This window comes from Enterobacter cloacae complex sp. 385G4, from assembly GCF_057320665.1.
Map to the genome: position 1 here is coordinate 1 of NZ_JBXWDD010000008.1, position 115,343 is coordinate 115,343.

Annotated in this window: 98 protein-coding genes, 6 tRNA genes, 1 other RNA gene and 1 pseudogene (1 of these 106 running past the window's edge); 47 read left to right on the forward strand and 59 right to left on the reverse strand. The window is 57.0% G+C overall.

The window, feature by feature from the left end; translation table 11 throughout:
- The 8 genes from vgrG to tssB all read right to left on the reverse strand — a co-directional run.
- A partial coding sequence (gene vgrG / locus AC2FAJ_RS18175; protein ID WP_485454386.1) for a type VI secretion system tip protein VgrG occupies nucleotides 1–1,480 on the reverse strand: 1,480 nt, incomplete at its 3' end.
- Entirely contained in the window at nucleotides 1,477–4,131 is a 2,655-nt protein-coding gene (gene tssH / locus AC2FAJ_RS18180; RefSeq protein ID WP_485454387.1) for a type VI secretion system ATPase TssH, read from the reverse strand. The genes vgrG and tssH, both read right to left, overlap by 4 nt.
- Before the next feature lie 159 nt (nucleotides 4,132–4,290).
- A complete protein-coding gene (gene hcp / locus AC2FAJ_RS18185; RefSeq protein ID WP_028019678.1) occupies nucleotides 4,291–4,782 on the reverse strand; it encodes a type VI secretion system effector Hcp in 492 nt (163 codons plus the stop codon).
- A gap of 5 nt (nucleotides 4,783–4,787) precedes the next feature.
- Entirely contained in the window at nucleotides 4,788–6,494 is a 1,707-nt protein-coding gene (locus tag AC2FAJ_RS18190) for an OmpA family protein (RefSeq protein WP_485454388.1), read from the reverse strand.
- Nucleotides 6,491–7,180: a type VI secretion system protein TssL, short form gene (gene tssL / locus AC2FAJ_RS18195; protein ID WP_041908837.1), complete on the reverse strand. Its 690-nt coding sequence runs from the start codon at nucleotides 7,178–7,180 to the stop codon at nucleotides 6,491–6,493. Before tssL ends, AC2FAJ_RS18190 begins: the two co-directional genes overlap by 4 nt.
- A complete protein-coding gene (tssK, locus tag AC2FAJ_RS18200; protein ID WP_060573457.1) occupies nucleotides 7,177–8,517 on the reverse strand; it encodes a type VI secretion system baseplate subunit TssK in 1,341 nt (446 codons plus the stop codon). The genes tssL and tssK overlap by 4 nt, the downstream gene beginning before the upstream one ends.
- A gap of 17 nt (nucleotides 8,518–8,534) precedes the next feature.
- Nucleotides 8,535–10,079, reverse strand: a complete 1,545-nt coding sequence (gene tssC, locus AC2FAJ_RS18205) for a type VI secretion system contractile sheath large subunit (RefSeq protein ID WP_041908836.1) — start codon at nucleotides 10,077–10,079, stop codon at nucleotides 8,535–8,537.
- Nucleotides 10,080–10,111: 32 nt separating this feature from the next.
- Complete coding sequence (gene tssB, locus AC2FAJ_RS18210) at nucleotides 10,112–10,609, reverse strand: type VI secretion system contractile sheath small subunit (RefSeq protein WP_041908834.1); 498 nt, start codon at nucleotides 10,607–10,609, stop codon at nucleotides 10,112–10,114.
- Nucleotides 10,610–11,401: 792 nt separating this feature from the next.
- Between tssB and lpxP the strand changes: the two genes are divergently transcribed.
- Both lpxP and ypdK read left to right on the forward strand, forming a co-directional pair.
- On the forward strand, nucleotides 11,402–12,322 hold the full coding sequence (gene lpxP / locus AC2FAJ_RS18215) for a kdo(2)-lipid IV(A) palmitoleoyltransferase (RefSeq protein ID WP_028013977.1): 921 nt from the start codon (nucleotides 11,402–11,404) through the stop codon (nucleotides 12,320–12,322).
- 358 nt (nucleotides 12,323–12,680) lie between these two features.
- A complete protein-coding gene (gene ypdK, locus AC2FAJ_RS18220; protein WP_099458937.1) occupies nucleotides 12,681–12,752 on the forward strand; it encodes a membrane protein YpdK in 72 nt (23 codons plus the stop codon).
- A 49-nt stretch (nucleotides 12,753–12,801) separates the two neighbouring features.
- On the opposite strand, the gene alaC is transcribed toward ypdK, so the two are convergent.
- Nucleotides 12,802–14,040: an alanine transaminase gene (gene alaC / locus AC2FAJ_RS18225; RefSeq protein WP_028013978.1), complete on the reverse strand. Its 1,239-nt coding sequence runs from the start codon at nucleotides 14,038–14,040 to the stop codon at nucleotides 12,802–12,804.
- Nucleotides 14,041–14,426: 386 nt separating this feature from the next.
- On the opposite strand from alaC, the gene AC2FAJ_RS18230 reads away from it, so the two are divergent.
- Both AC2FAJ_RS18230 and AC2FAJ_RS18235 read left to right on the forward strand, forming a co-directional pair.
- Nucleotides 14,427–16,133 carry a LytS/YhcK type 5TM receptor domain-containing protein gene (locus AC2FAJ_RS18230; protein ID WP_485454389.1) on the forward strand — a complete coding sequence of 569 codons (1,707 nt, stop codon included), beginning with the start codon at nucleotides 14,427–14,429 and terminating at the stop codon, nucleotides 16,131–16,133.
- A 1-nt stretch (nucleotide 16,134) separates the two neighbouring features.
- Nucleotides 16,135–16,866 (forward strand): LytR/AlgR family response regulator transcription factor, encoded by a 732-nt coding sequence (locus tag AC2FAJ_RS18235; RefSeq protein WP_028013980.1) that lies wholly within the window; start codon nucleotides 16,135–16,137, stop codon nucleotides 16,864–16,866.
- Nucleotides 16,867–16,904: 38 nt separating this feature from the next.
- Here the strand turns inward: AC2FAJ_RS18235 and glk are convergent, their stop codons facing one another.
- Nucleotides 16,905–17,870, reverse strand: a complete 966-nt coding sequence (glk, locus tag AC2FAJ_RS18240; protein ID WP_041908828.1) for a glucokinase — start codon at nucleotides 17,868–17,870, stop codon at nucleotides 16,905–16,907.
- Between the two features lie 205 nt (nucleotides 17,871–18,075).
- On the opposite strand from glk, the gene AC2FAJ_RS18245 reads away from it, so the two are divergent.
- Nucleotides 18,076–19,311 carry an ion channel protein gene (locus tag AC2FAJ_RS18245; RefSeq protein ID WP_041908826.1) on the forward strand — a complete coding sequence of 412 codons (1,236 nt, stop codon included), beginning with the start codon at nucleotides 18,076–18,078 and terminating at the stop codon, nucleotides 19,309–19,311.
- On the opposite strand, the gene ipdC is transcribed toward AC2FAJ_RS18245, so the two are convergent.
- Nucleotides 19,312–20,970, reverse strand: a complete 1,659-nt coding sequence (gene ipdC / locus AC2FAJ_RS18250; RefSeq protein WP_045631034.1) for an indolepyruvate decarboxylase — start codon at nucleotides 20,968–20,970, stop codon at nucleotides 19,312–19,314. It lies immediately after the preceding gene.
- Nucleotides 20,971–21,155: 185 nt separating this feature from the next.
- Here ipdC and mgrA point away from each other — a divergent pair, with 185 nt between their 5' ends.
- Together mgrA and AC2FAJ_RS18260 are read left to right on the forward strand one after the other, a co-directional pair.
- The gene (gene mgrA / locus AC2FAJ_RS18255) at nucleotides 21,156–22,154 is read left to right on the forward strand and encodes an L-glyceraldehyde 3-phosphate reductase (protein ID WP_045631033.1); all 999 of its coding nucleotides are present in this window, start codon (nucleotides 21,156–21,158) and stop codon (nucleotides 22,152–22,154) included.
- A 127-nt stretch (nucleotides 22,155–22,281) separates the two neighbouring features.
- On the forward strand, nucleotides 22,282–22,620 hold the full coding sequence (locus tag AC2FAJ_RS18260) for a DUF2502 domain-containing protein (RefSeq protein ID WP_041908820.1): 339 nt from the start codon (nucleotides 22,282–22,284) through the stop codon (nucleotides 22,618–22,620).
- 31 nt (nucleotides 22,621–22,651) lie between these two features.
- On the opposite strand, the gene AC2FAJ_RS18265 is transcribed toward AC2FAJ_RS18260, so the two are convergent.
- Complete coding sequence (locus AC2FAJ_RS18265) at nucleotides 22,652–23,890, reverse strand: Nramp family divalent metal transporter (RefSeq protein ID WP_045631032.1); 1,239 nt, start codon at nucleotides 23,888–23,890, stop codon at nucleotides 22,652–22,654.
- Nucleotides 23,891–24,236: 346 nt separating this feature from the next.
- Between AC2FAJ_RS18265 and AC2FAJ_RS18270 the strand changes: the two genes are divergently transcribed.
- The gene (locus tag AC2FAJ_RS18270; RefSeq protein ID WP_008501591.1) at nucleotides 24,237–25,424 is read left to right on the forward strand and encodes a NupC/NupG family nucleoside CNT transporter; all 1,188 of its coding nucleotides are present in this window, start codon (nucleotides 24,237–24,239) and stop codon (nucleotides 25,422–25,424) included.
- A 43-nt stretch (nucleotides 25,425–25,467) separates the two neighbouring features.
- Here the strand turns inward: AC2FAJ_RS18270 and AC2FAJ_RS18275 are convergent, their stop codons facing one another.
- The 3 genes from AC2FAJ_RS18275 to AC2FAJ_RS18285 form a co-directional block, all read right to left on the reverse strand.
- Nucleotides 25,468–27,657, reverse strand: coding sequence for a sensor domain-containing phosphodiesterase (locus AC2FAJ_RS18275; protein WP_045631031.1), 2,190 nt, complete (start codon nucleotides 27,655–27,657; stop codon nucleotides 25,468–25,470).
- A gap of 215 nt (nucleotides 27,658–27,872) precedes the next feature.
- Nucleotides 27,873–27,948: transfer RNA gene (locus tag AC2FAJ_RS18280), tRNA-Ala, on the reverse strand.
- A gap of 41 nt (nucleotides 27,949–27,989) precedes the next feature.
- Nucleotides 27,990–28,065: transfer RNA gene (locus tag AC2FAJ_RS18285), tRNA-Ala, on the reverse strand.
- A gap of 217 nt (nucleotides 28,066–28,282) precedes the next feature.
- On the opposite strand from AC2FAJ_RS18285, the gene AC2FAJ_RS18290 reads away from it, so the two are divergent.
- Complete coding sequence (locus AC2FAJ_RS18290; protein WP_047364140.1) at nucleotides 28,283–28,645, forward strand: YfeC-like transcriptional regulator; 363 nt, start codon at nucleotides 28,283–28,285, stop codon at nucleotides 28,643–28,645.
- Nucleotide 28,646: 1 nt separating this feature from the next.
- Complete coding sequence (locus AC2FAJ_RS18295; protein WP_032644902.1) at nucleotides 28,647–29,030, forward strand: YfeC-like transcriptional regulator; 384 nt, start codon at nucleotides 28,647–28,649, stop codon at nucleotides 29,028–29,030.
- 52 nt (nucleotides 29,031–29,082) lie between these two features.
- On the opposite strand, the gene gltX is transcribed toward AC2FAJ_RS18295, so the two are convergent.
- Nucleotides 29,083–30,498, reverse strand: coding sequence for a glutamate--tRNA ligase (gene gltX, locus AC2FAJ_RS18300; protein ID WP_045631029.1), 1,416 nt, complete (start codon nucleotides 30,496–30,498; stop codon nucleotides 29,083–29,085).
- A 258-nt stretch (nucleotides 30,499–30,756) separates the two neighbouring features.
- Here gltX and AC2FAJ_RS18305 point away from each other — a divergent pair.
- The 6 genes from AC2FAJ_RS18305 to AC2FAJ_RS18330 all read left to right on the forward strand — a co-directional run bounded on the left by AC2FAJ_RS18305 (nucleotide 30,757) and on the right by AC2FAJ_RS18330 (nucleotide 31,753).
- A tRNA-Val gene (locus AC2FAJ_RS18305) sits at nucleotides 30,757–30,832 on the forward strand.
- A 41-nt stretch (nucleotides 30,833–30,873) separates the two neighbouring features.
- Nucleotides 30,874–30,949, forward strand: a tRNA-Val gene (locus AC2FAJ_RS18310).
- 29 nt (nucleotides 30,950–30,978) lie between these two features.
- Nucleotides 30,979–31,054, forward strand: a tRNA-Val gene (locus AC2FAJ_RS18315).
- A 4-nt stretch (nucleotides 31,055–31,058) separates the two neighbouring features.
- A tRNA-Lys gene (locus tag AC2FAJ_RS18320) sits at nucleotides 31,059–31,134 on the forward strand.
- Nucleotides 31,135–31,160: 26 nt separating this feature from the next.
- Nucleotides 31,161–31,289, forward strand: a non-coding RNA gene (locus tag AC2FAJ_RS18325) — RtT sRNA.
- A gap of 125 nt (nucleotides 31,290–31,414) precedes the next feature.
- Nucleotides 31,415–31,753, forward strand: coding sequence for a FlxA-like family protein (locus AC2FAJ_RS18330; protein WP_041908812.1), 339 nt, complete (start codon nucleotides 31,415–31,417; stop codon nucleotides 31,751–31,753).
- On the opposite strand, the gene AC2FAJ_RS18335 is transcribed toward AC2FAJ_RS18330, so the two are convergent.
- Nucleotides 31,750–32,685, reverse strand: coding sequence for a LysR family transcriptional regulator (locus tag AC2FAJ_RS18335; protein WP_041908810.1), 936 nt, complete (start codon nucleotides 32,683–32,685; stop codon nucleotides 31,750–31,752). The genes AC2FAJ_RS18330 and AC2FAJ_RS18335 overlap by 4 nt on opposite strands.
- Before the next feature lie 89 nt (nucleotides 32,686–32,774).
- Between AC2FAJ_RS18335 and AC2FAJ_RS18340 the strand changes: the two genes are divergently transcribed.
- A complete protein-coding gene (locus tag AC2FAJ_RS18340) occupies nucleotides 32,775–33,770 on the forward strand; it encodes a bile acid:sodium symporter family protein (RefSeq protein ID WP_485454390.1) in 996 nt (331 codons plus the stop codon).
- Here the strand turns inward: AC2FAJ_RS18340 and AC2FAJ_RS18345 are convergent.
- From AC2FAJ_RS18345 to zipA, 3 genes are all read right to left on the reverse strand, one after another.
- Entirely contained in the window at nucleotides 33,767–33,982 is a 216-nt protein-coding gene (locus AC2FAJ_RS18345) for a DUF3820 family protein (RefSeq protein WP_003861328.1), read from the reverse strand. The two genes, AC2FAJ_RS18340 and AC2FAJ_RS18345, sit on opposite strands and share 4 nt — an antisense overlap.
- Before the next feature lies 1 nt (nucleotide 33,983).
- Nucleotides 33,984–35,999, reverse strand: coding sequence for an NAD-dependent DNA ligase LigA (gene ligA / locus AC2FAJ_RS18350; RefSeq protein WP_150144499.1), 2,016 nt, complete (start codon nucleotides 35,997–35,999; stop codon nucleotides 33,984–33,986).
- A gap of 69 nt (nucleotides 36,000–36,068) precedes the next feature.
- On the reverse strand, nucleotides 36,069–37,043 hold the full coding sequence (gene zipA / locus AC2FAJ_RS18355; RefSeq protein WP_447087551.1) for a cell division protein ZipA: 975 nt from the start codon (nucleotides 37,041–37,043) through the stop codon (nucleotides 36,069–36,071).
- Between the two features lie 230 nt (nucleotides 37,044–37,273).
- Between zipA and cysZ the strand changes: the two genes are divergently transcribed.
- From cysZ to crr, 5 genes are all read left to right on the forward strand, one after another.
- Complete coding sequence (gene cysZ / locus AC2FAJ_RS18360) at nucleotides 37,274–38,035, forward strand: sulfate transporter CysZ (protein ID WP_028013995.1); 762 nt, start codon at nucleotides 37,274–37,276, stop codon at nucleotides 38,033–38,035.
- A 163-nt stretch (nucleotides 38,036–38,198) separates the two neighbouring features.
- Complete coding sequence (cysK, locus tag AC2FAJ_RS18365; protein ID WP_028013996.1) at nucleotides 38,199–39,170, forward strand: cysteine synthase A; 972 nt, start codon at nucleotides 38,199–38,201, stop codon at nucleotides 39,168–39,170.
- Between the two features lie 317 nt (nucleotides 39,171–39,487).
- Nucleotides 39,488–39,745 carry a phosphocarrier protein Hpr gene (ptsH, locus tag AC2FAJ_RS18370; RefSeq protein ID WP_000487600.1) on the forward strand — a complete coding sequence of 86 codons (258 nt, stop codon included), beginning with the start codon at nucleotides 39,488–39,490 and terminating at the stop codon, nucleotides 39,743–39,745.
- A gap of 44 nt (nucleotides 39,746–39,789) precedes the next feature.
- A complete protein-coding gene (ptsI, locus tag AC2FAJ_RS18375) occupies nucleotides 39,790–41,517 on the forward strand; it encodes a phosphoenolpyruvate-protein phosphotransferase PtsI (protein ID WP_008501604.1) in 1,728 nt (575 codons plus the stop codon).
- Between the two features lie 40 nt (nucleotides 41,518–41,557).
- Nucleotides 41,558–42,067, forward strand: coding sequence for a PTS glucose transporter subunit IIA (gene crr, locus AC2FAJ_RS18380; protein WP_003861316.1), 510 nt, complete (start codon nucleotides 41,558–41,560; stop codon nucleotides 42,065–42,067).
- Between the two features lie 44 nt (nucleotides 42,068–42,111).
- On the opposite strand, the gene pdxK is transcribed toward crr, so the two are convergent.
- From pdxK to AC2FAJ_RS18430, 10 genes are all read right to left on the reverse strand, one after another.
- Nucleotides 42,112–42,948 (reverse strand): pyridoxine/pyridoxal/pyridoxamine kinase, encoded by an 837-nt coding sequence (gene pdxK, locus AC2FAJ_RS18385; protein ID WP_193357961.1) that lies wholly within the window; start codon nucleotides 42,946–42,948, stop codon nucleotides 42,112–42,114.
- A gap of 5 nt (nucleotides 42,949–42,953) precedes the next feature.
- Complete coding sequence (gene cysM / locus AC2FAJ_RS18390; RefSeq protein WP_447087552.1) at nucleotides 42,954–43,865, reverse strand: cysteine synthase CysM; 912 nt, start codon at nucleotides 43,863–43,865, stop codon at nucleotides 42,954–42,956.
- A gap of 67 nt (nucleotides 43,866–43,932) precedes the next feature.
- Nucleotides 43,933–45,027 (reverse strand): sulfate/thiosulfate ABC transporter ATP-binding protein CysA, encoded by a 1,095-nt coding sequence (gene cysA / locus AC2FAJ_RS18395; protein ID WP_008501607.1) that lies wholly within the window; start codon nucleotides 45,025–45,027, stop codon nucleotides 43,933–43,935.
- Complete coding sequence (gene cysW / locus AC2FAJ_RS18400) at nucleotides 45,017–45,892, reverse strand: sulfate/thiosulfate ABC transporter permease CysW (protein ID WP_447087553.1); 876 nt, start codon at nucleotides 45,890–45,892, stop codon at nucleotides 45,017–45,019. The genes cysA and cysW overlap by 11 nt, the downstream gene beginning before the upstream one ends.
- Complete coding sequence (cysT, locus tag AC2FAJ_RS18405; protein ID WP_028014001.1) at nucleotides 45,892–46,725, reverse strand: sulfate/thiosulfate ABC transporter permease CysT; 834 nt, start codon at nucleotides 46,723–46,725, stop codon at nucleotides 45,892–45,894. Before cysT ends, cysW begins: the two co-directional genes overlap by 1 nt.
- Nucleotides 46,725–47,738, reverse strand: coding sequence for a sulfate ABC transporter substrate-binding protein (locus AC2FAJ_RS18410; protein WP_447087554.1), 1,014 nt, complete (start codon nucleotides 47,736–47,738; stop codon nucleotides 46,725–46,727). Before AC2FAJ_RS18410 ends, cysT begins: the two co-directional genes overlap by 1 nt.
- Nucleotides 47,739–47,913: 175 nt before the next feature.
- A complete protein-coding gene (locus AC2FAJ_RS18415) occupies nucleotides 47,914–48,813 on the reverse strand; it encodes a Dyp-type peroxidase (protein ID WP_047368060.1) in 900 nt (299 codons plus the stop codon).
- Between the two features lie 92 nt (nucleotides 48,814–48,905).
- Nucleotides 48,906–49,481 carry an RpoE-regulated lipoprotein gene (locus AC2FAJ_RS18420; RefSeq protein WP_447087555.1) on the reverse strand — a complete coding sequence of 192 codons (576 nt, stop codon included), beginning with the start codon at nucleotides 49,479–49,481 and terminating at the stop codon, nucleotides 48,906–48,908.
- A 69-nt stretch (nucleotides 49,482–49,550) separates the two neighbouring features.
- Nucleotides 49,551–49,994 carry a DUF2919 domain-containing protein gene (locus AC2FAJ_RS18425; RefSeq protein ID WP_193358948.1) on the reverse strand — a complete coding sequence of 148 codons (444 nt, stop codon included), beginning with the start codon at nucleotides 49,992–49,994 and terminating at the stop codon, nucleotides 49,551–49,553.
- Entirely contained in the window at nucleotides 49,981–50,406 is a 426-nt protein-coding gene (locus tag AC2FAJ_RS18430; RefSeq protein WP_003861292.1) for a GNAT family acetyltransferase, read from the reverse strand. Before AC2FAJ_RS18430 ends, AC2FAJ_RS18425 begins: the two co-directional genes overlap by 14 nt.
- A gap of 212 nt (nucleotides 50,407–50,618) precedes the next feature.
- Between AC2FAJ_RS18430 and amiA the strand changes: the two genes are divergently transcribed.
- Nucleotides 50,619–51,494: an N-acetylmuramoyl-L-alanine amidase AmiA gene (amiA, locus tag AC2FAJ_RS18435; RefSeq protein WP_045261156.1), complete on the forward strand. Its 876-nt coding sequence runs from the start codon at nucleotides 50,619–50,621 to the stop codon at nucleotides 51,492–51,494.
- Complete coding sequence (hemF, locus tag AC2FAJ_RS18440) at nucleotides 51,494–52,393, forward strand: oxygen-dependent coproporphyrinogen oxidase (RefSeq protein WP_063155455.1); 900 nt, start codon at nucleotides 51,494–51,496, stop codon at nucleotides 52,391–52,393. The genes amiA and hemF overlap by 1 nt, the downstream gene beginning before the upstream one ends.
- A gap of 64 nt (nucleotides 52,394–52,457) precedes the next feature.
- Here the strand turns inward: hemF and maeB are convergent, their stop codons facing one another.
- Nucleotides 52,458–54,737 carry an NADP-dependent oxaloacetate-decarboxylating malate dehydrogenase gene (gene maeB, locus AC2FAJ_RS18445; protein ID WP_028014008.1) on the reverse strand — a complete coding sequence of 760 codons (2,280 nt, stop codon included), beginning with the start codon at nucleotides 54,735–54,737 and terminating at the stop codon, nucleotides 52,458–52,460.
- Nucleotides 54,738–54,983: 246 nt separating this feature from the next.
- On the opposite strand from maeB, the gene tal reads away from it, so the two are divergent.
- Together tal and tkt are read left to right on the forward strand one after the other, a co-directional pair.
- On the forward strand, nucleotides 54,984–55,934 hold the full coding sequence (tal, locus tag AC2FAJ_RS18450; protein ID WP_028014009.1) for a transaldolase: 951 nt from the start codon (nucleotides 54,984–54,986) through the stop codon (nucleotides 55,932–55,934).
- 19 nt (nucleotides 55,935–55,953) lie between these two features.
- Complete coding sequence (gene tkt, locus AC2FAJ_RS18455; RefSeq protein ID WP_028014010.1) at nucleotides 55,954–57,942, forward strand: transketolase; 1,989 nt, start codon at nucleotides 55,954–55,956, stop codon at nucleotides 57,940–57,942.
- Between the two features lie 23 nt (nucleotides 57,943–57,965).
- Here the strand turns inward: tkt and AC2FAJ_RS18460 are convergent, their stop codons facing one another.
- Entirely contained in the window at nucleotides 57,966–59,009 is a 1,044-nt protein-coding gene (locus AC2FAJ_RS18460) for a DUF1176 domain-containing protein (protein ID WP_485454391.1), read from the reverse strand.
- A gap of 109 nt (nucleotides 59,010–59,118) precedes the next feature.
- The gene (nudK, locus tag AC2FAJ_RS18465; RefSeq protein WP_485454392.1) at nucleotides 59,119–59,709 is read right to left on the reverse strand and encodes a GDP-mannose pyrophosphatase NudK; all 591 of its coding nucleotides are present in this window, start codon (nucleotides 59,707–59,709) and stop codon (nucleotides 59,119–59,121) included.
- A gap of 236 nt (nucleotides 59,710–59,945) precedes the next feature.
- Here nudK and narQ point away from each other — a divergent pair, with 236 nt between their 5' ends.
- A complete protein-coding gene (gene narQ, locus AC2FAJ_RS18470; RefSeq protein WP_485454393.1) occupies nucleotides 59,946–61,640 on the forward strand; it encodes a nitrate/nitrite two-component system sensor histidine kinase NarQ in 1,695 nt (564 codons plus the stop codon).
- A gap of 142 nt (nucleotides 61,641–61,782) precedes the next feature.
- The gene (gene acrD, locus AC2FAJ_RS18475; RefSeq protein WP_045631020.1) at nucleotides 61,783–64,896 is read left to right on the forward strand and encodes a multidrug efflux RND transporter permease AcrD; all 3,114 of its coding nucleotides are present in this window, start codon (nucleotides 61,783–61,785) and stop codon (nucleotides 64,894–64,896) included.
- Between the two features lie 108 nt (nucleotides 64,897–65,004).
- Here acrD and ypfM read toward each other — a convergent pair whose 3' ends face one another.
- Nucleotides 65,005–65,064 (reverse strand): protein YpfM, encoded by a 60-nt coding sequence (gene ypfM / locus AC2FAJ_RS18480; protein WP_015572204.1) that lies wholly within the window; start codon nucleotides 65,062–65,064, stop codon nucleotides 65,005–65,007.
- A gap of 388 nt (nucleotides 65,065–65,452) precedes the next feature.
- Between ypfM and AC2FAJ_RS18485 the strand changes: the two genes are divergently transcribed.
- From AC2FAJ_RS18485 to AC2FAJ_RS18495, 3 genes are read left to right on the forward strand one after another with little or no spacing between them, the layout of a single operon-like run.
- Entirely contained in the window at nucleotides 65,453–65,809 is a 357-nt protein-coding gene (locus AC2FAJ_RS18485) for an ArsC family reductase (protein WP_028014015.1), read from the forward strand.
- A gap of 3 nt (nucleotides 65,810–65,812) precedes the next feature.
- A complete protein-coding gene (gene dapE / locus AC2FAJ_RS18490) occupies nucleotides 65,813–66,940 on the forward strand; it encodes a succinyl-diaminopimelate desuccinylase (RefSeq protein WP_028014016.1) in 1,128 nt (375 codons plus the stop codon).
- Nucleotides 66,941–66,964: 24 nt separating this feature from the next.
- Entirely contained in the window at nucleotides 66,965–67,162 is a 198-nt protein-coding gene (locus tag AC2FAJ_RS18495) for a YpfN family protein (RefSeq protein ID WP_013098222.1), read from the forward strand.
- Nucleotides 67,163–67,200: 38 nt separating this feature from the next.
- On the opposite strand, the gene ypfH is transcribed toward AC2FAJ_RS18495, so the two are convergent.
- From ypfH to dapA, 6 genes are all read right to left on the reverse strand, one after another.
- Nucleotides 67,201–67,896, reverse strand: a complete 696-nt coding sequence (gene ypfH, locus AC2FAJ_RS18500; protein ID WP_028014017.1) for an esterase — start codon at nucleotides 67,894–67,896, stop codon at nucleotides 67,201–67,203.
- Between the two features lie 73 nt (nucleotides 67,897–67,969).
- A complete protein-coding gene (locus tag AC2FAJ_RS18505) occupies nucleotides 67,970–69,916 on the reverse strand; it encodes a tRNA(Met) cytidine acetyltransferase TmcA (RefSeq protein WP_485454415.1) in 1,947 nt (648 codons plus the stop codon).
- Entirely contained in the window at nucleotides 69,916–70,785 is an 870-nt protein-coding gene (gene ypfJ / locus AC2FAJ_RS18510; RefSeq protein ID WP_045631016.1) for a KPN_02809 family neutral zinc metallopeptidase, read from the reverse strand. The genes AC2FAJ_RS18505 and ypfJ overlap by 1 nt, the downstream gene beginning before the upstream one ends.
- A gap of 120 nt (nucleotides 70,786–70,905) precedes the next feature.
- The gene (gene purC, locus AC2FAJ_RS18515) at nucleotides 70,906–71,619 is read right to left on the reverse strand and encodes a phosphoribosylaminoimidazolesuccinocarboxamide synthase (RefSeq protein ID WP_023332985.1); all 714 of its coding nucleotides are present in this window, start codon (nucleotides 71,617–71,619) and stop codon (nucleotides 70,906–70,908) included.
- A gap of 109 nt (nucleotides 71,620–71,728) precedes the next feature.
- Nucleotides 71,729–72,763, reverse strand: a complete 1,035-nt coding sequence (gene bamC / locus AC2FAJ_RS18520; RefSeq protein WP_028014020.1) for an outer membrane protein assembly factor BamC — start codon at nucleotides 72,761–72,763, stop codon at nucleotides 71,729–71,731.
- A gap of 16 nt (nucleotides 72,764–72,779) precedes the next feature.
- Nucleotides 72,780–73,658 (reverse strand): 4-hydroxy-tetrahydrodipicolinate synthase, encoded by an 879-nt coding sequence (gene dapA / locus AC2FAJ_RS18525; RefSeq protein WP_028014021.1) that lies wholly within the window; start codon nucleotides 73,656–73,658, stop codon nucleotides 72,780–72,782.
- Between the two features lie 145 nt (nucleotides 73,659–73,803).
- On the opposite strand from dapA, the gene AC2FAJ_RS18530 reads away from it, so the two are divergent.
- From AC2FAJ_RS18530 to AC2FAJ_RS18540, 3 genes and pseudogenes are all read left to right on the forward strand, one after another.
- Nucleotides 73,804–74,373, forward strand: coding sequence for a glycine cleavage system transcriptional repressor (locus AC2FAJ_RS18530; protein WP_008501634.1), 570 nt, complete (start codon nucleotides 73,804–73,806; stop codon nucleotides 74,371–74,373).
- On the forward strand, nucleotides 74,373–74,843 hold the full coding sequence (bcp, locus tag AC2FAJ_RS18535) for a thioredoxin-dependent thiol peroxidase (RefSeq protein WP_032659360.1): 471 nt from the start codon (nucleotides 74,373–74,375) through the stop codon (nucleotides 74,841–74,843). The genes AC2FAJ_RS18530 and bcp overlap by 1 nt, the downstream gene beginning before the upstream one ends.
- A 566-nt stretch (nucleotides 74,844–75,409) precedes the next feature.
- Nucleotides 75,410–76,551, forward strand: a pseudogene (locus AC2FAJ_RS18540) (IS481 family transposase).
- 153 nt (nucleotides 76,552–76,704) lie between these two features.
- On the opposite strand, the gene AC2FAJ_RS18545 reads toward AC2FAJ_RS18540, so the two are convergent.
- Nucleotides 76,705–77,769, reverse strand: a complete 1,065-nt coding sequence (locus AC2FAJ_RS18545; protein ID WP_028014023.1) for an AI-2E family transporter — start codon at nucleotides 77,767–77,769, stop codon at nucleotides 76,705–76,707.
- 221 nt (nucleotides 77,770–77,990) lie between these two features.
- On the opposite strand from AC2FAJ_RS18545, the gene bepA reads away from it, so the two are divergent.
- Both bepA and arsC read left to right on the forward strand, forming a co-directional pair.
- A complete protein-coding gene (gene bepA / locus AC2FAJ_RS18550) occupies nucleotides 77,991–79,454 on the forward strand; it encodes a beta-barrel assembly-enhancing protease (protein WP_041908772.1) in 1,464 nt (487 codons plus the stop codon).
- Between the two features lie 13 nt (nucleotides 79,455–79,467).
- Nucleotides 79,468–79,824, forward strand: a complete 357-nt coding sequence (arsC, locus tag AC2FAJ_RS18555) for an arsenate reductase (glutaredoxin) (RefSeq protein ID WP_047368071.1) — start codon at nucleotides 79,468–79,470, stop codon at nucleotides 79,822–79,824.
- Here arsC and AC2FAJ_RS18560 read toward each other — a convergent pair.
- Nucleotides 79,821–80,645 (reverse strand): XRE family transcriptional regulator, encoded by an 825-nt coding sequence (locus AC2FAJ_RS18560; protein WP_163333166.1) that lies wholly within the window; start codon nucleotides 80,643–80,645, stop codon nucleotides 79,821–79,823. The genes arsC and AC2FAJ_RS18560 overlap by 4 nt on opposite strands.
- A 147-nt stretch (nucleotides 80,646–80,792) precedes the next feature.
- Here AC2FAJ_RS18560 and celB point away from each other — a divergent pair, with 147 nt between their 5' ends.
- From celB to AC2FAJ_RS18575, 3 genes are read left to right on the forward strand one after another with little or no spacing between them, the layout of a single operon-like run.
- Entirely contained in the window at nucleotides 80,793–82,112 is a 1,320-nt protein-coding gene (gene celB, locus AC2FAJ_RS18565) for a PTS cellobiose transporter subunit IIC (RefSeq protein ID WP_045261167.1), read from the forward strand.
- A 3-nt stretch (nucleotides 82,113–82,115) separates the two neighbouring features.
- Entirely contained in the window at nucleotides 82,116–83,072 is a 957-nt protein-coding gene (locus AC2FAJ_RS18570) for a glycosylasparaginase (RefSeq protein WP_485454394.1), read from the forward strand.
- Nucleotides 83,072–84,490 carry a leucyl aminopeptidase family protein gene (locus AC2FAJ_RS18575; protein ID WP_485454416.1) on the forward strand — a complete coding sequence of 473 codons (1,419 nt, stop codon included), beginning with the start codon at nucleotides 83,072–83,074 and terminating at the stop codon, nucleotides 84,488–84,490. The genes AC2FAJ_RS18570 and AC2FAJ_RS18575 overlap by 1 nt, the downstream gene beginning before the upstream one ends.
- A gap of 86 nt (nucleotides 84,491–84,576) precedes the next feature.
- Here AC2FAJ_RS18575 and AC2FAJ_RS18580 read toward each other — a convergent pair whose 3' ends face one another.
- The 4 genes from AC2FAJ_RS18580 to AC2FAJ_RS18595 all read right to left on the reverse strand — a co-directional run bounded on the left by AC2FAJ_RS18580 (nucleotide 84,577) and on the right by AC2FAJ_RS18595 (nucleotide 89,025).
- Nucleotides 84,577–85,278 carry a DnaA inactivator Hda gene (locus AC2FAJ_RS18580; RefSeq protein WP_211438414.1) on the reverse strand — a complete coding sequence of 234 codons (702 nt, stop codon included), beginning with the start codon at nucleotides 85,276–85,278 and terminating at the stop codon, nucleotides 84,577–84,579.
- Nucleotides 85,279–85,374: 96 nt separating this feature from the next.
- Nucleotides 85,375–86,664 (reverse strand): uracil permease, encoded by a 1,290-nt coding sequence (gene uraA / locus AC2FAJ_RS18585; RefSeq protein ID WP_017692944.1) that lies wholly within the window; start codon nucleotides 86,662–86,664, stop codon nucleotides 85,375–85,377.
- An 86-nt stretch (nucleotides 86,665–86,750) separates the two neighbouring features.
- Complete coding sequence (upp, locus tag AC2FAJ_RS18590) at nucleotides 86,751–87,377, reverse strand: uracil phosphoribosyltransferase (RefSeq protein WP_003860560.1); 627 nt, start codon at nucleotides 87,375–87,377, stop codon at nucleotides 86,751–86,753.
- Between the two features lie 217 nt (nucleotides 87,378–87,594).
- Nucleotides 87,595–89,025, reverse strand: coding sequence for a 6-phospho-beta-glucosidase (locus tag AC2FAJ_RS18595; RefSeq protein ID WP_163333170.1), 1,431 nt, complete (start codon nucleotides 89,023–89,025; stop codon nucleotides 87,595–87,597).
- A gap of 266 nt (nucleotides 89,026–89,291) precedes the next feature.
- Between AC2FAJ_RS18595 and purM the strand changes: the two genes are divergently transcribed.
- The 4 genes from purM to ppx all read left to right on the forward strand — a co-directional run bounded on the left by purM (nucleotide 89,292) and on the right by ppx (nucleotide 94,753).
- The gene (gene purM / locus AC2FAJ_RS18600; RefSeq protein WP_008501643.1) at nucleotides 89,292–90,329 is read left to right on the forward strand and encodes a phosphoribosylformylglycinamidine cyclo-ligase; all 1,038 of its coding nucleotides are present in this window, start codon (nucleotides 89,292–89,294) and stop codon (nucleotides 90,327–90,329) included.
- Complete coding sequence (purN, locus tag AC2FAJ_RS18605; protein ID WP_028014032.1) at nucleotides 90,326–90,967, forward strand: phosphoribosylglycinamide formyltransferase; 642 nt, start codon at nucleotides 90,326–90,328, stop codon at nucleotides 90,965–90,967. Before purM ends, purN begins: the two co-directional genes overlap by 4 nt.
- 183 nt (nucleotides 90,968–91,150) lie before the next feature.
- The gene (ppk1, locus tag AC2FAJ_RS18610) at nucleotides 91,151–93,211 is read left to right on the forward strand and encodes a polyphosphate kinase 1 (RefSeq protein WP_041908755.1); all 2,061 of its coding nucleotides are present in this window, start codon (nucleotides 91,151–91,153) and stop codon (nucleotides 93,209–93,211) included.
- Between the two features lie 3 nt (nucleotides 93,212–93,214).
- Nucleotides 93,215–94,753: an exopolyphosphatase gene (gene ppx / locus AC2FAJ_RS18615; RefSeq protein ID WP_028014034.1), complete on the forward strand. Its 1,539-nt coding sequence runs from the start codon at nucleotides 93,215–93,217 to the stop codon at nucleotides 94,751–94,753.
- A gap of 4 nt (nucleotides 94,754–94,757) precedes the next feature.
- On the opposite strand, the gene AC2FAJ_RS18620 is transcribed toward ppx, so the two are convergent.
- Nucleotides 94,758–96,998, reverse strand: a complete 2,241-nt coding sequence (locus AC2FAJ_RS18620) for an EAL domain-containing protein (protein ID WP_485454395.1) — start codon at nucleotides 96,996–96,998, stop codon at nucleotides 94,758–94,760.
- Nucleotides 96,999–97,369: 371 nt separating this feature from the next.
- Here AC2FAJ_RS18620 and AC2FAJ_RS18625 point away from each other — a divergent pair, with 371 nt between their 5' ends.
- Nucleotides 97,370–97,540, forward strand: coding sequence for a YfgG family protein (locus AC2FAJ_RS18625; protein WP_041911983.1), 171 nt, complete (start codon nucleotides 97,370–97,372; stop codon nucleotides 97,538–97,540).
- 31 nt (nucleotides 97,541–97,571) lie between these two features.
- On the opposite strand, the gene AC2FAJ_RS18630 is transcribed toward AC2FAJ_RS18625, so the two are convergent.
- On the reverse strand, nucleotides 97,572–98,297 hold the full coding sequence (locus AC2FAJ_RS18630; protein WP_075206238.1) for a 3-oxoacyl-ACP reductase family protein: 726 nt from the start codon (nucleotides 98,295–98,297) through the stop codon (nucleotides 97,572–97,574).
- 212 nt (nucleotides 98,298–98,509) lie between these two features.
- Here AC2FAJ_RS18630 and AC2FAJ_RS18635 point away from each other — a divergent pair, with 212 nt between their 5' ends.
- Both AC2FAJ_RS18635 and AC2FAJ_RS18640 read left to right on the forward strand, forming a co-directional pair.
- Nucleotides 98,510–98,971, forward strand: coding sequence for a DUF6130 family protein (locus AC2FAJ_RS18635; protein WP_041908752.1), 462 nt, complete (start codon nucleotides 98,510–98,512; stop codon nucleotides 98,969–98,971).
- 11 nt (nucleotides 98,972–98,982) lie between these two features.
- Complete coding sequence (locus tag AC2FAJ_RS18640) at nucleotides 98,983–99,726, forward strand: alpha/beta fold hydrolase (RefSeq protein ID WP_188246009.1); 744 nt, start codon at nucleotides 98,983–98,985, stop codon at nucleotides 99,724–99,726.
- Between the two features lie 49 nt (nucleotides 99,727–99,775).
- Here the strand turns inward: AC2FAJ_RS18640 and iolB are convergent, their stop codons facing one another.
- From iolB to AC2FAJ_RS18690, 10 genes are all read right to left on the reverse strand, one after another.
- A complete protein-coding gene (gene iolB / locus AC2FAJ_RS18645) occupies nucleotides 99,776–100,600 on the reverse strand; it encodes a 5-deoxy-glucuronate isomerase (RefSeq protein ID WP_485454396.1) in 825 nt (274 codons plus the stop codon).
- A 9-nt stretch (nucleotides 100,601–100,609) separates the two neighbouring features.
- On the reverse strand, nucleotides 100,610–101,500 hold the full coding sequence (gene iolE / locus AC2FAJ_RS18650) for a myo-inosose-2 dehydratase (protein ID WP_045631003.1): 891 nt from the start codon (nucleotides 101,498–101,500) through the stop codon (nucleotides 100,610–100,612).
- 11 nt (nucleotides 101,501–101,511) lie between these two features.
- Nucleotides 101,512–103,416, reverse strand: coding sequence for a bifunctional 5-dehydro-2-deoxygluconokinase/5-dehydro-2-deoxyphosphogluconate aldolase (locus tag AC2FAJ_RS18655; RefSeq protein WP_045631002.1), 1,905 nt, complete (start codon nucleotides 103,414–103,416; stop codon nucleotides 101,512–101,514).
- A 12-nt stretch (nucleotides 103,417–103,428) separates the two neighbouring features.
- Entirely contained in the window at nucleotides 103,429–104,562 is a 1,134-nt protein-coding gene (locus AC2FAJ_RS18660; protein ID WP_151414099.1) for a Gfo/Idh/MocA family protein, read from the reverse strand.
- An 8-nt stretch (nucleotides 104,563–104,570) separates the two neighbouring features.
- Nucleotides 104,571–105,599 carry an ABC transporter permease gene (locus AC2FAJ_RS18665; protein ID WP_013098254.1) on the reverse strand — a complete coding sequence of 343 codons (1,029 nt, stop codon included), beginning with the start codon at nucleotides 105,597–105,599 and terminating at the stop codon, nucleotides 104,571–104,573.
- 11 nt (nucleotides 105,600–105,610) lie between these two features.
- Entirely contained in the window at nucleotides 105,611–107,158 is a 1,548-nt protein-coding gene (locus tag AC2FAJ_RS18670; RefSeq protein ID WP_028014046.1) for a sugar ABC transporter ATP-binding protein, read from the reverse strand.
- Between the two features lie 48 nt (nucleotides 107,159–107,206).
- On the reverse strand, nucleotides 107,207–108,136 hold the full coding sequence (locus AC2FAJ_RS18675; RefSeq protein WP_041908742.1) for a sugar ABC transporter substrate-binding protein: 930 nt from the start codon (nucleotides 108,134–108,136) through the stop codon (nucleotides 107,207–107,209).
- Nucleotides 108,137–108,167: 31 nt separating this feature from the next.
- The gene (gene iolG, locus AC2FAJ_RS18680; protein WP_041908740.1) at nucleotides 108,168–109,154 is read right to left on the reverse strand and encodes an inositol 2-dehydrogenase; all 987 of its coding nucleotides are present in this window, start codon (nucleotides 109,152–109,154) and stop codon (nucleotides 108,168–108,170) included.
- 280 nt (nucleotides 109,155–109,434) lie between these two features.
- The gene (gene iolD / locus AC2FAJ_RS18685; protein WP_485454397.1) at nucleotides 109,435–111,360 is read right to left on the reverse strand and encodes a 3D-(3,5/4)-trihydroxycyclohexane-1,2-dione acylhydrolase (decyclizing); all 1,926 of its coding nucleotides are present in this window, start codon (nucleotides 111,358–111,360) and stop codon (nucleotides 109,435–109,437) included.
- An 11-nt stretch (nucleotides 111,361–111,371) separates the two neighbouring features.
- Nucleotides 111,372–112,877: a CoA-acylating methylmalonate-semialdehyde dehydrogenase gene (locus AC2FAJ_RS18690; protein WP_485454398.1), complete on the reverse strand. Its 1,506-nt coding sequence runs from the start codon at nucleotides 112,875–112,877 to the stop codon at nucleotides 111,372–111,374.
- Between the two features lie 292 nt (nucleotides 112,878–113,169).
- On the opposite strand from AC2FAJ_RS18690, the gene AC2FAJ_RS18695 reads away from it, so the two are divergent.
- Nucleotides 113,170–114,000 (forward strand): MurR/RpiR family transcriptional regulator, encoded by an 831-nt coding sequence (locus tag AC2FAJ_RS18695; RefSeq protein ID WP_008502123.1) that lies wholly within the window; start codon nucleotides 113,170–113,172, stop codon nucleotides 113,998–114,000.
- A 56-nt stretch (nucleotides 114,001–114,056) separates the two neighbouring features.
- Here the strand turns inward: AC2FAJ_RS18695 and guaA are convergent, their stop codons facing one another.
- Nucleotides 114,057–115,343: the 3' portion of a glutamine-hydrolyzing GMP synthase gene (gene guaA, locus AC2FAJ_RS18700; RefSeq protein ID WP_003860599.1), read on the reverse strand. It continues 291 nt past the right edge of the window; the window shows 1,287 of its 1,578 coding nt (coding positions 292–1,578); its start codon lies beyond the right edge, outside the window; its stop codon occupies nucleotides 114,057–114,059.

Below are 115,343 nucleotides of genomic sequence, written 5' to 3' on the forward strand. Positions count from 1 at the left end.
TGCGCAGGACGTTGCGTTTGTAATTCTGGATAGTGACGTGGTCGCCGTGCGCCGAGTCATGCAGCACGCCGGCAATGTACGGCCGGTCCGGGTTACCGTCCTCAAAGCCAATTGCCACCTCGGTGCCCGCCAGCAGCGGCAGGTGCAGGCCGTAAGTGTCCCCGGCATACGGGCGTGACTGGCGCACCCACAGGCTTTCGAATCCCGTCTCCCAGCTGTCACGATCAAACAGCATGTTGACGCGGTAGCGCCCGTCCTTATCGATATGGCCGTATGTGTCATTTTCAGTGGTACTGGTGACGCGGGCCGGCAGCGTACCGGCCATCACCGGACGTTCTCCCGGCTCGGGGCGGAAGCTGAAATCCGGGCTGTCCGGAATACCGTCAAAACGAAGGCTGAAGTCTTCATCCCGCCGCGCGTGGGTCTGCATCGCCGTGATGACCACGCCCTGCGCAAACACCTCCGCCACTTCATACCCGCCGGTGACTTTGAGCAGCATCCCCGGAGAGAGCGCCGGACTGCTGGTGATGGCCCGGGTCCGCGTCTGGCCGTTCAGGTAGCGCTCGTGCCGGATGCGGGCATAAAACGCCCCGGACTCGGGTGCCGGATTACGCTCATACGCGCTACCCGGCGTCAGATAATTGTCGGCATAGTGATACGCTTCTCCGTACGTGGTCGCGTCCCCCCGGGTGACGTCAACCAGCGTATTCATATCCTCTGTGGCCTGACGGTAGTTGTAGTCCCGGGTGCTGACCTGCTTCTGCACCACGTTGTGATGGCTCTCCATCCCCCACACCGAATCCACGCCATGCGAGTGCTGGCCTGACGGCGGCACCGACGGCAGGGTCAGGCCTTTCTCGTACCCCTGCTGGCTGTCGTAAAACTCCACCACGTCGATGTTCAGGCGCGTGTCGGTGGTGAAGCGGAACCAGATACCGACCTCACCCAGCAGGCGGGTGATGAAGTGCAGGTCATTCTCGCCGTACTGCATCACCTGCTCACGGCGCGGATACTCTTTAGTGAGCGAGAACAGAAAATCCTGGCCGCGCATACCGTGACGTTCGCGCAAGATTTTTTCCACGATTTGCGGGACCGACATGTCCTGGTAAATGGCGTTCTGGTGCGAGCGGTCAAGCAGCGCCAGTCGCGGCCGGAGCGTCAGGGCATAACGGGTTTCGTCTTTTGATGTGCCGAGGCGTTCAAAGCCGGTCACCACCCCCTGAAGGGTGCGCACGGCCTGCTGCACTCTGATGCCGTAACCCTGGTCTACCGGGGCCTGCAGCGTCAGGGAAGCCCCTTTCATCAGCATCATCTCTTTACTGATGGCGTGGTTACCGCTGGTGAATTCAATACGGTAGCGGAACGGTGTGCTCAGGGCTTCATCGCCTTCAAACGCCAGCACGTCGAGCGCGGACTCACAGCCTTTCACCGCCAGCAGGTGGTGGTTATGGCTGAACCTTAACGGAGGATTATTACTCATGCGTCCACTCCTTCCTGAACGTCAAATTCCAGGCCAATGCCCTCTTCTTCGCTCCAGCTCAGGTGTAACGACCGTGGTTTTTGTCTGTCGGCCATACGGGTCAGCAACTGCTGGCTCAGCACCGGCAGAATTTGTTGATTCAGCAGGCTGTCGATATTGCGCGCCCCGGTATCCGGCAGCAGGCAGGCGGCGGTCAGGGCGTCATACAGGCTCTCATTAATCTGCGTGGTCAGGCCGTAGTGGCGATGCAAGCGCTTGCTAACCTGTAACAGCTTCATTTCCACGATGGTACGCATGGCCGCTTCCGCCAGCGGACGGTAAATCACGGTCTGGAAGCGGGCCAGCAACGCGGGCTGGAAGTGGTCACGCAGGATCGGACGCAGCAGTTCGTGCAGATCGCCTTCGGTGGATTCAGGTTGTTCGTCCAGCAGCTGCATCAGGTGGTCGCTGCCGAGGTTGGAGGTCATCAGAATAACGGTGTTGCGGAAGTCGATTTCACGACCTTCACCGTCGCGCATAAAGCCACGGTCGAACACCTGGTAGAACAGGTTCATCACGTCGCGGTGCGCTTTTTCGACTTCATCGAGCAGCACCACGCTGTACGGTCGCTTACGCACGGCTTCGGTGAGAATACCGCCCTGACCGTAGCCAACGTAGCCCGGAGGGGAGCCCTTCAGCTGGGAAACAGTATGAGGCTCCTGGTACTCGGACAAGTTGATGGTAATCAGTGATTTTTCACCGCCGTACATCACGTCCGCCAGAGCCAGGGCGGTTTCGGTTTTCCCCACCCCACTCGGGCCCACCAGCAGAAATACGCCCTGCGGGCCATTCTCGGAGGTGAGACCCGTTTTTGCCGCACGCAGACGCTGGGCGATGGCCGCGAGCGCCACATCCTGCCCGACCACACGTTTGCCAATTTCATCTTCCAGGGTAAGCAGTTCGGTCTGCTCATCTTTCATCAGCGATGACAGCGGAACGCCTGTCCAGTCAGCAATCACATTGGCAACGGTGCGCACATCCACATCTAGCGAGAGCAGCGGGTTGCTGTGCTGCATGCCGTGCAGTTCCTGCTGCAGCGCGTGCGTCTCGCTCTGACGGGAGATGTCCTGGCGGCTTTCCAGCAGTTGTTCGGTGAGTTTCAGTTCCTGCCCGTATTGAGTTTCAAGCTCGTCGAGAGCAACGATAAGATCGTTCTCTTCCTGCTCAATGACGGTCAGGCGTTCACCATGGCTCTGATTGCCGACAGCAATATCCTCCAGCAGTGCCTGCTTCTCCATTTCAAGAGAGGTGATCTGCGAGCGAATGCAGGTCAGCTGCTCCGGCACGGTGTCGAGGCTCATGCGGACGCGCGCTGCGGCGGTGTCGAGCAGGTCAACCGCCTTGTCCGGCAGCTGGCGGCCCGTCAGATAGCGGCGAGAAAGCGTAACTGCCGCACGCACCGCATCATCGGTAATATGCACATTATGGTGCTCAGCGTAGCGGGATTTCAGGCCGCGCAGCATCAGGCAGGCAGTGTCGTCATCCGGCTCGTCCACTTTGACCATCTGGAAGCGGCGCTCCAGTGCGGCATCGCGTTCAAAGTACTGCTTGTACTCACTCCAGGTGGTGGCCGCAATGGTACGCAGTTCACCACGCGCCAGCGCTGGTTTTAGCAGGTTCGCTGCATCGGCGCCGCCCGCATGGTTGCCCGCGCCGATGATGGTATGCGCTTCATCAATAAACAGCAGGACCGGGGACGGTGATTGCTGCACCGCATCGATGATGTTTTTCAGCCGCTGTTCGAACTCCCCTTTCACGCCAGCACCGGCCTGCAGCAGGCCCAGGTCGAGGGTACGCAGAGTGACCGTTTTCAGGGATTCAGGCACATTACCCTCGGCAATACGCAATGCCAGACCTTCAACCAGTGCGGTTTTCCCCACGCCCGGCTCGCCGACCAGAATCGGGTTGTTTTTGCGGCGACGAGAAAGGATGTCCACCATCTGCCGGATTTCTGTGTCACGGCCAAACACAGGATCGATCTTCCCTTCCTTCGCTTTGGCGGTGACATCGAGGGTGAATTTGTCCAGCGCGTTCTGCAGTGCAGGACTCAGTTCCCCCTCTTCCATTTCCTCACCAGCCGGACGCCCGACAAACTCCACTTCACCGCCGTGGTTCTGTGCCAGCTCAGCTTCGCGCTGCATTTCCGGACGCTCATCCGATTGCGCATCCAGCAACGGTCTCAGGCGCTCCAGCTGGCTCTGGCCAAGCGTTAACAACGGCCAGAGGCCGTCACAACGAGCCAGTTTTGGTTTTTCCACCAGCGCCATCAGCAGATGGACGCTGCGAATGTGCTCTTCACCATTGAGTGAGGCCAGTAGCCAGGCTTGCTGCATCAGAGTCTGGATGTCTTCTGAGAGCTGGGGCCGATGGCGCACGGAGCGAGGTTGTTTATCCAGCCAGCCGAGCAGATCCTGCCAGATGCCATCCATATCCCACTCGTAGCGGCGTGCCAGCACAGTGAGATCCCCCTCGCCTTGCTCCAGCAGCTTCAGCAGCCAGTGCTCCGGCAGAATTTCGGCATGGGCACGGGTCTGGCAGAGCGATGCCGCCCCTTCCATCGCGCGGGCGCAGTAAGGGTTCAGACGACGTAACAGGATGGCTGGATTTTCCATGAGATTCTCTCTTTGTCGGTTCCTGGACACGCTACCGCCCCTCGCTGTTCACCAAAGCGCATAAGGTCAGGCAGGCAGGTTGTGTTTTCTTTGCTGAGCGCCCGCGTCTCAGGCGCTCAGCAAAAAACTGCGGGCAGGAAAAACCTGCCCGCATCAGGATTACGCGGTGGCGCGTTCGTTCCAGGAATCGGAATGAATGATGTTGCCGTCTTTGTAGGTCCAGGTGATTTTTTCGTAACGCAGCTCGATCTGCTCAAGGTGGTTATGCTTCTCGAAAGAAGGATCCTTGATGTCGTGCATTACCGGGTTCACTTTCACCACCTTGACGTTTTCAAGTTTGGTGTTGAAGTACTCCACTTCCTGGCCCGCATCGTTGATTTTGTACCACTTGAACTCAGCGGATTTCAGGGTCTGACCCGTGGTCACCGCCTTGTACAGGTACGGGCTGGAGGAGTCGATTTCCTTCGTGAACAGGAACGGCGTGTGGATACGGGTCCCGGTCAGCTTGCCGGTGTTGTTATCGGTCGGGATGTACAGGTTGTGCTGCTGTGCCACCACTTCGATGCTGCCTTCACGATCCTGAACGTCCACAGACCCTTTAATGTCCGCGCCGCCGTCGTCCTTCAGCCAAAGATAAACAGGAATTGCCATGTTAATTACTCCGTTTTATTTTCTGAGACGCCATCATCCTGCGATGACGCCGGGTGTTTGCCGGGTATCTGACAGGCATTGGCCTGCGGTACCAGACTGATTTCGACACGACGGTTGAGCGCCCGCCCTTCCGGAGTGTCGTTGGTTGCGGCAGGACGGCTTTCGCCATAGCCCTGTACCGCAAAACAGCTTTCCGGCACGTCGCCGGTGTCACGCATCCAGTTGCGTACCGCTTCGGCACGTTTCAGGGACAGCGTCTGGTTCAATTGTGGATTGCCGGTGTTATCGGTATGCCCTGACACAACAATCAGCCAGCCCGGTTTTGCTTTGATACCGACCAGGGAATTGACCAGCAGCTTCGTCGAACCGGGTTTAAGGTCGTATCTGCCGGTATCGAACAGCGACATGCTGTCGAGGCGCACAATTTTCGGTACTGGTTTGGGCTGCGGCTGAGGTTTGGGGGGCGGAGGAACATACGAACGGATAGCCTCCAGCACCGGCATCCTGAGTCGCTCCCCCTGATAAAGCCCCAGGCCTAATCGGGCCGGTACGCCGTTACGCGCCTGGTCATCCAGCAATGCCGCATCCTTGTGCAGGACGGCAACGGCGTCGGCTTTCGGACCGTAGTCATCCATAGAAATGCGATCGTAACGGACAATATCGAAGCTCACGCGATGCACTAGCTGGCGATTATTCCAGCCACTACACAGCAGCGCGGTAATAGCAGCCAGGGTGAAAATGCCAAGGACGCAGCGCCAGGTCCGGGCACGGGGAGTGAGTTCTCCCCCTTCCGGTAGCTGTGGCAGGATGAAATCCGGAAGTGGGGAGATCACCGTACTGTCCGTTCCCACCGGGTGCCAGCCAGACACCTGCTGCATGGCGGTATGACGCGACAACCACGCCGTCCAGGCCGATGACGCAAGGCTTCCGGCAAGAATCGGCCCCATTCCCCACATCATTGCTGCAGGTGCAATGGCCGGAACATCAGGATTATCATCGATGAATACCGCCTGGACATGCTGATAGAACCAACTCATCAGGCTATTCATCAGCACCTGCTGCTGCATCACAGGCGCACCGCCGGTGGTGACCCATGCGGCAATTGAACAAGGCGCATTCGACTCACGCCAGACAGTCCACCCTTCACCCGGAATAGCGGCCTGCCAGAGCATGTCATCCGTCATCGCACTGCCTATCTGACCATTCAGAATCAATGGCACAGAATGTCCCGTTTCTTTACGCAACTGACTAATTTGCCAGCGCAAAGCCAACAGACGACTTGTCAGGGCTTCGCTGTCGACGTGTTTCTGCGGACAGACACTGACCATCACCGACAGCTGACGCCCCCAGTCCGGGCGCTGCAACAGTACCTGACGGGCAACCTGCTCCAGATCCTGATGATCCTCAACGCGGATCCAGCATCCCTGCGTGACGGTCAGTACCGGTGACTGTTGCGGCCAGGTCAGAGGCATATCACCACAAACCAGCACCACAGGTTGACGGTAAGTGGTTTCAGGAAGGTCATCCAGACGCAGGCTGGCGTCATGCTCCGCACGAGGTCTGGCGATATACCAGAACGCGACGATAACCCCGATCATCGCCAGCAGAACGAGCACTGAAGCCAGCCGGGATAACGGCAAAAAAGCCAGGCATACCACAGCACTCAGCAGGGCGGCCCACAGCGCAAGCCCGCGCTGTTGTACAGGACTCATTTTATGACTCCCGGCAACAGGGTCAGCAGCATCTGATCGAGCCATTGATCCAGTCCCCACCAGAGCGCGGCAAGAACAATCACGCTCAGGCCGATACGAGCGGGCCATGACGCCAGCCAGCCTCCCGTCCCCCGTCCGGTGCGACTCTCTGCCAGAACAGGGTGAGTCTGCGGATAGCTGAACGGCGTAACACGTTCATTGAGGGCGCTGACCAGCTTCTGACGCTCAGGATCGCTTAGCGAGCGGTAACTACCCAGAAAACCGAGCATCATTACCCGCTGAAAGCAGGTCAGTACGGCATTGTCTGGTGCAGGTTCACGCAGCACATCGCGCATCCTGTCACACAAGGTGTCACCGGCATCCATCGTGCCGAGGAAGTGTCCCTGCAAAGGAATGTCATACCACTGCACACAGGCATCATCCTCTACACCGCGGCCTTTTACCGCTTCATCAAGCAATGCACATTGTGCAGTGAGGATATGCCTACAGCTGGCTTCATCGAGCTCACTCGCTTTTAGTTCACGCTGAACGCGCTCTACATCAGCGATACAGCGTTCCCATAAGACCCGACCTTCACCTTCCTGAAACAGCGGGCCATGGCGAAGGCTGATGACCTGAAGCCAGGTATCCTGCAGCAGTGCGTCAATATCAACAGGCACGGCAATGCCGCGTTTACGCTCACTCATGTTCTCAGTACCGCAAAGAGTTCAAGTTCAGGCTCACCAAGCATGCCCGGGACGTAAAACATGCATGTCCCGCTCTGGAGCATTTCGGCCGCCAAAGGATGCGAGAGGTCGAGACTGAAATACTGATTTTCCAGGCGCAGCGGAATGGCGGCTGGCACATGACGCAGCGGCATCAGCGGTACACCCACGCGGGATGAGTTGACGATCCCACGCACATGGTCAGGACTGCCCACCTTACACTGGCGCGGGAACTGTTCCTGCAACTGCGCCACCGGTATCGGCGACCGTACAGAAAGATAGTAATCCGCTCCTTCGCGCAGACGCGGGTCATGCAGGCGAGCCTGCCAGAAGTGCAGTCGTGGGTCATAGTCGAGCGTCAGAGCCACCACGCGGGACGGCAAACTGGCTTCAAGCAGATCGCTAAGTAAATCAAACAACGGCGGAAATACCGCGTTAAGTTGCTCATGATGCCAGACCGGAATGGCGTTCACCTGGTGCTCCAGAGAAAATGTCAGCAAGCTCCCCGCCAGGCGAGAAAGCTCCGGATACAGACGTTCCGGCGGGCTTTGCAGATTACGCTGGAACTGACCCAGTACGGGCTCAGCGCTATTCAGCGCGTTGAGCAGCCAGAACAGAGAGACATCAGCCACGGCAAAGTCAGCCATACGCTCATTGCTTTCGCGCCGCATTGCCATCAGACGACAGAGTCGAGCCCGTAGCTGGGTCATGAGCTGTTCCAGTTGGGTTACCAACCAGGGGCTGCCCTGAATGGTCAACAGAGGGGGGAGAAACGTCTCATCTAATTGCCATAACCCCTGCGAATCTTGCTGCAGGCGGGCGACCGGACAAGTCAGATAATCACTGTTGTTCTGATGGTCAAAACGCAGCGTCAGTTCCGGTTGCATCACCGCAATCTGACGGGTGTCTTCCCCAAATGCATTGCGCACATCCCGCCAGCGCTGGCGATAACGCACCGGGCGCTCGGCCACTTCATCGGGTTTAAGGCAGTTACCGCCATTCGCCCGCAGTAGCGGAAGCGCCAGCATCACCGTCACCTCCTGCGATTCACTTTCAAGCGACAACACAGGCGGCAGAGAATCTGCATTGTCTGTATCAATCAGCGTTCCGTCCTGAAAACGGACATGCAGATGACGGGCCTGGAGACATCCAAGCTTGAGAGATTCCGGTTCGAAAGTGGCGTCAATGACCCCCCAGGGTGAGATGAGTCCCAGCCGGGCAATACATTCGGCAGACCAGGCCGCATACGCGACCTGTTGCTGAAAATGCTGGGGAGAGACCATAATGCCCCTACCCCATAACGGTTGTTCCGTTTTCATCGGCTTCCTGCCTGTTTTTACGCTTTCGCTTTCGGCATCTGTGAAACAAGCGACAAATTGACGTCCATCCCTTCCACCTGGAAGTGCGGGATAGCGTACAATTTCACGCGGAAGAAGCCCGGGTTGTCCTCAATATCTTCCACCACTACTTTCGCGTCACGCAGTGGGTGAGACGCCTGAAGTTCATCGCCCGGATCGGTCATTTCGGTCACCAGACTGCGGACCCAGGTGTTCAGCTCCAGCTCCAGAAGTCGGCGATCCTTAGTGGTGCCAATGTTTTCGCGCTGAATCAGCTTCAGGTAGTGGGCGATACGCGACAGCAGGAAGATGTACGGAAGACGCGCATTGATGCGGCTGTTCGCCGTTGCATCTGCGGTGTCATAGAGCGCCGGTTTCTGCGTGGAGTTAGCCGAGAAGAAGCAGGCGTAGTCGCGGTTTTTGTAATAGGACAAAGGAATGAAGCCCAGATTCGCAAATTCGAATTCACGTGTTTCAGGAATCATCACTTCGCTCGGGATTTTTACCTGATTGCCGGTACCGAGATCGTACAGATGGATAGGCAGGTCCTGAACCGCACCACCAGCCTGTGGCCCACGGATCTGTACACACCAGCCATTATTGATAAAGCTGCGCACCATGTTGGACGCAAAAGCAAACGATGCGTTGGTCCACAGGTATTTGTCGTGATCCGGACCTTTGACTTCTTCGACATAATTGAAGCTACGAACCGGAACGGTATCCGGGCCATACGGCAAACGTCCCAGTACGCGGGGCATCACCAGACCGATGTAGCGCGCGTCGTCCGTATCGCGGAACGATTTCCACTTGATGTACTCGGCGCGGTCAAAATAGTTACCAATATCTTTAATCGCAGCAACGTCTTCCATTGAATCCTTGAGGAAGAATTTCGGGCCTGCCGAGCCGATAAATGGCATATGTGCCGCAGCAGAGACTTTAGAGATATTGCGCAGCAGAGCGACATCCTGCGCTGAAGCGTCGAACTCGTAAGCGGAAATCAGCGCCGCAATCGGCTCGCCGCCCGGGGTATCATATTCGTCGATGTAGGTGTGTTTATAAAGACCACTCTGGATCACCTCCGGACAGTCTTCAAAGTCCTGGCGCAGGTCTTCTTTAGACATACTCAGAAGCTCAATTTTCACGTTCTGGCGAAAATCGGTTTTATCCACCAGCGACTTCACCCCACGCCACAGGCTCTCAACCGCCTGAAATTCATCATGGTGCATTACAGCGTCCAGCTGGCGGCTGATCTGAAAATCGAGCTCAGCGATGTGGTGATCAATCAGGCTTTTATCCAGTTTTTCGACTTTCGAGCCTGCTTTGGTCAGACACTCCAGAAAGACCTGCATACCTGCAGTCAGACGTTCATCGGCGGTGGCATCCGACATCGCCTGCGCATCTTGCCAGATATCCAGCGCGCTCAGCTCAGAGACCGGGCTCAGATTGATTTTCTCAAACAGGGAAGCGTAAACCCCACCCGCTGCTGGGCGCTCCAGCACCACGCTTTCACCGCCAGTAATATTATTTTGTACAGACATGAGCATTCCTTGATTAATCCGTTAAAACAGCCTGATGGTTAGGATTTTTTTGACGCCAGTGCGGATAATTCATTTCGCAACTCAGCGCTAAGCGACTGGTCAAGAACGATTTTTTCCAGCTCTTTTCGGAAAGTCTGGTTGTCCAAAAGGTTGGCTTTCAAATCACGGAGCAAGTTGCGCATCGCCAGCATCGCCTTCAGTTGCGGTATCTGAGCAGCCACCTGCTCTGGCGTGAAATCTTTCATGCTCTGAAAAGTCAGCTGAATGTTGTCCTCACCGCCATCATCAGCCAGCGTATTTTTAACGGTCAGATTAACTTTTGGGGAATATTCGGAAAGAACGCTATCAAAATTGTTCTTCGTGATATTAACCTTTTCGCGCTCAAATATTGGCGCTGTGTCCTGCCCATTACTAAAATCACCCGCAACAAGCAATTTCAATGGTAATTCCATTTTCTTGCTTGCTCCGCCAGTATGCAGGTCAAGCTTTAGGTTAATACGTGCCTTAGGCACTTCATTCTGAAAACTGTCAGCCATCTCATCATCCCTCTTTGGTTTTGCTATGCCAACTTCACGGTATCGCGTTGATGCGCAATCATAGAATAATGATCGACACAAAATCAAATACGCAGATCATTAACCCGCAATGAGAAATTTCTTAAGAATTTTCTGCTAAACTATTATTGTGTAATGCCCTGCCAAGGCAGAAAAAGAAACTACTCTTTTCGCGCAAACCAAATATTTATATCGTTAAAAGGATCGCAACCAGTGAGATACTAATAAAAACAACTTATTTTGATTTGCATCACGACACTTTGTCAAAAAAGCATGAATTAACTGAAAGAAGCTATTGAGGAACGCAAAAAAAGAAGAAACGAAAAATTATGAAAAGTGAATATTTTATTGATAGCATGAATAATATATAAGATTTTTCCTTGTGAAAATTCTTATTTATTATATGTAGTAAAAAATTCATTTTCGGATACTTAACGAGTCGTCAATCATTAATACCGTGCTTGTTCGTGAATTGACTTTATCCTTGCACAGAGGCTTCTGCTCGCCGCCCAAGAAGGAGGGATGCTCTCAATGCGGCTGTTTATAAAATCTGTAAAATCAAACACCTCCTGGATCGTCGCTTTTTTAATCAAAAACGAGTAATAGCACATATCGTATAACGGTGTTACATTATACCGCCCACCCAACGTCAGCTATGGCCAGGTAACGCCGTAAAGATCGGTAAAGCCTGCAACCATGACCTTGTACTACGGTCTAATAGGCACGTGGTATCGCACTAAGCGTTACTTTCACCGGCTCTACATAGGTTTCTCTATTTTGTCTCAATCCAAATTTCAACGCGCGTTTTTACACCCGCGTTACTGGTTTACATGGTTTGGTCTTGGCGTTCTCTGGCTGCTGGTACAACTCCCCTACCCTGTGCTGCGTATGCTGGGGTCGAAACTGGGCAGCGCATCCCGCTATTTCCTGAAGCGTCGCGAATCTATCGCGCGTAAAAACATCGAGCTTTGCTTTCCTCAGTACAATGCTGAAGAGCGCGAAAAACTGATCTCTGAAAACTTTAAATCCATCGGCATGGCGCTGCTTGAAACCGGCATGGCCTGGTTCTGGCCGGATGAACGCGTCCGTAAATGGTTTGATGTAGAAGGACTGGACAACCTTAAACGCGCTCAGCTGCAAAAACGCGGCGTGATGGTTGTTGGCGTGCACTTTATGTCGCTGGAGCTTGGCGGGCGCGTGATGGGCCTTTGTCAGCCAATGATGGCAACCTACAGACCGCACAACAGTGCACTGATGGAGTGGGTTCAGACGCGAGGCCGCATGCGCTCCAATAAAGCGATGATCAGCCGTAACAACCTGCGCGGTATGGTTGGCGCCCTGAAGAAAGGTGAGGCCGTCTGGTTCGCTCCTGACCAGGATTACGGACGCAAAGGCAGCAGCTTTGCCCCCTTCTTTGCCGTGAAGGATGTAGCGACGACCAACGGGACTTTCGTCATTTCGCGTTTGTCAGGTGCCTCCATGCTGACCGTGACGATGGTGAGAAAAGCGGATAAGTCAGGCTACCGTCTGCACATCTCTCCGGAAATGGCTAACTATCCGGAAAACGAGTGTGAAGCGGCTGCGTTTATCAATAAGGTCATCGAAACTGAAATCATGCGCGCACCGGAGCAATATCTCTGGATGCATCGTCGTTTCAAAACGCGTCCTCTTGGCGAAGCCTCCCTCTATATTTAAGCCCTGCATGAAGGTTAGTTTCGCTAAGAAACTAGCCTTTTCAATCACCTGTCATCTCACTGCAAAACCGTCTTTGATGGCGTCGCCCAAAGTGAATTTATTGCGCTGTGAAATCAAACTGTCGCCGTTCCACGACACTCGTAAGTGGCGGAAATTATTTAAAAAAATCCCTCTTGTCACCCCTCATTTTTAAGCGTACATTAGCGCCGTCTGGCACCAGGAAAGCACAGAATTCTGAGCGGGAGTCATCGGCGTAACGGGAAAATTCTCATTTCTGTTTAGCCGGGATTTCAGTTCTCTATAATCAGTTGGACTCTGTTTTTAAATGCGTACCACAAGATACGCGGAGCGATGAAACGTGAAATATTTCTTTATGGGCATTTCGGTGATCGTTTTAGTCTGGGCCGGAACCTTTGCCCTGATGATCTAGTGAGAACATGCAGTCAAAAAACAGGAGCCATTTGGCTCCTGTTTTTTTGTCATGAGGACACGGGGTTTTCAGCAACGCTCTTTGCTGAGAGCAGGCCATCGGCCCGGAACATACTCTTGATGCCCCTCACCGCCTGACGAATACGGTCGCTGTTTTCGATTAAAGCAAAGCGCACGTGGGTGTCGCCATAATCACCAAAGCCGATGCCCGGGGACACACACACCTTCGCGTCCTGCAGCAGCTTTTTAGCAAACTCCAGCGATCCCATCGCTGCGTACGGTTCCGGAATTTTCGCCCAGACATACATGGACGCTTTCGGCATCTCCACCATCCAGCCAGCCTCATGTAACCCTTTAACGAGTACGTCGCGGCGACGTTTATACTGAGCAGCAATGTCGTGAACGCACTGCTGATCGCCCTCCAGAGCGGCAATAGCGGCAACCTGCAGCGGCGTGAAGGTACCGTAATCGTGGTAACTCTTGATACGCGCCAGTGCACTTACCAGCGTTTTGTTACCCACCATAAAGCCAATACGCCAGCCCGCCATGTTGTAGCTTTTCGACAGGGTAAAGAACTCCACCGCCACGTCACGCGCGCCCGGAACCTGCATTATCGACGGGGCTTTCCAGCCGTCATAGACGATATCGGCGTAGGCTAAATCATGAACCACCAGCACGTCATAACGCTTGGCCAGAGCGACAACTTTCTCGAAGAAATCCAGCTCCACGCACTGGGCCGTTGGGTTCGACGGGAAACCGAGGATCATCATCTTGGGTTTCGGGTAGCTTTCGCGAATGGCACGTTCCAGTTCGTTAAAGAAATCGACACCTTCCACCAGCGGAACAGAGCGAACCTGCGCCCCGGCAATCACCGCGCCGTAGATATGGATTGGGTAACTTGGATTGGGTACCAGCACCGTATCACCGTGATCCAGCGTGGCCAGCATCAGATGTGCCAGCCCTTCTTTCGAGCCGATGGTGACAATCGCCTCACTTTCAGGATCGATATCAACCTGATAACGATCCTGATACCAGCGCGAGATCGCGCGACGTAACCTGGGAATACCGCGCGAGGTTGAGTAGCCGTGCGTATCCGGGCGCTGGGCAACCGTGCAGAGCTTTTCAACGATATGCGGTGGCGTTGGGCCGTCAGGGTTACCCATGCTGAAATCGATAATATCTTCGCCGCGCCGACGCGCAGCCATCTTCAGTTCAGCAGTGATATTGAAAACATAAGGGGGGAGACGATCGATACGCGTAAAACGGCGTTCAGGACTGAATTCAGCCATAGATTCCTCAGATTAACGTTAGCGCCCGGACCGTCCGAGCGACGCTGCCACCGATGTGGCGTGCTTAGAAAATAACCTGAAAAAAATCACCCTGTCGAGAGGGAAATGAAAAAAAAGCGCCCCCGTGAAAACCGGAACACAGCAATGCCTGAAAATGGAAACAGGGTTCTGATATTGGCTTTCCGTTAGCCGTTATTTAACACAATGATATCAAAACAGTTACCTGGTGATTTGGGGCTGAGAAAAAATCGGGTAGCATCAATCCTCACCTGACAATCCCCTTTGTAAACTATGGTTTTTCCTCATTTGATAAACCCGACGGATAGCTGGTCAATACGCCCCAGGTTTTTTATCATGGTTCTTTCCCGTTTGCCCAGGTCTGCTCCGTGCACGAGATATTCACTATGCTGCTGGCGGTTTTTGACCGTGCGGCATTAATGCTGATTTGCCTGTTCTTCCTGATTCGCATTCGCCTGTTTCGCGAGCTTTTGCATAAATCCGCACACTCGCCGAAAGAGCTGCTGGCGGTTACCGCCATCTTTTCCCTGTTCGCACTGTTCAGCACCTGGTCCGGGGTGCCGGTAGAGGGTTCGCTGGTTAACGTGCGCATTATCGCCGTCATGTCCGGCGGAATTTTGTTTGGCCCGTGGGTGGGTGTCATCACCGGCGTGATTGCCGGGACCCATCGCTACTTGATTGATATCGGTGGCGTAACGGCAGTGCCATGCTTTATCACCAGCATTATCGCCGGGGTGCTTTCCGGCTGGATCGGCCGCAAGATCCCCAAAAAACAGCGCTGGCGCGCCGGGATTGCTGCGGGCATGGTGTGCGAAACGCTGACCATGATCCTTGTCGTCGTCTGGGCCCCCACCACCGCGCTGGGGCTGGATATCGTCTCGAAAATCGGTATTCCTATGATCCTGGGCAGCGTCTGCATCGGTTTTATCGTGCTGCTGGTACAGAGCGTTGAAGGGGAAAAAGAGGCCAGCGCCGCCCGTCAGGCCAAGCTGGCGCTGGATATTGCCAACAAAACGCTGCCGCTCTTTCGCCACGTTAACGCGGAGTCGCTGCGCCAGGTCTGCGAGATTATCCGCCACGACATTCACGCTGACGCCGTCGCCATCACCAATATCGACCACGTGCTGGCCTACGTAGGCGTTGGAGAACACAACTATCGCGACAGTGATGACACCATTAGTCCGACCACCAGACAGGCGATTAACTACGGAAAAATCATCATTAAAAACAATGATGAAGCTCACCGAACGCCGGAAATTCACTCGATGCTGGTGATCCCGCTATGGGAAAAAGGCGTTGTGACGGGCACGCTGAAAATTTATTACTGCCACGCGCATCAGATCACCTCCACGCTGCAGGAGATGGCCATTGGCCTGTCGCAGATTATCTCTACTCAGCTTGAGGTCTCCCGGGCAGAACAGCTGCGTGAGATGGCAAATAAGGCAGAGCTGCGCGCGCTGCAGAGCAAAATTAATCCCCATTTCCTGTTTAACGCGCTCAACGCTATCTCCTCTTCCATTCGTTTGAATCCGGACACCGCGCGCCAGCTGATTTTTAACCTGTCGCGCTATCTGCGCTACAACATCGAACTGAAAGATGACGAGCAGATAGACATTAAAAAAGAGCTTTATCAGATCAAAGACTATATCGCGATTGAACAGGCGCGCTTTGGCGACAAGCTCACGGTGATTTACGATATTGATGAAGAGGTCAACTGCATGATCCCGAGCCTGCTGATCCAGCCGCTGGTTGAAAACGCGATTGTTCACGGTATTCAGCCCTGTAAAGGCAAAGGGGTGGTCACCATCAGCATCACCGAAAGCGGCAATCGGGTGCGAATTGCGGTACGCGATACCGGCTACGGGATTGACCCAAAAGTCATTGAGCGCGTGGAGTCTAACGAGATGCCCGGGAATAAAATCGGGCTGCTGAACGTGCACCACAGAGTCAAGCTTCTCTACGGCGACGGGCTGCATATTCATCGTCTTGAACCAGGCACTGAAATCGCTTTTTACGTCCCGAATGAGCGCTCCCCTGTTCATGCGGCGACATCTTTATTACCTCAGGGTGAGTAATATGAAAGTCATCATCGTTGAAGATGAATTCCTGGCTCAACAGGAACTAACCTGGCTTATCAAAACCCACAGCCAGATGGAGATTGTGGGTACGTTTGATGATGGTCTGGACGTGCTGAAGTTTCTGCAGCATAACCGGGTTGACGCGATTTTTCTGGATATCAATATTCCCTCGCTGGACGGCGTGCTGCTGGCGCAAAATATCAATCAGTTTGCCCATAAGCCGTTTATTGTGTTCGTTACCGCATGGAAAGAGCATGCCGTAGAAGCCTTCGAGCTGGAGGCATTTGACTATATTCTGAAGCCTTACCAGGAGTCGCGAATTGTCAGCATGCTGCAAAAGCTGGAGGCCGCATGGCAGCAACAGAGCGCTCCGGCTACCGCCAGCCCGACGATACGGGAAAACGACACCATTAATCTGGTCAAAGATGAGCGCATCATCGTGACCCCGGTCAACGATATCTACTATGCCGAAGCGCACGAAAAGATGACGTTTGTCTATACGCGGCGGGAATCGTATGTCATGGCGATGAACATTACTGAATTCTGCAGCAAACTTCCGGCAGCCCACTTTTTCCGCTGCCACCGTTCGTTTTGCGTCAATTTAAATAAGATCCGCGAGATCGAACCGTGGTTTAACAACACCTATATTTTGCGCCTGAAGGATTTGGATTTTCAGGTGCCGGTGAGCCGCAGCAAAGTGAAAGAGTTCCGCCAGCTGATGCACCTGTAATGAAAGAGCCCTCTCCCGCGGGAGAGGGTAATGATACATCAGAGGATTTGACCGAGAACCTGACGCAGATGGGCACCCGAACCCAGCAGGCCTGGGTTATCATGCACGATGAGATAAACGGGAATGTCCTGTACGTAGCTTCTGAAACGCCCTTTATCTTCAAACCCACCGCGGAAACCGGAGGCTTTAAAGAAGTCGAGGAAGCGCGGCACGATCCCGCCCGCAATATAGACCCCGCCAAAGGTGCCCAGCGTCAGCGCCAGGTTGCCGCCGAACCGTCCCATAATGACGCAGAACAGCGAAAGAGCGCGACGGCAGTCGATGCAGCTGTCCGCCAGCGCGCGTTCAGTGACGTCTTTCGGCTGCAGGTTTTCCGGCAGACGACCGTCCGATTTCACAATCGCACGATACAGGTTCACCAGCCCCGGTCCTGACAGGACGCGCTCGGCGGAAACGTGGCCGATCTCCGCGCGCAACTCTTCGAGGATAATGCCCTCTTCTTCGCTGTTTGGCGCAAAGTCCACATGGCCGCCTTCACCTGGCAGGCTCACCCAGCGCTGAGCAACATGCACCAGGTGCGACACGCCCAGGCCGGTACCGGCCCCGTAAACCGCAATCGGCTTGCCCTCGACCGGTTCAGCGCCGCCAAACTGAATCAGGTGTTCCGGCTTCAGCATCGGGATCGCCATGGACACCGCGGTGAAGTCATTGATGATTTCCAGATGCGCAAAACCGAGATTCTTTTTCATCTCTGCGATGGAGAATGCCCAGGTATGGTTGGTCATTGCGACCCAGTCGCCGGTTATCGGACAGGCAATGGCGATGCAGCCATCGTCGACGCTTACCTGATGCTCGTCCAGATAGACGCGAACAACGGCCTCAAGACTTGGATAATCCAGCCCGGAATAGGTTTTCGCCCGGGAAATTTCACCGCTACTTACATCGCATAATGCGAGGCGCGCGTTCGTGCCGCCCACATCACCTACCAAAGCATACTTTGTCATTCTTCTACTGCTCCGCTAAAGTCAGAATAAATCTTTGGGACACTGTAAATTCAAGGCGTGATAACAACAACGACCGGAAGGTGAATGCCCATGGATTATCGATCTTCGTCACAGAATAACTTTACCGTTTTAGCACCTTTTGCACTATTGCCATAAGGCTTAATGTGCAAAGTAACGTCATTGCATTTTGTACAAGGAAATCATCATGCTCCACCCGCGAGCCAGAACCATGCTGTTGCTGGCAATTCCGGCGCTGATCATTGGCGTGGCCTCAAGCCTGGTCCTTATCGTCGTGATGAAAATCGCGTCGGTGCTGCAAACTCTCTTATGGACAGCGCTTCCGGCAAAACTGGGGGTCACCGCGGATTCTTCGGCGTGGATCATCCTGATGCTGACGTTAACCGGTATTGCGGTGGGTCTGGCGATCCGTTTCAGTCCCGGCCACGCCGGACCGGACCCGGCGCTGGAACCTCTGATTGGCGCTCCGGTTCCCCCCTCTGCACTGCCGGGGCTGATCGTCGCATTGATCGTGGGCCTGGCGGGCGGCGTCAGCCTGGGTCCCGAGCATCCGATTATGGCGGTGAATATTGGCCTGGCGGTGTTCCTCGGCGCACGCATTCTGCCTCGCGTCGGCGCGCTGGACTGGACCATCCTCGCCTCCGCAGGCACCATCGGGGCGCTTTTTGGCACGCCTGTCGCTGCTGCCCTGATCTTTTCTCAGACGTTGGCCAGTGATAACGACGTCCCGCTCTGGGATAAGCTGTTCGCTCCACTGATGGCCGCGGCTGCCGGCGCGCTGACGACAAGCCTGTTTTTCCATCCCCATTTTTCCCTCTCTCTGCCGCACTACGGAGAGATGCGGATTGCAGATATATTCAGCGGCGCCATCGTCGTCGCGATCGCCATCGCGCTGGGCATGGTGGCGGTATGGTGTCTTCCGCGCCTGCACCGGCTGGTGCATAAACTCAAACATCCGGTATTGATTCTGGGAACAGGGGGGCTAATCCTCGGTGTTTTAGGGGCAATTGGCGGAACGGTGACCCTGTTCAAAGGTCTGGACGAGATGCAGCAGCTGGCCTTCAGCCAGGTGTTTAGCGTGTCCGATTACCTGTTGTTTGCCGTCATCAAGCTGGCGGCGCTTGTCGTTGCTGCAGCGTGCGGTTTCCGCGGCGGGCGTATCTTCCCGGCGGTGTTTGTCGGCGTGGCGCTGGGGCTGATGCTGCACGAGCATGTCGACGCGGTTCCGGCGGCGATTACCGTATCCTGCTCTATTCTGGGGCTGGTACTGGTGGTGACGCGCGATGCATGGCTGAGCCTGTTTATGGCGGCGGTGGTGGTGCCGGATTCGACGCTGTTCCCGCTGCTCTGCATCGTGATGTTGCCCGCCTGGCTCCTGCTGGCGGGCAAACCGATGATGATGGCCTGGCGAAACGACAAATAATCAGGCGCTATTGCGCGCTTCCAGCGCTTTGGTAATCGCTCCCAGCAGCGGCGGGATATCCGCTTTTGGCAGCATCACCTCAATTAGAGAGAGCCGCTCGTGGTGCGCCACTTTTTCCAGCACGTCCGCCAGCTGCTCCGCTTCACTGACTTGCCAGCACTGGGCCTGAGGATCGAGGCTCAGGGCCTGCGGGATTTGCGTCCAGTTCCATAGCGCAATGTCATTGTAACGCTGTTCCGGCCCGTGAATTGCCCTTTCAACCGTGTATCCTTCGTTGTTGAGCACCAGAATGATGGGATGTTGTTTATCACGCAACATTGACCCGAGCTCCTGAATGGTCAGCTGTGCCGCGCCATCCCCCGTCAGCACAATCACCCGCCGGTTCGGGCATGCCGTTTGCGCACCGAACGCTGCGGCCAGGGTGTAGCCGATCGAGCCCCACAGCGGCTGGACGATAAAATTAACGTCGGCAGGCAAACGCAGGTCAATCGCGCCGAAGGCCGAGGTGCCCTGATCGGCCAGGATGATGTCTCCCGGGCGAATAAACGTTTGCAGCGTTTGCCAGAAATTCTCCTGAGTAAGTGAGCCGTCCGGCTGAGGGAAATTCATCGCGCTGTGCGATGCCGGAACAGGCTTATCGTGAATATGCTGTTTGCACAGCTCCAGCAGTGCTTCAATGGCCTGGGCCATCGGGATGCCGGTAAACCAGATATCGCCGACGCGGGCGGCATGAGGCTGGACTTCTATCGTCTGTGCCAGTGTTAACTGATGGGTAAACCCGGCCGTCAGAGTATCGGTAAAACGCGTGCCGATGCACAGCACCGTATCCGCCCCCTCTATCGCCTCTTTTACCGGACCGGCACTGGCCGAACCGCTGTAGGTACCGTAAAAACCGGCGTTACGTTCGTCGAAAATGCCTTTGCCCATCAGCATCGTGGCATGCGCCATCGGCACATCCTTCACCCACTTCTGCAGCGCGTGCTTCAGCCCATGGCGCAGGACAAGAAAATCCGCTAACAGCGCGGTACGCTTACTCGCTGCCAGTTGACGCTCCGCAGCATCCCGGAACGCTTTCAGGCAGGCGCTATCGGCATGGGCATGCCGGAGCGTGAGAGCGTTTACAGGCGGCGTAGCGGCTTTTTTTGCCACATCGGCAGGTAACATCAAATAGCCGGGACGACGTTCCCGGAGCATCGTCGTCAGTACCCGGTCGATTTCATAACAGGCGTTTTGTTCGGTCAGGATCGCCTGTGCAACGGTGATCGGCTCGCTCATATGGTAAAAATGACGGAACTCACCATCGCCCAGCGTATGGTGCAGCAGTTCCCCCCTTTGCTGAGACGCCATCCCCGGCGCGCCAACAATATGCAGCACCGGAACATGCTCGGCATAGCTGCCCGCAATGCCGTTCATGGCACTTAATTCTCCGACGCCAAACGTCGTCAGCAGCGCGGCGAAGCCCTTACAGCGGGCATATCCGTCAGCGGCATAAGAGGCGTTTAACTCGTTGGCACAGCCCACCCAGCAGATATCCGGGCTGTCTATTACGTGGTCGAGAAACTGCAGGTTATAGTCGCCCGGCACGCCAAACAGATGATCGGCTCCACAATCTGTAAGACGGTCCAGCAGGTAATCGGCGACGCAGTACGGGGTACGCATAAACAGGTATCCTTCTGATGTTGACCTCACTTTGAGTATTAAATAAGCGTGATGGCTGTCCAGAATTGGCGATAAGAAGGCTATGGAAAGAATGCTTTACAAAAAATGCTGGGCTATGCTGCTTTTTTTCACGTTAATGTAAACGTATACACTGATTTTTCTCTTCAGCACGAGAGGTCATACGAATGGGTTATCAGCCGGACAAAAATCGTTATCAGACAATGGAGTATCGCCGCTGTGGGCGAAGCGGAATCAGGTTGCCCGCGGTCTCGCTGGGGCTGTGGCATAATTTTGGTGACGCTACGCTTATCGAAAATAGCCGTCAACTTTTACAGCGCGCGTTCGATCTGGGTATTACACATTTCGACCTTGCCAATAACTATGGTCCCCCGCCGGGGTCTGCCGAGCGTAATTTCGGCCGTATTTTGCAGGAGGATTTCCTGCCCTGGCGCGACGAGCTGATCGTCTCCACGAAAGCGGGATATACCATGTGGGACGGCCCTTACGGCGACTGGGGATCGCGTAAATATCTGCTGGCAAGCCTCGATCAAAGCCTGAAGCGCATGGGGCTGGAATATGTCGATATCTTCTATCATCACCGTCCTGACCCGGAAACGCCGCTGCAGGAAACCATGAAAGCGCTTGACCATCTGGTGCGCCAGGGCAAAGCCCTGTATGTCGGGTTATCCAACTATCCTGCCGAGCTGGCGCGAAAAGCGATTGATATCCTGAATGACCTGGGCACGCCCTGCCTGATCCTCCAGCCGAAATACTCAATGTTCGAACGTGCGCCGGAAGAGGGTTTGCTGGATGTTCTGCAGGAAAAAGGGGTCGGCTGTATTCCCTTCTCGCCGCTGGCAGGGGGACAGTTGACCAACCGGTATCTTAACGGTATTCCCGCCGATTCCCGTGCGGCAAGCGGCAGTCAATTCCTTAACCCGGAACAGATCACCGAAGAGAAGCTTGAGAAGGTGCGCCAGCTAAACGCCCTGGCAGAAAGCCGCGGCCAGAAACTCTCGCAGATGGCGCTTGCCTGGGTGTTACGCCATGAGGAGGTCACGTCGGTACTGATCGGTGCCAGCAAAACGGCTCAGATTGATGATGCCGTGGGTATGCTGGAAAACCGCCAGTTTACCGCAGAAGAACTTTCCCTAATCGACCAGATCCTGAGCAGTTCAAAATAAAACCACTTTTAGCAAAAAGTGCTCTCCCTCGGGAATTCGGAGTTGAGGCGATGAAACGAGCCTTTACCAACTCGTAATATTGCGTTAACAGGCCCCACGAAGGCCCCGATCGTGAAGGAGAAAGAGTATGTTCAGGTCACTGATTCTTGCAGCGGTATTACTGGCTTCGGCCCCGCTCGTCGCCACTGCGGGCGAAATCACCCTGTTGCCATCAGTAAAATTACAAATTGGCGATCGTGACGACTACGGCAGATACTGGGACGGTGGCTACTGGCGCGACCGTGATTACTGGCACCGTCACTATGAGTGGCGCGGCGATCGCTGGTGGAAACATGACAACGGCAGACACCGCGGCTGGTATAAAGACAACGCCTATGAGCGCGGTTACCGTGAAGGCTGGCGGGATCGTGACGACCGTCGCGGCTGGGGTCGCGGCAAAGGTCATGGTCACGGCCATCATCATTAATCCAAAAGGAGCCCCTGCGGCTCCTTTTTTGTTAAAGACCCAGCGCGGTTCCCACCAACAACCACAAGTTCAGCGCCACGACGACCACCACGATGGCCCACCCGGCCCGTTTCACCAGCGTCGTATTAACCAGTTCGCCCATCAGAGTTTTATTGCTGGTGAAAATCAGCAGCGGCACCAGCGCCAGCGCAATACCAAAGCTCAGCAACACCTGGCTCATCACCAGAATTCGCGTTGGATCGAGCCCCATCATAATCACGATAAACGACGGAAGCATGGTGATAAAACGACGCACCCACAATGGAATATGGAAGCGAACAAATCCCTGCATCACCACCTGTCCTGCCAGCGTCCCCACCACCGTGGAGGAGAGACCGGCGGCAACCAGGCTCAGACCAAATATCGTGGCAGCAGCATGGCTCAGTAACGGCTCGAGCGTGAGGTAAGCCTGGTCGAGATCGGCGACACCAGTATGACCGTTAAAGTGGAAAGCGGCGGCTGCGGTGGCCATCATCGCCAGATTCACAAAACCCGCGATGGTCATGGCGATTGCCACATCCCATTTGGTTGCCGAGTAGCGTTCTTTACGCGTCCCGCCGTGCAGATGCTGGGTCAACGAGGAGTGCAAATAAATGACATGGGGCATAATGGTCGCCCCAAGGACCCCGGCGGCCAGGAAAACCGCTTCCGAGGTTGGCAGGCTTGGGATCACCATGCCTTTCGCGAGCTGCGCCAGATTCGGCTGTGAGAAAATCAGCTCGACGATGTACGCCGCAGCAACAAACAGCAGCAGGCCACCAATGACCTTCTCCAGCGGTTTTTGACCCCGACGTTGCAGCATCAGGATCAGGAATGTGGCAATCCCGGTCAGCACCGCTCCCTGTAACAGCGACACGCCCAGAATCAGCTTAAAGCCAATCGCTGCCCCGATAAATTCAGCGAGATCGGTTGCCATGGCGATAATTTCCGCCTGAACCCAGTAGAGCCACACCGCCGGACGGGGATAATGGTCGCGAATTTGCTCCGCCAGGTTTTTACCCGTGGCAATCCCCAGTTTTGCAGAGAGCATCTGAATCAGCATCGCCATCAGGTTTGCCCAGACGACCACCCACAGCAGCTTATAGCCGAAACTGGCCCCGGCCTGAATATTGGTCGCAAAATTACCCGGATCGATATAGCCGATGGCAGCAATAAAAGCAGGTCCCATTAATGCGAACCGCAACTTGCGCGCGGCTCTACCACTGCTACCCTCTACGCGACTGTTTGTCATTATCTGCCTCTGGAAATATAGCCTTTGCTATGTTTAATGCTATCAAAATGAGAATGATTATCAAGATCATTTAGAGTGTTTAAAATGATTTCTCTGATAGCTAAGAACAATAGATGGGCAGGTGGTGCGACATCACAGAATGTGAAAATGCGCGGTCATTTGTGAAGCGTAGCACACAAACTTAACTTTTCACTCATTTACCTAACATAACAAAAATGTATTGTGGATCACTAATTTTGAGACTCGTCACAGGATGTAACTATAGTGTGTCCCTGATCTCGTTTTCTTTTCGCTTGTTACATAGAATGTGCACGAAAATTAAACCTGCCTCATATTTGGAGCAAATATGGACCGCGTCCTTCATTTTGTCCTGGCACTTGTTGTCGTTACTGCACTCGCATTGCTGGTCAGCACAGACCGCAAAAAAATTCGTATTCGTTATGTTGTCCAGCTGCTGGTCATTGAAGTTTTACTTGCGTGGTTCTTCCTGAACTCCAACGTAGGCCTCGGCTTCGTGAAAGGCTTCTCCGAAATGTTCGAAAAACTGCTCGGATTCGCCAACGAAGGGACAAACTTTGTCTTCGGTAAAATGAACGACGAAGGTCTGGCATTCTTCTTCCTGAAGGTACTGTGCCCAATCGTCTTCATCTCCGCGCTGATCGGTATTCTGCAGCACATCCGCGTTCTGCCGTTCGTTATTCGTGGCATTGGTTTCCTGTTATCCAAAGTAAACGGCATGGGCAAGCTGGAATCTTTCAACGCCGTAAGTTCCCTGATCCTCGGTCAGTCTGAGAACTTCATCGCGTATAAAGATATCCTCGGCAAAATGTCCCGTAACCGCATGTACACCATGGCGGCAACCGCGATGTCTACCGTTTCCATGTCTATCGTGGGCGCGTACATGACCATGCTGGAGCCTAAATATGTGGTTGCAGCGCTGGTTCTGAATATGTTCAGCACCTTTATCGTTCTGTCGCTGATCAACCCGTATCGCGTTGACGCCAGCGAAGAGAACATCCAGATGTCTAACCTGCACGAAGGTCAGAGCTTCTTCGAAATGCTGGGTGAGTACATCCTGGCCGGTTTCAAAGTGGCGATTATCGTTGCCGCGATGCTGATCGGCTTTATCGCCCTGATCTCCGCACTGAACGCCCTGTTCGCCGCAGTGCTGGGCATCTCCTTCCAGGGCATCCTGGGCTACATCTTCTACCCTGTCGCATGGGTGATGGGTGTTCCAGCTCACGAAGCGCTGCAGGTGGGCAGTATCATGGCGACCAAACTGGTTTCTAACGAATTCGTTGCGATGATGGATCTGCAGAAAATCGCCAGCACGCTCTCTCCACGTGCGGAAGGCATTCTGTCTGTATTCCTGGTCTCCTTCGCGAACTTCTCGTCCATCGGTATTATCGCCGGTGCGATTAAAGGCCTGAACGAAGAACAGGGTAACGTGGTTTCTCGCTTTGGCCTGAAACTGGTTTACGGCTCCACCCTGGTGAGCGTCCTGTCTGCTTCTATCGCTGCGCTGGTTCTGTAACGTTTACCGTAAAAAAAAACCGGGAGTCTTACTCCCGGTTTTTTTATGCCCGCAATTCTTCCAGCGGTTTGGGTTTGCCTATCAGGTAGCCCTGGAGATAGTCCACGCCGAAGCGTAGCAGCATCTCCCGCTGCGCTGGCGTCTCAACATATTCGGCCACCACGCACAGTGATTTCGTCTTCGCCAGATTACATATCGACTGGACGATCATTGCGTCCATATCATCAGTACAAATATCTTTCACGAAACAGCCGTCAATTTTAATGATGTCTGCCTGCAGGCGTCTCAGACGCTCGTAGTTGGCGTAGCCGGTACCAAAATCATCGATGGCAATCCTGAAACCGTAATCCCGCAGCTGCTGAATGTTGTGGATGCTGCAGCCGGAATTGGAGAAGGCCTGCTCTTCGGTGATCTCAATCACGACAGCCTGAGGCGCAACGCCGTACCGTTCAAAGAGCGCACAAATCTCAGTCGCCACCTCATTTTGCATCAGCGTAAGCGGCATCAGATTGACAGAGAAACGGGCGCCAGCCTGCGTCGCTGGGTGATCGCGCAGCCACAGCAGTAATTTTTCCATGACGCACATATCAAACCGGTGGCTGAGGTTGAACTGGGCAATCAGGGGAATAAAGCGGTCAGGGGTGATGATCTCGCCCTCGCTCTCCATACGCGCCAGAATTTCGTAGTACCCGCTACCGTCCGCCTTCTGGATCGGCTGCGCATACAAATGGAACTGCCCCGCCTCCAGGGCGTGCTTAATCCGCGCCAGCATCAGGACACGCTCCGTTGTTTGTCCTGATGCAGCTTCCAGGCTATTCGTCAGCGCAAGAACGTTGTGCGCTCCGCAGGATTGCTCGGCCAGCCAGCTCAGTTGCCCCAGCGTGTGGTGCAGTTTCTCACCGTTTTCGACCATTCCCCAGGACGCGCCAAATTCGATATCCAGCCCGGTATTGTTCCAGAAAATCTTACGGCTGTTCAGCCTATCAACCATATGCTGGAGGCGCTCGGCCGTTCCCTGCCCAAGCAATACCAGCACCAGCTCGCTTCCCGGCAGCTGGAAAAGCGTCTCATCTTTTTGCAACAGCGGCTGGAGAGAGGACGTGATCATTCGTTTGCAGTGCACCCGCATGAGAATGCCGTAATGGCGGCTCAAAAACTCCAGATTATCCATTCTCAGGCAACACACTTTGGCATCCGGGTGGTCGAGGAGAAAATCTTCCAGCGCACGAATGTTGGGTAATCCTGTCAGCGGATCGGTGAGCGCTCTGTCCTGCCAGCCCTGCTTCAACCATTCGCTTCGCTGATAGATACGCGACATATAAAGCAGGCAGATAGCAAATGAGATCAGTACCGACAGGATAAAGGAGAGCGAATGGCCCGACTCCACTCCGTTTAGAAAGTTGTAGTTGTAGGTCAACAGCAGAAGCGCAGAGGTGGCCCACAGCAGAGAGATAAGCGCGTAGCTCAGACGGCTAATCGCTAACGTAAAGAGAATGAAAATTATCGGCATCAAATAGCCCGCAATAACAGGCGACTCAAAAGGCGCACATAAAATTGCGATGATGGCGATTAACAGCATCAGCCAGACGAATATATATAATGATTTCTTGTGTAAAAACACGGGCTTCACACTTCGCCGCCAGAACTTGATGGCATAACGAGGATTAATAATCATTCTTAACGGATAATAGAACATCATGGTAAAAATCATCGCCGCGCATATCAGGCTTTGAATATCAACAACGTTATAAATTACCGTTCCTTCGCCGAAGAAAGTTGAGATTGTGACCGGAAAATCAAAGAAATAGCCAGCGAGATACATCGACATTTTAATGCCTATCGGCACCATAAAGCCGAGCCAAAATATGCGTAACCCAATGTGCCTGTTGGGCATACAGTAGCGCCATCGCCGGCCCAGCAGAAGGCGCAGAACACCGCAGGCAGCGAATACGGAGAAAGTCTGACAGAACAGTAATACTGAATATTGTAGTGGTGCTAAATTAACGTTAAATATATTAGCAACCATAAAACTTATCAGAATAGGCAGAATACCGCGGCGCCCCAATAACAGCATAATCGCCAGCATAACGCTTAACGGGAGCCACGCTAAATAAACGTCGTGTTCATTAACAATTGCACGCGGGGAGAGATAACGGGAAACGGGAACCGCAATCAGACAGATCGCCAGAGCAATTATAAATATCTTTACATTATTATACGATTTTCTATTCATTAAGCTGTGGGAGATTATTATCCATTCATATCATTGACCGCATGGATAATAGGTTTATTAATTACGCGAATCAAGTTGAAGTCTATTTATAGACTGATTTATTGATTTCGGTTGAGGTGGGATATGGAAAAAAACCATTTTGGCAACAAAATACGTTGAGGGGTGTTACAAAAACATAAAAAAAACCCTCGTCTTTTGACGAGGGTTTAAAATTTTGGTGGAGCTAAGCGGGATCGAACCGCTGACCTCTTGCATGCCATGCAAGCGCTCTCCCAGCTGAGCTATAGCCCCACATGTGACTTTACTAACCACACTCTGTTGGGTTCAGAGTTTGGTGGAGCTAAGCGGGATCGAACCGCTGACCTCCTGCATGCCATGCAGGCGCTCTCCCAGCTGAGCTATAGCCCCATCGTAAAGCTGTCATGTTGACGGGCGGCATAATATGAATTCCGCCGCGGAGTGTCAACGGCAAAATCAATAGCCGCGGTTCAATCGCCGAAAAATCATGCAAATGAATCACTTTGCGAGCCTGCTCGCAGTCATGAGTTAAGCCTGTCACGTTTTCACGTAAAACGGTGCTATAAAATGAGCCGTTAATTAACCCCACGAATATTCAGGAAATTGAATGATCAAGGAACGAATGACGCCGGAAGAGTTAGCCCTGCTCACTGGCTATAGCCGACAGACCATCAATAAATGGGTACGCAAAGAGGGTTGGATAACGTCGCCCAAGCCCGGTGTCCAGGGGGGAAAAGCGCGCCTGGTGCATGTGAACGAAAAGGTGCGTGACTTTATCCGCAGCGCACGCCGGGCAACGGAAACATCCGCTGTGCCTGACGGCATCAGCACTGACGGTTCACTTCATACCCTACTCCTGACGCTGGCCAATGAAATGACGCCGGAAGAGCAGAAGCAGATGACATCGCTACTATTGCGGGAAGGGATTACCGGTTTGTTGCAACGTTTAGGGATTCGCGACCAGAATTAATATGAAAAGACTACGTAGCAAAATGACCACGGAAGAGCTGGCGGAGAATTTGGGTGTTGCCAGACAAACGGTAAATCGCTGGATACGGCAGCAGGGGTGGAAAACCGAAGGACTCAATGGCGTAAAAGGCGGTCGGGCGCGGCTCATTCACGTTGATGCACGCGTGAAGGAGCATATTATGAGCCTCCCGGCTATCCGTAACCGCCAGGCGGTTTATCATCTGGCTGAGGTGGCCTCATCCTACAATGAACAGCCTTCACGTCTGCGTCCGGGCATTATCGAAACGCTGGAGAGTATGACTGAGCTTGAACAGCAGCGTCTGGATACCTTACTGAAGCGCGAAGGAATACGCGGTTTTCTTGCTCGTCTGGGTATTGCCGAATAAAAGGCAAAAAAAACGGCAGGATACCCTGCCGTTTTTCTTATAGATGGCTTAATTACTGCTGATTTTCACGTTCTGCAATAAAATCCAGCGCCTTGTTGATGCGCGCCACGCTGCGTGACTTGCCGATGGCATGGACAGTCACGTCCAGCGCCGGAGACTGACCCGCGCCGGTCACCGCAACGCGCAGCGGCATACCGACTTTGCCCATGCCCACTTCCAGTTCGTCTGCAGTCGCCTGAATGGCGTGATGCACATTCTCAGCGGTCCACTCGGTGAGCGCAGCAAGCTTGTCACGCACCACTTCCAGCGGCTGACGCGCAACCGGGCGGAGGTGCTTCTTCGCGGCGTCGGCGTCGAACTCATCAAACTCTTCATAGAAATAGCGGCAGCTTTCGGCAATTTCTTTCAGCGTTTTGCAGCGCTCGCCGAGCAGTTTTACCAGGTCCGCCAGCTCAGGGCCAGTGCGGGTATCAATGTTTGCCTGCTCAATGTGCCACTGCAGGTAAGTCGCCACATATTCCGGCGGCATGGTATTGATGTAGTGATGGTTGAGCCACAGCAGCTTGTCGGTGTTGAATGCGCTGGCAGATTTGCTCACAGAGCTCAGAGAGAACAGTTCGATCATCTCTTCGCGGCTGAAGATCTCCTGGTCGCCGTGAGCCCAGCCCAGACGCACCAGATAGTTCAGCAGCGCTTCCGGCAGATAGCCGTCGTCGCGATACTGCATGACGCTGACCGCACCGTGACGTTTAGACAGCTTTTTACCGTCGTCGCCGTTGATCATGGAGACGTGCGCATAGACCGGAACAGGTGCATTCAGCGCTTTCAGGATGTTGATCTGGCGTGGGGTATTGTTGATATGGTCTTCACCACGGATAACGTGGGTAATTTCCATATCCCAGTCATCAACCACGACGCAGAAGTTATAGGTTGGGGAACCGTCGGTACGGCGTATGATCAGATCGTCCAGCTCCTGGTTGCTGAATTCGATCGGGCCACGGATCTGGTCGTCGAAAATCACCGAGCCATCCTGCGGGTTAGCAAAACGCACCACGCATGGCTCATCAGCGGCATGCTCGCTGTGGTCGTGGCGGCATCGGCCGTCATAGCGCGGTTTTTCACCGTTCGCCATCTGCTCTTCACGCAGCGCATCCAGACGCTCTTTGGAGCAGTAGCACTTATACGCCGTGCCCGCGACCAGCATCTCATCAATAACAGCGTTATAGCGGTCAAAACGTTTGGTCTGGAAATACGGGCCTTCGTCCCACTGCAGGTTCAGCCAGTTCATACCATCCATAATGGCTTCAATTGCTTCCGGCGTGGAGCGCTCAAGATCGGTATCTTCTATACGCAGCACGAACTCACCTTGGTTGTGGCGTGCAAAAAGCCAGGAATAGAGAGCAGTACGAGCACCACCGACGTGCAGATAGCCTGTCGGGCTCGGCGCGAAGCGAGTTTTGATTTTCATGAAATGGCCTTACGTTATAAAGATGCCGGCAATCGGCAAATCCCGGGGAAAAAACGATGGGCAATATTCTATCACTGTGGGGGGATTCCTCAATGTCGATCCCTTTATCGTGGCGGAGTTTGCTGTTTTTGTTTAGAAATCATGCGCCACCGCCCGTTTTGCGATCGTTTTGTTTAATTTTACGACGAACGAATAAAAACTTTAGAAAATGCGTTGACTCATTTTCAACTCTCCCTATAATGCGACTCCACACAGCGGGGGTGATTAGCTCAGTTGGTAGAGCATCTCCTTTACACGGAGGGGGTCGGCGGTTCGAGCCCGTCATCACCCACCATCTACTTCGGTAGACTCGCAGTGTAGATAAGAATTGAGATTGGGCGATTAGCTCAGTTGGTAGAGCATCTCCTTTACACGGAGGGGGTCGGCGGTTCGAGCCCGTCATCGCCCACCATTCTCACCTTATCACAGCAGTTCCGAAATGGGCGATTAGCTCAGTTGGTAGAGCATCTCCTTTACACGGAGGGGGTCGGCGGTTCGAGCCCGTCATCGCCCACCATTTCGGGTCGTTAGCTCAGTTGGTAGAGCAGTTGACTTTTAATCAATTGGTCGCAGGTTCGAATCCTGCACGACCCACCAATGTAAAAAAGCGCCCTAAAGGCGCTTTTTTGCTATCTGCGATCTGGATGATTCGAACCTGCAGCAGGTTCGAGCCGAACGCAGTGAGGCACCGGAGCCGTTTACGGCGACGGCCCGAAGGGCGAGCGAAGCGAGTCATCCTGCACGACCCACCAATGTAAAAAAGCGCCCTAAAGGCGCTTTTTTGCTATCTGCGATATAAAAATATGAACCTGCCGCATTTTCCTCAAGCTAATCCCGTCGGTGCCGATACCTCTGTTTTATAACGCGAGGAAAAAGTATGACGACCATTCAGGCTTCAACCCAACAGATTCAAACCAGCGGCGCGAGTGGCACTTCGAGCAGTAACGATATCTCTGCGCAAATCACCCGCATTCTCGACAAGATCAAAAAGCTGACCCAGCAGTTAAAAGAGCTGGCAAACAGCCCCGGCAGTGCAGATGAGAAGAAGAAGCAGCAGGAACTGATTCAGACCCAGATCAAAGTGCTGCAGGCACAGCTCGCCGCACTGCAGCGCCAGCAGGCCGAAGAAGCTCAGAAGAAGCAGGATCAAAAACTGGGCAAAGTAGAAGGCGTGAATAGCCCGTCAGACACTAATCAGATTGATATCTACATCTAATCGTCTGATGCGTTAAACAGTGGATCGCGTATGCGGGCCTCGGTTAATCGTTGTGCCTGGATACGCACCACTTCCCAGATGGCCTGCGCCGCACCCGAGAGCGAACGATTTTTTCGCCGCACCAGCATCAGCTTTCGTTCGACAACGGGCGTCAGCCGCTTCACCGCCAGCTGGCTTCCCTGCGGCAGGGGAAGCGCCAGAGCGGGCAACACGCTGATGCCAATTCCGGCTTCCACCATCGGAAACAGCGTGGCCGGATGACCAATCTCCTGCACGATCGTTGCCTTAACGCCCTGATTCACCAGCGCGGAATCAATCAGCGGGCGGCTGCCTGAGGCATAATCCTGTAAAACCAGGTTCGCCCCCTGCAGGGACTGCCAGCTGACCTCTAGCAACGCTGCCAGCGGGTCGTCGTCACGGCAGAGCAGCAAAAAAGGCTCAGAAAGAACGCTTTCGCATTCCAGATCGCTCACCTGGCCAGGATCGATCACAATACCAAAATCCACATCCCCCTGGCGGATGCTCTCCAGCACCCACTGCTGCGGTCTGTCATGCAGGACAAAATCAATATCAGGATAGCGATGGTTTCCCTCGGCAATACATTGCGGGATAAGGTGCGCGGATATCGTCTGGCTGGCCGCAACCCGCACGGTGCCCGACAGCTGCTGCCCCAGCCTCCCCACGTCTCTGAGCGTGCTGTTCAGCTCATCAAGCAGCCGTTCAAGACGCAGGGCCAGCTGCTGCCCCGCTTCGGTCAGGACCACTTCACGCGTGGTGCGGTCAAGCAATCTAACGCCGGTCTGGTTTTCCAGCTCCTTCACGCTGTGGCTGACCGCCGACTGGCTCAGGCCGATCATTTCACCTGCCCGGCTAAAGCTGCGGGCATGGGCGACGGTGACGAAAATGCGAAGCTGGCGTAGGGAATAATTCATCTGTTTAATTCATGAATGGATGCAATAAATCAATTTTATTTCTCAAATGGAAAAAAGCACAATAGCGACATCTGTTTTCAGGAGTCATTATGAAACTATTTCGTATTCTTGATCCGTTTACGCTCACCCTGGTGGCCACCGTTTTACTGGCCTCGTTCTTCCCTGCTCGCGGCGGTTTCGTCCCTTTTTTTGAGGGACTGACGACAGCCGCCATCGCACTGCTGTTCTTTATGCACGGCGCAAAGCTCTCCCGCGAAGCGATTATCGCTGGCGGTAGCCACTGGCGACTGCACCTCTGGGTGATGTGCAGCACGTTTATTCTGTTCCCGAGCCTCGGGGTGCTGTTTGCCTGGTGGGCACCGGTTAACGTCGATCCGGCGCTCTACACCGGTTTCCTGTACCTCTGTATTCTCCCGGCCACCGTGCAGTCTGCCATTGCCTTTACTTCTCTTGCCGGAGGGAACGTGGCAGCCGCGGTCTGCTCCGCATCGGCATCCAGCCTGTTAGGGATTTTCGTCTCCCCGCTGCTGGTGGGCCTGCTGATGAACATGCACGGCGCGGAAGGTAACCTTGAGCAGGTCGGTAAAATCTGCCTGCAGCTGCTGCTGCCGTTTGTCCTGGGCCATCTCTCGCGTCCGTGGACCGGGGCGTTCGTGGCGAAGCATAAGAAATGGATCTCCAAAACCGACCAGTCGTCGATCCTGCTGGTGGTCTATTCCGCCTTCAGCGAAGCGGTCGTGAACGGGATCTGGCATAAGGTGGGCGCAGGCTCGCTGCTGTTTATCGTGGTGGTCAGCCTCGTTCTGCTGGCAATTGTCATTGCGGTGAACGTTTTTGTGGCGCGCAAATGCGGCTTCAGCAAAGCCGATGAGATCACCATCGTCTTCTGCGGCTCCAAAAAGAGCCTGGCGAACGGCATCCCGATGGCGAACATTCTGTTCCCCACCTCGGTGATCGGGATGATGGTGCTGCCGCTGATGATTTTCCATCAGATCCAGCTGATGGTCTGCGCGGTGCTGGCGCGTCGCTACAAGCGCCAGACGGAAAAGCTGGCGCAGGAAGAGACCCGCGCCGCGAAGGCTTAAGGACGCTTCAGGGGCTGCACCAGCTGGGTCAGCCCCTCGGTTTTGATCAGTAACGTGATAGCCATCAGCTCGCCCAGGCGCCCGGCGGGGAATTCGTCCTTGCGGGCGAACCACAGCAGGTACTCCTCCGGCAAATCGATCAGCCTGCGGCCCTTATATTTACCGAACGGCATTTCCGTATTGGCGATCTCAACGAGCTGCTCTTTCTCCACGTTACTCTCCTAACAGGCGCATCATTTCCGCTTCGTCGATAACCTCAATGCCGAGCTCCTGGGCTTTCGCCAGCTTCGAACCCGCAGCTTCGCCGGCAATCACCAGGTCGGTTTTCTTCGACACGCTGCCCGCCACTTTGGCCCCCAGCGCCACCAGACGCGCTTTTGCATCGTCGCGTGAAAGCTGGCTAAGGCTACCGGTTAGCACCACGGTTTTACCGGCAAATGGACTATCAATTTCTTCGGCGTTGACCACCACCGGCGCGGGCCATTTAATGCCCTCTTCCAGCAGCTTGCCGATGACCTCGCGGTTGCTCTCTTCGGCAAAGAAGTTAAAGACGTGCGTGGCGACGACGATGCCGACGTCCGGCACTTTCTGCAGCTCGTCGATGCTTGCCTTTTCCAGCGCCTCCAGCGTACCAAAGTACGTGGCTAAACCTGCCGCCGTCGCTTCGCCGACTTCACGAATGCCCAGCGCGTACAGGAAGCGGGCGAAGGTCGTCTCTTTCGCTGCTTCCAGCGCGTTAACCACGTTCTGGGCTGACTTCGGCCCCATGCGATCCAGACCGGTCAGTTTGCCCGCCGTGAGCCTGAACAGATCCGCTGGCGTATGGACATACTCTTTCTCAACCAGCTGATCGATAATCTTGTCGCCCATGCCGTCAACGTCCATTGCGCGACGGGAAACAAAGTGCTTAAGCGACTCTTTACGCTGCGCGCCGCAGATCAGGCCGCCCGTACAGCGGGCCACCGCTTCGCCTTCCACACGCTCTACGTCAGAGCCGCATACCGGGCAGTGGGTCGGGAAAACGACCTCGCGCGTATCATCAGGACGTTCTGACTCAACAACGTTCACCACCTGTGGGATAACATCGCCCGCGCGGCGAATCACCACTTTGTCACCGATGCGCAGGCCGAGGCGTTCGATTTCATCGGCGTTGTGCAGCGTAGCGTTACTCACCAGCACGCCTGCGACCTGCACCGGCTCCAGTCGAGCGACCGGAGTAATAGCGCCCGTACGGCCCACCTGAAATTCCACGTCGCGAACGAAGGTCATCTGCTCCTGGGCAGGGAATTTAAACGCCACCGCCCAGCGCGGTGCACGCGCCACAAAGCCCAGCTGCTCCTGCAGCGCCAGCGAATTGACCTTGATGACAACGCCATCGATATCAAAGCCGAGCGTCGGACGGTCCTCTTCCACTTTGTGGTAGAACGCCAGCACCGCTTCCGGCGAGTCGCAGAGCTGAACGCGGTTGCTCACCGGCAGGCCCCAGGCTTTAAACTGCAGCAGACGCCCGAGGTGCGTATCCGGTAACTCACCACCTTCCAGAATACCGACGCCGTAGCAGAAGAAAGTAAGCGGTCGCTTCGCGGTGATGCGCGGGTCAAGCTGGCGCAGAGAGCCTGCCGCCGCGTTACGCGGGTTAGCAAACACTTTCCCGCCGGTGCGACGCGCCTCTTCGTTAATTTTCTCGAATCCCGCCTGCGGCAGGAACACCTCGCCGCGCACTTCCAGACGCGCGGGAATGTTGTCTCCCTGCAGCTTCAGCGGGATCGCGCGGATGGTTCGCACGTTAGTGGTGATGTCTTCACCCGTCGTACCGTCGCCACGCGTGGCGGCGCGCACCAGCACGCCGTTTTCATAGAGAAGGCTGACCGCCAGGCCGTCGAGCTTCAACTCGCAGCACCATGTGAGGGAATCGCTGCTTTTCAGACGGTCCTGCACGCGCTTGTTAAACGCGAGGAAGCTCTCTTCATCAAAGACGTTGTCCAGCGACAGCATCGGCACTTCGTGACGCACCTGGCTGAAAGCCCCCAGCGGCTCGGCGCCGACGCGCTGGGTCGGAGAATCTGGCGTAATCAGTTCCGGGTGCTGCGCCTCCAGCTCGCGCAGCTCGCGCATCAGCCGGTCATACTCCGCATCAGGCACTTCCGGTGCGTCCATAACATGATAGAGATATTCATGATGGCGAAGCGTGGTTCGCAGTTCAGTGAGTTGTTGTTCGATTGAGTCCATATCGCACCATCAATGAGAAAAAACCCCCGACAGGCGGGGGTTGAGGAGGAGTTGAAGTAAACGCGACAATTACGCGTTGGCTTCCTTCACTTCGCGGATGCGGTCCTGATACTCGCGCAGCTTCTGCGGGGTCATCATTCGACGCTGATCGTCGAGCACCACACCACCCACTTCATCAGCGATGTGCTGAGCGGACTGCAGCATCAGCTTGAAGTTTTGCAGCTCGTCGCCGTAGGACGGCACCTGCATAAAGATAGTGACACCCGGCGTCACGAAATCACCGGTCATTTCCGGGTCAAAGGTGCCTGGGTTGACCATATTGGCCAGGCTAAACAGCGCCGGACCACTACCGTCAGGGCTCAGGTGGCGATGGAAAATATTCATATCGCCAAACTTGAAGCCTGCCTGTTGAATACTGTTGAGCAACACGTCACCGTTGAGATGGCTGCCGTGATGCGCGGCCACGTTCATGATGATCACCGCTTCTTTACGCTGCGGCTTTTCAACAACCGGTTCAGGCTCGGCGACCGGCTCTGGCTCAACGTGCGGAGCCGGAGCGGGCTGCGGCGCAGGCTGTACATGAACAGGCTGCTGCGGCTGCTGCGCAGGTTGCTGTTGCACGGGCTGCTGCACAGGTTGCTGTTGAACCGGCTGTGGCGCAGCGGGCTGCTGTTGGACAGGCGGTTGCGGCGGCTGACGTACAGGTTCTTCCACTGGCTGCGGCGCTGGCTGGCGCGGCTGGGCAGAGGCATACGGCGGTTGATACTGGTGCTGCGGAGCGCGGGGGGCTTCATGCTCCCCATGAGCCGCGCCGGGCGCAGTATTGACCCGATGAACACGAACTTCACCCACGCCGTCGTCGTCGCTACTGGTGATGTCATCTTCAGTGTCATCATCATCACGACTGGACTTCATGCGCTTCAGTGGGCGATCGCGAAACATCGAGGAACGCTCTTTACGGCTGGTCCAGAAACCATGTACCAGTAAAGCGATTATGGCGATCGCGCCAACAATGATTAATATCAGACGCAAATCCTGCATCATTATATTCTCTGTTGTTCTAACACCTTGCCACCACGGCAAACATTTACTCACTAAGAGTATTTGCCGTTTACGTCAAGTGCAAGTGTGTGCAGAGCATTCGCAGCATAAAGATGAAGTAAATCGTGCTTTTTGCTGGTTTTTCGAACATTTCCGAACTGGTCATTGGTCCGCAAGTGGATAATATAGGCGGGCAATTCCACTGGTTGTGAAAAAAGGAGTACAGCCTGGTTATGGTTTCAACATCGTCTTCTCCCCCGCGCAGCGGCGTCTGGTATTTTTCTCAGGGCTGGAAGCTGGTTTCACTGCCAGGTATCCGTCGCTTCGTCATTCTGCCGCTGCTGATCAACATTATTCTGATGGGCGGCGCGTTCTGGTGGCTGTTCACAAAGCTCGAAAGCTGGATCCCGTCGCTGATGAGCTACGTGCCGGACTGGCTGCAGTGGCTTAACTACCTGCTCTGGCCGGTGGCGGTCATCTCCGTGCTGCTGGTATTCGGCTATTTATTCTCAACGATCGCGAACTGGATAGCCGCGCCGTTTAACGGCCTGCTGGCGGAACAGCTGGAGGCGCGGCTTACCGGCGCGACGCCACCGGACACGGGCGTGCTGGGGATCGTGAAAGATATCCCGCGCATTATGAAGCGCGAGTGGCAGAAGTTTGCCTGGTACCTCCCCCGCGCGGTTGTACTCCTTGCCCTCTACTTTGTCCCCGGCATTGGCCAGACGGTTGCGCCGGTGCTGTGGTTTCTGTTCAGCGCCTGGATGCTGGCCATCCAGTACTGCGACTATCCGTTCGATAACCACAAGGTGCCGTTCAAAGCGATGCGCACCGCGCTGCGCACCCGGAAGGTCGCCAATATGCAGTTCGGCGCGCTGACCAGCCTGTTCACCATGATTCCCTTCCTTAACTTGTTCATCATGCCGGTTGCGGTTTGCGGCGCGACGGCGATGTGGGTGGACTGTTATCGTGCTAAGCACGCGTTATGGAAATAATGCAAAAATGTGTAAAGCAGGGGTGGCTTATGCCGCCCCTTATTCCATACTGATCCCCATTATTTCCTTGCAGTATATAGATATGCGAATTCCTTACTTCCCCCTACCTGCTTAGCAGGTATGCTGGGTCGGTATCCCAATTTCATACAGTTAAGGACAGGCCATGAGTAAGATTTATGAAGACAACTCGCTGACTATCGGTCATACGCCCCTGGTTCGACTGAACCGTATCGGTAATGGACGCATTCTGGCGAAGGTCGAATCACGCAACCCGAGCTTCAGCGTAAAATGCCGCATCGGTGCAAACATGATTTGGGATGCTGAAAAACGCGGCGTGCTGAAGCCAGGCGTTGAGCTGGTGGAACCGACCAGCGGTAACACCGGTATCGCTCTGGCCTATGTTGCTGCCGCACGCGGCTACAAGCTGACCCTGACCATGCCGGAAACCATGAGCATCGAACGTCGCAAACTGCTCAAAGCGCTGGGGGCGAACCTGGTCCTGACCGAAGGCGCGAAGGGCATGAAAGGTGCCATTCAGAAAGCGGAAGAGATCGTGGCCAGCGATCCGGCGAAATATCTTCTGCTGCAGCAGTTCAGCAACCCGGCTAACCCTGAAATTCACGAGAAGACCACCGGCCCGGAAATCTGGGAAGATACTGACGGCCAGGTTGACGTATTTATCTCCGGCGTCGGCACCGGCGGCACGCTGACCGGCGTGTCTCGCTATATTAAAGGCACAAAAGGTAAAAAAGAGCTGATTACCGTTGCCGTTGAACCTACCGACTCCCCGGTTATCGCTCAGGCGCTGGCGGGCGAAGAGCTCAAGCCTGGCCCGCATAAAATTCAGGGCATCGGCGCGGGCTTCATTCCGGGTAACCTGGATCTGAAGCTGATCGATAAAGTCGTTGCCATCACGAACGAAGAAGCCATCTCTACCGCGCGTCGTCTGATGGATGAAGAAGGCATTCTGGCGGGTATCTCTTCCGGTGCGGCCGTTGCGGCAGCGCTCAAACTTCAGGAAGATGAAGCCTTTACCAATAAGAATATTGTGGTTATCCTTCCTTCCTCGGGTGAGCGTTACCTGAGCACCGCACTGTTTGCCGATCTGTTCACGGAAAAAGAGCTGCAACAGTAGTGCCAGTATGTTAATAACGCGTAAAAAAGCACCTTTTCGGGTGCTTTTTTGTGACCTGCTTCAGACTTTTGCCCCTCCTGGCATTGCTTCACCCCGATGTGTCTGGTATTTAAACCAGCAATTATTTTGAAGCGTGAAATTAATCAGTGAACGAAATACCCTTGCTGAATCGATTTTATGATTTGGTTCAAGTCTTCCTTTCGCTGCATAATGTTTAATGACGATTGAAACGTCAGCGCTAACAATACAGGCTAAAGTTAAGCCGCCAGGCTAGACTTTAGTTCCACAACACTAAACCTATAAGTTGGGGAAATACAATGTTCCAGCAAGAAGTTACCATTACCGCTCCGAACGGTCTGCACACCCGCCCTGCTGCTCAGTTTGTTAAAGAAGCGAAAGGCTTCACTTCTGAAATCACTGTAACTTCCAACGGCAAAAGCGCTAGCGCAAAAAGCCTGTTCAAACTGCAGACTCTGGGCCTGACTCAGGGCACCGTTGTTACCATCTCTGCTGAAGGTGAAGACGAGCAGAAAGCAGTTGAGCATCTGGTTAAACTGATGGCTGAGCTCGAGTAAGTTTCCGGGTTCTTTTAAATATCAGTCACAAGTAAGGTAGGGTTATGATTTCAGGCATTTTAGCATCCCCGGGTATCGCTTTCGGCAAAGCACTGCTGCTGAAAGAAGACGAGATCGTCATCGACCGGAAAAAAATTTCTGCCGACAAGGTTGATCAGGAAGTTGAACGTTTTCTGAGCGGTCGTGCCAAGGCATCTGCGCAACTGGAAGCGATCAAAACTAAAGCTGGCGAAACTTTCGGTGAAGAAAAAGAAGCCATCTTCGAAGGGCATATCATGCTGCTCGAAGATGAGGAGCTGGAGCAGGAAATCATAGCCCTGATTAAAGATAAAGGCATGACGGCCGACGCGGCTGCGCATGAAGTTATCGAAGGTCAGGCAACTGCCCTGGAAGAGCTGGATGATGAATACCTGAAAGAGCGTGCGGCTGACGTACGTGACATCGGTAAGCGCCTGCTGCGCAACATCCTGGGCCTGGCCATTATCGACCTGAGCGCGATTCAGGATGAAGTGATCCTGGTTGCCGCTGACCTCACCCCGTCTGAAACCGCACAGCTGAACCTGAAAAAGGTCCTTGGTTTCATCACCGACGCGGGTGGCCGTACCTCCCACACCTCAATCATGGCGCGTTCTCTGGAACTGCCTGCCATCGTGGGCACCGGTAGCGTCACCTCTCAGGTGAAAAACGGCGACTATCTGATTCTGGATGCCGTAAACAATCTGGTTTACGTCAACCCAACTAACGAGGAGATCGAAAAACTGCGCGCGGTTCAGGAGCAGGTTGCGACTGAAAAAGCGGAACTCGCTAAGCTGAAAGACCTGCCAGCCATCACCCTGGACGGCCATCAGGTAGAAGTGTGCGCAAACATCGGTACCGTACGCGACGTTGATGGCGCTGAGCGCAACGGTGCGGAAGGTGTTGGTCTCTATCGTACAGAATTCCTGTTCATGGACCGCGACGCGCTGCCTACGGAAGAAGAGCAGTTTGCTGCGTATAAAGCCGTTGCAGAAGCGTGTGGCTCACAGGCGGTTATCGTCCGTACCATGGACATCGGTGGCGACAAAGAGCTGCCGTACATGAACTTCCCGAAAGAAGAGAACCCGTTCCTGGGCTGGCGTGCCGTGCGTATCGCGATGGATCGTAAAGAGATCCTGCGTGACCAGGTTCGCGCTATCCTGCGTGCCTCCGCTTTCGGTAAGCTGCGCATCATGTTCCCGATGATCATCTCTGTTGAAGAAGTGCGTGCACTGAAGAAAGAGATCGAAATCTACAAACAGGAACTGCGCGACGAAGGTAAAGCATTTGACGAGTCAATTGAGATCGGCGTGATGGTGGAAACACCAGCAGCGGCGACCATTGCGCGTCATTTAGCCAAAGAAGTTGATTTCTTTAGTATCGGTACCAATGATTTAACGCAGTACACCCTGGCAGTTGACCGTGGTAATGATATGATTTCACATCTCTACCAGCCAATGTCACCGTCCGTACTGAACTTGATCAAGCAAGTTATTGATGCTTCTCATGCAGAAGGTAAATGGACTGGCATGTGTGGTGAGCTTGCAGGCGACGAACGTGCTACACTTCTGTTGCTGGGTATGGGTCTGGACGAATTCTCTATGAGCGCCATTTCCATCCCGCGCATTAAGAAGATTATCCGTAACACGAACTTCGAAGATGCGAAGGTGTTAGCAGAGCAGGCTCTTGCTCAACCGACAACGGACGAGTTAATGACGCTGGTTAACAAGTTCATTGAAGAAAAAACAATCTGCTAATCCACGAGATGCGGCCCAAATTACTGCTTAGGAGAAGATCATGGGTTTGTTCGATAAACTGAAATCTCTGGTTTCTGATGATAAGAAAGACTCCGGAACTATTGAGATTGTTGCTCCGCTCTCCGGCGAGATCGTCAACATCGAAGACGTGCCGGATGTAGTGTTTGCTGAGAAAATCGTTGGTGATGGCATTGCTATCAAACCAACTGGCAACAAAATGGTTGCTCCAGTTGACGGCACCATCGGTAAAATTTTTGAAACCAACCATGCGTTCTCTATCGAATCTGATAGCGGTATCGAACTGTTCGTTCACTTCGGTATCGACACCGTTGAACTGAAAGGCGAAGGCTTCAAGCGTATCGCGGAAGAAGGCCAGCGTGTTAAAGTTGGCGACCCGGTGATTGAATTCGATCTGCCACTGCTGGAAGAAAAAGCCAAGTCTACCCTGACGCCGGTTGTTATCTCCAACATGGACGAAATCAAAGAACTGATCAAACTGTCTGGCAGCGTCACCGTGGGCGAAACCCCGGTTATCCGCATCAAGAAGTAATTCTTGCCGCACAGAAAAATGGCGCCTTCGGGCGCCATTTTTGTTTATGCAGGGAGGATAAGCTCGTCGTAGCCTTTCGACTGGGTATAAAGCATCACGTCAGTCACCCGATCCCCGGCCATGCGAATGGCATCAGCAACGGTTTTCCCCTCAACAATTCCGCTCACCAGTTCTGAACAGAACAGATCCCCCGTCCCTTTCAGATCGGTTTCTACGCGCGGATGCGCGCTGACGGTCACGCCCTCACGCGTCACCAGCACCACGTGGATGTTTTGCGGGTCATCGGCGACCGGCGCGCTGGTGATCGCCACCCATTTCAGAGTGTCAGAAAGCAACCCCTGCGCGGCGGCAATAGCGCTTTCCGGCGTTCGGCACGACTTACCGCTCAATACTTCCAGCTCATAAACGTTTGGCGTAATCCCCTGCGCCAGCGGCAGCAGGTGTTCCCGGTAGGCTTCCGGGATATCCGGCTTCACGTACATTCCGCTGTCTATATCGCCGATAACCGGGTCGACCAGCACCAGCAGGTCAGGATGCTGCGCTTTGACCGCTTTCAGCCACTGCGCCAGCAGCGCGATCTGGCTGGCGCTGCCCATATAGCCGGTAGTGACCGCTTTAAGCTCGCGCAGGATCTCGCGCTCTTCCAGCGCCTTCAGGTAGCCGCTGAACCACTCGTCGGGGATCACCCCGCCGTAGAAGGTATCGTAGTGCGGCGTGTTGCTAAACAGCACCGTCGGCACGGCGGTGACGTTCAGCCTGTGGGTACGAATATTCGGCACCGCAATGCTGTTACCCACGCTGCCGTACACCACCTGCGACTGCACCGCGACAATGTCGGTTTGCTGCGCCCGGGTGTTATCCCGGAATAGAATCATCTCCATGACGCTTAAATCCCCGCCCCCTGCGAATAACTCTCTTCACCAAAGACGCCGGTAGACAAATAGCGATCGCCGCGGTCGCAAATTATCGCCACCACGACCGCACCGGGATTTGCCTGCGCCACGCGCAACGCCCCCGCTACCGCGCCCCCCGAGCTGACCCCGCAGAAGATGCCTTCACGCACGGCCAGTTCACGCATGGTATTCTCCGCCTCGCGCTGATGAATATCCAGCACCCGATCCACCAGCTGCGCATTAAAGATGCCTGGCATATACTCCGCAGGCCAGCGGCGAATGCCCGGAATACTGCTCCCCTCTTCCGGCTGCAGGCCAACGATGGTGACCGGTTTCTCCTGCTCGCGCAAAAAACGCGACACGCCGGTAATGGTGCCGGTGGTGCCCATGCTGGAGACAAAATGGGTGATGCGCCCGCCGGTTTGCTGCCAGATTTCCGGCCCGGTGGTGGTGTAGTGCGCGTACGGGTTGTCCGGGTTATTGAACTGATCGAGCAGTTTACCTTCGCCGCGCTGGGCCATTGCTAACGCTAAGTCTCGCGCCCCTTCCATCCCCTGCTCTTTAGTTACCAGAATCAGCTCGGCCCCATAGGCGCGCATCGCGGCGCGGCGCTCCTGGCTCATATTGTCCGGCATCAGCAGCTTCATGCGGTAGCCTTTCAGCGCCGCAATCATTGCCAGCGCGATACCGGTGTTGCCGCTGGTGGCTTCAATCAGCACATCGCCTGGCTTAATTTCACCGCGTTTCTCGGCCTGGACAACCATCGACAGCGCCGCACGATCTTTCACCGACCCTGCCGGGTTGTTGCCTTCGAGTTTGACCCAGATTTCGCTGCCGTTGGCACATCCCATGCGCTGAAGCTTGACCAGAGGGGTGTTGCCGATGGTGTGTTCGAGTGTATTCACGATTTTTACTCAATAAAAAGCCCGGTAAGCATCACGCCACCGGGCGAAAAACATACTCAATAACCTATCAGGCTGACTCCGCCAGAGCAATATCCTCGCGCGTCTCAATCCGCTCCTTACCGTGATAGATGCGCGCATGCTGCAGCCCGACAAACAGGCGCTCTCCCCGGTGCGGCGGGACGTCGTCGCGCATGACCACGGTCAGCGGCTCGGTATACCAGCCCAGCGGCTGTACCACCAATTGGGTGTAGTGTCCTTTAGGGCTAGCTTCCAGGACCTGCACCGGCAGCGGGGAATCCAGGCTGGTGCGGCGGCTGACGTCCACTTCCCACGGGCGCAGGAACAGATCGACCGGCCCCTGATGCGCGGAGGTGTAGCCCAGCGGCCAGCGGTGCGCGCCGACGTGGAACTGACCGCCGCGAATGGTGCCCTGCAGTCGGTTCACCTCGCCCATAAACTCCAGCACGAAGCGGGTCGCCGGCTCGCGCCAGAGCTGTTCCGGCTCGTCAACCTGCTCGATGTTGCCCTGGCTCATGACCACCACGCGGTCCGCGACTTCCATCGCCTCTTCCTGATCGTGGGTCACGAAGACGCTGGTGAATTTCAGCTCTTCATGCAGCTGGCGCAGCCAGCGACGCAGCTCTTTGCGCACCTGCGCATCCAGCGCGCCGAAGGGTTCATCCAGCAGCAGTATTTGCGGCTCAACGGCCAGCGCGCGCGCCAGCGCCACGCGCTGCTTCTGCCCGCCGGAAAGCTGCGCCGGGAAACGGTCCGCCAGATGCGCCAGTTGCACCATCTCCAGCAGTTTGGTTACTTTCGCCTTAATGGTTGCTGCATCCGGGCGTTCACGACGTGGCAGCACCGTCAGGCCAAAGGCGATATTGTCGAAAACGGTCATGTGGCGGAACAGCGCATAATGCTGGAAGACAAAGCCGACTTTACGATCGCGGGCGTGCAGGCGGCTCACGTCGGTGCCGTGGAAGCGGATGTGCCCGCTGGTCTGGTGCTCAAGCCCGGCGATGATCCGCAGCAGCGTCGTTTTGCCCGAGCCAGACGGCCCCAGCAGCGCCACCATTTGTCCGGAAGGGATATCCAGTGAGATATCATTCAGCACCTGGGTGCGACCAAAAGACTTCTTAATATTGGCAATCTCAATGCTCATGATTTCCCTCCTGATGCTGACGTTTTTCCTGATTCTCTAAACGCCACTGCACCACACTCTTCAAAAACAGGGTCAAAATCGCCATCAGCGTCAGCAACGCTGCGGCAGTAAAGGAACCGACGGTGTTGTAGTCCTGTTCCAGTAATTCAATCTGTAACGGCAGCGACAGGGTTTCGCCGCGGATCGAGCCGGACACCACCGACACCGCACCAAATTCACCAATCGCGCGGGCGTTGGTCAGCACCACGCCATAGAGCAGTGCCCAGCGGATGTTCGGCAGCGTGACGCGACGGAACATCTGCCAGCCGGAGGCGCCAAGCAGAACGGCCGCTTCGTCTTCATTGCTGCCCTGGCTTAACATCACCGGCACCAGCTCACGTACCACGAACGGACAGGTCACGAAGATGGTCACCAGCACCATGCCCGGCCAGGCGAACATGATCTGCAGGTTATGTTCATCCAGCCAGCCGCCCAGCGGGCCGTTGGAGCCGTAAAAGAGCAGGTAAACCAGACCGGCCACAACAGGCGACACGGCAAACGGAATATCCAGCAGGGTCAGCAGCAGCTGACGTCCCGGGAAGTTAAAGCGCGTCACCAGCCAGGCCAGCAGCGTACCGAAGACCAGGTTCACCGGCACGGTGATTAACGCAATCAGCACCGTCAGCCAGATGGCGTGCAGCATGTCCGGGTTCGCCAGGTTCTCCAGCGCGGGTATCAGCCCCTTGCTGAACGCCTGGACGAAGATATAAATCGTCGGCACGACGAGAATGAGGGCGGAAACCAGCACGCCCACGCCAATCAGAAACCATTTACCCCAGTTGATGCGGGGCGCATCGTATCGCTTCAATTGCGTAACTTCCGCCATCAGTGACCTACCACACGTCGACCAAAGCGACTTTGCAGAGTGTTAATCGAATACAGCAGCAGCAGCGAGGCCGCCAGAATCACCGAGGCAATCGCGCTCGCCGCCGGATAATCAAACTCCTGCAGGCGGATGAAAATCATCAGCGAGGTGACTTCCGTTTTCCAGGCGATGTTCCCGGCGATAAAAATCACCGCGCCGAACTCACCCAGACTGCGGGTAAACGACAGCGCGACGCCCGCCATCAGCGCCGGAGAGAGCTCCGGCAGAACCACTTTACGGAAGCTCTGCCAGCGCGTGGCGCCCAGCGTTTCCGCCGCTTCTTCGTATTCCGGACCCAGCTCTTCCAGTACCGGCTGCACGGTACGCACCACAAACGGGATGCTGGTAAAGGCCATCGCCACCGCGATCCCGAGCCAGGTATAGGTCACCTTGATGTCAAATTTCGCCAGCCACTCGCCGTACAGCCCGTTCACGGAGAAGAGCGACGCGAGGGTTAAGCCCGCAACCGCCGTCGGCAGCGCAAACGGCAGATCCATCAGGGCATCAAGCAGCGTACGGCCCGGGAAGCGATAGCGGGTTAAGATCCACGCCATCAGCAGGCCAAACACGCCGTTAAAAATGGAGGCAACAAACGCCGACAGCAGCGTCACCTTATAGGCCGCCACCACCTGCGGGTTGGTGACCACGTCCCAGTACTGCGCCCAGCTCATCTCAGAGAGCTGCATCACCAGCGCGCTGAGCGGCAACAGCAGGATCAGGCAGACGAACAGCAGGCTGGTCCCGAGGCTTAAGGTAAAGCCCGGCAGCACGCGTTTTGTCGAGACTGCAAACATTACTTACGCCCCGCCGCCAGCAGTTTGTCTAACTCACCGCCGCTGGCAAAGTGCGTTTTCATCACCTCAGGCCAGGAGCCGAAATGATCTTCCACGCGGAACAGCGCGGTCTGCGGGAATTTATCTTTCAGCTTGTTCATCACGTCCGGATTGTTCACGCGGTAGTAGTAGTCGGTAATGATGGTCTGCGCCTGCGGGCTGTACAGGTAATTGAGATAGGCTTTTGCCGCTTTCTCGGTGCCGTTCGCCTGCACGTTTTTATCCACCCACGCCACCGGGAACTCAGCCAGGATGTTGGTTTTCGGAATAACCACCTCGAAGCCCTGCGCTTCGTACTGCTTGCGAATGTTGTTCACTTCGGATTCGAAGCTGAGCAGCACGTCGCCCAGACCACGCTCGGCGAAGGTCGTGGTCGCGCCGCGGCCGCCGGTATCAAACACTTCGACGTTTTTCAGGAACTGGGTCATGAACTGCTCGGTCTTGGCTTTATCCTTACCGTCAGCCTTGTCTGCCGCGCCCCACGCGGCTAAATAGGTGTAGCGCGCGTTACCTGAAGTTTTTGGGTTAGGGAAAATCAGCTTCACGTCGGAACGCACCAGGTCGCTCCAGTCGTGGATGTTCTTCGGGTTGCCCTTACGCACCAGGAAGCCCATAGTGGAGTAGAACGGCGAGCTATTGTTTGGCAAGCGGCTCTGCCAGTCAGCCGGGATCAGCTTGCCCTTGTCGTGCAGGATCTGCACGTCAGTCACCTGGTTGTAGGTCACGACATCTGCTTTCAGCCCCTGCAAAATCGCCAGCGCCTGCTTGGATGAACCGGCGTGGGACTGCTTGATGGTCAGCTTATCGCCATTGTTTTCTTTCGCCCACTGCTGCTCGAACGGTGGGTTAAGGGCGGCAAACAGCTCGCGGGAGACATCATACGAGCTGTTCAGCAGCTCGGTCGCCTGCGCCTGGGCCACCAGCAGTAAACCTGCCAGCGCCAGAGTTCCTTTTTTCAGTACAGTAACGGCCATTGCGCACCCTTATAAATGTGATGACTATCTTATAGTCATAATATTTATAACGGGGATGAAAGGAGTAACGGTTTTATATACCGTTTGGTGATTTACAAGCAGAAAAGGGAATAAGGGTGCGGGGAAAATTGCCGGGTGGCGCTAACGCTTACCCGGCCTACGTATGGGGAGCGTTTTACAGCGCCAGCAGGCGCTCAACGGACGGCGCAAAATAGTAGCCGCCGGTTACCGGGCGGGTGAAGCGCAGCATGGCGTCGCGCTTGCCGTCAGTGTCACCGAACATGCTCAGCAGCTGTTGCTCAATATTGTGCAGCCGCGCACAGTAGGCGCAGAAGTAAAGGCCGTGCGTGCCGCTTGCCGTGCCGTACGGCAGGCTCTGACGAACAATTTTGAGCCCCTTGCCGTCTTCCTTAAGGTCAACGCGGGACAGGTGCGAGGTCACCGGGCGCGCATCGCCGTCGATCTCTTCGTTGGCTTCTTTGGTGCGGCCAATCATCATCTCCTGGTCGTGCACGCTCATGCGGTTAAGCTGCTTGAGGTTGTGCTCCCAGCGCTGCACGAACACGTAGCTGCCGCCCGCGTCTACGCCGTCTTTGATGACCGCCACGTCGCGACGAACCTCTTCACCCGCCGGGTTTTCGGTGCCGTCAACGAAGCCGCTCAGATCGCGCTCTTCCACCCAGCGGAAGCCGTGAACCTCTTCCTGCACGTCGATGCTGTCGCCAAACGCTTCAACCGCCGCCTGAGCAACGGAGAAGTTCACGTCGTGGCGCAGAGAGAGGATGTGGATCAGCACGTCGTATTGGGTGGCTGGCGCCAGGCCTTTGCCGTAAGGGATAAAGTCCTTCAGCTCTTCCGCGCCTTCGCCGCCGCTCAGCTGACGCCAGACGTTATTGCCGAAAGCGACAACGGCACCCAGATGGGCGTCCGGGAATTTGGCCTGGAAGGTGGCCAGTTTATCAACGAAAACTTTGCTGGCCGCGCGCAGGGCATCCACGTCCCCTTTAACATTGGCTTCAATCCAAATCGCCGCGCGGCAATGTTCTGGCAAAATGCCACTCTGAACCTGAGACATCGCTCCTCCTGAAATAAAGATGCCACGTCAGCGTGGCATTGATGGCGGCTATTATACCCGGATTTCAGCGAGGCGGTTTGTTCAGGCGCAAATTACTGCTTCCAGAGTATTTTGCTCACTTTCCAGCTCTTCAGCGTGTCGTCAGAGGGCATCAATCCTTCCGGACCGCTCCAGGTTCCGGTGAAGACATAGCTGATGTGCTGGCTGCCTTCCGCCTTACATTCCACCGCCACGCCATCGTCTGAAGGGGCGCTGCTGCAGTTGCCAAAGGCCTGTTTATAAAGATCGCTAAACGGAGTGCCCACCTTTACGCCGCTGGCGGTCGGAATATCTTCGTCCAGCACGGCAATGCGGTTCACCGTCCCTTTATCACCGTTAATCACCAGCGCCAGCTTGTCGCCCTTCAACGCTTCAAAGTAACGCACAATATTGCCATTCTCGGTTTTCATCCCGCTACGCAGGCGATAGTCACTGCTCAGGGCATCCTGAATGGCGTCCTGATCGAGCGCCGTTAACGCGGTAATTTTTCCTACGCCCTGCTCGGTCACTTCGGTGGAAGAGCCAAACCAGTTCCACGGATACGCGGCGGACCAGTTAATGGAGGAGAGCGTCGAACAGCCGGTTAATGCCAGCGGGAGAGCGCATAAAAGTAAACGCAGCGATTTCATTGAAACGTCCTTTCTAATTAAATCAACGCTTGTTGGAGTGCGGCATCGGCAAAAAGTGCCGCGCTAATCTTACTCTTGCGTAAAACAGGCGCGTAAGCGGGGATTCGTTAGCAGCCACATCAGCGCCACAATATCCGCCACCACCAGCGCGATGCCGATACCGGAAAGCGGTTCACCCAGCCACCAGAGCACGGGTTGCCAGAACAGCAGCGCAATCTGGGCGAGGATCAGCAGCCAGCGAAGCGCGCGCCACAGACGCGGGATTACATGCCGTCGACCGCTGCACAAAAAAGCCACCACCGCCGGTACGCCCGGCAGTAAGCCGAGCCAGAAGGCATCGTGGTCGGGATAAAAGAGATTCAGCAGCGTATCGCCCTGCCCGCGCGACGCACCGGCCATCACAAACAGTACCCAGGTACGGGCCTGGAGGAGCAAAACGCACCAGAACAAAAACGGCAGCCTGACGCGGCCCTGCGCGTCATAGTCAGCCGGGTGGATCTCAGTACTCTTCATCTTCGATCAGGCGCTTACCCAGCGTCAGCACGTCGGCGTGCTCGTAGCCCAGACGCTCATACATGCCCAGCACCACGTCGTTATCTTCCCGCACCATGATCTGGATTTTCGGGCAGCCGCGGGCGATGAGTTTCTTTTCCAGACGATTGAGCAGCGCGTTGGCGATGCCGCGCGCCCGGTATTCCGGGTGAACGCCCAGATAATAGGCCGAGCCGCGATGGCCGTCATACCCGCCCATTACCGTCCCAACCACCTCGCCGTTCACTTCCGCGACCAGAAACAGGCTAACGTCGTGATTCACCTTACGTTCGATATCCATTTCCGGATCGTTCCACGGACGCAGCAGATCGCAGCGCTCCCAAAGGGTGATCACCTCTTCGAAATCTTCCTGGCGAAAAACGCGTATCTCCATGGTATTAACCGCCTTTTCGGGTTTAAAAACAGTGATTATGGCGTGAACGGGGCGTTTAGCCAATAACCGGGGAAAATCTCGCCAAAATTTGGCATAATGTCACTTTGTCACGTATTGAAATGAAAAGTAAAACAATTCTCAATAAGGACTGTCGTAACGGGAAACACGATACGATATAACACCAGGACCCCATTTTTCAGTATTCAGGCCGCATGAGCACATTCAAACCATTAAAAGCACTCACATCGCGTCGTCAGGTTCTCAAAGCGGGGCTGGCGGCCTTAACGTTAACGGGCATCGCTAAGCAGGCTCAGGCAAAAGACGAGAGCACGCTCAAAACCAGTAACGGACACAGCAAACCGAAAACCAAAAAGCCGGGCGCAAAGCGTCTGGTGATGCTCGATCCGGGTCACGGCGGTATTGATACCGGCGCCATCGGCAGAAACGGGTCGAAAGAGAAACACGTCGTGCTGGCAATTGCAAAAAATGTGCGCGCAATTTTACGCAGCAACGGCATTGACGCCCGCCTGACGCGCACGGGCGACACGTTTATTCCGCTGTATGACCGCGTCGAGATCGCCCATAAGCACGGCGCGGATCTGTTTATGTCGATCCACGCGGATGGCTTCACAAACCCTTCCGCCGCGGGCGCGTCGGTGTTTGCCCTCTCCAACCGCGGCGCCAGTAGCGCCATGGCGAAATACCTTTCCGATCGCGAAAACCGGGCGGATGAAGTAGCCGGGAAGAAAGCCACGGATAAAGATCATCTGTTGCAGCAGGTGCTGTTCGATCTCGTGCAAACGGACACCATCAAAAACAGCCTGACGCTCGGCTCGCATATCCTCAAGCGGATTAAGCCGGTGCACCGTCTGCACAGTAAAAGCACCGAACAGGCGGCGTTTGTGGTGCTGAAGTCACCGTCCATCCCGTCCGTGCTGGTGGAAACGTCCTTTATTACCAATCCGGAAGAAGAGCGCCTGCTCGGCACCACGGCGTTTCGCCAGAAGATCGCCAACGCCATCGCCTCCGGCATTATCAGTTACTTCAACTGGTTCGATAACCAGAAAGCGCACTCCAGGAAACGCTGATGAAACCCAATGCACAGTTGGTCAAAACGTTCCTGCTGCAGCTGCAGGATGAGATTTGCCAGAAACTGGCCGCCGCAGACGGCGGTGAATTCCAGGAAGATAGCTGGCAGCGCGAAGCGGGCGGCGGCGGGCGCAGCCGCGTGCTGCGTAACGGCGGCATCTTCGAACAGGCGGGCGTGAATTTTTCCCACGTTCACGGCGACGCCATGCCCGCGTCCGCTACCGCGCACCGCCCTGAGCTGGCGGGCCGCAGCTTCGAAGCGATGGGCGTCTCGCTGGTGATCCACCCGCATAACCCGTTTGTTCCGACCAGCCACGCCAACGTGCGCTTTTTCATCGCGGAGAAGCCGGGAGCCGATCCGGTCTGGTGGTTTGGCGGCGGTTTCGACATGACGCCCTACTACGGCTTCGAAGAGGATGCCGTGCACTGGCACACCACCGCGCGGGACCTTTGCCTGCCGTTTGGCGAAGACGTTTACCCGAAATATAAAAAGTGGTGCGACGACTACTTTTACCTGAAGCACCGCGACGAGCAGCGCGGCATCGGCGGGCTGTTCTTTGACGATCTCAACACGCCGGATTTTGATACGGCATTTAGCTTTATGCGCGCGGTGGGCGAAGGGTTCACCGACGCGTACCTGCCGATTGTCGAACGCCGTAAAAACACCGATTACGGCGTGCGCGAGCGTGAGTTCCAGCTTTATCGTCGCGGGCGGTACGTGGAGTTCAACCTGGTGTGGGATCGCGGGACGCTGTTCGGCCTGCAGACCGGCGGACGCACGGAGTCGATTCTGATGTCGATGCCGCCGCTGGTGCGCTGGGAGTACAGCTACGAACCAAAAGAAGGCAGCCCGGAGGCTGCCTTGAGTGAGTTCCTTAAAGTACGCGACTGGATTTAACTGCCGGATGGTGCTGCGCTTATCCGGCCTACTCAATCCCCAGGTCGGGTAAGCACACGCGCCCTTACAGCGGCTGCGTCTGCGCCTCAACCACCGCCAGCGCCACCATATTCACGATACGGCGCACGGAGGCAATCGGCGTTAACACGTGCACCGGTTTTGCCACGCCCATCAGCACCGGTCCTACGGTCACCCCTTCAGAGCTGGAGACGCGCAGCAGGTTGTAGCTGATACGCGCCGCTTCCACGTTCGGCATAATCAGGATGTTCGCCGATCCCTTCAGCGGGCTGTCCGGCATACGTTCGTTGCGGATGCTCTCCACCAGCGCGGCATCACCGTGCATTTCCCCGTCAATCATCAGCTCCGGCGCACGCTCGCGCACCAGTTCCAGAGTCTGGCGCATTTTGCACGCCGCCGCGGATTTAGACGAACCAAAGTTTGAGTGCGACAGCAGCGCCACCTTCGGCTCAATACCAAAGCGACGCACGGTCTCGGCGGCCATCACGGTGATCTCCGCCAGCTCGTCCGGGGTTGGATCGTCGTTCACGTAGGTATCTGCAATAAAGGTGTTGCCGCTCGGCAGCAGCAGCGCGTTCATCGCCCCGGCGGTATGGACGCCGTCGCGATAGCCGAAGATCTCCTGCACCACGCTAAAGTGCTCGTGGTAATCGCCGATGGTGCCGCAGATCAGCGCATCCGCCTCGCCGCGATGGACCATGATCGCGCCGATGACCGTAGTATTGCTGATCACCGCCCGCTGCGCCTGCTCCTGGGTGATCCCGCGACGCTTCATGATCGCGTAATATTCGTTCCAGTACTCCTTGAAGCGCGGATCGGATTCGTTGTTAACGATCTCGAAGTCCACGCCCGGCTTGATCTGCAGGCCCAGCTTCTGAATGCGCATCTCGATCACGCTCGGACGACCAATCAGGATCGGCTTCGCCAGCCCTAAGGTGATCAGTTCCTGCGTGGCGTGCAGCACGCGCGCCTCTTCCCCTTCCGCCAGCACCACACGCTTCGCGTCTGCGCGAGCCTGAGAGAAGATCGGCTTCATAAACAGGTTGGTTTTGTAGACAAACTCGGTGAGCTTATCGACGTACGCGTCGAAATCCTGAATCGGACGCGTCGCCACGCCGGAGTCCATCGCCGCTTTGGCAACGGCTGGCGCAATTTTTACAATCAGGCGTGGATCGAACGGTTTTGGAATGATGTAGTCCGGGCCAAAGCTCAGATCCTGATCCCCGTACGCGGAGGCGACCACTTCGCTCTGCTCAGCGTGCGCCAGCTCAGCGATGGCGTGAACGGCGGCAAGCTTCATCTCTTCGTTGATCGCCGTCGCGCCAACGTCCAGCGCCCCGCGGAAGATGAACGGGAAGCAGAGCACGTTGTTCACCTGGTTCGGGTAGTCCGAACGGCCGGTACAGATAATGGCGTCTTCGCGCACCGCTTTCGCCAGCGGCGGGAGGATTTCCGGTTCCGGGTTCGCCAGCGCCAGGATCATCGGCGCGCGCGCCATTTTCTGCACCATTTCCTGGGTCAGCACTTTCGGGCCTGAACAGCCGAGGAAGATATCCGCGCCGTCAATCACGTCCTCAAGCGTGCGCTTGCCGTCATCTTCCACGGCATACGCCGCTTTGGTTTCCGCCATGTTCGGCTCGCGGTCTTTGTAGATAACGCCCTTAGAGTCGCAGACCACGATATTGTGTTTCTGCATCCCTAGCGCCACCAGCAGGTTCATACAGGCGATGGCCGCCGCGCCCGCGCCGGAGACCACCATGCGCACGTCGGAGAGATTTTTCTCCACCACGCGCAGGCCGTTGAGAATGGCAGCGGTGCTGATAATCGCCGTGCCGTGCTGGTCGTCATGGAACACGGGAATGTTCATACGCTCGCGCAACTTCTGCTCGATATAGAAACATTCCGGCGCTTTGATGTCTTCCAGGTTGATCCCGCCGAAGGTCGGCTCCAGCGCGGCCACCACGTTGATGAACTTATCGGGATCGAGTTCGTCCACTTCGATATCGAACACGTCGATACCGGCAAATTTCTTAAACAGTACGCCCTTCCCTTCCATCACCGGTTTACCGGCCAGGGCACCAATGTTGCCCAGGCCCAGCACCGCCGTACCGTTAGAGATAACGGCGACAAGGTTACCGCGCGCGGTGTATTTGTAGGCCGCCAGCGGATCTTTTTCGATCTCCAGACACGGCGCAGCCACGCCCGGCGAGTAGGCCAGCGCCAGATCGCGCTGGGTCGCCAGCGGCTTGGTTGGGGAGACCTGAATTTTACCGGGGACAGGGAACTCGTGAAAATCGAGGGCACTCTGTTTTAACTGATCGTCCATCTTGTTATTCCTTTTACGTATCGGTCAGATAGTATCGCCGCTGAGCAGCGCATAAACTTTGAAGGCTGCCAAACTCTCACCATCACACATTAAAAATTGTTATCAATTTATAACAGCCATGTTACCCGTCTCAAAAGCAATGCCTGCCCCGTCTGCTATGCTTTTTTGTTAAGTCCATCATGATTTTCTCAGAAGTGTGAACTAACGCACTCATCTAACTCTTTTATTTCCAAGGAGTAATTATTTATGAACCAGCTAGACGGCATCAAACAGTTCACCACCGTGGTTGCAGACAGCGGCGATATCGAGTCGATTCGCCACTATCAGCCAGAGGACGCGACCACCAACCCTTCGCTGCTTCTGAAAGCGGCGGGGCTTGCCCATTTTAGCCATCTGATTGACGACGCGATTGCCTACGGTAAACAGCGCGGGAAAACGCAGGAGCAGCAGGTTGCTGAAGCCAGCGACAAGCTGGCGGTTAATTTTGGTGCGGAAATTCTGAAAAGCATTCCGGGGCGCGTGTCGACCGAAGTGGATGCCCGCCTCTCATTCGATCAGGAAAAGAGTATTAACAAAGCGCGCCGCCTGGTGGAACTCTACCAGGAACAGGGGATCGATAAGTCACGCATTCTGATCAAGCTCGCGTCCACATGGGAAGGCATCCGCGCGGCAGAGGTGCTGGAAAAAGAGGGGATCCACTGCAACCTGACGCTGCTGTTCTCCTTTGCCCAGGCGCGCGCCTGTGCCGAAGCGGGCGTATTCCTGATCTCGCCGTTTGTCGGGCGCATCTACGACTGGTATCAGGCGAAACAGCCGATGGACCCGTACGTGGTGGAAGAGGATCCGGGCGTGAAGTCGGTGCGTAATATCTACGATTATTACAAGCAACACCGCTACGAAACCATCGTGATGGGCGCCAGCTTCCGCCGCACCGAGCAGATCCTCGCGCTCGCAGGGTGCGACCGTCTGACCATCTCCCCTGACCTGCTGAAAAAGCTGCAGGAGAGCGACGAAACGGTGATCCGCAAGCTGGTGCCGACCTCTACCGTCCTGCCAAAACCGAAAGCCATGACCGAAGCGGAGTTCCGCTGGGAGCATAATCAGGACCCTATGGCCGTGGAAAAACTGGCGGACGGCATCCGCCAGTTCGCCGTCGACCAGCGAAAACTCGAAGATCTTCTCGCCGCCAAACTTTAACCTTGCCACGGAGTGAACTATGTCCCGTAAAGAGCTCGCCAACGCCATTCGCGCCCTCAGCATGGATGCCGTACAAAAAGCCAATTCCGGCCACCCTGGCGCCCCGATGGGGATGGCCGATATTGCCGAAGTGCTGTGGAACGACTTCCTGAAGCACAACCCCACTGACCCAACCTGGTACGACCGCGACCGTTTTATTCTCTCCAACGGCCACGCCTCGATGCTGCTCTACAGCCTGCTGCACCTTTCCGGCTATGACCTGCCGCTTGAGGAGTTAAAAAACTTCCGCCAGCTGCACTCCAAAACGCCGGGCCACCCGGAGATCGGCTATACACCTGGCGTGGAAACGACCACCGGCCCGCTGGGCCAGGGGCTGGCGAATGCCGTCGGCCTGGCAATTGCCGAGCGTACGCTGGCCGCGCAGTTCAACCAGCCCGACCACGAGATTGTCGATCACTACACCTACGTCTTTATGGGCGACGGCTGCCTGATGGAAGGGATCTCCCACGAGGTCTGCTCGCTGGCGGGCACGCTGGGGCTCGGCAAGCTGATTGGCTTCTATGACCACAACGGCATCTCCATCGACGGGGAAACCGAGGGCTGGTTTACCGACGACACGGCAAAACGCTTTGAGGCCTATCACTGGCACGTGGTGCACGAGATTGACGGCCACGATCCGGAAGCGGTGAAAAAAGCGATTCAGGAAGCGCAGAGCGTGAAGGACAAACCGTCCCTGATTATCTGCCGTACCACCATTGGCTTCGGCTCGCCGAACAAAGCGGGCAAAGAAGAGGCGCACGGCGCGGCGCTGGGCGAAGAGGAAGTGGCGTTAACCCGCCAGAAACTGGGCTGGAAATATCCGCCGTTTGAGATCCCGAAAGAGATCTACAGAGCATGGGATGCGCGCGAAGCGGGTGAAAAAGCGCAGCAGGCCTGGAACGAAAAATTTGCTGCCTACAAAAAAGCGCACCCGGAGCTGGCCGCCGAGTTTTCCCGCCGCATGAGCGGCGGCCTGCCGGAAGACTGGGACGATAAAACCCAGGCGCTGATTGAAAATCTGCAGTCCAACCCGGCGAAAATCGCTACCCGTAAGGCATCGCAAAACACCCTGAACGCGATTGGCCCTCTCCTGCCTGAGCTGCTCGGCGGCTCGGCGGATCTGGCGCCAAGCAACCTGACCATCTGGTCAGGCTCTAAATCCCTGAAGGAAGACATTGCCGGGAACTACATCCACTACGGCGTGCGCGAGTTTGGGATGACCGCGATTGCTAACGGCATCGCCCATCACGGCGGCTTCGTGCCCTACACTGCCACCTTCCTGATGTTCGTCGAGTACGCCCGAAACGCGGCGCGCATGGCGGCGCTGATGAAGGCCCGGCAGATCATGGTCTACACCCATGACTCCATCGGGCTGGGGGAAGATGGTCCGACGCACCAGGCGGTAGAGCAGCTGGCAAGCCTGCGCTTAACGCCAAACTTCAGCACCTGGCGTCCGTGCGATCAGGTGGAAGCGGCGGTGGGCTGGAAGCTGGCCGTTGAGCGCCATAACGGGCCCACGGCGCTGATCCTGTCGCGCCAGAACCTGGCGCAGATCGAGCGCACGCCGGAGCAGGTAAAAAACATCGCCCGTGGCGGGTACATCCTGAAAGACAGCGGCGGCAAGCCGGACGTGATCCTGATTGCCACCGGTTCCGAGGTGGAAATCACGGTGAAAGCGGCGGAGAAGCTGACCGCCGAAGGTCACGCGGTGCGCGTGGTATCTCTGCCTTCTACGGATATTTTTGACGCCCAGGACGAGGCGTATCGGGAATCGGTGCTGCCTTCCAGCGTTGCGGCGCGCGTGGCGGTGGAAGCGGGTATTGCCGACTACTGGTATAAGTACGTGGGGCTGAAAGGGGCAATTGTGGGCATGCGGGGTTACGGTGAATCCGCTCCTGCCGACAAGCTGTTCCCGTATTTCGGCTTTACCGTTGAGAATGTGGTGGAGAAAGCGCTGAGCGTGTTGTAGTGCGACAGCGCCATCCGGCAAAACTAGCGAGTGATCCACAGCGTGGGCCAGGCGTCTGGCCCACTCCAGCTATCGCAGCTTGGCTCTTCCGCGTAGCGTACCAGGCGAAAACGCTGGCCGTCAAAACGCCAGCGCGTCTGGATCCCGCAGTCTCCAATACCGCGTCCCAGCGCCAGCGTCGTCAACTCGCGCGTTTTCTCATCAAAGCGGGCGTTCATCAGCTCCATATCGCTGCTCTGGCTGGAGGGGGTGAACGGCAGACGTAACCTGACGCTACGGGCGGCGAACGGTTTTTTACGTGAGACCTGCCACGCCAGATCGACCGTGTTATAGGCCCCCGCTTCACAGCTGACGATCAACAGCGCTTTGTCATCCGTTAATGCAGTGACGCGTACTTCACGACGGTTAGGATCCAGCGAGCACTGGCTGTTGTTCATCCGCCACGTCCCATAATCCAGCAGATCGTTCAGCTCGCTATGCGTCAGCGGCGTCGGCGTCGGGTTCACCACGGCCACCTTTTTTAATGCCGGTGCAGGAGGCACGCTCAGCGGCGGGCTATCTCCTTTTTTAATCCATGCCGTTTCGCTGCCAACGCGCTTCTGCTGGGCGTCGATAAACAGCAGCGCCGCCTTCAGACCGACCAGCGAGATCGTCTGCTTCCCCCCGCGCAGGGTCAGCGCCTGCCCTTCCTGAATGTTTTTCAGAAACGTGGTGATGGTACCCGCATCGTCAGTTTTGAGATGCCAGGGGGTTAACTGCCAGTGCTGCGAATTGAGCTTTAACGGAACGTTGTCGAGCAGCAGGCGCGGGGCAATGTCAGGCTCTTTAACCGGCGGGGCCGAAAGCCCGCCGAGATCGATACGCAGGCTGGCGTCCGTTTTCGCGCCTGCGCTACGGCTCAGCGTCATGACCAGACCGCGATGCTCGCCGGTATTCCGGGCAACACAAAAATTCTGGTTATTGCAGGTAACCTGCCAGTCTGAAAAAGACTGCTGCGCGGGCGCAGCCCACACCAGAGGAGCGGGTAGCACGCAGAAAAAGAAGAAAAGCAAAACGCAGTAGCGCATGAATGGCACAGCCCCGGAAACGAAAAGGTCAATCTGGGGCGTATCTTCGTGCCCAGGGCGGGCGGGCTCAATCGGATTTATCGGATAGATTTATCTGAAATACACGTTATCACGGCATCGGTTTAGGATTCATTAAGCCGCTGGTTTGCAGATACTGCAACAGGATCACCGCTTTACCGTCGCGGATCTCGCCGCTTTTCACCATCTCAACGGCCTGGGTGAAAGGCATTTCCAGCACTTCAATGTCTTCATCCTCCACGCCGCCGCCGCGATGCGTGCGCTGGGAATCGGTGTATTCCGCAATGAAGAAATGGACCAGCTCGGTCACCCCGCCAGGGGACATGAAAAGCTCAAAGACTTTTTGCACCTCGCCCACTTCAAAACCGGTCTCCTCAACGGCCTCCTTGCGGATGCAGACTTCCGGCTCATCGTCATCAAGCAGGCCGGCGCAGGTTTCAATCAGGCGTCCGTCCGCATTGCCGTTGACCCAGGTCGCGACCCGAAACTGGCGAATCAGCACTACGCTTTGCTTCTCGCGGTTATACAGCAAAATGGTTGCACCATTGCCCCGGTCGTAGACTTCGCGTTTGTGGCGAATCACGTCACCGTTCTTACGGGTTAAATCGTAAGTGATGTTACGCAGGACAAAGTAATTTTCAGAAAGGATTTTGTCTTTGATAACGGTAATGTTCAGGGACATACGGGCTCCACGGCTAAATGAGTCTGTTTATACTACTCCGTGAAGCCCGCTTTGTCGTCCGTCGGCTCAGGCGGCGCGTTACTTCTCGCCAGATTTCAGGTTAATGCCCAAAGCAGCTTTTGGATCAATAACCTTATCTTTAGTATGAATAAGCTATTTGCTCGCCACCGCGTTATCAGGCAATGTACAACTGCCCATGACCTGTGGCTGAGCCATTTTATGCAGAGATCCGTTCCGTGACCGTTAAACGCCCCGTTTCCGGAAGCCTTGCCTGGGCTTTCTTTTCGATCATTGCCCTGTCCGTGCTGACCAGCACCGTCGCGCTGCTGACGCTTGCCAGCAGCCAGCGTGACGCCGAAGCTATCAACATTGCGGGCTCGCTGCGCATGCAGAGCTACCGCCTCGGCTACGAGATGCAGCGCAACAGCCCGTCCCTTATGGCGCATCGTGAGAACTGGCAGCGAACGTTAAGCGCGCCTTCCCTGGAGAAGCTGAACCGCTGGTACGTCCCGGACAACGTCAAGGCGCGCTATCAGCAGCTGCATGTGGCCTGGCTGGACATGGACAAGCACATCGCCCGCGGCGACAGCGCATGGTATGACGCTCACATTGAGGATTTTGTCGGCCGCATTGATGCCTTTGTGCTCGCCCTCCAGCACTACACCGAAAATAAAATCCAGACTGTGACGCTCCTCTCTCTGGCTGGCGCGCTCGGGATCCTGCTGCTGACGCTGTTTACCCTGCGGCGCATCCGTCGCCAGGTGGTGTTGCCGTTGAACAACCTGGTGGCCGCCAGCGAACGCATTGAGCGAGGGGAATTTACCACCCCGGCGCCGGACACCTCGCTCCCCAACGAGCTGGGCCAGCTCTCCCGCGCCTTCAACCATATGTCGGGCGAGCTACATACTCTCTATCGGTCGCTCGAAGCCTCCGTCGCGGAAAAGACGCGGCATTTGCATGAAGCCCACCAGCAGCTCGACATGCTGTTCAAATGCTCCCAGGCGCTGAATACCGGGCAGATAGACAGCCTGTGCTTCCGGCATATTCTGCAGATTGTGCATGAATACACGCAGATGAATTACCTGGAGCTACGCACCAGCGACGACTGGCGGCTGTGTGAAGGAACAGAGGCGAGCGGCATTTCTCTGCAAACCCTGCCGGTGCTGATGCAGGATACCCTCTACGGCGAGCTGCGCTGGCAAAGCGAGACGGGCAGCGTTCCTCTTCCGCTGATGAGAAGCGTGGCGACCATGCTCGGACGTGGGCTGTACTTTAACCAGGCGCAGAAGCATTACCAGCAGCTGCTGCTGATGGAGGAGCGCGCCACCATCGCCCGCGAGCTGCATGATTCGCTGGCGCAAGTACTCTCCTATCTGCGGATCCAGCTCACGCTGCTTAAACACGCCTTGCCGGCGGAAAATGCCTCCGCGCAGACGATCATCACCGACTTCTCCCGCGAGCTGAACAACGCCTGGCAGCAACTGCGCGAGCTGCTGACAACCTTCCGCCTGACGCTAAACCATGCGAATTTACCCGCGGCGCTGCAGGAGTCTCTCGATGCCCTGCAGAGCCAGACGCAGGCGAAGCTGCACCTCGACTGCCGCCTCTCCACCCTGGCGCTTGACGCGCAGAAGCAGGTGCATTTGCTGCAGATCGTGCGGGAGGCCGTCCTGAATGCGATTAAGCACGCGCAGGCCAGCGAGATCACCGTCAGCTGCGTGACCGCCGTGGACGGCACGCACAGCGTCAGCATTCGCGACAACGGCATCGGGATTGGCGAGGCCAGCGAGCCGCCGGGACACTACGGGCTGAACATTATGCGAGAACGCGCGCAACGGCTCGGCGGAATACTGCACTTCTCGCAGCCGCAAAACGGCGGCACGCAGGTCAGCGTGACGTTCCCCGCACCCGCGCCGTTAACAGGTAAATAACGGTAAAGGGGGAAGCGCCGGGAAAAGCGCATGATAATTTACATTATCTCCTTTATTTCTCCACGTTTGGCCTGGGCCTTACCGCTAAAGTGATGCGGGCAATAAACAATAATGACGTGCAGCAAAACGAGGTCACACTTTCATGGCGAATTTTTTCATCGATCGCCCCATTTTTGCCTGGGTGCTTGCCATCCTGTTGTGTCTGACAGGTGTCCTGGCGATTACTTCTCTTCCCGTTGAGCAATATCCCGATCTGGCACCGCCTAACGTGCGTGTCACAGCAAACTACCCCGGCGCGTCCGCACAAACGCTGGAAAATACCGTGACGCAGGTTATCGAGCAAAACATGACGGGTCTGGATAATCTGATGTACATGTCTTCCCAAAGCAGCGCCACGGGACAGGCCACGGTTACCCTGAGCTTTGAGGCGGGCACCGACCCGGACGAAGCGGTGCAGCAGGTACAAAACCAGCTGCAGTCGGCCATGCGTAAATTGCCCCAGGCCGTGCAGAACCAGGGCGTCACCGTGCGTAAAACCGGTGATACCAACATTCTGACCATCGCGTTTGTCTCCACCGATGGCTCAATGGATAAACAGGACATTGCGGACTACGTCGCCAGTAATATTCAGGACCCGCTCAGCCGTATTAACGGCGTGGGGGATATCGACGCCTATGGCTCACAGTACTCGATGCGTATCTGGCTGGATCCCAACAAGCTGAACAGCTATCAGATGACGGCGACCGACGTGACGGACGCCATCAAAGCACAGAACGCCCAAATTGCCGTGGGGCAACTGGGAGGCACGCCTTCCGTCGATAAACAGGCCCTGAACGCCACCATTAATTCGCAATCTCTGCTTCAGACCCCGGACCAGTTCCGCAACATCACCCTGCGCGTGAATCAGGATGGCTCAGAAGTGCGTCTGGGCGACGTTGCTAAGGTGGAAATGGGTGCGGAGAAATACGATTACCTGAGCCGCTTTAACGGCAACCCGGCCTCTGGACTGGGAATTAAGCTGGCCTCCGGCGCAAACGAAATGGCGACGGCGAAGCTGGTATTGGACCGTCTGGATGAGCTGTCGCAGTATTTCCCGCACGGGCTGGAGTACAAAGTCGCCTATGAAACCACCTCCTTCGTTAAAGCCTCGATTGAGGACGTAGTCAAAACCCTGCTGGAAGCGATCGCCCTGGTGTTCCTGGTCATGTACCTGTTCCTGCAAAACTTCCGCGCCACGCTGATCCCCACCATTGCCGTCCCGGTGGTGCTGCTGGGCACCTTTGCGGTGCTTTACGCGTTCGGCTACAGCATCAACACCCTGACGATGTTTGCCATGGTGCTGGCGATTGGCCTGCTGGTGGACGATGCCATTGTGGTGGTCGAAAACGTCGAGCGCATCATGAGCGAAGAGGGGCTATCCCCGCGTCAGGCGACGCGTAAATCGATGGGACAAATTCAGGGGGCGTTGGTCGGTATCGCGATGGTGCTGTCGGCGGTCTTTATCCCGATGGCCTTCTTTGGCGGTACAACCGGGGCGATTTACCGTCAGTTCTCAATCACCATCGTCTCGGCGATGGTGCTCTCCGTGCTGGTGGCGCTGATCCTCACCCCCGCGCTCTGCGCCACCCTCCTTAAGCCGCTGCACAAAGGGGAACATCACGGCCAGAAAGGATTCTTCGGCTGGTTTAACCGCATGTTCAACCGCAACGCCGAGCGGTATGAATCTGCCGTCGGTAAAGTGCTACACCGCAGCCTGCGCTGGATGATGATTTACGTTGTGCTGCTGGGCGGCATGGTGTGGCTGTTCCTGCATCTTCCCACCTCGTTCCTGCCGCAGGAAGACCGGGGGATGTTCATCACCTCGGTGCAGCTCCCGAGCGGATCCACCCAGCAGCAGACGCTAAAGGTGGTTCAGAACGTTGAGCAGTACTTCTTCACCAAAGAGAAAAATAACGTTGTTTCGGTCTTCTCTACCGTCGGCTCCGGCCCGGGCGGGAACGGGCAGAACGTCGCCCGCATGTTTGTCCGCCTGAAAGACTGGGACGAACGCGACGCCAGAACGGGAACCTCGTTCGCCATCATTGAACGCGCAACCAAAGCGTTTGCCCGCATTAAAGAGGCGCGCGTCTTTGCCAGCAGCCCGCCCGCGATCAGCGGCCTGGGCAGTTCCGCCGGGTTTGATATGGAGCTGCAGGATCACGCCGGCGCGGGCCACTCGGCCCTGATGGCCGCGCGCGATAAGCTGCTAGAACTAGCAGGGAAAGATCCCGGCCTGACCCGCGTTCGTCACAACGGTCTTGACGACAGCCCGCAGCTTCAGGTGGATATCGACCAGCGTAAAGCTCAGGCGCTGGGCGTGTCGATCGACGATATCAACGACACCCTGCAAACCGCATGGGGCTCAAGCTACGTAAATGACTTTATGGATCGCGGCCGCGTGAAAAAAGTGTATGTCCAGGCAGCCGCGCCGTTCCGCATGTTGCCGGATGATATTAACCGCTGGTTTGTACGCAATAATTCTGGCGGGATGGTCCCCTTCTCCGCCTTTGCCACCTCGCGCTGGGAGAGCGGTTCGCCTCGCCTGGAGCGCTATAACGGCTATTCGGCAGTTGAAATCGTCGGGGAAGCCGCGCCGGGCGTCAGCACCGGTACCGCCATGGACACCATGGAAAAACTGGTGCAGCAGTTGCCAGCCGGTTTTGGTCTGGAATGGACGGCCATGTCTTACCAGGAGCGTCTCTCCGGGGCGCAGGCCCCTGCCCTCTATGCGCTTTCTTTGCTGGTGGTCTTCCTCTGCCTTGCCGCGCTGTATGAGAGCTGGTCGGTTCCGTTCTCGGTCATGCTGGTGGTGCCGCTTGGGGTTATCGGTGCGCTGCTGGCGACCTGGCTGCGCGGCCTGGAGAACGACGTTTACTTCCAGGTGGGGCTACTTACGGTGATCGGCTTGTCGGCGAAAAACGCCATTCTGATCGTTGAGTTTGCCAACGAGATGAATGCCAAAGGCCACGAGCTGATGGCCGCCACGCTGCACGCCTGCCGCCAGCGCCTACGTCCGATCCTGATGACCTCACTGGCGTTTATTTTTGGCGTACTGCCGATGGCAACCAGCACGGGTGCAGGCTCAAGCAGCCAGCATGCGGTGGGTACCGGCGTCATGGGTGGGATGATTTCGGCCACCATCCTGGCGATTTATTTTGTGCCGCTGTTCTTTGTGCTGGTGCGTCGTCGCTTCCCGCTCCGGGAGCGACAGGAATAACCCGCAGTCATAAAAAAGGCGGCTTAATCGGCCGCCTTTTTATTGTGTGATTAATTCACACTATGGTTATTTTACTTATTTTAGTGCTCTTGCAATTCTTACTGAATGTCATTTACGAAGCATGCCTTCGATAAAATCTTTCCAGTTCCCCAGTTCACGTTCAATCATAACAACCTCTCTTATTATTATGCGCATTCTACGAAAACGTATCATCATTGTGAAGACTTGTTTAACCAATCGCTGTGATTGTACCCCGCCACCGTTGGGGATTTATGATAAATATGAACGGAGGAGTTTAAATTTTGTGTGACGGCCAGCAATATTTTGAAATAACCCTACGAACGGGTGAGTTTTATTTTACGCGCTGAGTTTATTCAGGATTTAAACACGGTGGACATCTATGCTTAAATGGTGAAACTATATTCAGCGTACAAGTGTGAGTTGAATTAAGAAGAAGTGTAAATCCAGAGCATTCCTGAGTGTGTTATATTCCACCTAAAGATATATCTTCGAATTTACTGAACGTTTAATCGCCATAAGAGCAAAAGGATTCAACATGGTTGTGATGTACGGCATTAAAAATTGCGACACCATCAAAAAAGCACGCCGCTGGCTGGAAACTAATAACGTCGAGTACCGCTTCCACGATTATCGTGCCGACGGGCTTGATGCAGAATTTCTGCATACCGCCATTAACGAACTGGGATGGGAAGCGCTGCTGAACACCCGCGGCACCACCTGGCGTAAGCTGGACGAATCCGTGCGCGCCAGCATCAAAGACGCCGACAGCGCGGCAAAGTTAATGCTCGACATGCCGGCAATTATCAAACGCCCATTGCTCTGCAAGCCAGGTCAGCCTATGCTGCTGGGTTTCAGTGAAACCCTTTATTCTGACTTTTTCGTAGAGGTGTAGTGTATGTCATGCCCGGTCATTGAGCTGACTCAACAGCTTATTCGCCGTCCCTCCCTTAGCCCGGACGACGCAGGTTGTCAGGCATTAATGATTGAGCGCCTTCGCGCCATCGGTTTTACCGTTGAGCGCATGGATTTTGGCGACACCCAGAACTTCTGGGCGTGGCGCGGCCAGGGCGAAACGCTGGCCTTTGCCGGGCACACTGACGTCGTTCCCGCGGGTGACGCTGATCGCTGGATTAATCCGCCGTTTGAGCCGACCATCCGCGATGGCATGCTCTTCGGCCGCGGCGCGGCAGACATGAAAGGTTCGCTGGCCGCAATGGTTGTGGCGGCAGAGCGCTTTGTGGCTCAGCATCCGAACCACAAAAACCGTCTCGCGTTCTTGATCACCTCCGATGAAGAAGCCAGCGCCCATAACGGTACCGTGAAGGTCGTTGAGGCGCTGATGGCGCGCAATGAACGTCTTGACTACTGTCTGGTCGGCGAGCCGTCCAGTACCGAAGTGGTGGGTGATGTCGTCAAAAATGGTCGCCGCGGCTCGCTGACCTGTAACCTGACCATACATGGGGTTCAGGGGCATGTGGCCTACCCGCATCTGGCCGATAACCCGGTCCACCGCGCCGCGCCAATGCTGAACGAACTGGTAGGCATCGAGTGGGATAAAGGCAACGAGTTCTTCCCGCCGACCAGCATGCAGATCGCCAACGTCAAGGCCGGAACCGGCAGCAACAACGTCATCCCGGGAGATTTCTTCGTCCAGTTCAACTTCCGCTTCAGTACCGAACTGACCGACGAGACGATCAAAGCGCGCGTTGTCGCTCTGCTGGAAAAATACAACCTGCGCTACACCGTTGACTGGTGGCTTTCAGGCCAGCCGTTCCTGACGCAGCGCGGCAAGCTGGTGGATGCGGTGGTGAACGCCATTGAGCACTATAATGAAATTAAGCCGCAGCTGCTGACGACGGGCGGCACCTCAGACGGACGCTTTATCGCCCGCATGGGTGCACAGGTTGTCGAACTGGGTCCGGTTAACGCGACGATTCACAAAATCAACGAGTGTGTGAACGCAGCCGATTTACAACTGCTGGCCCGCATGTATCAACGTATTATGGAGCAACTCGTCGCCTGACGAGCGCTCAGAGAGGAATAGCGAATGGATTGGCTTGCAAAGTACTGGTGGATTCTGGTGCTGGTGTTTCTGGTCGGCGTACTGCTGAACGTGATTAAAGACCTTAAGCGCGTTGACCACAAAAAGTTTCTCGCGAATAAGCCGGATCTCCCGCCGCACCGTGATTTTAACGACAAGTGGGACGATGATGACGACTGGCCGAAGAAAGACCAGAAGAAGTAATCGGTCTGTATCCCCTCTCCTGTGGAGAGGGGATAACCTCACATAAACTCAACAATATCATCATCATTCGGCTTACCGCCGCTGAGCGCTTCATCAAAGTAGTGCTTCGGCACGGTATAGCGCAGATGGTCGAGCGCAAACTGCATGCTGCGGTCGTCGATCGCGTGGCCCAGATCGTCAACAATATCCAGCGTCACATCCCCACCCTCACGCACCAGCGCTTCCTGGGCAGCTACCGCATGCGAAAGCTCAATCACCCGATCTTCACCACCGTGAATGAGATGGATGGTAGTCTGCGTGGTCGCGCTTGTCGGTAGCGTTGCATAACGCCCGTTAAAGGCGATGACGCGTGAAGCCAGACCGGGCTGCGCTTTTACGCTTTCCAGCGACATGATTGACCCCTGCGAGAAGCCAATCAGCGCCGTTGCGTCAGCGCCTACGCCGCTCTGCTGCTGCCAGTAGCGCACGATGTCGATAAACGTGGGCATGATCGCATCAATGCGCGCCTGACGGTTCTCCTCCGTCACGCCCTGAACCGGGAACCACTGCCGTCCGTCTGGACCGCACGGCTCCACGCCGCCGATGCTGACGATCAATGCTTCCGGAAAAACGGGCGCAAACCAGCGGCCAATCTGTCCCATATTGACGGCATTATCGCCCACGCCATGAAACAGGAGCAGTAACTGTTTAGCCGGTTTGTCAGGGCTTTGAACAACAAAATGGTCGTGTTTCATGGCGGTCTCCTTAATTGATGAGCAGGATTTTACGCCTCTGCGGGGTAATGACCATGCCACTTTACTGAAGAAGTCATTGAAAAAATTGCCATTGCAAAATGTCGGCTTTCAGCTGCTGGCAGCGGGAATAATCAAGGCTCTCAAGCGCTTGCGCGGTTTCACTCCGCAGTTTAGCCAGCAGCGCTTTTCGCCCCATCTCCTCCGTCTTACCCTCTATTTTCCCGCGCAGCGCCGGAAGCGGCATGTCTGTAGCTAACACCAGCCGCGTCAGGGCAGCAACCGAGGTTGAAAACGCCCGGTGCGCAAAGGCAAACCCCGCCAGCTCCAGCCAGTCGTCACTATTAAGGGTAGCTTCCCAGGCATCGGTCACCGGGATCTTTTCGCCGTTCCAGGCCGAAAGAACGCGCATATCACGACACAGGCGCTGGTGCTCCTGCGCGCACAGGCGGTGCCCGGCCTCGCTATGCGGCAGTAAGGCCATCGCCGTGTAGCACCCGCTGCTGGCTTCCCGATGGCTGCCCATTCGCACCAGCACAAAGCCGCACTGCCGCCAGAAACGCCACAACTCGTCGGTATAGCCAAAGCTTACCGAGAGATAATCTTCACCGCTGACGCTGCGAATAAGCCGCTGGCCGATGCCTTCCCGTTGACGGTAGGGATGCACCGCAATGCGGCTAATCCGCTGCCCCTTCAGCGTCGCCGCGAGAGGCGACCCGCCGTGCGCCGCCAGTGACTGCGCCACAAGGTTCCCGCGAGGACGACGAAAGCCCGCCCACACCGCGCGGCTCAGATCGGGGGGCAATCCCCCCTCTTCCACCAGCCAGAGCGCGCCCGCCATATCCGCACCCGCGTGTGCAACCCCAAAGTGCTGGCCGGGGGCGTCCATCATCCGGCGTAAATCGAGCGGGGACGTCCGGTAGTGCGCGGCACACAGCAGTTCATACACGCTTGCCACGCGCGCCGGGTCGCTCTCCCACATCCGCGGCTCCAGCAACCGTATACACACGTCACCTTCCGGTTTGCGGTCAATAAGCGCGTCGTCAAACAGCAGCGTATTCGCCACTATCCGCTCAAGCGGACATCCGAACGCCCAGCGAATGGGGGTGGTTAAGGTATAGCGCCGCAGCCCGCTGAACCGGGCGCAGAACTTAAGCAGAAACCCCCTGCCCGTGCCTTCATAACCCTGGACCGTGGTGGTCAGCAACACGCGGGGAAAGCGCGACACCAGCTTGTCCAGCAGCGGGCCGGGGATGGCTGCGGCTTCATCAACAATCAGCCAGTCGGCTTCTGTCGTGGAGGCCAGCAGCGCATCCGGGGCCATAAAGTGAAAACGCTCGCCAGCGAAGCGCGCAATGACATCCGTTGCCCCTTTGGCCGGTGCAGTGACCACCGCACTCCCCTGAATGCTGTTGAGCAGCATCCCCGCCAGGGCTGACTTTCCGCGCCCCCGCGGTGCCGTCACGGCAGCGACGCCCGCAGGCATGGTCAAAAGCGCGTCGAGGATCTCCGCCTGCTCGCGCTGCGGCTCGCCGCTGGCTGGCTGCCAGGCGGGCGAATCCGGCGCAGCGGGAAGAGAGTGAGGACGATGCTGTTGCCAGACGATCGCATCCGCATCGGCGGCAAGCGTCCGGCAAAAATGGTGAACGAAGCGCGGGGTGGCGATCGGTTCCGCGCTGTCGCTCCAGCGCACGGAATCGCCGTCGGGCCTGTCGGCCCAGTCAGCGAGAGGCGGCACCAGCAGCACCAGCAGGCTTCCGGCGCGCAGCGTCCCGCTGAGTGCGGCAAAGGCTGAGACATCAAACCCGGCACGCGCGTCAAAAACGGCGTGCAGGTATTCGCGCCCCAGCATCCCGCTAACGGCTTTTGAGGGATTCTCCTCCAGCCACAGCCAGTCTCCCGGCAAGGCATCACGCAGGCCAGCCGCCTGGCTCAACGTCCATTGTTCATCGCCAGTGAGCACCACCAGACGGCGGTGCCCGGTACGCTCAAGCTCGCGCGTCAGATGTTCAAACGACACCATCACATGGCTTTGCCGAAGGTATTACACTGGGCCGGATCGCCGCTGTCAAAGCCGCGCTTGAACCAGCTGTAGCGCTGCTGTGACGTACCGTGAGTGAAACTGTCCGGCACGACATGACCCTGGCTCTGCTGCTGCAAACGGTCGTCGCCGATGGCCTCAGCCGCGTTTAATGCCTCTTCAAGATCCCCGGATTCCAGCACGCCCTGCTGCTGCATGCTGTGGCCCCAGACGCCCGCGAAGCAGTCCGCCTGCAGTTCCATTTTGACGGAAAGGCGGTTCACTTCGGCCTGAGACGCGTTCTGCTGAAGCTGGCGCACTTTGGGCTCAATCCCCAGCAGCTTTTGCACGTGATGGCCGACTTCATGCGCGATAACGTAGCCCTGAGCAAAATCACCGTCAGCGCCAAGCTTGCGTTTCATGTCATCGTAAAAAGAGAGATCGATATAGACGGTGCCGTCTGCCGGGCAATAGAATGGCCCCATAACAGATTGCCCGGTACCGCATCCGGTGCGGGTTGCGCCCCGGTACATCACCAGCTTAGGCTGCTGGTAGGTGCGCCCCATCTTCTCGAACTGCTGACTCCAGGTGTCTTCAGTTGTGGCGAGAATAACGGAGGTAAATTTGGCCGCTTCATCTTCATTCGGGCTGATGGAGTGCTGAGAATGCTGTTGCTGCTGCAGCGGTTGACCGGTCATCAGACCGGTGAGGTCGACCCCGTAGTAACCTGCGACCAGCACCACAATCAGCAGGATGATACCGCCCTTGCCGCTGGGTAAGCGGAAGCCGGGCCCGCCCATTGAAGGACCGCCGCCACCATCACTGCGTCTGTCTTCTACATTGTCACTTTCACGACGCCCTTGCCAGCGCATAACCACCTCGAACTATTCCATTAATAATAGCTATGATCGTAGGCGGTTAACGGCAAGATTACCATAGGAAACAAAGGTAAGACGCCAAAGGATGCGAACATCCTTTGGCAACTGAGGAACTTAGTCGAGCTTAACGCCTAAACGGTGAGCTACCGCCTCGTACGCTTCAATCAGGCCACCCAGGCTCTGACGGAAACGGTCTTTATCCATTTTATCCAGGGTTTCTTTATCCCACAGGCGGCTGCCGTCCGGGGAGAACTCGTCGCCCAGCACCACTTCACCTTTGAACAGACCAAACTCCAGCTTGAAGTCGACGAGGATCAGGCCCGCGTCATCAAACAGCTTTTTCAGCACGTCGTTGGCTTTGTAGGTCAGTTCCTGCATGCGCGCCAGGTTCTCTTTGCTCACCCAGCCGAAGGTTTCGCAGTAGGATTCGTTGACCATTGGGTCGTGCATAGCATCGTTTTTCAGGAACAGGTCGAACAGCGGTGGATTCAGCTCGATACCTTCTTCAATGCCCAGACGCTTCACCAGGGAGCCTGCCGCACGGTTACGAATCACGCATTCAACCGGAACCATATCCAGTTTTTTCACCAGACATTCCGTATCGGACAGCAACGCTTCCATCTGGGTCGGGATACCCGCTTCGGCCAGTTTGGTCATGATGAAGTGGTTGAACTTGTTGTTCACCATGCCTTTACGATCGAACTGCTCAATGCGGGCGCCATCCCCTGCTGACGTATCATTGCGGAACTCGAGCACCAACAGATCCGGGTTCTCCGTGCTGTATACGGTCTTCGCTTTGCCACGATACAACTCAGCTTGCTTCTGCATCTTCATTACTCCTGGTGTGATAATTTGCGTTCAAAACGGGGTATATTATGCCACGCACACGTTTGCGTAGCACGAAAATAAAAAGGGCGGGATTAACCCGCCCTCGTATTTATTTGCTGAATGCTGCCTGGAAGACAGCGACCAGCGCATCGTTCTGCGCCTGGGTCAGCGTGTGACCTTTTGGATCGATAAACTGCAGGCTGCTGCGGTTATCGAGGTCACCTACCTGAATCTTGTAATCACCGGAGGCAAGCTGAGGATCTTTGGCGCCCAGCTCCTGCCACGCGCTGTCGGACAGCGGCTTATAGGTCGCCGTCATGCTGCCGGTTGAACGGGTGCTGTCGGTCACTTTCATGCCCACTTTTTCCAGCGTCGCTGGCAGGCGCTGCCAGGTCTGGTTAAACGGTGCACGCACCACCAGCATTGGCAGGCCGGTGTCATCCGCGCCGCTCTGAACGTCGTAAGTGACGCCGTTACGGTTCTGCGCGGCGTTGGCGGCATCGGTAGCGGTCTTATCCAGACCTGCGGCGATCACGTTCAGCATTTCAGTGCTGTAACGCTGCATAGAGGCGGCATCCGCAACCGGTTTACCCGCCTGCTCCAGGTTCAACAGCTTAACGTTAACTGCCTGCTGGTAACCCTGTGGTTTCACGGAGACCTGATAGCGTCCACGGTACTGCTGATCTTCATCAAGACGGTTCCACTCGATCCAGTCGGTGGTTAACGTCTGGCTGGCGTCATCGCGCTTATCAATGGTGTAATTCTTCGCCTGAATAACGCTGACGACCTGTGGCCACAGATTGCTTCCTCGCGCGCTTTCAACCAGCAGAGACGCCGTGTCACCGGTGAACTGGGTACGCGCCCCGCTTACCAGTGCCAGAGGCTGTGCTGGGGGACGAATATCAAGCGCCTTACCGACCAGGCCGCTGCCGTTGGTCACGGGAATATTATAATCGCCGTTTTGAATCGGCAGGATCATACCAGCCGGTGCATGAAGTTCAGCAAGCGGGGTCGCATCCAGATAGGATTCATCACCGCTCACCTGGCGCTTGTAGCGCGAGTCTGAACTACAGGCAGCGAGCAGCATAACAAGCGAAACACTCGCAACCTTCGCCAGGCGCGACTTCTGTACTGAATAAGCCATCAAATCTCCCTAAACTTTACAGCAAACCGGCATGCTTCAGCGCTGCCCTGACGATGTCGCGACCGTGGTCGGTAATCGGTGTCATTGGCAAACGCAGCGTATCGGATGCTACAAGCCCCAACTCCTTACACGCCCATTTCACTGGGATCGGATTGGGTTCGACAAATAATTTATTGTGCAACGGCATCAGACGCTGATTAATGACACGCGCTTCATTATAGTGACCGGCTGCGGCCAGTTTGCACATTTCAGCCATATCGCGCGCCGCAACGTTCGCCGTTACGGAGATCACGCCATGACCACCAAGCTGCATAAAGTCCAGCGAGGTCGCATCATCACCACTCAACAGGATAAAGTCGTCTGAAACCAGCTCTTTGATCTGATGAACGCGGCTTAAGTTCCCTGTCGCCTCTTTAATACCGATAATATTTTTTACTTCCGAGAGACGACCTACGGTTTCCGGCAGCATATCGCAGCCGGTACGGGACGGCACATTATACAGAATTTGTGGCAAGTCAGTATGTTCAGCGATGGCTTTGAAGTGCTGGAACAAACCTTCCTGAGTAGGACGGTTGTAGTAAGGGGTGACCGTCAGACAGCCCACGATGCCGCTGTCGTTAAAACGTTTGGTCAGGCTGATCGCTTCTGCGGTCGCATTAGCACCTGTCCCCGCAATGACCGGAATACGTCCGTCAGCCAGTTCCAGGGTCAGCATAACCACATCGCCGTGCTCTTCATGGCTCAGCGTTGCAGATTCACCGGTAGTCCCTACCGAAACGATCGCCGAGGTTCCATTGGCGACATGGTAATCAATCAGCTTTTTCATGCTGGACCGGCAGACATTACCTTTTTCATCCATCGGTGTAACAAGCGCGACAATACTTCCCGTGAACATGAGCCATCCTCTGTGCGAACAAGAGCCTCAATGGTACGTTTGGAACTGTAATAAAAGCAAGCGACCTGAGGCCCTCTGGCGGTTGTATGCACGTTTTTTTTATGCTTTCCTTAGGAAGACTTAACCATGCAAAGGAAGAACAGGTTTGACAACCTCATCACAACATTACCTGGTTATCACCGCGCTGGGTGCCGACAGGCCGGGTATCGTGAACACCATCACCCGTCACGTGAGCAGCTGCGGCTGTAACATCGAAGACAGCCGCCTGGCGATGCTCGGCGAAGAGTTCACGTTTATCATGCTGCTGTCCGGAACATGGAATGCCATTACCCTTATTGAATCCACCCTGCCGCTGAAGGGCGCGGAGCTGGATTTGCTGATCGTCATGAAGCGCACCACCGCGCGCCCGCGTCCGGCCATGCCCGCGACCGTCTGGGTGCAGGTGGAAGTCCCTGATTCTCCGCATCTGATTGAGCGCTTTACCGCGCTGTTCGACAGCCATCAGATGAACATTGCCGAACTCGTCTCCCGCACGCAGCCGGGCGACGCAAGCACGGTTCCCACGCTCTTTATTCAAATTACCGCACACAGCCCTGCCTCGCAGGATGCGTCAAATATCGAGCAAGCGTTCAAAGCCCTCTGTACAGAATTAAACGCGCAGGGCAGTATAAGCGTCGTCAATTATTCGCAGCACGAACAGGATGGAGTTGAGTAATGAATCCACTGAAAGCCGGTGACATCGCACCGAAATTTAGCTTACCGGATCAAGACGGTGAGCAAGTAAATTTGACCGACTTCCAGGGACAGCGTGTTCTGGTCTATTTCTACCCGAAAGCCATGACCCCCGGCTGCACCGTACAGGCCTGCGGCTTACGCGACAACATGGACGAGTTGAAGAAAGTCGGCGTGGAAGTGCTGGGAATCAGCACGGATAAACCAGAAAAGCTGTCACGATTTGCGGAAAAAGAGCTGCTGAACTTCACGCTGCTATCCGACGAAGATCACCAGGTCTGCGAGCAGTTCGGCGTCTGGGGTGAAAAGACCTTTATGGGTAAAACCTACGACGGCATTCACCGCATCAGCTTCCTGATTGACGCTGACGGTAAAGTTGAACATGTGTTTGACGACTTCAAAACCAGCAACCACCACGACGTGGTGTTGAACTGGCTGAAAGCAAGCGCCTGAAGTGAGTGTCGGGTGGCGGCTTCGCCTTACCCGACCTACAAGGTAAATGCAAAACGGTAGCGCATGCTACCGTTTTTAGTATTTGCCCCCTCTCCCCGTGGGCTGAGGGATCCCCAGTAATTTTTTCCTGAAGCGATGAACATTGCTTCAGAGAAATGAATCACTTACAGCGATGTTCTGGTCCGGCTGTAAATCGCTGAGGCGTTTGCCTTCCGGCCGGGGCGAGGCGCATGGATGCGCCGAGAGGGCGGGCTTTACAGGGACGTTACCTCCGCCCGTCCCCGACAAGCCGGAAGGAATAAGCCGAAGGCACCGCGAAGCGGCGATTTACCGCCGGGAGCCCGGGTCGCCAGGGCGGCGGCGATTGAGCCGCCCTGGCACGTTCACAGGTCATGTCCTTACAGAGTAGCAAGGAACATAAAGTGAACGGAATGTCCACCAGAGCCGTATGTTCTCCCTCACCCCAGCCCTCTCCCTTGTACGGTCCGGGGACATAGTGAACACTTGTTCGGGGACATGGTAGACACTTACAACTGAGGCATAAGAACCCGTTTATGGAGTCGCTTATGCCCTGGGATGCGAGAGATACCATGTCATTACGTACCGAGTTTGTGCTGTTCGCCTCGCAGGACGGGGCGAACATCCGTTTCCTCTGCCGTCAGTTCGGCATTTCTCCAGCCACCGGCTACAAGTGGCTTCAGCGCTGGGCTGAGGAAGGTGCCTCCGGTCTTCAGGACCGCTCCCGCGCACCTCATCATTCCCCGAACCGCTCATCTGACGACATCACGGCCCTGCTGCGCATGGCGCATGACCGTCATCAACGCTGGGGCGCACGCAAGATTAAGCGCTGGCTCGAAGACCAGGGGCACCGTATGCCCGCCTTCAGCACCGTCCATAATCTGATGGCCCGTCACGGTCTGCTGCCGGGCGCATCACCGGGCGTTCCGGCTACGGGACGCTTCGAACATGACGCGCCGAACCGGCTCTGGCAGATGGATTTTAAGGGCCACTTTCCCTTTGGCGGTGGCCGCTGCCATCCGCTCACCCTGCCGGATGACCACTCCCGTTTTTCCCTGTGCCTGGCACACTGTAACGATGAACGGCGCGAGACCGTGCAGCAGCAGCTGGTCAGCGTGTTTGAACGCTACGGCCTGCCGGACCGGATGACGATGGACAACGGCTCACCGTGGGGAGACACCACCGGCACCTGGACGGCGCTGGAGCTGTGGCTGATGCGCCACGGTATCCGGGTGGGGCACTCCCGGCCTTATCATCCGCAGACGCAGGGCAAGCTGGAGCGTTTTCACCGCAGCCTGAAGGCGGAAGTGCTGCAGGGAAAATGGTTCGCGGACAGCGGAGAGCTGCAGCGCGCTTTCGATCACTGGCGCACGGTGTACAACCTTGAACGCCCGCACGAGGCGCTGGATATGGCGGTACCGGCCTCGCGTTATCAGCCGTCTGCCCGGCAGTACAGCGGCAGCGTAACGCCACCTGAATACGATGAAGGGGTGAAGGTCAGGAAAGTGGATGTCAGCGGAAAGCTGAGCATACAGGGTGTCAGTCTGAGCGCAGGCAAGGCGTTCAGGGGAGAACGGGCGGGCTGAGGGAGACGCAGGATGACGGCTGCTATGAAGTGTGGTGGTACAGCACGAAAGTGGGGGTGATCGACCTGAAGAAAAAGTCGATCACTATGGGTAAAGGATGTTAAAAAGTGTTCACCATGTCCCCGAACACCTGTCTACCATGTCCCCGGACTGTACACCCTCAAGGGAGAGGGGGTCGTCCGTGCTGGTATTATTTTGTGGGGATCCCTCAGCCCCGTGGGAGAGGGTCGGGGTGAGGGCATCAGGCCGCACAAAAACTACTTCTCTTCCACCGCAGGCACATCCGGCCACGCGTGCACCACCGCTTTAATCAGCGTCGCCAGCGGAATGGCAAAGAACACGCCCCAGAACCCCCACAGCCCGCCGAAAATCACCACCGACAGGATAATCACCAGCGGATGCAGGTTCACGGCCTCGGAGAACAGCACCGGCACCAGCAGGTTACCGTCCAGCCCCTGAATAATCAGGTATACCGCAAAGCAGCTCCAGAACTCGGTACCCAGACCAAACTGGAACAGCGCAACGCCCACCACCGGAATGGTCACCACAAACGCGCCGATATACGGGATCAGAACCGAAAATCCGACCAACACCGCCAGCAGCAGCGAGTAGTTCAGGCCGAAGATCAGGAAGCCAATCCAGGTGGCGACTCCCACGACTATCATCTCCAGCACCTTGCCGCGAATGTAGTTGGTGATCTGCTGGTTCATCTCCTGCCAGACCTGCCCGGCCAGCCCGCGATTGCGCGGCAGCACGCGGCGTACCGCGTTCAGCATCTGCTCTTTGTCCTTGACCAGGAAGAACACCATTAGCGGCACGAGCACAAGATAGACGGCCAGCGTCAGCAGCCCCACCAGCGAGGCCAGAGAGTATTTCACCACCGAATCGCCCATCGTCATGATGCGGGCGCGCATGTTTTCGGCCATCGCATCTATGATCCCCGCATCCATCAGCGCGGGGTAACGACGCGGCAGCGTGGCGGCGAAATCAGACAGCTTGTTCAACATGCCGGGCATATCGCGGATCAGGTAGATCCCCTGCTGCCAGGCAACCGGCATCACCACAAATGCCATCAGCAGCAGAATGCCGACAAACAGCACCAGCACGATACTCGTTGCCCAGCGGCGCGAACAGCCGATATGTTCCAGGCGCGCCGTTGGCCACTCCAGCAGGTATGCGAGCACAATCGCCACCAGCAGAGGGGCGAGCAGGCCGCTGAAGAAGAACAGAATACCGAACCCGGCAACCAGAATAACCAGCAAAGCAATGGCTTCCGGGTCACTGAACCGACGCCGATACCACTGCATTAACATTTCGAGCATACAACCCTTCCCTGAATCGAATGGCGGGAGTGAGACGGTGAATTGTATCTAACTGTCACAAAAAAGACTTTCGCTTTTTGTATCCCTGTCACAATCCGCAAAAGCCTGATGAATGGGATTTTCTTCATGCGGTAACACGGCTACACTCGCAGGGCAGCAGAGATGAACGATATGCCGGTTCATCGGTCAAATTAGCACCTCCAACATACAGGACAGTGGTTATGTTCAGGCAGTTGAGAAAAACACTGGTTGCAACACTGATTGCCGCAGTGACGGTCGGTCAGGTGTTGCCCGCTTTCGCTGACTCGTCCGATTCATTGCCGGACATGGGCACCACGGCAGGAAGCACGCTCTCTATCGGGCAAGAGATGCAGATGGGTGATTACTATGTGCGCCAGCTGCGCGGTAGCGCCCCGCTGATCAACGACCCTTTGCTGGTGCAGTATATTAACGGGCTGGGGATGCGCCTGGTGGCGCACGCCGACTCGGTAAAAACGCCCTTCCACTTCTATTTGATTAATAACGACGAAATCAACGCCTTCGCCTTCTTCGGCGGAAACGTGGTGCTGCATTCGGCGTTATTCCGTTACTCAGACAACGAAAGCCAGCTGGCTTCGGTAATGGCGCACGAAATTTCGCACGTTACCCAGCGCCACCTTGCGCGTGCAATGGAAGACCAGAAACGTAACGCCCCGCTCACCTGGGTGGGTGCACTGGGCTCTATTCTGCTGGCGATGGCCAGCCCGCAGGCCGGGATGGCGGCCCTGACCGGTACGCTTGCGGGAACGCGTCAGGGGATGATCAGCTTCACCCAGCAAAACGAGCAGGAAGCTGACCGCATCGGCATTCAGGTTTTACAGCGCTCCGGCTTTGACCCGCAGGCCATGCCGAGCTTCCTGGAAAAACTGCTCGACCAGGCACGGTATTCTTCCCGTCCGCCGGAAATTTTGCTCACCCACCCGCTGCCGGAAAGCCGTCTCTCGGACGCACGCAACCGTGCCAACCAGATGCGCCCGGTGGTCGTGCAGTCTTCGCAGGACTTCTACATGGCGAAAGTAAGAACGCTCGGCATGTACAACTCCGGACGTAACCAGCTCACCAGCGATCTGCTGGATACCCTGGCGAAAGGCAACGTGCGGGAAAAAAATGCCGCGCAGTATGGTCAGGCGCTACAGGCGATGGAAGCCAGTAAATACGACGAGGCGCGTAAAGCGCTGCAGCCGCTGCTGGCAGCCGACCCGAACAATCCGTGGTATCTCGATCTCTCGACGGATATCGATCTGGGGCAGAAGAAAGCCACTGATGCGATTAACCGCCTGAAAGGGGCGAAAGACATACGGACCAACCCGGTGCTGCAGCTTAACCTGGCGAACGCTTACTTGCAGGGCGGTCAGCCTGCGCAGGCCGTAACCATTCTGAACCGCTACACGTTTAACAATAAAGACGACCAGAACGGCTGGGAGTTGCTCGCTCAGGCACAGGGGCAACTGGGTAACCGCGATCAGGAACTGGCAGCGCGTGCTGAAGGGCTGGCGCTGGCGGGCCGTCTCGATCAGGCTATTTCCCTGCTCAGCAGCGCCAGCTCGCAGGTGAAGCTCGGCAGCCTGCAGCAGGCCCGCTACGACGCGCGTATCGACCAGCTGCGCGGCCTGCAACAACGCTTTAAGCCGTACGAGAAGATGTAATAAAGGAGAAGTCATGACAGACGCGGTACAAATTTACCATAACCCTCGCTGCTCCAAGAGCCGCGACACCCTCAGCCTGCTGAAATCTAACGGCATCGACCCGGAAGTGGTGCTGTATCTGGAGACGCCGCCGGACGCGCAGACGATCCGCGAGCTGCTGCACATGCTGGGGATGGGCAGCGCGCGCGAACTGATGCGTCAGAAAGAGGATCTGTATAAATCGCTTAATCTGGATGACAACCGCCTCACCGAGGCTGAGCTGGTACAGGCGATGGTCGACAATCCAAAGCTGATTGAGCGCCCGATTGTGGTGGCGAACGGCAAGGCGCGCATTGGCCGTCCGCCGGAAGATGTGCTCGAAATTCTCTAGTCCCTACGCCGCAGCGCTTCCAGAAACGCCTGCGGCGTACTCTCTCCCAGCTTTTTCTGCGTTTTGCCCCGGTTATAAAACTCGCACAGCGCGATCAATACCTCTCCCGCCGGTTCATCATTCACGCGAGGAATAACATCGCCTAATGGCACCGCTACCTGAAGCGCGTTGTGTTTTTGGGGATGCGTTTTTACAGCCACATCTTTTGCAGCATCCGTCAGCTCAAAACCAAAAGTCTCAATAGATTGTATATCAGCAGGACAGTCATCAAGCAGCGCCCGCGTCCAGGTACTGAGCAACTGGGGCGACAGTCCCGCATAGAGCCGGGCATAACACCAGCCGCTCACTGGTTCGTGCGCCCAGAGCAGGTGTTGTTCACCCCCATCGTCCATGTGCAGGGATAAAGGCAGATGATGGAGCATCAGCGTATGCGGCCGCATGCCAGCCTTCAGCGCTTTTATTCCCTGCAACGGCCCCCCTTTTAGCTTCGCGGAGGCCGGTTTGAGATAGCGATTCAGCGTTGCCCTTGAAACGCGGATCCCCAGCACGTCGTTAACCATCTGCAGCAGTTCATCTAACGGCGCCCCTGAGATGTCGCGCAGCGCATTCACCAGCGCCACCTGCTCCTGTCTCAACGCTTTGTGTATCACTTTTGGCGTGGTGTGGTTATCCGAAACCTGGTCGCGGTTGCGCCAGCGCCTGACGGTCGTGACCGAGATCCCCAGCTCAACGGCAAGCTCTCTGTCGCTTTTATCTGACTGTTGCAGATAGCGGCGGATGCGCGGCGTGGTGGTCGCATTGGCGTGAAGTTTAATTTCCATCGCAACAATTCCGTTAACTAATCATATGAGATTTATATAACACAGGCGATTGCTTTGTGACCGGTTTCACCTTTCGCTCGCCGCGCTTCACTGATAATCCACAGACATAACATAAACAACACCCCTCAATCTTGTACGGAGTTCACAATGAACAATGTTCTGGGATTTCTTGAAGCAAAACTGATGCCCCTGGCGGCGAAAACGGCCCAGCAGCGTCATCTCGGGGCCATTCGCGGTGCCTACGTGTCATTCATGCCGTTTATTATCGTCGGCTCCATTCTGCTGGTTATCTCCTCCTTCCCTAACCAGGCCTATCAGCAGTTTATGTCTCAGGCCTTTGGTGAGAGCTGGAGCGCGATTATTGAAATTCCATTCAACGCGGTGTTCTCCACCATGTCGCTGTTCATCAGCTTTCTGGTCGCCTTCCGCCTGGCGGAACACTACGGCGAGGACCGCATCTCCTGCGGCATTCTGGCGCTGGTCGCGTTTCTGATCCTGACGCCGTTTATTAAGGTGGCGGAAAACGGCGGGATTACCGTGATGCCGGTGGAGTGGATTGGCAGCAAAGGATTGTTCGTGGCGATGATCGGCTCGCTGCTCTGGACGGAGCTGTTCTGCTGGCTGAAGCGCAAAAATCTGGTCATTAAAATGCCGGACGGCGTGCCTCCTGCGGTGCAGGAGTCGTTCGCGGCGCTGATCCCCGCCCTGCTGGTGATGATTCTGGTGCTGGGTATCCGCATCGTCTTCGAAAACACTCACTACAACACCATCCACCAGTTTATTTATGAAGTGGTTGCTACCCCGGTGCGCCACTACGGCACCTCCTATTTCGGTGCGCTGATGACCGTCTTCAGCATCACCATTCTCTGGTCAGTGGGCATTAACTCCGGCTCAATGATTAACGGCATCATTCGTCCGCTGTGGATGGAAAACCAGACCGACAACATCGCCGCGATCCAGGCGGGGACGACGCCGCCGCACATTATCACGGAACAGTTTTTTGACATGATCTGGATGGGCGGCGCGGGTGCTACGCTGTCGCTGGTAATTGCGATGCTGATTTTCGCCCGCAGTAAAAACATGCGCGAAGTGGCGCGTCTCGGCGCCGGGGCGTCAGTGTTTAACATCAACGAGCCGATTCTGTTTGGCCTGCCGGTGATCATGAACCCGATCATGCTTATTCCGTTCAACCTGGTGCCGCTGGTGCTGGTCACCGTGCAGTATGCGGCGATGAAGATTGGCGCGGTCGCCGTCACCACCGGGGTGTTTATCCCCTGGACGCTGCCGCCGGTGATCAGCGGTTTTATCGTCACCGGACACCTGAGCGGCAGCGTGATGCAGCTGATCAACCTGCTAATTGGCGCCATGCTGTACCTGCCTTTCATGCGTATCGTGGACAAACAGTACCGCGCGGCGGAAATTGCCACCGTTACGCAAACCGACACCACCCTTGCAAAACAGGAGTAAAGCATGTGGGGAATTATCGCTACCTGGCGAATGGCGCTTGAAGGGGTAACGGAATCTGCGTCTGCCCTGGCGGCGGGAAAACCGGTCGCTACGGCGGTGGTTGATGCCGTCGCCGCCGTCGAAGACTTTCCGTTTTATAAATCCGTCGGCTACGGCGGGCTGCCGACCGAAAACGGCGAAGTCGAGCTGGACGCGGCATTCATGGACGGCGACACGCTGGCGTTCGGTGCCGTGGGGAACCTGGTGGATATCGCCAATCCGGTGCGCGTGGCGCACGCGCTCAGCCGCCAGCGCTACAACAGCCTGCTGGTCGGCCAGGGCGCGCGTGAATGGGCGCTAAGTCAGGGCTTTGCCGACAAAAGCATGCTCACCGAACGCGCCATGCAGCACTACCGCAAACGCTGCCGCGAGACGCTGGATAAAGGCTTAAGCCCGTACGACGGACACGACACCGTCGGCATTATCGGCCTCGATAAGAAGGGGTCGATGAGCGTTGCCACCTCCACCAGCGGCCTGTTTATGAAAAAACGCGGCCGCATCGGGGATTCGCCGATTATCGGCTCCGGCTTTTACTGCGACAGCGAAACCGGCGCGGCCACCGCTACGGGCGTCGGTGAAGATCTGATGAAAGGCTGCACGAGCTACGAAATCGTTCGTCGCATGGCGCAGGGTATGACGCCGCAGCAGGCGGCAGACTCCGTGGTGTTCGAACTGGAGGACAAACTGATGTCACGCTTTGGTCGCGTAGGCGATCTCTCCGTGGTGTGCATGAACAACAGGGGCGAATTTGGTGCCGCCACCAATATCAAAACCTTCTCGTTCGTGGTGGCGACGGCTCGCCAGCCCCTCACCGTTTTTCGTACCGAGCGACTGCGGGAGAAAACCCACTTTCATGCCGTGGATGAGGAATGGATGCAGGCCTACGCCGCGCGGATCCGCGCACCGATTGAGGAGTCATGATGATTACGTATCAGTTTATCACCGCGTTTTCTGACGCAAAGCCGCGAAGCCATTTAATCGCCCGCGTCTCCTGTGCACAGTTGCCGCAAACCGCGCTTGTTGCGGAAATGCGCGACTCTGACGGCATCGCGGACACCTGCTTTGGCTGCGCGCCCTTTGCGCGCATCACCCTGCTGCCGGATGCGCTCTGGCATGACGCGCTCACTGAAGGCCTGCTTGCCGCCCTGCGACCGCTGATTGCCTCTCCCGTCAGCGCAGATATCGTGCTGGACGTGACGGATATCGACGAGGTGGTGCTGGCGCAGGTGCTGCGTTTTCTTTTTAATCAGGCGCACAGGCTGAGCGATTTACAGCTGAAAAAAACCAGTGAGTGCGTTCGTATTAAGCACATCACCGCCCTCTGCCTGCCGGAACAGCAGGCAAAGCTGGAAACAATTTTCCGCCAGCAGCAGGCCATCGCTCACGGCATGGTCGCAGCGCGTCGCCTGGCGGATATACCGTCCGATCGCTGTACGCCGCAGTTTATGGTCGAAGAGGCGCAAAAACTGTGTGCCGCCTACCCTGCCCTGCGCTGCGAGGTGCTGAACGAAAAGGCTATCGTTGAGCAGGGTCTTGGGCTGCTGAACGCCGTCGGCAAAGGGGCGACCTGCCCGCCACGTCTGCTGGCTATTCATTACGACGGCGTTTCTGACGGCCCGGTGCGCTGCTACGTAGGTAAAGGCATTACCTTCGATACCGGCGGCCTGTGGCTGAAGGAAGGCGCGGGCATGTACACCATGAAATACGACATGTGCGGTGCGGCCAACGTGCTGGGGCTGATGCTGACCGTAGCAGAGCTGGCGCTGTCCGTACGCATCATGGGCGTGCTGGCGCTGGCGGAAAACGCCATCGGCCCGGACGCCATGCAGCCCGGCTCGGTAGCAACGGCCTGCAACGGCATGACGGTTGAAATCAACAACACCGATGCCGAAGGCCGACTGGTGCTGGCGGATGCCATCGCCTGGGCCAGCCAGCGCAATCCGCAGGCGCGCTATATCATTGATATGGCGACCTTAACCGGTGCGGTGGTGAAAGCGCTGGGGTATGAGTTGAGTGGATTAATGACGCAGGACGAGCCGCTGCGCGCCGCGCTGACGCAGGCGGGAAAACGGAGCGGTGACGAAGTGTGGTCCCTGCCGCTGGATGCGCGGCTGAAAAAGCAGACCGACAGCGCGATTGCCGATCTGTGCAACACGCCAACCAACAATGCGGCAATCAGCGCCTCTGCGGCGTGGCTGCTGCACCATTTTTGCCCGCAGACGATCCCGTGGGCGCATCTGGACATCAGCGGCACGGCGCTGTGGCGCGAGAACGGCAGGAGCGTGGCGTCGGGAAGGCCGATTCCGCTGCTGGTGGAGCACTTGCTGGGGGATCTTTAACCGGGTGACGGCTGCGCCTTACCCGACCTAAAAGGGGAGCGGTTTTCGTAGGCCCGGTAAGGCGTAGCCGCCACCGGGCAAAAAACTCAAAGCTTAAGAATATCTTTCACAAACGGAATGGTCAGCTTGCGCTGGGCGGTAATGGAGGCGCGATCGAGCTGATCGAGCGTATCAAACAGGGTGCGCATCTCGCGGTCCAGACGCTTGAGCAGGAAACGGCCCACGTCTTCCGGCAGCTCAAAGCCGCGCTGCTTTGCTCGCAGCTGTAACGCCTGCAGCTTATCTTCATCTGACAGCGGCTGGAGCTTGTAGATTTGCCCCCAGTCCAGACGAGACGCCAGATCCGGCAGCCCAAGATTAAGCTGGCGCGGCGGACGATCGCCGGTGATCAGCAGCCGGGTTTTGCCCGACTCCAGAATGCGGTTGTAGAGGTTAAAGATCGCCATTTCCCACGGCTCGTCCCCCGCCACGCATTCGATATTATCGATGCAGACCAGCGAGAGATGTTCCATGCCCTCAAGCACTTCAGGCACAAACCAGGTACGTTTATCCAGCGGCACGTAGCCGACCGCATCGCCGCGCGCCGAAAGCTCGGCACAGGCCGCATGCAGCAGGTGACTGCGCCCCGCGCCTTCGCGTGACCAGATATAGATGTATCCGCTGTGATCCTGACGCAGCACGTTTTGCAGTGCAGCCAGTAAAGAGGGGTTATCACCCGGCCAGAAACTCGCAAAAGTTTCGTCGTCAGGGAGATAGAGTGGCAGAGAGAGCTGTGCCGGTCCGTTCAGAAATACCTCAACCAGAGATCTTACATAAAATCGGCGATGAGTTTAACACGGAACCTGTCAGGAGAGAACCGGGCGATCCTTCGCCCAGTTAATGGATCAGTGTGGGGCTTTTTCGCTTTCGTCAGCGTCCAGGACCACCTCTTCCGGGCGGATCACCGAGATCAGCTTGAAAATCAGGCTCAGGCCCACGCCCACGATGGTAGCCAGCGCCATGCCCTTCAGCTCGGCCGCACCGATGTGCACCTTCGCGCCGCTCACGCCGATGATCAGGATAACGGAGGTCAGGATCAGGTTTTGCGCCTTGCTGTAATCCACTTTGGATTCAATCAGCACGCGAATACCGGAGGCACCGATCACCCCGTACAGCAGCAGGGAAACGCCGCCCATTACCGGGACCGGGATAATCTGGATCGCTGCCGCCAGCTTGCCCACGCAGGAGAGCAGAATGGCGATGATCGCCGCGCCGCCGATAACCCAGGTACTGTAGACGCGGGTAATCGCCATTACGCCGATGTTTTCACCGTAGGTGGTGTTTGGCGTGGAGCCGAAGAAACCGGAGATGATGGTGGAGAAACCATTGGCAAACATGGAGCGGTGCAGACCCGGGTCGCGGATCAGGTCGCGCTTCACGATGTTCGCCGTCACCACCAGGTGGCCAACGTGCTCCGCAATTACCACCAGCGCGGCAGGCAGAATGGTGAAAATGGCGAACCATTCAAAGCGTGGGGTGTAGAAAGTTGGCAGCGCGAACCAGTGCGCCTCGGCAATCGGGGTGGTATCCACAACGCCCATGACGAAGGAGAGCGCGTAGCCCGCCAGCACGCCGATCAGGATCGGGATAATCGCCATAAAACCGCGGAACAGCACGGAGCCAAATACCGTCACGCCCAGCGTCACCAGCGAGATGATAATGGTTTTGGAATCCGGGGACTGACCGTCCGCAGGCAGCAGACCGGCCATATTCGCCGCCACGCCCGCCAGCTCCAGGCCGATGACGGCAACGATTGCGCCCATCGCCGCAGGCGGGAACATCACGTCCAGCCAGCCGGTACCCGCTTTCTTCACAATGAAGGAGACCAGGCAGAACAGCACGCCACACATGATAAAGCCGCCCAGCGCCACTTCATACCCCAGCGGCAGCAGCAATAACACCGGCGAGATAAAAGCAAAGCTCGACCCCAGATACGCCGGGATTTTGCCTTTACAGATAAAGAGGTACAGCAGCGTCCCGATGCCGTTGAACAGCAGCACGGTAGCCGGGTTAATGTGAAACAGGATTGGCACCAGCACGGTTGCGCCAAACATAGCGAACAGGTGCTGCAAACTAAGCGGGATCGTCTGTAAAAGCGGCGGTCTTTCACTCACCCCGATAGCACGGCGCGTCATAGTGTTTTCCTCTGAGTAGTATCGTTGTTGGTGTTTTATTCAAAAAAAAGCCGACTATCAAAGTCGGCTTATTTATCGTTATTCGATTATTTCGTACCAAAGATCTTATCGCCGGCATCGCCGAGCCCCGGAATGATGTACCCGTGCTCGTTCAGGCCCTGGTCGACAGACGCAGTATAAAGTTCAACGTCCGGGTGCGCTTTTTCCAGCGCCGCGATACCTTCCGGCGCCGCGACCAGTACCAGCACCTTAATGCTGCTGCATCCGGCTTTTTTCAGCAGATCGATGGTGGCGATCATCGAACCACCGGTCGCCAGCATTGGGTCAACCACCAGCGCCATACGCTCGTCGATGTTAGAGACCAGCTTCTGGAAGTAAGGGACCGGCTCAAGCGTCTCTTCGTTACGGTAGATACCGACCACGCTGATGCGCGCGCTCGGTACGTGCTCCAGCACGCCTTCCATCATGCCAAGACCGGCACGCAGGATAGGCACTACGGTAATTTTCTTACCTTTGATCTGCTCAACCTGCACCGGGCCGTTCCAGCCTTCGATGGTCACTTTTTCCGTTTCCAGATCGGAGGTTGCTTCGTAGGTCAGCAGGCTGCCCACTTCAGAAGCCAGTTCGCGAAAACGCTTCGTGCTGATGTCATGCTCACGCATCAGGCCCAACTTGTGTTTAACGAGTGGGTGTTTCACTTCCACAATCTTCATTCTCTTTCTCCTCTGAGGTGGCATCCGCAAAAAAATCGCGGGATTATACCGCTTTTTTCGGATTGCGCCATACCCAACTTGCTTGACGTACATCAATCAAAAACAAAAAAACCGGAGGCTGGGCTCCGGCTTGGGTGCGGGGTCTTGCCCGGTGGCGCTGCGCTTACGCGGGCCTACGTGTATTGTAGGTCGGGTAAGCGTTAGCGCCACCCGACAATTAGAGGTTATCGCCGTTGCTCGCAATCACCTGCTTATACCAGTCGAACGATTTCTTCTTGCTGCGGTTCAGGGTGCCGTTACCTTCGTTATCTTTATCGACAAAGATAAAGCCGTAGCGTTTTTTCATTTCGCCCGTTCCGGCAGACACCAGGTCGATACAGCCCCACGGGGTATAGCCCATCAGATCCACGCCGTCTTCCACCACTGCTTTTTTCATCTCGCGGATGTGTGCGGAAAGGTAATCGATGCGGTACTGGTCGTTCACCGTGCCGTCGCTCTCCTGCACGTCGATCGCGCCAAAGCCGTTCTCAACGATAAACAGAGGCAGCTGATAGTGATCCCAGAACCAGTTCAGGGAGTAGCGCAGCCCGACCGGATCAATCTGCCAGCCCCAGTCGGATTTCTGCACGTACGGGTTGGAGACCAGGCTCTTGCTTTCGTCGTAGTCCAGCGCCGGGTTATCTGCCGTCGCTTTGGTGGCGAAAGACATGTAGTAGCTGAACCCGATGTAATCCACGCAACCCTGCTTCAGCGCGTCTTTATCTTCTTCGGTGATATCCAGCGCGAAGCCGCGACGCTCGAAGTAGTTGAGCAGATGCTGCGGATATTTGCCGCGCACGTGAACGTCGGTAAACCAGTAGCGACGGTGCATGGCGTTCATCGCCATCATCATGTCGTCCGGCGCACAGGTCAGCGGGTAGATGGGGCACATGGCAATCATGCAGCCGATCTGCAGCGACGGGTTAATCTCGCGGCCCGCCTTCACCGCCAGGGCGCTGGCCACCAGTTCGTAGTGCGCCGCCTGGAACATCACCGGCTCGCGGTCTTCGCCCGGCGCGTACTTCAGCCCGGAGTTGGTAAATGGCGCAAAGTCTTCGTGGAAGTTGGCCTGGTTGTTGATCTCGTTAAAGGTCATCCAGTACTTCACTTTATGCTGGTAGCGCTCAAAAACGACCTTCGCGAAGCGAACAAAGAAGTCGATCAGCTTACGGTTGCGCCAGCCGCCGTATTCCGTCACCAGGTGGAACGGCATCTCAAAGTGGGAAAGCGTGATAACCGGTTCGATGCCGTACTTCAGGCATTCGTCGAACAGATCGTCATAGAATTTGAGGCCCGCCTCGTTCGGCTCCAGCTCGTCGCCTTTCGGGAAGATACGCGTCCAGGCGATAGAGGTACGGAAGCATTTGAACCCCATCTCGGCAAAGAGTTTGATGTCTTCTTTATAACGGTGGTAGAAATCGATAGCCTCATGGTTAGGGTAGTTTTTCCCCTCCAGCACGCCGTTGGTGATTTCACGCGGCACGCCGTGGGCGCCCGCGGTCATGACGTCGGCAACGCTTACGCCCTTACCGCCCTCTTTCCAGCCGCCCTCAAGCTGGTGAGCTGCAACGGCCCCACCCCACAGAAAATCTGCTTTGAATCCTGACATTCGCTTTCCCTCATTCTGCGTTATTTTCTGCAAAAACAATTACAGAAACCGGTTTCAGTTCGATGATGTGCAAAGGGGATATTCGTTGCAAGCAGATCGCCGAAACCGGTTTCATTTTCGTGAACGGAGTCAAGTTTGGCTGCATTTGCGGGCTATACAGAAAAAAAGATCCCCACGTCCAGAATAGGCTCGCAAACGTTTGCCTGGACTGTTAGAATTGCGCCGATTTTTCTTACTAGCTATGCAATCGCGTGGGGATTTAAGCCGTGACCAACAAAACTTCTCTCAGCTACAAAGATGCCGGTGTTGATATTGACGCAGGTAATGCGCTGGTTGACCGAATCAAAGGTGTGGTGAAGAAAACCCGCCGCCCGGAAGTGATGGGTGGTCTGGGTGGATTCGGCGCACTGTGCGCGCTGCCGCAAAAATATCGTGAACCTGTTCTGGTCTCGGGTACTGACGGCGTAGGCACCAAGCTGCGCCTGGCGATGGATTTAAAACGTCACGACACGATCGGTATCGATCTGGTTGCGATGTGTGTGAACGACCTGGTGGTTCAGGGCGCAGAGCCGCTGTTCTTCCTCGATTACTACGCGACCGGCAAACTGGATGTGGATACCGCAGCCAGCGTCATTAACGGTATCGCCGAAGGCTGTCTGCAGTCCGGCTGTGCGCTGGTGGGCGGTGAAACCGCTGAAATGCCGGGCATGTACCACGGCGAAGATTATGACGTCGCGGGCTTCTGCGTCGGCGTAGTAGAAAAATCAGAAATTATCGACGGCAGCAAAGTGGCCGATGGCGATGTGCTGATCGCGCTGGCCTCCAGCGGCCCGCACTCTAACGGCTACTCTCTGGTGCGTAAAATCCTCGAAGTAAGCGGCTGCGATCCGCTGACCACCGAGCTGGACGGCAAACCGCTGGCTGACCACCTGCTGGCCCCAACCCGCATCTACGTGAAAAACGTGCTGGAGCTTATCGAGAACGTTGACGTTCACGCTATTGCTCACCTGACCGGCGGCGGCTTCTGGGAAAACATCCCGCGCGTGCTGCCGGACAACACCCAGGCGGTGATCGACGAATCCTCATGGCAGTGGCCAGCCGTCTTTAACTGGCTGCAGACTGCGGGCAACGTGAGCTCTCACGAAATGTACCGCACCTTTAACTGCGGCGTGGGCATGGTTATCGCCCTGCCGGCAAGCGAAGCGGATAAAGCGGTTAAGCTGCTGACCGAGAAAGGTGAAAACGCGTGGAAAATCGGTACGATTAAAGCCTCCGATTCCGAACAGCGTGTGGTCATTGAATGAAAAACATCGTGGTGCTCATTTCCGGCAACGGAAGCAATTTGCAGGCCATCATAGACGCCTGCAAACAGAAGAAAATCAATGGCACCATTCGGGCAGTTTTCAGCAACAAGGCCGACGCGTTCGGCCTTGAGCGCGCGCGGGAAGCGAACATTCCCGCTCACGCGCTGGAAGCCAGCCAGTTCGCCGGACGTGAAGCCTTTGACCGCGAGCTGGTGCAGGAGATTGACGCCTACGCGCCCGACCTCGTGGTGCTGGCGGGCTATATGCGTATTCTGAGCCCGGCCTTCGTCGAACACTACGCCGGTCGACTGCTGAATATTCACCCTTCCCTGCTGCCAAAATATCCCGGCCTGCATACCCATCGTCAGGTGCTGGAAAACGGTGACGAGGAGCACGGTACCTCCGTCCATTTCGTGACCGACGAGCTGGACGGTGGCCCGGTGATCCTGCAGGCGAAAGTCCCGGTCTTTGACGGCGACAACGAAGACGACGTGACCGAACGCGTGCAGACGCAGGAGCACGCCATTTACCCGCTGGTGGTAAGCTGGTTTGTCGACGGGCGTCTGGAGATGCGCGACGGCGCAGCCTGGCTGGACGGTGTGAAGTTGCCCCCGCAGGGTTATGCGGCCGAAGAGTAGTTTGCTATGTCGGGTGGCGCTTCGCTTACCCGATATTCCCTCCCCCAACCCGCTAAATTCCCCAACAAAAAAAATAACTGTCATACTTTTCTGGCACTGTTGGACATATCGTGGAAATGCTCGCCATAATAAGGACGAGACGGATTTACCACGTCCTGTGATTGAACTGGAGTGTGAGCTGTAATGGGTCAGGAAAAGTTATATATCGAGAAAGAGCTAAGCTGGTTAGCATTTAACGAACGTGTACTCCAGGAAGCGGCAGACAAAAGTAACCCGCTGATCGAACGCATGCGTTTTTTAGGCATTTATTCCAACAACCTGGATGAGTTCTACAAGGTTCGCTTTGCCGAGCTGAAAAGACGCATCATCATCAGCGAAGAACAGGGCTTAAACTCGCACTCGCGGCATCTGCTGGGCAAAATCCAGTCCCGCGTGCTGAAAGCCGATCAGGAATTTGACGGCCTGTATAACGAACTGCTGCTAGAGATGGCGCGCAATCAAATCTTCCTGATTAACGAACGTCAGCTTTCCGTTAACCAACAAAACTGGCTGCGCCACTACTTTAAACAGTACCTGCGCCAGCACATTACCCCGATTCTCATCAACCGCGAAACCGATCTGGTGCAGTTCCTGAAGGATGACTACACCTACCTGGCGGTGGAAATTATTCGCGGTGAATCCATCCGTTATGCCCTGCTGGAGATCCCGTCCGACAAGGTGCCGCGCTTTGTGAACCTGCCGCCGGAAACGCCGCGCAGACGCAAGCCGATGATCCTGCTGGATAACATCCTGCGCTACTGCCTGGACGACATCTTCAAAGGCTTCTTCGATTACGATGCGTTAAACGCCTACTCGATGAAGATGACCCGTGACGCCGAATATGACCTGGTGCACGAGATGGAGGCCAGCCTGATGGAGCTGATGTCCTCCAGCCTGAAACAGCGCCTGACGGCTGAGCCGGTGCGCTTTGTCTATCAGCGCGACATGCCGGACGCCATGGTGGAGATGCTGCGCGAGAAGCTGACCATTTCGCGCTATGACTCCATCGTGCCGGGTGGCCGTTACCACAACTTTAAAGACTTCATTGGCTTCCCGAACGTTGGCAAAGCCAATCTGGTGAACAAACCGCTGCCGCGCCTGCGTCATATCTGGTTCGATAAATTCCGCAACGGATTCGACGCCATCCGCGAGCGCGACGTGCTGCTCTACTACCCGTACCACACCTTTGAACACGTGCTGGAGCTGCTGCGTCAGGCCTCGTTCGATCCGAACGTGCTGGCGATCAAAATCAACATCTACCGCGTGGCAAAAGATTCCCGCATCATCGATGCGATGATCCACGCGGCACACAATGGCAAAAAAGTCACCGTGGTGGTTGAGCTGCAGGCGCGCTTCGACGAAGAGGCGAACATTCACTGGGCGCGCCGCCTGACGGAAGCGGGCGTGCACGTGATCTTCTCCGCGCCGGGTCTGAAAATTCACGCCAAGCTGTTCCTGATCTCCCGTAAAGAGGGTGATGACGTGGTGCGCTATGCCCACATCGGCACCGGGAACTTTAACGAAAAAACCGCGCGGATTTATACCGACTACTCGCTCTTAACCGCTGACGCCCGCATTACCAACGAAGTGCGCCGGGTGTTTAACTTCATCGAAAACCCGTACCGCCCGGTCAGCTTCGACTATCTGCTGGTCTCACCGCAGAACTCGCGCCGTCTGCTGTACGATATGATCGATAAAGAGATTGCCAATGCCCAGAATGGGCTGTCGTCCGGCATCACGCTGAAGCTTAACAACCTGGTCGATAAAGGGCTGGTGGACAGGCTGTACGCGGCGTCCAGCTCCGGCGTGCCGGTTAACCTGCTGATCCGCGGCATGTGCTCGCTTATTCCGGAACTGGAAGGCATCAGCGACAATATTCGCGTTATCAGCATCGTTGACCGCTACCTGGAGCACGATCGGGTCTATATTTTCGATAATGCGGGCGATAAACAGGTTTATCTCTCTTCGGCAGACTGGATGACGCGCAATATTGACTATCGAATTGAAGTCGCGACGCCGCTGCTGGATCCGCGTCTGAAACAGCGTATCCTCGACATTATCGAGATCCTGTTCAGCGATACGGTGAAGGCGCGCTATATCGACAAAGAACTCAGTAACCGCTACGTACCGCGCGGCAACCGCCGTAAAGTGCGGTCACAGCTGGCGATTTACGACTATATCAAATCACTCGAGCAACCCGATTAACCTATGCCGATAAATGATAAGACCCCACGCCCGCAGGAATACGCCGCGGTCGATCTTGGCTCTAACAGTTTTCACATGGTCATCGCCCGTGAGGTGGATGGCGCGCTGCAGATCATCGGTCGTCTGAAGCAGCGCGTACACCTGGCGGATGGGCTTGATGAGCGCAGCATGCTCAGCGAAGAGGCGATGGAGCGCGGTTTAAACTGCCTGTCGCTGTTTGCCGAACGCCTGCAGGGCTTCTCGCCCTCCAGCGTTTGCATCGTGGGCACCCACACGCTGCGCCAGGCGCTGAACGCGCCGGAGTTCCTCAAGCGGGCCGAAAAAGTGATCCCCTACCCGATTGAGATCATCTCCGGTAACGAGGAGGCGCGTCTGATTTTCATGGGCGTTGAACATACCCAGCCGGAAAAAGGGCGCAAGCTGGTGATCGACATCGGCGGTGGTTCTACGGAGCTGGTGATCGGCGAAGACTTTGAGCCGCGCCTGGTGGAGAGCCGTCGCATGGGCTGCGTCAGCTTCGCGCAGATGTACTTCCCCGGCGGCACCATTACCCGTGAAAACTTCCAGCGGGCGAAAATGGCTGCGATCCAGAAGCTGGAGAATCTGGCCTGGCAGTACCGCATTCAGGGCTGGAACGTGGCGCTGGGCGCGTCGGGCACCATCAAGGCGGCGCATGAAGTGCTGCTGGCGATGGGTGAAAAAGACGGTTTTATTACGCCTGAACGCCTGACCCTGCTGACCGAAGAGGTGCTGAAGCATAAAAGTTTTGACGCCCTAAGCCTGCCGGGGCTTTCCGACGAGCGTAAGGCAGTCTTCGTGCCGGGCCTGGCTATTCTCTGCGGCGTGTTTGACGCCCTGGCGATTAAAGAGCTGCGCCTTTCCGACGGCGCGCTGCGTGAGGGGGTGCTGTATGAGATGGAGGGCCGCTTCCGCCATCAGGACATTCGCAGCCGCACCGCACAGAGTCTGGCCAACCAGTACAACATCGACCGCGAGCAGGCGAAGCGCGTGCTGGAAACCACGGTGCAGATGTACGAGCAGTGGCAGGAGCAGAACCCCAAGCTGGCGCACCCGCAGCTTGCCGCGCTGCTGAAATGGGCCGCGATGCTGCACGAGGTGGGGCTGAACATCAACCACAGCGGGATGCACCGCCATTCAGCGTATATTCTGCAAAACAGCGATCTGCCCGGCTTCAACCAGGAGCAGCAAACCATGATGGCGACCCTGGTGCGCTATCACCGTAAAGCCATCAAGCTCGACGATCTGCCGCGCTTCACGCTGTTTAAGAAAAAGCAGTTCCTGCCGCTTATTCAGCTGCTCCGCCTGGGCGTGCTGCTGAACAATCAGCGTCAGGCCACCACCACACCGCCGACGCTGAAGCTGAAAACCGACGATCACCACTGGACGCTGAGCTTCCCGCACGACTGGTTCAGCCAGAACGCGCTGGTCCTGCTGGACCTGGAAAAAGAGCAGCAGTACTGGGAAGCGGTCACCGGCTGGATGCTCAAAATCGAGGAAGATAGCGCCGACGTCGCCGCGTAACGGCTCAGGCGTCCGCCGTGGACGCCTCTGCTTCCAGCAGTGACTCAAGCGGTGCCGGTCTGCCAATCAGATAGCCCTGCACATAATCAATGCCTAGCGCGTGCACCGCGCTACGTATCTCTTCGGTCTCGACATATTCCGCCACCACCAGCATCTTCTTCATGCGCGCCAGATGACAGATAGAGGCCACAATCTGGTAATCCAGACTGTTGTTGACGATATTGCGGATGAAATCGCCGTCGATTTTGAGAATGTCCGCATCCACGCTTTTCAGCCGCGCATAGCTCGCATAGCCGGTACCAAAATCATCGATAGCAATGCGTACCCCCATTTTCTGCAGCTGCCGCAGGATGTGGAGCCCCTGCTCCGCGTTGCAGAAGGTGCTGCACTCCGTCACTTCAAAGATCAGCTGCCACGGCTCAATGGCATATTTCGCCAGCAGGCGACTCACCTCAAGCGGGAACTGCACCCGACACACCGTTGAAGGGGCCAGATTAATGGCAAAGCGCTGGCCGGGCAGCCGTTCGCGATGCGCGGCGAGGAAGCGCAGCGTATGCTCCAGCACCCACAAATCCACCCGCGAAGAGAGACCAAACTCCTGGGCTATCGGCAGGAATTGTTCAGGGGAGATCAACAGCCCGTTTGCATCAGTCATCCGCAGCAAGACCTCATGATACCTATCGCCACGCAGGCCGCGTACGGGCTGAACGAGCAGCGTGAATGCGTTGTTATCCAGCGCACGCTGCAGGCGACTCATCACCGCGACTTTATCCTTCAGGCTGCGCTGCAGATGGACGGCGCCGCGCTGCTGAAGATTTTCCGGGTGGTTAGAGGAGAGCGACAGATCGGCCACCACCCCCAGCTCACCCAGCACCAGATAGAGGTGGTTAACCGGCGAACGTACATAGCAGTAGCTCACCCCCACCTGCGGCTGCAGCGGCATGCCGTCCCAGACAAAGCGGAACTGCTTGATGTGCTCGTCCAGGGTTTCAATCCGCTGCTGGTGCGATTCGGCGTTAAGGCGAACCGCCATGTCACAGCCCGTCAGGTGATAGACCTGCTCATTGGGCTGGAGCGTGCCGTTAACCCATTGCGCCAGCTGCTGTTTGTACTGAATGCGCAGTAACACGCCATAGTTACGGCCCAGAATTTCAAGCTCCGGAACGCGGAGTAAACAGAGCGCCGACCACGGGTTTTTTGCCAGATCTCGCGAAAGCGCCCGCAGGTTAGGCATATGCAGAACCGGGTCGAGCAGCGCCAGCCTGCGGGAGCGTTTGTTCACCGCCCGCTGCCGGGTCGCCAGCATCGACATGTAAATCACCACAAACGAGAAGACCAGATAGCTGGAAGAGGTGATTGCCAGCTGAATGTCGTACCCCTGGTTCACGGGGATATAGCGGTAAAAATAGTGAATAGACACCAGCAGTATCGGGATCCAGATAAGCGAAATCAGCTTATAGCCAAAGCGCATCGCTCCCCAGAGCATCACCGGCATCAGCAGCGACAGGGTGTAGTTAGTGGTGAAAATCGAACTGTTTTCATTCATCGGCAGCAGCAGGAGCGAAAGCAGCCCGGCAAGCGCAATGGCCCAAATCAGAAACTCAGCGCGCGTCACCTTTTTGTCTATCTGGGTACGGATCTGCGAGATGAGGCTTTTGAGATAGCGCGGATGACGAATCAGGCGGATCAGCAGATAACTTAACGGCACGCCCGTCAGACCGCTGACCAGCAAGGCCTGATAGTTGATCAGCGTGCGAATGTTGAGGGGGTTAAGCCCTGCCAGGCTCTGGCGACTCTCATACACGCCCAGATACACCGCAAACTGGAACAACAGCAGAAACAGCGTCGCGGGGCAGAAGGCCTGCCAGAAGATGCGCTGCGCCATCAGCCGTACGTCGCCGTACGCCGTCATATTGCGTCTGGGCGCAAACACCCGGTAGCCGCCCCAGCTAAGCACTATAGGGACAATAAAATGGAGCACGCCGGCGACGGTTTCAAACATTCCGACCGACGGGTAATAGCGGATAAACAGCGACAACACGATCCCGGGAAGGGCTTCCAGACCAAAAAACATCATCAGCGAAAGCAAAAACGAGAGCGGTAAATAATAAAGTGCCGCTATCCCGTCGCCCAGGTGCGTGAACGTATTCGCCACGCTCAGTACGGGAAGTAAAACCACCGGTAAAATAAGCGGCAATACCCACCAGCGGTGTTTATTCTTTTTCAGGAAAGCAAAAATGTTCATAGATGCCCGGTTAACCCCCTTTTTCTCCAGAAGGAAAATAATGACAGGCATCCAACCTGACCTGGCGCCGCCCGGCGACGTGCGGGGCGAACGGTATGGAGGAGGGATTTTAAATATCAGGGCCGGGAATCCGTTGACATAAATCAAACTATTTTACGCAAATAAGCTTTGCGCAGCGTTTTTTTGAAATAATTTTCTTCATATTATCAATATGGTAAATGCAAATATTAATTTCAATAACAATAATTAATGTAAACGTTGACGGTTATTTACACATGACGGAATTGACCCTCTCTTTCCGCTGTGCCTTAATATCCCCGTCGCCCAGAAGGGCATGCCCAGGAAAAAGAAGAGTGAGTCAGGCCACGCGTATGCGCAAACGACACCGTTTTAACACCCGGATGACCCGCATTATACTGCTCATCAGCTTTCTGTTTTTCTTTGGCCGCTTCGTTTACTCTTCCATCGGCGCCTGGTATCACCATCAGGACAAAATCCAGTCGCAGCAAACGGGTCTGGTGGTCGACGCCCCCGTGCGCTAGCCACAACATCGGGCTTCCCTGCCCTTAGCTGTTAAAGCACGAATCCACCGTCAATCGTCAGGCTCGCTCCTGTCATATATCCAGACTCTTCTCCCGAAAGCCATGCGGCAAGCGATGCGATCTCCTCTGGCTGCCCAATGCGTTTCAAAGGGATATGTGCAGTGATCTGCTCTTCCATTCCGGCCGTCATATCCGTGGCAACGGGGCCGGGCTGGATATTGTTGATTGTGATCCGTTTCGGAGCCAGATCCAGCGCCAGGTTTTGCACCATGGCTGCCACCGCAGCTTTACTCATCGCATAAACGCTACTTCCTGCATGCCCGGTTCGCACAGCGGTATTGCTGCCAATGGTGATTATCCTCCCCCCTTCCCTCATTCGCTTAGCTGCCGCCTGGACAGAGAGGAAAACGCCGCGCACGTTCACCGACAGGGTGGCGTCCAGATCGTCCAGCTGATAATCCTCAAGCATGCCCAGCCGCAGTACGCCTGCGTTCACTACGGCAACATCCAGCCTGCCGTAGTGGTTAATCGTGGCATCGACCGCGGCCTGAATCGCCGTTGCGTCAGCGCTATCAGCGTTAATCGCCAGCGCCACCCCGCCCGCATCAGTAATTGATGAGACGAGAGCATTAACCCGGTCCGGGCGTGATACCCATGTCACGGCAACGCGATAGCCTTCCTTCGCCAGCCGCGTCGCTATAGCCGCGCCAATTCCGCGTGCGCCGCCGAAAATCAATGCAACTTTTTCACTCTTCATGATGTTTTCTCCGGGAAGTATCCGCATCGGATGGATGTGCCTGAAGGCACCATGCCAGCAAACGTCTCGTCATGCTCAGACGAAATGTATCGCACTGTATCTCCCCCACCTGGCTTACGCATCGATACAAAAATCCCGCTTAAGCAAACAGACGCGATACATAAAAATGGTCTGCTGTCTCTCGTGACATAAACCCACGAGGAGATACCGAAATGATTCGCCAGCATCTGTTACTTCCTTTACTCGCTCTGACGACTTCCGTCTGCGCCGCGCCCCTGAGCGGCCTCAGCGCCGCCGATGTTAATGGCCCAGCCGCCGTTGCGCCGTTGGCACAGCCGCAGCCGCCCGCAAAGCTGATAGTCGATCCACCGCTTGCCGGGCCGCTAAGCAAAGGCGCGGTGTTTATTCAGTACCGGGCCGAAAACCTTCGCATTGAACCTGTATTCGGGCCCGACGCGCTGAAAGTCACTCCACGCATCGGCCACATCCACGTCGTGGTTGATGACGCGCCGTGGCACTGGGCTGACGCCAGCGGAGAGCCGGTGATTCTGGTGGGTCTGCCCGCCGGTAAGCACAAGGTGACGATTATTCTGGCCGATCCGACGCATAAGCCCCTCGATCACAAAACCCTCGAATTCACCGTGCCGCCACACGCGGCGATCCGCCATTTTTAAGGAGTCTGAAGATGAAAGCACTGTCTGTACTGACAGCAGGCCTGCTGGCGCTTTCGGCTAGCGCTTTTGCGGAGAATAAAACCAGCGTCGTGCTGGTGCACGGCGCGTTTGCCGACGGCAGCAGCTGGAATAAGGTGATTACCCGGCTGCAAAAACACCATACCGAGGTCATCGCCGTTCAGCTCCCGCTTACGTCGCTAAAAGATGACGTAGCGGCCACCCAACGCGCCATCGCCCGTGCTAAGGGGGACGTCGTGCTGGTCGGTCACTCCTGGGGTGGCACCGTGATTAGCGAAGCGGGCAACGATGCACGGGTCAAATCGCTGGTTTACGTGGCGGCGTTCGCGCCGGATTCCGGCCAGTCGACGGCAGAGCTGGCGAATACCTTCCCGGCCCCGCCCGGAAGTGCAGGCATCGCTAAAACGGCTGAAGGTTACTTATACCTGCCGACCGAAGCCGTCAGGAAGGATTTCGCACCGGATGTCAAACCGGCTGAACAACTGACCATCGCCGCCACGCAGGGGCCAATTAAAGCCGATGCATTTGGCGAAAAGGTCATTCACGCCGCGTGGCACAATAAGCCGAGCTGGTATGTGGTGAGTGAGAATGACAGGATGATTAACCCCGCGCTTGAGCGCGCAATGGCGAAAACGATCCACGCGAAAACCACGCGGGTCGCGGCGAGTCACGTGTCGATGGTGAGCCAGCCAGAGGCCATCGCCCGAACGATTGAGCAGGCGTTAGAAGCAAGGTAAGCGTTTCACAGGCCGGGTAAGCGCAGCGCCACCCGGCAAAAAAGCCGCTTCAGCGGCTGCCTGTGGCGGGATAATCCTGATTAATCCACGCATGGTCCTCTTCCCAGGTGAACATCCATTTGCGCACCGGACCGGCCATCACGTTGAGGTAGTAGCTGTCATACCCGGCCATCGTCGCCACCGGGTGATACCCCTTCGGCACCATCACCACGTCACGGTTGTAGACCGCCATACACTCATCCAGCGTTCTGTCGTCGGTGTAGACGCGCTGCATGCAGAACCCCTGCTCCGGGTTGAGGCGATGATAGTAGGTCTCCTCCAGGTAGGTCTCCTGCGGCGGGTTATCCGTGTCATGCTTGTGGCTCGGGTACGAGCTGGTACAGCCCTCGTTAGTCCAGACCTCCACCACCAGCAGGCTGTCGGCGGGCTTGTCTTCCGACAGGATGTTGTGCACGTAGCGCTGGTTGTGCCCCTTGCCGCGCGCTTCAGCGTCGATATCCTGCGGCGCAATCAGCCGCGTCGGATACGTGCCTTTGCCGGGGGCGGCGCAGACCGCCAGCTCGAGCCTCGTCAGCGCCTTCACTTGCACCGTCTCTTGCGGAGTGACGTACACCGCCCACGGCTTGATGCGCTCGAACGGGCTCATCCGCTCGCCGATGTCGTTAAACTGCGCGGAAGGCGTGCTGATGGAGGCGCGCCCGGCGACCAGCACCAGACAGCGCTCTTCGCTGACGGCGGGCAGCGTCAGCGTCTGCCCCTCCTGCAGCTCATACGCCTCAAACCCGACGTATCCCCACCCTGCGCGTTCCGGCGTGACGGACTGAGTGCGCCCCTCCGCGTTCGGCTGTTGCCAGCGTGATAACAGACGTGACATGTCACCTCCTCAAATCAGCCCGGCGTCGCGCGCCAGACGGCTCAGGTTGTTATACCCCAGACGGGCGTAGGTCAGCGGATGGGCAACCGCCGGGTCCTGCTCCGCCTCCACCACCAGCCAGCCGTGATAGTCCTGCGCCTTCAGCAGCCGCATAATCGGCGGGTAATCCACGCAGCCGTCGCCCGGCACCGTAAACACGCCGCTCAGTACCGCATCAAGGAAGCTGGTTTTGCGGTTTTTCACGTCCGCCAGCACGTCGGCGCGCACGTCTTTGCAGTGAACGTGGTTGATGCGCGACGCCCAGCGCTGCGCCACCGCCAGCGGATCGGCCCCGGCAAAGGTCAGGTGACCGGTGTCCAGCAGCAGTCCCACCGCCTCTCCGGTGTGGGTCATCAGGTTGTCCACGTCGTCGGCGGACTCAATCACCGTGCCCATATGATGATGGTAAGCAATCTGGACTCCCTGCTGCTGCGTGTAGCGGGCAAATTCGGTGAGCTTCTCGCCGTACTCCTTCCAGCGCGCCTGAGGGAAGCGCGGACGCAGATGCACCGGGGTCTGCTGCTCGCCGTGAATGCAGCCGCTCACTTCCGCAAAGACCAGCACCTTCGCCCCCAGCTCGCGCAGCAGCGTCAGGTGCGGCTGCACGGCGGCGATCTCCTCCTCCACGCTGCGCTCCAGCAGGCGGCCGGAGTACCAGCCGGAGACCAGCTGCAGGTCGTGGCGCTGCAAAATCGGGCCAAGCAGGCGCGCTTCACGCGGGAATTTGTTGCCCAGCTCAAAGCCGGCAAAACCGGCCTCTTTCCCTTCGCTCAGGCAGGTCTCCAGCGAGGTTTCCGCGCCGAGGGAAGGCAGATCGTCGTTCGTCCACGTCAGCGGGTTAATGCCTAATTGCACACTCATTGTTATCTCCATTATGCGTGTCCGCGCTCGCGCCACCAGGCGATAAGCTGCAGATAGTTGTCCCGGATGCGCGCTACCAGCTGCGCATCGTCAATATCGTGCTTCAGCCACGCGCGGGAGGCGTCGCCAAACAGCGTGCGCCCCACGGCGAAGCCTTTAACCAGCGGCTGCCCCGCTGCGGCCTTGAAGCCAGCGCGCAGCTGTTCCGCCGGAGCGTCCAGACCGAGGATCACCACCCCGCGGCAGTGCGGGTCCCGGCGTTCGATAATCTCGCCGAGCGCCGTCCAGCCGTCGGCGGAAAGCGGCGGCAGCTTCCACCAGTCCGGGTAAATGCCCAGGTTGTAGAAGCGGGAAATGGCGCGCAGGTAGAGCTCGTCGCTGCGCGGCATGCTGGCGGGCAGGATCACCTCCAGCAGCAGCTCGTGCCCGGACCGGCAGCAGGCGTGGTACACCTCAGCGATTTTCTGCTCCTGCTCCAGGCGCAGGCCGTGGGCGTCTTCCGGGTGGAAGAAGACCAGGCACTTCACCACGTGCTCCTGCGGCCAGCTGATAAGCTGGGTGCCGATATTGCCGTGCTCCATCTCCAGCGGCCGGGAGCCCGGCAGCTCAATGGGGCGACCAATCCACCACCCTTCCCCGGTGATCGCGTTCAGCGCGTCCTGACCAAAGGTGCCGTCGCACAGCAGGCCGGCTTTGCCCTCAAGCCCGGCGCGGCTCGCCGCCTCGCGGCTGGCCTGCAGGATCAGCTGCTTCAGCGCCGGAATGCGCTTAAGCGACGCGCCGCACTGCATCGCCATATCCTCAAGCTGGCTGCGGTGATCGAAGGCCATCACGCACAGCTCCGGCCACTCGCGGCGGCGGGTGGTCACCCGGTGGAGATGGTTAAGACGCGGGTCAAGATCCGGGCGCGACACATCCGCAGCGCGGGAGAGATAGTCATCCAGCTCGATTTTGCTCGGCATCGCCGGGGCGCAGCCGTGGCGCGAGACCACCAGCGCGCCACAGGCGTTGGCGTAGCGGCACGCCTGCTCCCAGCCCTCGTCGTTCAGGTAGCCGCGCAGCAGGCCGGACATAAACGCGTCCCCCGCCCCGAGAACGTTCAGCACCTCCACGCGCACGCCGGTCACCGTCAGGCCGTCGTCCAGCCGGGACGGAATGGCGTCGGTATAGACCGAGCAGCCCAGCGCGCCGCGCTTGCAGACCAGCGTTGCGTGACTCACGTCGCGCACCTGCCCCAGCGCCTGCAGCGTATCCGTGCTGCCGCCCGCAATGTGGAACTCCTCTTCGGTGCCGACAATGACGTCGAAGAGGTGCAGTACCTCCTGCAGCTCGCGGGTGACCTGGTCGGCGGCGATAAAGCGCGTTTCGCCGTCGCCTAAGGAGGTGAGCCCCCACAGCACCGGACGGTAGTCGATGTCCAGCACCGTGCGCACGCCGTGACGGCGGGCATAGCCCAGCGCCGTCAGCACCGCCTCACGGGTCTGCGGATGAGAAAGATGGGTCCCGGTGATGGCAAGACAACGTGCGGAGGCAATGTAGCTTTCGTCCACATCGCTGGCGGTAATCGCCATATCCGCGCAGTTATCGCGATAAAAAATCAGAGGAAAGGTGTCCCGGTCTTTAATGCCGAGTAGCACCAGCGCCGTGAGGCGCTCTTTATCGGTAATCAGATGGCTGGTATCGCAGCCTACCTGGTTGAGCTCTTCGCGCAGGAAGCGGCCCATATGTTCATCGCCGACGCGCGCCAGCATCGACGAGCGCAGGCCCTGGCGCGCGGTGCCGTACGCCACGTTGCCGGAGGATCCGCCAAGGTATTTGGCGAAGCTCGACACGTCCTCCAGGCGGGCACCAATCTGCTGACTATAGAGGTCTACCGCCACGCGGCCCATGCATATCACATCAAACTGCTTTTCCACGTTGATACCTCATCAGACAATGTCGTTCACGTTCAGCCAGCGGCCTTCCCGGTGCGAGAGCGCAATCGCGTCCAGCACGCGCGACACCTTCCAGCCCTCTTCGAAGTCCGGCCACATCGGCGCGTCGGCGGCAATCCCGTCCACCAGGTCGCGCACCTCCACCGTTTTTTGATCGTTAAAGCCAATTCCGTGGCCTGCGCCCATGCAGAACGCGGCGTAGTCCGGGTGCGCCGGGCCGACGAGCAGCGTGCGGAACCCCTGACGGTTCACCGGATCGTCATGCAGATAGAGCTTTAGCTCCGCCATGCGCTCCTGGGTGAAGCTGATGGCGCCCTTCGTCCCGGTGATCACGTACGAGAGCCCCATCTTGCGGCCGCAGGCGACGCGGGAGGTTTCAATGACACCCTGCGCCCCGCCCGCGAAGCGCACCATCGCGTGGGCCTGATCCTCGTTTTCCACCGCAATCATCTCTGACGATCCGGCCTTCGCCGGGCGCGCCGGGACCACGATCTTCAGATCGCCGCAGACCTGCTCAATATCGCCCACCAGGTACTGAGCCATATTGACGATATGCGCCGCGAGGTCGCCCAGCGCCCCCAGCCCGGCGGTCTCTTTAAAGCAGTGCCAGTGGATGGGCGACAGCGGGTCGGCCATATAGTCTTCGTTGTGGGTGCCGTAGAAGTGGATCACCTCGCCAATCTCGCCGCGGGCGATAATCTCCTTCGCCAGCTGCGCCGTCGGGTTCTTCATGTAGTTGAACCCCACCAGCGTTTTCACCCCGGCCCGCTTCGCGGCGTCGACCATCTCGCGCGCATCGTGGGCGTTGAGCGCCAGAGGCTTCTCCGAGTAGACGTGCTTGCCGTGGCGGATCGCCTCCAGCGCCATCTCTTTATGCAGGTGGTTGGGTGAGCAAATATCCACCACGTCAATGGCCGGGTCGGCCACCAGCGCCCGCCAATCTCCCGTTGAACGGTTAAAGCCAAACGCCCGGGCGCGCTCTGCCGCCAGCTCCGGCGTGACTTCCGCCACCATCTCGCGCACCAGCCTGCCGCGCAGGTTGAACACCGTCGGGGCCTGGGCATAGGCGATAGCGTGCGCCTTGCCGATATACCCGGTGCCAATCAATCCAATACGAACCTCTTTCATCACGATCCTCACAGTGCGCCGCGACGGCTCTTGGCGTAGGTATCAAACGCCACCGCCAGAACGATAATTAACCCGGTGATAATCTGCTGGTAGTAGGCCGAGACGTTCATCAGCACCAGACCGTTAATCAGAATACCCATGATGATGGAGCCGATAATGGTGCCGCCGATGCGCCCGTAGCCGCCCATCAGCGAGGTGCCGCCAATCACCACCGAGGCGATGACGCGCAGCTCAAAGGAGATCCCGGCCACCGCCTCGGCGCTCCCCAGACGCGCGCTCAAGATGAAGCCCGCCAGCCCGGCCAGACAGCCAATCAGCACGTAGACGCTGACGAGCACGCGCTTGACGTTCACCCCCGCCAGGCGCGCCGCCTCCGGGTTGCCGCCGATGGCGTAGACGAAGCGGCCCCAGCGGGTTTTATGCAGCGCCAGATAGCCGCCGACGGCGACGATGGCGAAGATCCAGATCGGAATGGAGATGCCGAGCAGCTCGCCGCGTCCCCACCAGCGGTAGCCCTGATCGAAACCGGCGATCGGCGCGCCGTCGTTGATCACCAGGGTCAGGCCGCGCCAGATGGTCATCCCGCCGAGGGTGACGATAAACGGCGGCAGACGCAGGCGGGTGACACCCAGGCCGTGCAGGAAGCCAATCGCCGTGCCCATCGCCAGACAAATCCCCAGCCCGATCAGCCAGCTCATGCCGCCCCAGGCGTTCGGGTCGACGGTGGTGAAGTTATCGCCCTTAATGACGTACGCCGCGGTCATGGCGCACACCGCCAGGATGGAGCCCACGGAGAGGTCTATCCCGGCGGTCAGAATGACGAAGGTCATCCCCACGGCCATGATCCCGTAGATGGAGACTTCGGTCAGGATGTTGAAAATATTGCGTTCAGAGAAAAAGTTACTGTTCTGCGACTGAAAGAAGATCAGCAGCAGGATCATGAAAATCAACACCCCGAAGCGCTCGAAGAAGGCGATGGGATCGATGCGTCCGGCGCGTTTGACCGGGGCCTGCGTTTTAGAAATCATCTGCGTCATGAGAAACTCCGTTATGCCGCGTTCAGGGCGTTGTGGTTGATGGCCATCATCGTCATCAGCCGTTCTTCGTTAGCGTCGTCACCGTGGATCTCGCCGGTCACCCGGCCTTCGCTGAGGGTGATGATCCGGTCAGACACCGCCATCACTTCAGGCAGATCGGAGGAGATCACGATCACCGCCACGCCCTTTTTCGCCATGTCAAACAGCACCTGGTGCACTTCCGATTTGGTCCCCACGTCAATGCCGCGCGTCGGCTCATCGACGATCAGCACCCGCGGGTTGAGCGCCATGCAGCGCGCGAGGATCACCTTCTGCTGGTTACCGCCGGAGAGCTTGCGCACCTCCTGCGCGCTGTTGACCATTTTGATCTGCAGGGCCTGGCGATAGGACTCAATCAGATCGTCCTCTTTACGGGTGTTCACGAACCAGCGCCACTGCAGCAGTGAGGATAGGCACGAGAGCGACAGGTTGTCGCGAATCGACAGCCCGAGCACCGCCCCCTCTTTTTTACGGTCTTCGGGCACCAGCGCCACGCCCTGGTCGAGGGCATACAGCGGGTCGCGCGGCTGGTACGGCACGCCGTCCAGCTCAAAGCTCCCGGAAGTAAAGGCGTCTGCGCCAAACAGGCAGCGGGCCACCTCGGTGCGTCCCGCGCCCACCAGCCCGGCAATGCCCAGAACTTCCCCGGCATGGACGTGGAAGCTGATGTCGTGCAGGGCGATGCCATGCGGATCCAGCGGCGGCTTTTCGCGGCTTAGCCCCTTCACCGCCAGGCGGACAGGTTTGTCCTGATGATGGGTTTCGCTGGCGGGGCGACGGTTAAAGGCCACGTCGCGCCCGACCATCAGGCGGATCAGCTGTTCGACGTTGGTCTCCGCTACCGCGCCAGTGCCGGTGAAGCGGCCGTCCTGAAATACGGTGAAGCGATCGCAGAGCTGGAAAACTTCGTGCAGGCGGTGGGTAACGTAAATAATGCTCACGCCGCGGTTTTTAAGCTCCCGCACCACGCGGTGCAGGCTTTCCACCTCGCTGTCGCTCAGCGCGGCGGAAGGTTCGTCCATGATGATCAGGCGAGCGTTGAGGGTCAGCGCCCGGGCGATCTCCACCATCTGCTGCTGGGCGACGCTCAGACGAGCGACAGGCGTGGTCGGCGCAACGTTTAGCTGCAGGTAATCGAGAATGACCTGCGCCTCCTGATTTACCGCCCTTTCGTCGACGATCAGGTTCCGTTTACGCGGCTCGCGCCCGAGAAACATGTTTTCCGCGACGGTCATGTTGGGCAGCAGGTTGAATTCCTGATAGATGGTGATAATGCCCTTGTTCTGCCGTTCCACCGGGGAGTCGTCCACCGGCAGCATTTCGCCGTTGAACCAGATATCCCCGCGGGTTTGCGGCTGCGCGCCCGCAAGCGCCTTCAGCAGCGTGGATTTTCCCGCTCCGTTTTCCCCCAGCAGGGCGTGGATCTCGCCCGCGCCGACGGTCAGCTGGGCGCTGCTTAGCGCCCAGACGCCGGAAAAGCTTTTTGCCAGGTCGGTCACTTTCAGTAAGGGTTGCGACATCGGTCTGCTCCTCCTCATGTTGAGCCGCCAGAGGCGGCTCGGGACATATCAGTTACCGGCCTCACCGATACGCTCAGCCTGCTGCAGGTTCTCTTTGGTGATAAGCGTTGGCGGGTAGTCGGCCCCGGTGATGGCTTTCTTCTCGCGCACGTTGGCCACCAGCTGGCTCATCGCCGTCTGCACCGCAAAGCCCGGACGCTGATCGGCGGTTACCGCCAGCCAGCCGTCGCGCACGCGGGCCAGCGCTTCCGGTACCGCATCAAAGCCGGTCACGAGGATTTCACCCGGCTTCACGCCCTGGCTCTGCAGGGCTTCAATCGCGCCCAGCGCCATATCGTCGTTGGCGGAGAGGATCACCTGCGGGCGTTTCGGTAGCGAAGGCAGAACGCTTTCGACGATGCGCATCCCTTCAGAACGCATCCAGTTGCCGGTCTGATCGGCGACGATCTTGTACTTATCCCCGCCCGCCTTCAGGCTGTCGCGGATCCCTTTGGTGCGTTCAATATTGGAAGAGGAACCCGGCTGGCCGGTGAGCAGGATGATCTCTGCCCCGTCGGGGAATTTGGTTTTGACGAAGTCGCCAATCGCCTGGCCGCCTTTGTAGTTGTTGGCGCCAAAGTGGGGCACTTTCTTCTGGCTGTCGACGGAGCGGTCCAGGGTGACCACCGGCAGCTTCGCATCCTGAATTTCATCCACCGCGCTGGAGACCGCGTTCACGTCGTTCGGGGAGACGATAAAGCCCTGCGCCCCGCGGGTGATGGCGTTTTCCAGGTCAGCCACCTGCTTCGGTGAGCTGCCCTGCCCGTCCAGTACCTGAAGCTTCACGCCCATCTCTTTCGCGGCTTTCACCGCCGTGCGCTGCATGTGAACCTCAAACGGCATGGCCAGGTTTGGCGTACTGAAAACAATCTGCTCGTTTTCGGCGAGGGCGGCCCCGGACGTCATGGCGATGAGGGCGGCTAAGATCAGTTTTTTCATTATTATGTCTCTCTGTGTAGGGTTGTTGTGTTTAGAGGACGATCTCGCGCTGGCTACGCAGCGACTCCAGCGCTTTATCCGCGAGGTACAGCGCACGTTCACCATCATCGCCGCTGCAGTCAGGCACCGCTTCGCCGCGCAGGACCGCAACAAAGTGTTCCCATTCCGCGGCGTAAGCGGATTTGTAGCGCTGCAGGAAGAAGTGTTCCGGCAGCGCGCTGGTGCAGCCCTCTTTGCCGTAGTGCTGCACCTGGTTTTCCAGAATATTGCCGGCGCACAGCAGCCCTTCGGAGCCGTGCAGCTCCAGGCGCTGGTCGTAGCCGTAAGAGGAGCGGCGGCTGTTGACGATGGTCGCCATCGCGCCGGAGGCATATTTCAGAACGATAAACGCGGTATCGATATCCCCCGCCTCGCCAATCGCCGGATCCACCAGGTTACTGCCCTGGGCATACACCGACACCGGCTCTTCGCCCATGATGAAACGGGCCATGTCGAAGTCGTGAATGGTCATATCGCGGAACATGCCGCCGGAGACGCGCACGTACTCCGCGGGCGGCGGAGACGGGTCGCGGGAGATGATCAGCAACGATTCCGGCTTGCCGATGCGCCCGGCCTGAGCATCGGTTTTCACGCGGCGGAACTGCGGGTCAAAGCGGCGGTTAAAGCCGATGAACAGCGGCACGTCGTACTCTTTAACCACTTTCAGGCAGTCGCGCACGCGGGCGAGGTCGAGGTGTACCGGCTTTTCGCAGAAGATAGCCTTGCCGTGGCGGGCGGCCATTTCAATCAGATCCGCGTGGGTGTCGGTGGCGGAGGCGATCAGCACGGCGTGAACGTTAGGGTCGGTCATCGCCTCATCCACGCTCTGCTGGCGGGCCTGATACTGTGCGGCGAGACGGGTGGCAAATTCCTGATTCGGGTCAACCACGGACCAGAGCGTGGTCGCGCCGTGGCTGGCGATGTTAGCTGCATGTACCTGGCCAATTCGGCCAGCGCCCAGTAAAGCAATGTTAAACATAACGGCTCCCGGTGTTGGTGAATGCTGTGAACTAACGACCCTATAAATAAAACATTTATTTCATTTTTATAAATAGTGAAAATTATGTTTTTGAGTGCAGGTTAACACTTTTGAGATGAATGAGATAAATTTTGTTATCAATCTCACAACACGGGAGGACGTGCGACTCACCCCAAAGGGGCGAGGGAGAAAAGGCCGCACCGAATCATCCCCTCTCCCCTTTGGGGAGAGGGTTAGGGTGAGGGGAAATGAAATGAAAATTTCGTTATGGCGGTAAATCTTAATACTGACGGGCTTTTTTCACCTGCGCCTGGGTTTGCTCAGCGGCCTCACGCACGGCAGACGATTCCGCCACCTGCGCATCACCGGTTCGCCACCAGGAGGCGTAGTCGTGGGTCATAGTCTTCGGCAGCACCTTGATGTCCAGCAGCGTGGGGCCAGGATGGGCGCGGGACGCCTCCAGCGCCGCCAGCAGGGTTTGCTCGTCGTGCACCCGCCACGCGCGACAGCCGTAGCTCTCCGCATTTTGCGCGAAGTCGACCTTCACCAGCGGACCGTCAAGCCGCCCGGTTTCCGGGTTGCGATGGCGGTTTTCCGTGCCAAAGCTGCCCATTCCGTGCCCCATCTGCAGGTTGTTGATGCAGCCGAAGCTGGCGTTATCAAACAGCAGAACGGTGACCTTAATACCCTCCTGCACGGCGGTTTGCAGCTCGGAGTGCAGCATCATGTAGGAGCCATCCCCCACCATGGCGTAAACCGGCTGCTCGGGGCGGGCGAGCTTCGCGCCGATGGCTGCCGCAATCTCGTAGCCCATGCAGGAGTAGCCGTACTCCAGGTGATAGCTGTCCGGCGTTTTGACCTGCCAGAGGCGCTGTAAATCTCCCGGCAGCGAACCGGCCGCGCCCACCACGATGGCGTTATCTTCCACATGCTGATTGATCAGCCCCAGCACCCGCGTCTGGGTCAGGCGGGTGTTGAGCGTCTCGCCGTATTCCGCCAGCTGCGCGTCCAGATGCCCCGCCACTTCGGGCGCGTCGTCAGGGTGCCACTGGCGATCCCAGAGGCGGCGGCATTCATCGCGCCACGCGGATTTCGCCTGGGCGATCGCCTCTCCCCAGCCGCTGCGATACTCGCCGAGCGCGTGGGTCAAAGCCTGGAGTCCGGTTTGGGCATCGGCGATCAGCGCGGTGGCGTCCAGCTTCAGGGCGTCAAACTCGGCCACGTTCAGCAGCAGGAATTCGACGTCCGGGTGGGAAAAGAGCGCCTTGGAGCCGGTGGTAAAGTCGGTCAGGCGCGTGCCGACGCCAATCACTAAGTCAGCCTGTGGCGCGAGCTGGTTGGCGGCCATTCCGCCCGTCACTCCTACGCCGCCGAGGTTAAGTGGGTGGTCACTTACCAGCGCCCCCTTCCCGGCCTGCGTTTCGGCAAACGGTAGCTGCAGCGTCTCGACAAATTCGCGAAACGCCTCATGCGCGCCGGAGTAGCGTACGCCACCGCCGCACACCACCAGCGGACGGCGTTTGCGGGCAATCAGCGCCCGCGCCTGCGCCAGACGCTGCGGATCGGGCGGACGACGCTCGATGTGGTGCACGCGACGCGCGAAGAAGCTCAGCGGGTAATCCCACGCTTCCCCCTGCACGTCCTGCGGCAGGCAAATCGTCACCGCACCGGTATCTGCCGGGTCAGTAAGCGTTCGCATCGCGCTGAGCATGGCGCTCATGAGCTGCTCGGGGCGGTTGATGCGGTCCCAGTAGCGGGAAACCGGACGGAAGCAGTCGTTGGTGCTGATGCTGAGATCGTGATACTGCTCGATCTGCTGCAGCACCGGGTCCGGCTGGCGGCTGGCGTAGATATCGCCCGGCAGCAGTAAAAGCGGGATGCGGTTCGCCGTGGCGGTGGCCGCTGCCGTGACCATATTGGCGGCGCCCGGCCCGACTGAGGAGGTGACGGCAAAAATGCGCTGGCGGCGGTGCTGTTTGGCGAATCCCGTCGCCATGTGGGCGATGCCCTGCTCGTTGCACCCCTGCATGATTTTCAGATGACCGGGATCCTGCTCCAGCGCCTGGCCAATACCCAGCACGTTGCCGTGCCCAAAGATCGTCGCCACGCCCTCCACGAAGGGCGTTTCGTTGCCGTCAACGCTGACGTACTGTTGATTCAGGAACCGGACCAGCGCCTGGGCCATGGTCATACGTTCGGTTTGCATAATGCCTCCTGTCAGCCCAGCGTCGGCATGGAGAACGCAGCGCCTGTCTCCTGCTGCATTTCCGGCCAGCGCGCGGTGATGGTTTTCATTCGGGTGTAGAAACGCACGCCGTCGTTGCCGTGCACGTTGAGCGCGCCGAAGATGGAACGCTTCCAGCCACCGAAACTGTGGAATGCCATCGGCACCGGGATCGGCACGTTGACCCCCACCATGCCCGCCTGCACCTCTTCGCAGAAGCGGCGCGCGCAGCCGCCGTCACGGGTGAAGATCGCCGAGCCATTACCATATTCATGGCGGTTAATGAGGTCCACCGCGCTGGCGTAATCTGTTACCCGCACCACAGAAAGCACCGGGCCAAAAATCTCTTCTTTATAGATGGTCATCTCCGGTGTGACGTTATCGAACAGCGTCGGCCCGACGAAGTAGCCCTGCTCGTGGCCCTTCACGCTGAAGCCGCGCCCGCCCACGCGCAGTTTCGCCCCCTGCGCTTCCCCGCTGTCGATATAGCCCAGCACCTTGCTGCGGTGCGCGGAGGAGATAAGCGGCCCCATTTCGTTTTCCGGCGTCTGGTCCAGCCCCGGCCCGACGCGCAGCGCTGCAATCTGTTTTTCCAGCCGGGTGCAGAGGTCATCGGCGGTTTTATCCCCCACCGCCAGCACCACCGAGAGCGCCATGCAGCGTTCCCCCGCCGCGCCGTAGGCCGCGCCCATGATGGCGTTGGTCGCCATCTCCATGTCGGCATCCGGCATTAAAATGCAGTGGTTTTTCGCGCCGCCCAGCGCCTGACAGCGCTTACCGTGAGCGGAGGCGGTCTGGTAAATGTATTCGGCAATCGGCGTGGAGCCGACAAAGCTCACCGCCTGCACGCGCGGGTCGGTCAGGAGCACGTCAACGGACTCTTTATCCCCCTGCACCACGTTGAAGACGCCGTCCGGCAAGCCTGCCTCTTTCAGCAATTGCGCCAGCGCGAGCGCGAGAGAAGGGTCTTTTTCCGACGGCTTCAGCACGAAGGTATTCCCGGTCGCCAGCGCAATGGGGAACATCCACATCGGCACCATCGCCGGGAAGTTAAACGGCGTGATCCCGGCGCAGACGCCGAGCGGCTGCATCAGGGAGTGGCTGTCGACGCCGGTACCGACGTTCGCAGAGTGTTCACCCTTTTGCAGATGCGGGATACCGCAGGCAAATTCCACCACTTCCAGGCCGCGGGTCAGTTCGCCCACCGCGTCGGAGAAAACCTTGCCGTGCTCTTCGCTGATGATGCGGGCCAGGCGCGTCATGTTATCTTCCAGCAGCGCCTTGAAACGGAACATCACGCGCGCACGCTTAAGCGGAGCCTGGCGCGCCCACGCGGGAAACGCCTGCTGCGCGGCGGCAATCGCCTGCTCCGTTTCCTGCGCCGTACTCATCACCACCTGGCGGATCTGCTCGCCGGTGGCCGGGTTGAAGATCGCCTGAACGCGCTGGCCTGAACCGGTGACACATTCGCCGTGAATAAAATTCGCTACCGTCTCCATCCTAAACCTCTCGCTGTTGATACGTGACTGTGACCTGAACACTGTGTACTGACCACTATATATGAAACAAATATTCCATTTTAAGTTGAAATAAAATAAATGATGATTATTGTGATCAAGGATGGATTTTTATGTTAACAGCCAGCAACACTGACGCTGCGTGCGCTATTAAGGGATTTCGGGCGAGGAAATGACTGAAGCTTCTGTTTCATTTTTGCTGCCAGATGGATGGCCGACATTTAAAAGACGCGGTTTTGCGTTTAGAATCATATGACTGTATTTGGGGGATAACATGACGACAGCAACCAGCCTGAACGAACTGCAGCAGCAAATCCGCGATCGCTACGATAGCCTGAGCAAGAGGCTGCAGCAGGTCTCCCGCTACGTGCTGGACAATACCAACAGCGTCGCCTTTGATACGGTTGCCGTCATTGCCGAGCGCGCCGACGTGCCGCCTTCGACGCTGATCCGCTTTGCCAACGCCTTTGACTTCACCGGCTTCAACGAAATGAAACAGCTGTTTCGCATGAACCTGGTGGAGGAGACTGCCAGCTACAGCGACCGCGCGCGGCTGTTCCGCGAAATGGAGAGCGAGGCCGTGCCGGAAACGCCGCTCGATATTCTGCAGGAGTTCGCCCGCTCGAACGCGCAGGCGCTGCAGCAGCTGGCCGCCCGCGCCGAGCCGGAAATGCTGGAGCGCGCGGTACAGCTGCTGGCCGACGCCGACACTATCTACATCGCCGGACTGCGCCGCTCGTTTAGCGTCGCGGCCTACCTCACCTACGCCCTGAGCCACCTGGAGTGCCGCCCTATCCTGCTCGACGGCATGGGCGGGATGCTGCGCGAGCAAATCAGCCGCATTAAGGCGCGCGACATCGTGGTGTCGATCAGCTTCTCGCCATACGCGGAAGAGACGGTGATGGTCAGCGAAACCGCCGCCAGCGTCGGCGCCCGGCAGATCGTGATTACGGACAGCCAGATAAGCCCCCTGGCAACGTTCAGCGATCTCTGCTTTGTGGTGAAAGAGGCGCAAGTGGATGCGTTCCGGTCTCAGTCGGCGACGCTGTGCCTGGTGCAGTCGCTGGTGGTGGCGCTGGCGTATCGGTTGGGTGAAGGGAAATAAGGCAATAAAAAACCCCCTGCGCAGGCAGAGGGTTTGGGTGTTAATTCAGAGGGAAATCATTCCCACTCAATCGTAGCCGGTGGCTTACCGCTGATGTCATATACGACTCGCGATATCCCATTGACTTCGTTGATTATTCTGTTAGACACGCGGCCTAAGAAGTCATACGGCAGATGCGCCCAGTGCGCGGTCATGAAGTCGATGGTTTCCACCGCACGCAGGGAGACAACCCAGTCGTACTTACGGCCATCGCCCATGACGCCTACAGAGCGAACCGGCAGGAACACGGTGAACGCCTGGCTTACTTTGTTGTACAGGTCAGCTTTGTGCAGCTCTTCGATGAAGATCGCGTCCGCGCGACGCAGCAGGTCGCAGTACTCTTTCTTCACTTCGCCCAGCACGCGCACGCCCAGACCCGGACCCGGGAACGGGTGACGGTAGAGCATGTCGTACGGCAGACCCAGTTCCAGACCGATCTTACGCACTTCGTCTTTGAACAGCTCGCGCAGCGGTTCAACCAGACCCATCTTCATCTCTTTCGGCAGGCCGCCCACGTTGTGGTGAGATTTGATGACGTGCGCTTTACCGGTTGCGGAGGCCGCAGACTCGATCACGTCCGGGTAGATGGTGCCCTGCGCCAGCCACTTCACGTCTTCCAGCTTCAGCGCTTCTTCGTCGAACACTTCGACGAAGACGCGACCGATGATCTTACGTTTCGCTTCCGGATCGTTCTCGCCTTTCAGCGCGTCCAGGAAGCGCTGCTCGCCTTCCACGTGAACGATGTTCAGACCGAAGTGGTCGCCGAACATGTCCATGACCTGCTTCGCTTCGTTCAGACGCAGCAGACCGTTGTCCACGAAGACGCAGGTCAGGTTTTTGCCGATGGCACGGTGCAGCAGCATCGCGGTGACGGAGGAGTCCACGCCGCCGGAGAGGCCGAGGATCACTTTGTCATCGCCAACCTGCTGGCGGATACGCTCCACGGCGTCGTCGATGATTTTTGCCGGGGTCCACAGGGCTTCACACTGGCAGATGTCACGCACGAAGCGCTCCAGCATGCGCATACCCTGACGGGTGTGGGTCACTTCCGGGTGGAACTGCACGCCGTAGAAGCGTTTTTCTTCGTTCGCCATGATGGCGAACGGGCAGCTTTCGGTACTGGCAACGGTCACGAAGTCAGACGGGATGGCGGTAACTTTGTCGCCGTGGCTCATCCACACGTCCAGCAGCGGCTTGCCGTCTGCGGTCAGGGAGTCTTCGATACCGCGCACCAGCGCGCTGTCGGTGACAACTTCAACCTGCGCGTAGCCGAACTCACGTTCGTTAGAGCCTTCTACGTGACC

Bases quoted from the DNA above. Each gene is read 5' to 3' on its own strand.
- crr (WP_003861316.1), top strand. From the start codon at position 41,558: ATGGGTTTGTTCGATAAACTGAAATCTCTGGTTTCTGATGATAAGAAA.
- ppk1 (WP_041908755.1), top strand. From the start codon at position 91,151: ATGGGTCAGGAAAAGTTATATATCGAGAAAGAGCTAAGCTGGTTAGCA.
- AC2FAJ_RS18425 (WP_193358948.1), bottom strand. From the start codon at position 49,994: ATGAAGAGTACTGAGATCCACCCGGCTGACTATGACGCGCAGGGCCGC.
- iolB (WP_485454396.1), bottom strand. From the start codon at position 100,600: ATGTCACGTCTGTTATCACGCTGGCAACAGCCGAACGCGGAGGGGCGC.
- bcp (WP_032659360.1), top strand. From the start codon at position 74,373: ATGAATCCACTGAAAGCCGGTGACATCGCACCGAAATTTAGCTTACCG.
- iolD (WP_485454397.1), bottom strand. From the start codon at position 111,360: ATGCAAACCGAACGTATGACCATGGCCCAGGCGCTGGTCCGGTTCCTG.
- mgrA (WP_045631033.1), top strand. From the start codon at position 21,156: ATGGGTTATCAGCCGGACAAAAATCGTTATCAGACAATGGAGTATCGC.
- gltX (WP_045631029.1), bottom strand. From the start codon at position 30,498: ATGAAAATCAAAACTCGCTTCGCGCCGAGCCCGACAGGCTATCTGCAC.
- nudK (WP_485454392.1), bottom strand. From the start codon at position 59,709: ATGTCCCTGAACATTACCGTTATCAAAGACAAAATCCTTTCTGAAAAT.
- uraA (WP_017692944.1), bottom strand. From the start codon at position 86,664: ATGACGCGCCGTGCTATCGGGGTGAGTGAAAGACCGCCGCTTTTACAG.
- glk (WP_041908828.1), bottom strand. From the start codon at position 17,870: ATGACAAAGTATGCTTTGGTAGGTGATGTGGGCGGCACGAACGCGCGC.
- tssC (WP_041908836.1), bottom strand. From the start codon at position 10,079: ATGCTCATGTCTGTACAAAATAATATTACTGGCGGTGAAAGCGTGGTG.
- cysT (WP_028014001.1), bottom strand. From the start codon at position 46,725: ATGTTTGCAGTCTCGACAAAACGCGTGCTGCCGGGCTTTACCTTAAGC.
- AC2FAJ_RS18275 (WP_045631031.1), bottom strand. From the start codon at position 27,657: ATGAATAGAAAATCGTATAATAATGTAAAGATATTTATAATTGCTCTG.
- AC2FAJ_RS18460 (WP_485454391.1), bottom strand. From the start codon at position 59,009: ATGCGCTACTGCGTTTTGCTTTTCTTCTTTTTCTGCGTGCTACCCGCT.
- tal (WP_028014009.1), top strand. From the start codon at position 54,984: ATGAACCAGCTAGACGGCATCAAACAGTTCACCACCGTGGTTGCAGAC.
- AC2FAJ_RS18625 (WP_041911983.1), top strand. From the start codon at position 97,370: ATGCGCAAACGACACCGTTTTAACACCCGGATGACCCGCATTATACTG.
- AC2FAJ_RS18270 (WP_008501591.1), top strand. From the start codon at position 24,237: ATGGACCGCGTCCTTCATTTTGTCCTGGCACTTGTTGTCGTTACTGCA.
- tssH (WP_485454387.1), bottom strand. From the start codon at position 4,131: ATGGAAAATCCAGCCATCCTGTTACGTCGTCTGAACCCTTACTGCGCC.
- AC2FAJ_RS18245 (WP_041908826.1), top strand. From the start codon at position 18,076: ATGCTCCACCCGCGAGCCAGAACCATGCTGTTGCTGGCAATTCCGGCG.
- AC2FAJ_RS18665 (WP_013098254.1), bottom strand. From the start codon at position 105,599: ATGACGCAGATGATTTCTAAAACGCAGGCCCCGGTCAAACGCGCCGGA.
- AC2FAJ_RS18340 (WP_485454390.1), top strand. From the start codon at position 32,775: ATGAAACTATTTCGTATTCTTGATCCGTTTACGCTCACCCTGGTGGCC.
- hemF (WP_063155455.1), top strand. From the start codon at position 51,494: ATGAAACCCAATGCACAGTTGGTCAAAACGTTCCTGCTGCAGCTGCAG.
- tssL (WP_041908837.1), bottom strand. From the start codon at position 7,180: ATGAGTGAGCGTAAACGCGGCATTGCCGTGCCTGTTGATATTGACGCA.
- amiA (WP_045261156.1), top strand. From the start codon at position 50,619: ATGAGCACATTCAAACCATTAAAAGCACTCACATCGCGTCGTCAGGTT.
- AC2FAJ_RS18670 (WP_028014046.1), bottom strand. From the start codon at position 107,158: ATGTCGCAACCCTTACTGAAAGTGACCGACCTGGCAAAAAGCTTTTCC.
- hcp (WP_028019678.1), bottom strand. From the start codon at position 4,782: ATGGCAATTCCTGTTTATCTTTGGCTGAAGGACGACGGCGGCGCGGAC.
- AC2FAJ_RS18635 (WP_041908752.1), top strand. From the start codon at position 98,510: ATGATTCGCCAGCATCTGTTACTTCCTTTACTCGCTCTGACGACTTCC.
- iolE (WP_045631003.1), bottom strand. From the start codon at position 101,500: ATGAGTGTGCAATTAGGCATTAACCCGCTGACGTGGACGAACGACGAT.
- alaC (WP_028013978.1), bottom strand. From the start codon at position 14,040: ATGGCTGAATTCAGTCCTGAACGCCGTTTTACGCGTATCGATCGTCTC.
- purC (WP_023332985.1), bottom strand. From the start codon at position 71,619: ATGCAGAAGCAAGCTGAGTTGTATCGTGGCAAAGCGAAGACCGTATAC.
- AC2FAJ_RS18620 (WP_485454395.1), bottom strand. From the start codon at position 96,998: ATGAACATTTTTGCTTTCCTGAAAAAGAATAAACACCGCTGGTGGGTA.
- AC2FAJ_RS18595 (WP_163333170.1), bottom strand. From the start codon at position 89,025: ATGTCAGGATTCAAAGCAGATTTTCTGTGGGGTGGGGCCGTTGCAGCT.
- pdxK (WP_193357961.1), bottom strand. From the start codon at position 42,948: ATGGAGATGATTCTATTCCGGGATAACACCCGGGCGCAGCAAACCGAC.
- bepA (WP_041908772.1), top strand. From the start codon at position 77,991: ATGTTCAGGCAGTTGAGAAAAACACTGGTTGCAACACTGATTGCCGCA.
- AC2FAJ_RS18335 (WP_041908810.1), bottom strand. From the start codon at position 32,685: ATGAATTATTCCCTACGCCAGCTTCGCATTTTCGTCACCGTCGCCCAT.
- dapE (WP_028014016.1), top strand. From the start codon at position 65,813: ATGTCATGCCCGGTCATTGAGCTGACTCAACAGCTTATTCGCCGTCCC.
- AC2FAJ_RS18560 (WP_163333166.1), bottom strand. From the start codon at position 80,645: ATGGAAATTAAACTTCACGCCAATGCGACCACCACGCCGCGCATCCGC.
- AC2FAJ_RS18420 (WP_447087555.1), bottom strand. From the start codon at position 49,481: ATGAAATCGCTGCGTTTACTTTTATGCGCTCTCCCGCTGGCATTAACC.
- ppx (WP_028014034.1), top strand. From the start codon at position 93,215: ATGCCGATAAATGATAAGACCCCACGCCCGCAGGAATACGCCGCGGTC.
- cysW (WP_447087553.1), bottom strand. From the start codon at position 45,892: ATGGCGGAAGTTACGCAATTGAAGCGATACGATGCGCCCCGCATCAAC.
- dapA (WP_028014021.1), bottom strand. From the start codon at position 73,658: ATGTTCACGGGAAGTATTGTCGCGCTTGTTACACCGATGGATGAAAAA.
- AC2FAJ_RS18690 (WP_485454398.1), bottom strand. From the start codon at position 112,877: ATGGAGACGGTAGCGAATTTTATTCACGGCGAATGTGTCACCGGTTCA.
- acrD (WP_045631020.1), top strand. From the start codon at position 61,783: ATGGCGAATTTTTTCATCGATCGCCCCATTTTTGCCTGGGTGCTTGCC.
- ligA (WP_150144499.1), bottom strand. From the start codon at position 35,999: ATGGACTCAATCGAACAACAACTCACTGAACTGCGAACCACGCTTCGC.
- AC2FAJ_RS18545 (WP_028014023.1), bottom strand. From the start codon at position 77,769: ATGCTCGAAATGTTAATGCAGTGGTATCGGCGTCGGTTCAGTGACCCG.
- AC2FAJ_RS18675 (WP_041908742.1), bottom strand. From the start codon at position 108,136: ATGAAAAAACTGATCTTAGCCGCCCTCATCGCCATGACGTCCGGGGCC.
- celB (WP_045261167.1), top strand. From the start codon at position 80,793: ATGAACAATGTTCTGGGATTTCTTGAAGCAAAACTGATGCCCCTGGCG.
- ptsH (WP_000487600.1), top strand. From the start codon at position 39,488: ATGTTCCAGCAAGAAGTTACCATTACCGCTCCGAACGGTCTGCACACC.
- tkt (WP_028014010.1), top strand. From the start codon at position 55,954: ATGTCCCGTAAAGAGCTCGCCAACGCCATTCGCGCCCTCAGCATGGAT.
- AC2FAJ_RS18485 (WP_028014015.1), top strand. From the start codon at position 65,453: ATGGTTGTGATGTACGGCATTAAAAATTGCGACACCATCAAAAAAGCA.
- AC2FAJ_RS18415 (WP_047368060.1), bottom strand. From the start codon at position 48,813: ATGTCTCAGGTTCAGAGTGGCATTTTGCCAGAACATTGCCGCGCGGCG.
- ptsI (WP_008501604.1), top strand. From the start codon at position 39,790: ATGATTTCAGGCATTTTAGCATCCCCGGGTATCGCTTTCGGCAAAGCA.
- AC2FAJ_RS18190 (WP_485454388.1), bottom strand. From the start codon at position 6,494: ATGAGTCCTGTACAACAGCGCGGGCTTGCGCTGTGGGCCGCCCTGCTG.
- ypfH (WP_028014017.1), bottom strand. From the start codon at position 67,896: ATGAAACACGACCATTTTGTTGTTCAAAGCCCTGACAAACCGGCTAAA.
- zipA (WP_447087551.1), bottom strand. From the start codon at position 37,043: ATGATGCAGGATTTGCGTCTGATATTAATCATTGTTGGCGCGATCGCC.
- upp (WP_003860560.1), bottom strand. From the start codon at position 87,377: ATGAAGATTGTGGAAGTGAAACACCCACTCGTTAAACACAAGTTGGGC.
- AC2FAJ_RS18505 (WP_485454415.1), bottom strand. From the start codon at position 69,916: ATGGTGTCGTTTGAACATCTGACGCGCGAGCTTGAGCGTACCGGGCAC.
- AC2FAJ_RS18260 (WP_041908820.1), top strand. From the start codon at position 22,282: ATGTTCAGGTCACTGATTCTTGCAGCGGTATTACTGGCTTCGGCCCCG.
- bamC (WP_028014020.1), bottom strand. From the start codon at position 72,763: ATGGCTTATTCAGTACAGAAGTCGCGCCTGGCGAAGGTTGCGAGTGTT.
- AC2FAJ_RS18640 (WP_188246009.1), top strand. From the start codon at position 98,983: ATGAAAGCACTGTCTGTACTGACAGCAGGCCTGCTGGCGCTTTCGGCT.
- AC2FAJ_RS18330 (WP_041908812.1), top strand. From the start codon at position 31,415: ATGACGACCATTCAGGCTTCAACCCAACAGATTCAAACCAGCGGCGCG.
- maeB (WP_028014008.1), bottom strand. From the start codon at position 54,737: ATGGACGATCAGTTAAAACAGAGTGCCCTCGATTTTCACGAGTTCCCT.
- iolG (WP_041908740.1), bottom strand. From the start codon at position 109,154: ATGTTTAACATTGCTTTACTGGGCGCTGGCCGAATTGGCCAGGTACAT.
- tssB (WP_041908834.1), bottom strand. From the start codon at position 10,609: ATGGCTGACAGTTTTCAGAATGAAGTGCCTAAGGCACGTATTAACCTA.
- AC2FAJ_RS18265 (WP_045631032.1), bottom strand. From the start codon at position 23,890: ATGACAAACAGTCGCGTAGAGGGTAGCAGTGGTAGAGCCGCGCGCAAG.
- cysZ (WP_028013995.1), top strand. From the start codon at position 37,274: ATGGTTTCAACATCGTCTTCTCCCCCGCGCAGCGGCGTCTGGTATTTT.
- AC2FAJ_RS18430 (WP_003861292.1), bottom strand. From the start codon at position 50,406: ATGGAGATACGCGTTTTTCGCCAGGAAGATTTCGAAGAGGTGATCACC.
- ipdC (WP_045631034.1), bottom strand. From the start codon at position 20,970: ATGCGTACCCCGTACTGCGTCGCCGATTACCTGCTGGACCGTCTTACA.
- purN (WP_028014032.1), top strand. From the start codon at position 90,326: ATGAAAAACATCGTGGTGCTCATTTCCGGCAACGGAAGCAATTTGCAG.
- arsC (WP_047368071.1), top strand. From the start codon at position 79,468: ATGACAGACGCGGTACAAATTTACCATAACCCTCGCTGCTCCAAGAGC.
- tssK (WP_060573457.1), bottom strand. From the start codon at position 8,517: ATGAAAACGGAACAACCGTTATGGGGTAGGGGCATTATGGTCTCTCCC.
- AC2FAJ_RS18630 (WP_075206238.1), bottom strand. From the start codon at position 98,297: ATGAAGAGTGAAAAAGTTGCATTGATTTTCGGCGGCGCACGCGGAATT.
- AC2FAJ_RS18495 (WP_013098222.1), top strand. From the start codon at position 66,965: ATGGATTGGCTTGCAAAGTACTGGTGGATTCTGGTGCTGGTGTTTCTG.
- AC2FAJ_RS18695 (WP_008502123.1), top strand. From the start codon at position 113,170: ATGACGACAGCAACCAGCCTGAACGAACTGCAGCAGCAAATCCGCGAT.
- AC2FAJ_RS18575 (WP_485454416.1), top strand. From the start codon at position 83,072: ATGATTACGTATCAGTTTATCACCGCGTTTTCTGACGCAAAGCCGCGA.
- cysK (WP_028013996.1), top strand. From the start codon at position 38,199: ATGAGTAAGATTTATGAAGACAACTCGCTGACTATCGGTCATACGCCC.
- AC2FAJ_RS18660 (WP_151414099.1), bottom strand. From the start codon at position 104,562: ATGAAAGAGGTTCGTATTGGATTGATTGGCACCGGGTATATCGGCAAG.
- AC2FAJ_RS18570 (WP_485454394.1), top strand. From the start codon at position 82,116: ATGTGGGGAATTATCGCTACCTGGCGAATGGCGCTTGAAGGGGTAACG.
- cysA (WP_008501607.1), bottom strand. From the start codon at position 45,027: ATGAGCATTGAGATTGCCAATATTAAGAAGTCTTTTGGTCGCACCCAG.
- AC2FAJ_RS18290 (WP_047364140.1), top strand. From the start codon at position 28,283: ATGATCAAGGAACGAATGACGCCGGAAGAGTTAGCCCTGCTCACTGGC.
- AC2FAJ_RS18410 (WP_447087554.1), bottom strand. From the start codon at position 47,738: ATGGCCGTTACTGTACTGAAAAAAGGAACTCTGGCGCTGGCAGGTTTA.
- AC2FAJ_RS18235 (WP_028013980.1), top strand. From the start codon at position 16,135: ATGAAAGTCATCATCGTTGAAGATGAATTCCTGGCTCAACAGGAACTA.
- AC2FAJ_RS18295 (WP_032644902.1), top strand. From the start codon at position 28,647: ATGAAAAGACTACGTAGCAAAATGACCACGGAAGAGCTGGCGGAGAAT.
- ypfJ (WP_045631016.1), bottom strand. From the start codon at position 70,785: ATGCGCTGGCAAGGGCGTCGTGAAAGTGACAATGTAGAAGACAGACGC.